The following is a 115,343-nucleotide window of genomic DNA, read 5'->3' on the forward strand; positions in this document are numbered from 1 at the left end:
AGAAGATGTACCGCTCCTCCGCCGAGCTCACGGCCCGCATCTGCGAGCGGTACCGCATACCCGTCGACCGCGAGCACATCGTCGGGCACAACGAGGTCCCGGGCGCCGACCACACGGACCCGGGCCGGCACTGGGACTGGAAGCGCTACATGAGCTATGTGCGGCAGGCGCGGGACGGCTCTTCCCGGGGTTCCGGGAACTCGGCGAACTCCGGGAACTCCGGGAAGAGCTGAGACGTGCGCACCTGCCGCATCAGGACCGGCGCTCAGCGGCGGGCGGGGAACTCCACCACCTGCTGATAGGTGGGCCGGTTCTGCCAGGCGATCCGCGGAACCGTGATGCCGCCCATGGCCCGGTGCACGATCGAGTCGGCGCACACCTGGTCACCCGGTTCGCACTCGTCGTCGCCGGGGTACGTCTCCTCGGCCGGGGTCGCGGCTGCCTCGGACAGCGTCGTCAGGAGCATCTTGCGGCACTTGGCGAGTGAACCTCCGCCGCAGTACGGCCTGTCGAGCGGTGAGGCGACGGTCTCGCCCTGCACGCTCCGCAGGTCCTTCTGGACGAAGGACCACCAACCGGTCTGGAACGACGACCCCTTGTGCGGCTGGCTCGCCCCCACCCCGCCTCCGGAGCCGCCGCTGCCGTTCTGGCCGCCGGAGGGCGACTCGTTGACCGACGCGAGCGAGGTGAGCGACGTGTACAGGTCGTCACCCAGTTCGGGCTTGAACTGGCCCTCCACCAGCAGCGGCCACCAGGCGTCCAGCACCCGCGCGGCTTCCGCGTGCTCGTACGTGCCGTCGTCCTCAGCGGCCTCGATGCGCTGCGAACCCGATTCCTTCCACGCGCGCAACTGCTTCACGGTCTCGGCGAGTTCGGGGTCGGTGACCTCGGACGAGCCGATGACGTCGAGGAGTTCGGGCAGCACCTTCTCCGCGCGCAGGTCGACGGCCGCCGCCTCCTCCATCGCCTGGACGAGCTTCGCACGCGTCACGGAGCCTTCCTTCACGAGCGCCGCGACGCGGGTGTCGAGCAGATCTCCCCTGTGCACGGGGCCGTTGGCCCAGCCGGCCGAGTAGCTCTCGGCCTGCTTGTTGTTCCAGTTGACGAAGTAGCCCTGGTCGACGGACTGCGGATGCTCGGCGGGAGGCGTGACGGCGGAGGTGTTGACCTCCGGGTCCCAGTCCTTCCACTCGTACGCCTTCTCCGCCCGTATCGGCTGGTCCGGGTCGGTGCCCTTCGAACGGACCGGATTGTCACCGGAGTTGAAGTAGGCGGTGTGGTCGGCGTCCGCGTAGAACCAGTTGAAGGTGTAGCCGACGTCCTGCGCGGCCCGCTGGAAGCTGCGTGCCGAGGTGATGGCCGACGGGTCGTTGAACTTCTGGAAGCCGATCACCGAGTCGGCGTCGTGGTGGTACGTCGAGCGCAGCGCGGTGAACGCGACCGGCTTGCCGTCCACCGTGCCCGTGTGGCTGACCAGCCCGTACGCCGAGCGCAGGGTCACCACGTCGTACGAACCGGCCTTCGTGCCGTCCGCGAGCGTGGGCTTCCATTCGTTGTGCTGGGAGAGCTTCTCGAAGGGTGTGCACTTCCCGCGCAGCATGTAGCTCTGCGACCCGGTGGTGGGTTCGGCGCCCGACTCCTCGCACAGTTCGACGGCGAAGGTGTCGGTGATGTCCTGGCCCGCGGAAGTGGCGCTCCACGAGTAGTCCAGGCCGCGGCCGAGCTCCACGTAGAAGCTGAGGCCCGGGAAGGAGGCGCCGCGCGAGCGCAGCCCTGGCCCGTCGAGCTCCTGCACCATCATGATCTGCGGCGAGTAGTAGCTGGTCTGGGGGCCGAACACGGCGACGGGATTTCCGGAGGCCGTGTGCTTGCCGGAGACCATCAGGGCGTTGGACATGCCCTTCTTCGCGGTGATGAGGTCGCCGGGCAGCACGCCGTTCGGCTTCGCCCCGCCGTCCTTGCCCGTCTTCTTCTTCGCGGCGGCTCCGGCGCCCTCCTCGTTCTGCGAGTGGTCGAACGCCGTGACCGAGCCGCTCTCGGGGGTGGCCACTCCGCGCGGGTTCCGCGGCGTCTGCGCGTACGGAAACTCCTTGCCGTGCACGGTCGTTGTCGCGCCGGTGTCGTTCTGCGCACGCCAGGCCGTGTACGCCTTCTCGCCGCCGGCGTCTCCGTACTGCTTCCGGAACGCCAGCTTGGCGAGGGCGTTGCCGACTTCGCCGCCGCCTCCGTTGCCGAAGATGGCACCGATGACGGACGCGATGGCGACGACGTCCGTGACGGTGAAGTCCTTGATCTTCGAGCCGTTCCCCGTGAGGACGTACTCGCCGGGGTGATTCAGCGCGCCGAGGGTGTCGTCGACGAAGGCGTTGAGCCCGCTGACGTAGTCCTTGATGTCCTGGTAGGCCAGTGCGCCCCGCTCGCCGGAGTCACGAATGCGCTCCACCTGACGCTGAAGGTCGTCCTCGGTGTACGGGGCCACGGCCCACAGGCTCTGTTCGAGCTCGCGGTTGCCCTCCGCCCCGCCGGCGAAGGACGACAACTGGCCCCGTCCTACGTGCCGCAGGACGTCGATCAGCCACAACCGGTCCTGACCCGCCGCGTATCCGGCGCCGAACTCCGTCCCGGAACGGGTCGTGCCCTTGATGTGCGGCGTGCCGGTGGCCTTGTCGCGCGTGATGGTCACGTCCGCGCGGGGCTTCTTGACGCTCTCCACCTGGTCCTCGGGCACGCCGAAGGAGGCGTCGTTGAAGTAGTCGGCGAGCTTTTCGTCGCTCAGGCCCGAGTATTCGTGCAACAGCTTGTCGTACGGGCCGAGTTGGTCCGCCGAGTGCTTGGGCCGGGTGCCGACGGCCTTGTGCAGCAGGATCTCCACCAGGCTGGCGTGGCCGTTCTGTCCGGCGGGGAGGATGTCGCGGCACTGGCTCCCGCACGGGTCCTGCGCCGCGAGCGCCGCGGCTTTCCCTGCGGCTCCGGCTTCCGCCCCTGCCGCGAACGCGGGTGAGCTGCCCAGGAGCGGGGCGAGGAGCGTGGCAGCGGCGACGGCGGCCAGTACGCCGCGCAGCCCCGCGGACCGGCTTCTTCTGGAACCTCCGGACGACGCACGGGAGTTGATCACCGGTATCTCCTGTGGGGGTGAGAAGCGGCAGCGTGCGACGAACGTTAACCCCCGGTACTACTCCTGGGTAGAGGCCGGTCGACGGTATTCCGGCCAAGACCGGAATCGTCTCGTTCTCGTCGCTGTGCGGACGCCGCACCGGGACCCTGCCGGTCCGGCGGCGGGTGCACTGCTCGGCCGACGTCGTAGCTCCCCGGCGGCCGGTGTCAGATCCGGAAGATCGACCCGACGTACTCCGCCAGCAGACGTTCCTTCAGCGGCACGGGCAGCGCGTCCAGCAGGACGAGGACGGGCGCCATCCGCCCGCCCGTCCCGGCCCCCTCGCCTCCCGGGCCACCGGTGCCGCCGGGGTCACCCGCGTCGCGGTGCCCGCCCGGCCCGTCGGCTCCGCCGAGCCCGGCGAAGGCCAGCACGGCGGCGACCTCTTCCGGCCCGATGGCCGACGGATCGAGGGTGTGCGCGAGCCGCGCCAGCTCCGGGTCGACGCGCACCGGAGTGAGCGCGCGTGCGGCGGTCAGCGACTCGCCGAGGGCGTCGAGCAGCGCGTCGACCTGGCCGACGGTCGCCGGGGTCAGGGTGAGGTGCAGATTGGGCGGCATACCGTCGTGGCTCAGCTGCGGCTGGAGATACCAGCCGCGTGTCCGCATCTCGTCGGCGAGGTGCAGCACGAGACTCAAGTCGCCCTCGGCGGCGGCCGGTTCAGAGCCCAGCCCGGCGGGTCCGCCGGGCCCGCCGCCTGCGGCGTCCTCGTCCGCGACCCCCTTGCCGTCTGCGTCTGCGTCTGCGTCTGCGTCTGCGTCTGCGTCTGCGTCCAGCGTGAACGCGACCAGCCCCGCCTCCGGCCGCCCGAGTATCCGTACCCCCTCGATCCTGCCGAGCCCGTCGAGCAGCCGGTCCGACGCCGCCGCGACCTGCCGTGCCAGGTCCGTGTAGCCGTCCTCGCCGACATGCCTCAGCACCGCCCATGCCTGCGCGAGCAGCCCAGCCGACTTCGTGCCCTGCACCGTCGGGTTGACGACGGGGTAGCCCGGCCACCCGGCGTGCGCGAAGTACTGGTACCTGCGCAGCTCGGCGTCCCGGTGGAGCAGCACCGACGCGCCCTTGTCGGCGTATCCGTACTTGTGCAGGTCGACGGAGAGCGAGGTGACGCCGGGCAACGTCATCCCGAACGGGGGGACTTCGCGCCCTACGCGGCGCAGATACGGCAGCAGCCAGCCTCCGATGCAGGCGTCGACGTGGCACAGCACGCCCCGTTCCCCGGCGGCCGCGGCGATCTCCTCGACCGGGTCGAGGACCCCGTGCGCGTACGAAGGAGCGGACGCGACGACGAGGACGGTCCGTTCGTCGACCGCGGCCGCCATCGCCGGTGCGTCGGCCCGGTACGTCTCCCTGTCGACGGGCACGACCACGGGCTCCACCCCGAGGTAGGCGGCCGCCTTGTGGAACGCGGCGTGCGCCGTGGACGGCAGGACCATGCGCGGCTCGCGCACCCCCCGCACGGCCCGTGCGTGGTCGCGGGCCGTCTTGACCGCGAGCAGGATGCTCTCTGTGCCTCCGCTGGTGAAGGTCCCCTGCGTGCCGGGCGCGCCGAGCAGGGCGGCGGCGCTGCGCACGATGTCGTTCTCCAGGCGCGCGACGCTCGGAAAGACGGTCATGTCAAGGCCGTTGACGGTCGCGTACACCGAATAGGCCGCGGCTGCCAGTTCGTCGAGCCCCTTCACGCCGGCGTCGTAGACGTACGCGAAGGTGCGGCCTCCGCGGGTCGGCGCGTCGGCTTCGCGCAGTGCGCGCAGTTCGGCGAGCACGTCACCGGCGGGACGGCCCTCGGGCAGGCGGGAATCGGATTCAGCAGTCAATGTCTTCTCTCGTCCTCCAGGGTCGCGGGAGCCGGGACGTCGGTGTATCTGCTCAGCAGCCACAGGCTCACGAGCGCGAGCGCGGCGGGCAGCACGCTCATGCCGAGGATGATTCCGGTCAGTGCCGAACCGGGCTGGTCCACGGCGTGCGCCGCGTCGGAGGAGCGGAAGCCGCTGACGGCCAGCACGGCGGCGAAGGCGCCCGCGCCGAGCGCGAAGGCCAGCGTCTCCACCGCCGTCCACAGGCCGGTGAAGGTGGCGGCGCGCTGCCGTCCCGTACGGACGGCGTCGGCGGCGAGGTTGTCCGCGAGCATGCGCAGCGGCAGCAACTGCATTCCCCCGTAGGCGATTCCGACCGCCGCGATCGTCGCGTACGCGGGCCACGCGCCGGCCCAGGGCGTGAGGACGAGCACGACCGTCGCGCCGAGGAACACCCAGGAGGCGCAGAACTGCGCGTACTTGACGCCACGCGCCCGCGCGAGCCGGTTCCACAGCGGCATGACGAGCGCCAGCGGGCCGATCATGCAGACGAACAGGGGTGTGACGGCGCTCGCCGAACCCAGGACGTAGGTGGCGAAGTACTGAACTCCCGCGAGCATCACGCCGATTGCGAGCGCCTGAACCGCCCACATCCCGGCCAGATACAGAAACGGCCTGTTGCTGCGGGCAGCGGTGAGCTGTGCCCGCAGCGAGGGTTCGGCGGTGGTGTGGGAGACCGCCGGTGCCCTCCGCGTGCCGTGCCACGCCGCGAGCATCCCGCAGGTCAGCACGGCCGCCACGGCCACGCCCATCAGCCGGTAACTCGCCGGGGTGTCGCCGCCCGCGTGCGCGATGGCGGGCGCCGCCGCACCCGACAGCAGGATCGCCACACCGAGGAAACCGACCCGCCAGGCGAGCAGTCTGCCGCGCTCGCCGCTGTCGTCCGTCATCTCCGCGGGCATCGCCACATACGGCACCTGGAAGACGGCGTAGGACGTCGCGGCCAGCAGGAAGAGCACCGCCACGTACGCGGCCGCGGCAGTGCCGCGCACCGGGGGCGCCGCGAAGAGCAGCGCGAACAGCGGCGGCAGCGTCAGCGCGCCCGCCAGCAGGAACGGGCGGCGCGGCCCTCCGCGAAGCCGGCTGCGGTCGCAGACGACGCCGACGACCGGATTGACCAGTACGTCCCAGGCCTTGGGGAGGAAGAGCGCGACGCCCGCAAGCGCCGCCGGGACGGCCATGACGTTGGTGAGGTAGTAGAGCAGCAGCAGTCCGGGAACGGTGGGGAACGTCCCCGTGCACAGCGACCCGAGCCCGTATCCGAGGCGCACCGACGCGGGCAGCGGTGCGCTCACGCCGCGGGCCGGTGCGTGCGCGTGATCCCGTGGTTCACCGCCCACCGCACTCTCCTTCACCGCAGCCGTGACGCGGGCGTGCCGCTCGTCGACCGGTGCGCGCGGCGCACCGGTCGGGTGCCTCAGTCAACGGCACGACCGGCCGGGCGTCCAGACGGTGATCGGGAAAAAGGCGCCACCCGGGCGGAGTCCGGGGAGGACCCGGCGGTCGTTCAGCTCAGCCCGGCGCCGCGGGCCCGCTCGACGGCCGGGCCGATCGCGCTCGCCAGCGCCTCCACGTCCGCCTCCGTGGAGGTGTGCCCCAGCGAGAAGCGCAGCGTGCCCCGCGCGAGATCCGGGTCGGCGCCCGCGGCGAGCAGCACGTGGCTCGGCTGGGCGATCCCGGCCGTGCACGCGGAGCCCGTCGAGCACTCGATGCCCTGCGCGTCGAGCAGGAGCAGCAGCGAATCGCCCTCGCAGCCGGGGAAGGAGAAGTGCGCGTTGCCGGGCAGCCGCCCCGCCGGGTCCGGGTCGCCGTTGAGCACCGCGTCGGCAACCTCCGTACGTACGCGCTCGATCAGCTTGTCCCGCAGGGCGCCGGTCTCCCGCTCGAAGGCCGTGCGCCGCTCGGCGGCCAGTTCGGCCGCGGTGGCGAAGGCGGCGACAGCGGGCACGTCCAGCGTCCCGGAACGCACGTCGCGCTCCTGGCCCCCGCCGTGCAGCAGCGGCACGGGCGTGTGCTCACGGCGCAGCAGCAGCGCACCCACTCCGTAGGGGCCGCCGATCTTGTGCCCCGTCAGCGTCAGCGCGGCGAGCCCGGACGCGGCGAAGTCCACCTCGGCCTGGCCCACGGCCTGCACGGCGTCCGCGTGCAGCGGAATGCCGAACTCCGCGGCGGCGGCGGCCAGTTCGACCACCGGCATGACCGTGCCGATCTCGTTGTTCGCCCACATCACGGTGGCCAGGGCGACGCTGCCGGGGTCGCGCGCGATCGCGTCGCGCAGCGCCGGCGCGTGCACCCGGCCGAACTCGTCGACGGGCAGCCACTCCACGTCCGCGCCCTCGTGCTCGGCGAGCCAGTGGAGCGTGTCCAGGACCGCGTGATGCTCGACGGGGCTCGCGAGGATGCGCGTACGGGCCGGGTCCGCGTCCCTGCGCGACCAGTACAGGCCCTTGACCGCGAGGTTGTCGGCCTCGGTTCCGCCCGCCGTGAAGACGACCTCGCTGGGCCGCGCCCCGAGCGAAGCGGCAAGCGCCTCTCTGCCCTCTTCGACGGTGCGCCGCGCGCGCCGGCCGGAACCGTGCAGCGACGAGGCGTTGCCGGTGACGGCGAGTTGGGCGGTCATCGTCCGGACCGCCTCGGGGAACATGGGCGTCGTGGCGGCGTGATCGAGGTAGGCGGAGCGGGCCATGATTCCTCGATTCTACGTGCGTACGGGGACAGCTGCGTGCGCCGGGAAGGCGTGGGCACCGCCGCGGGCGGCATCGGCCCGCACCCGCCCGACTGTTACTGTTCCGGCACCGCTACCGCGGGCGACGGTCCGGAGGACAGTCCGTCACAACGCCCGTGTGCGCGGCCGTATTCCACGTGGGCGCAGGGCCACGTAAGAACAGGGCAGGGGGGCGTGGCGATGCCACAGGTGCTGGGCAAGGGCGCGCGCATCACCGGAGGAGTCTTCTGCCTCCTCTTCGCGCTGCACACCTGGATCTGGGTGCTGCGGGACATCCTCGAACTCGACTTCGCCAACACCTGGAAGGTGTGGACGGGAGCCTTCGGACCGACTGCGGGCGGGCTGACGGAGATTCCCGCCACAACCGCCGACGACGTCGGTCTCGGCCTGCTCCAGATCGCCGCCGCGTTCGCCGCGTTCACCGGTGCCTGGGCGGCCGGTGGCCTCATGGCCGTCACCACGGCGCTGACCCTCGCGTGGCGGCTGCCCGTGATCTGGCATGCGGGCCTGCACTCGGAGTCGACGCCGTTCTACGCGCTGCGCGGCTTCTTCGACGACCCGTCGGTGGACGCCGCCTGGTCGAGCTGCTTCTGGGTGGCGCTGTTCTGCCTGCCGCTCGCGATCGTGCTGATGGCGGGCCTCCGGAGGTGGACGGGGCAGCCGGACGGCCCCGCCCAGCCGTACGGGCCTCCGGCACAGCCCTACGGGCAGTCGTACGGGCAGCAGTTCGGGCAGCCTTTCGGGCAGGGACCGCCCCAGCCTCCCCAAGCCGCGCATCCGCCGGAGCCGCTGCTGCCGAGTGAGTGCCCGCAGCGCCCGACCGGGGTGCACGCGGTGGTGGCGGCGGTCTTCTGCGCCCTCCTGGTGGTCTTCAGCGTCGGCTGGAGCATCCACGCGTTCTCCACGGCGGGCGCCGACCACTGGTTCCGCCTGTTCACCGGACGGGGCACCGTCGTCACGCTGCTCGACGCGTCCCCGGGCTGGGAGTGGCTCACGCTGATCGCCGTGGGCGGCGCCGCCTGCGTTCTGACCGGGGTCCGTACGGTCTCCGCGCGCGGCTTCTCCCTGGGCCTCGCCGTCCTGCTGCTGCCGCGCGCCGTCACGGTCCTGTGGGGCTACTTCGACGCGGGCGTCTTCTTCGAACTGGGCGCGGCACCGGTCGCGGGCTTCTTCAGCCGCATTCAGCTGCTGATCACGCTGGCCGGTGCGGTGACCTTGATCGTGCTGACGCTGCGCCCCGGCCTGCCCGCACAGCCCGGGACCGCACCGGTCGCGGCAGGCGCCCCGCCCTTCGGGCCGCAGCCCGTGCAGATTCCGGGGCAGGTTCCGCCGGTGCAGGCCCAGCCGTATGTCCCGCCGCAGCCGGGGACCGGGCACGCGGGTCCGGCGTACGCCTATCCCCCGGTACAGCCTGCCGCCCCGCCGCCTCCGGCCGGGCCGCCTCCCGGAGCGCCGACGGCCACACCCCCAGGGACACCGTCAGGGCCGCCTCCCGGGGCACCGCCGGGGACACCGCCGCCTCCGGCCGGGCCGCCTCCTGGAGCGCCGACGGCCGCACCGCCCGCGTCGCCGCCGTCGCAGGGCGGCGCGGACGGCGGTGTCGGCGGCGCGTTCGGGCCACCGCCCGCGTACTGAGTCCGGGGGCGCGGCAGGGTCCGGCGCGCACCGACTCCGCAGCGGGCGGCGCTCGTTCAGTCTCCGGCGACGGCCTCCAGCGCGGCGGTCACCTCGCCCTCGGCGGACGCCTTGTCGATGCCCAGGCCCGCGAGCGTCCCCTCCCCGTCCTCGAGCTCCAGGAGCGCGAGGAGGATGTGCTCGGTGCCGATGAAGTTGTGGCCCAGGCGCAGCGCCTCCCGGAAGGTGAGTTCCAGCGCCTTCTTCGCCTGGGCGTCGAACGGGATCATCTCCGGCACGCCGTCGACGGCCGCGGGAAGCGTCCCGGTCACCGCCTCCCGCACCGATTCGAGTGACACACCTCGCGCGGCGAGTGCCTTCGCGCCGATGCCCTCCGGCTCATTGAGGAGCCCGAGAGTCAGGTGGCCCGGGCCGATCTCGGTGTTGCCTGCCTGACGTGCCTCGTTCTGGGAGGACACCACGACGTTCCGTGCCCGCGGGGTGAAGCGGCCGAAGCCCTGTGAGGGGTCGAGGTCGGCGCTCTCGCCCGGCACTGGGGCCTTGGGAACGAAGCGCTTCTGGGCCGCCTGCCTGGTCACGCCCATGCTCTTGCCGATGTCCGTCCAGGAGGCGCCCGAGCGGCGGGCCTGGTCCACGAAGTGACCGATGAGGTGGTCAGCGAGGTCGCCGAGGTGGTCGGCGGCGAGCACGGCGTCCGAGAGCTGGTCGAGCGCGTCGGAGTGGACGTTCTTGATGGCGTCGATCAGGTCGTCGAGCCGTACCCGGCCGGCCATGGGAATGGGATCCGTCATGTGGCAACCTTAGGTTGACAACCTGAAGAGCGTCAACCACTGGTTGACAGACGAGTGCTCGGAGGGTGAGAGGACTGTCCGTTCCAGGGGGGACGCCATGCCCGTACTCGTCCCGTTACTGACGCTGTGCGCTGCGGCGTACGGCGCGGCCGCGGGCTCCCTGCTGCCGCGCGCCGCCTACCGGCTGGCCGTGCCGCCGCAGACTCCATGGCGCGGACGATGCCCGGCGGGCCACGAACTCACCGGCACCGCACGCGGATGGCTCGGCCGCGCGCGCTGCCCGGCGTGCCCGCCGCCCGGGACGGCAGCAGCCGCGGGCAGCGGCCCGGGGGCTGCCCGCGCGCCGCACGAGCCTGCCGCGCCCTTCGGCGGCTCGACCCGGCTGTTCGCCGCCGTCTGCGCGTCGGTCTGCGTGACCCTCGCGCTGTTCGTGGGACCGCGGCCCGAGTTGGGCGTCTGGCTGCTGGCCGCGCCCTTCGGCCTGCTGCTCGCCGCCGTCGACCTCCGCGCCCAACGCCTCCCCGACATACTCACGTTGCCGCTGGCCGCTGCGACCGCCGCCCTGCTCGGCCTCGCCGCCCTGGCACCGCGGGCCGGCGGCGAATGGACGGGAGCACTGCTGGGCGGAGCCGTCCTCGCCGCCGCCTACTTCGTCCTGTTCCTGCTCAACCCCAGCGGCATGGGCTTCGGCGACGTGAAGCTCGCCGTCGCTCTCGGCCTCGCCCTCGGCTGGTACGGCTGGAACGTGCTCTTCGCCGGGACGTTCCTCGGCTTCCTCCTCGCCGCCTGCTACGGCCTCGTGCAGGTGCTGGCCGGACGCGCGAAGTTGAAGACGGCGGTGCCCTTCGGCCCGTTCATGCTGCTGGGCACCCTGGCGGGAGTGCTGCTCGGCGGCGCCACGGCGTGAGGGGACGACGTGGGCGACGCCTGTCGGGGGCCCGCGCACGCCGGCCCCGCACTCGCACCCGCACCCGCCGGCGCCGGTGCCGGTGCCGGTGCCGCTTCAAGAAGGGCATGGCCCGTTCATGGTGCCGGGTACGCTTCGCGGAATACTGCTCGGCGGGCTCGCCGTGTGATGCCGGACGGCCGGCGTCCGAGCGCTCGCAGGCATCCGGGGGGAAACGCATGCTGATGGCTGTGTGGAAGCGGCACGGTCTCGTCTTCGCGGCCGGAGCAGTGTGTGTTCTGGTCAACAGGCAAGGTCTCGGGCCGCTTTGGTTCACCGGCGTCGCGCTGATCCTGACGGGACTGCTCATGGCCGTCGTCATGAACTTCCGGCAGCGCCCGCGCGAAAGCCGGGCGCCACTGATGCTCCCGGTGCCCTTCACCGGGCGCTGGACGGCGTTCAACAGTCCGGGTTCGAAGGTCCCCAGCCACACGCACAGCCATGCTCAGACGTACGCGATCGACGTGAAGTACGAGCCGCGCCCGGACGAGGGCGAGGACAGCGGCGACGGCGACAGCGACGGAAACGGCGACGGACACGAGGCTCCGACCACCCCGCCCGTCACGTGGCTCTGGCCCCTCGCGCGGCGCCCGCAGTCCTACCCCTCCTTCGGCCGCCCCCTTCTCGCCCCGGCTGCCGGGATGGTCGTGGCGACCGCCGGCAGGCAGCGGGACCACCTGACACGTACGTCACTGCCCGGCGTGCTCTTCCTCTACCTGGAGGGGTTCGTCCGCGGCCTGGGGTGGCCCCGCCATCTCCTCGGCAACCACGTCGTGCTGGACATCGGCGGAGGCGTCCACGCTGTCTTCGCGCACCTTCGCCGCGATTCCCTCCGGGTGAACCCGGGCGACCGGGTCACGGCCGGGCAGCAACTCGCCGATTGCGGCAACTCCGGCAACTCCTCCGATCCCCATCTGCACTTCCAGCTCATGGACGGCTCGGACGTGATGACCGCACACGGCCTGCCCTTCGAATGGCGCTACGTCGACGACGACGGAAACGAACACACCGGCGTGCCCGCGAACTTCAGCAGCTTCGTCCCGGTGTTTCCGGCGCCGCGCTCTTGAGGGAGCGGCCCAGGGAGCGACCCGTCTCGCGTGAGCGGCACAGGCGGTGTTCTTGCCCGTGCGGGGCGAAGCGCCGTCCGGCTTGCCCGGGCCTGCGGCAACAACCGGCTCCGGCCGCTCATGGCGGCCGGAGGCGGTCGCTTCCGGTTCTCCCGGGGCTCGACCCCGGGCTCAACTGCCGTTCTCGGCCTGGAACATCCAGCGGTGCTTCTCGAGATCGGCGGTGAGCTGTATGAAGATGTCCTCGGTCACGGGGTCCGGTTCGCTCACCGAATGCATGCGCTCGCGGGCACCGGCGATGGACGCCTCGAGCGCCTGGACCATCGTCCGTACCGCGTCGGTGTCCTTCTGCCAGCCTTCCTTCACCCGCTCTATCGCGCTCGTGGCCGCAACCGTCGAGGAACGGCCGTCCGGCGGCAGACCGAGCGCGGACGCCCTTTCCGCCACGGTGTCCGAGTACGAACGCGCGGTGGAGACCACGTCGTCGAGCTGCAGGTGGATGGACCGGAAGCGGGGCCCGATCACGTTCCAGTGGATCTGCTTCGCGACGAGGGAGAGATCCACCAGGTCCACGAGTTCGCCCTGCAGGGCTTCACCAACGGTCTTCAGGTCGTCGTCCGGGAGCGTGCTCTTCACTGCGTAGGTCACAACCGTCTCGCTTTCTCTCGGCCGGCCCTGTATTTCCGATGTGCCGGGTATCCGGATGAGCGCCCGTGATTCATGACCGGGCGCACCTGCCCCGGGGCGGCGGGGGCGGCGGGCAACCACCCTGCGAATCACGCCGGTCACCGAACGTCACAGCCACCGGCGGCCGGCCGGCCCCAGCCGTCACAGCGGTCCGCAAATGCCGTGCGTGCGCGCCCCGCCGTACGGAGACTGGGCGGATGACGAAAAGCATCGCGGATGAGGCAGGTGACTGGGCGGCCGCCCTGGACCACACGTACGAGAGCTCCTCGGGCACCGTCCGGTGGGGCCAGCTCGGCCCCGCGGACGGGCCTCCCGTCGTACTTCTGCACGGCACGCCGTGGTCGTCGTTCACGTGGCGTGCCGTCGCCCGTGCCCTGGCGCAGACGTACCGCGTCCACGTGTGGGACATGCCGGGCTACGGGACCTCCGCGAAGTACGAGGGCCAGGACGTGTCGCTCGCCGCGCAGGGCCTGATCTTCACCGAGCTGCTCGGCCACTGGGGCCTCGGGGCCGGCGGCGCACACCTTCCGGCGGTGCTGGCCCACGACTTCGGCGGCTGCGTCGCTCTGCGCGCGCATCTGCTGCACGGCGCCGAGTACGAGCGTCTCGCACTCGTCGACCCGGTGGCGCTGGCACCCTGGGGGTCACCGGCCTACCGGCTGCTGGGCGAACAGGCGGAGGTCTTCGGGCAGTTGCCGCCCGCGCTGCACGAGGCGCTGGTGCGTGAGTACATCCGCTCGGCGAGTGCGCACGGACTGCCTCAGCGTGTGCTGGACGGGCTGGTTGCACCGTGGGTGGGCGAGTCCGGCCAGGGCGCGTTCTACCGGCAGATCCGGCAGAACGACCAGCGCTTCACGGACGAGATCGAGGGACGCTACGGCGAGATCCGGCCGCGCGTGCTCGTCTGCTGGGGCACCGCCGACACCTGGATTCCCGTCGACCGCGCGCACCGGCTGGCGGACCTGATCCCCGGTGCCGGGCTCCGGTTCGTCGAGGGCGCCGGTCACCTGGTGCAGGAGGATGCACCGGCCGAACTGACCGCCGCGCTCGTGGACTTCCTGCACGTGACGGCCGGGTAGCGACGCGGAGGGAGCAGCGGACCGCGCCCACGGCACGAGCGGGATCGCCCGTCGCAGAAGGCAGAAGGTAACCGCAACTCCCCCGTCCGCTGCGCGAAATCGCTGCATCGTACAGAAAAACTCCGTGCGCAGGCTGTCGCTCCTAGCGTGCGGCAGATGCTGCAGGCCGGTCCCGAGCGCGCGCCGCTTCCCCCGCTGCGTACTGAACCCGCCGCCGCTTCCCGCGAGTTGCCGGAAGTTCCGGACCGCGCCGACGGCGGGGACCGTACGGGCGGGGCGGGCCGTACTGACCGGACGGGCTGCAGGGACGGGGCGGACCGCTCCGCCCGGGTGGCGAAGAAGCAGGCGGGAGAGCAGGACGGGCCGCACCGCGACCCGTATCTCGACAACGCCAAGTATCTGACCATCGTGCTCGTCGCCGTCGGGCACGCGTGGGCGCCGCTGACGGTCGGCAGCCGGCCGACCGCGGCTCTGTACTACCTGCTCTACACGTTCCACATGCCCGCGTTCGTCATCATCTCCGGCTACCTCTCCCGCGGTTTCGAGTACCGGCCACGGCAAGTCCGCCGGCTGCTGACGGGGATCGTCGTCCCCTATCTCGTCTTCCAGACGCTCTTCACGTTCTTCATGCGGTGGGCCGGGGACGAACCGGAGCGTGAATTCGCCTACCAGGAGCCGGGGTTCGCCCTCTGGTTCCTGGTCGCGCTGTGCCTGTGGCGGCTGACGACCCCTCTGTGGAGGGCTCTGCGGTGGCCGCTGCCGGTCTCGCTGGCCGTCGCGGTCGCCGCCGGTGTGACGCCGAGCGTCGGCGACGACCTGGAGATGATGCGCGTGGCGCAGTTCCTGCCGTTCTTCGTGCTGGGACTCCGGTTGCGGCCCCGGCACTTCGAGTTCGTGCGGCACCGCTTCGTGCGGATCCTCGCCGTGCCGGTCACCGCGGGCGCGCTGGCGGTGTCGTACGCGGCCGTTCCGTACATATCCGCGGCCCCGTTCCTGCACGACAAGGACGCGCAGAGCCTGGGACTCCCGTCATGGCTGGGCGCGGTGATGACGCTCACGGCGTTCGGCTGTGCGCTGGTGATGACGGTGTGTTTCCTGTCCTGGGTGCCGCGCAGGCGCATGTGGTTCACGTCCTTGGGCGCCGGGACGCTCTGCGCGTACGTTCTGCACGTGTATCCGCTCCAGTACGCCAAGGAACTGGGCTGGTTCGAGGACGAGGGTGCGCAGCATCCGCTCGACCGCTTCGCGATCACGGTCATCGCGGCGGGGCTCATGACCCTGCTGTGCACGGCGCCGGTGCGACGGGCGCTGCGGTTCGTTCTGGAGCCGAGGTTGAGGTGGTTCTTCACCCCGCAGGCGAACGCCCCCGCCCCGCACGCGCCGGCTGCCGGCGCGCCCCAGCTGCCCACGGCTCCCTCCTCGCGGCGGCTGGAGTTGCCGGCGGCACCGGCGTCGGAAACGTCGCCGCCCTGAGAGCTCTCGAGAGCCGGTGCCCCGCCCGTGCCGCCGCCCTCCCCCGCGGGGCGGCGGCACGGTCCTCACCGGCAGCGGGACCGAGGCCGGGCAGGACACCGGCGGGTGCCCTGCCCGGCCGGCTCCGGCCGGTGACGCGTCAGCAGTTGCGGACCGACCAGACGGGCGTCCAGTCGTAGGAGGTGCTGCCTTCGCCGGGAGCGACGGCGCATTCCGTGGATTCCCCCTGTGAGACGGAACGCCGGGCCCGACGGTCGAGTGCGGGCCCGATCCGTTCCTTCAGACTCGCCTCGTCCGCCGCGCTCGCGCCAGACGTCGAAGCTGGGGCTTAAACGTCGAGCGGCGCGCTCAACGGACGGTCGAGGAGGGCGAGTCCGGCAGGGGTGATGGTGTGCAGCACGTGCCTGCTGCGGCGCACGCTCACCAGCAGGCCCGCCAGTCACCGAACGCCGGTGTGTCGTCCCCGCTGATCAGCGCCTGGAAGCTGTTGGTGATCTCCCAGAGGTGGTCGGGGGTGGCGGCGACGCGGACACGCGCGATGTCGTCGGCTGTGAAGTGCATCCGCAGCATGGGGTCTCCGACAGGGCTCGGTCACCGGCCGGTAGTCGGTGCTCCATGACATTGTCCGAGCCCTTCGGCGGGGCGAGGCTGCATTCGGCCACCCGGCCGGTCGGGACACGACCGCCCCGGACCGGGCGGCCGCCGGCCTCGCACGAAGGACCGCGGCCCGTGACGGGGCGGCGGTCTCCCTGATCCCGGGCGATCCGGCGGTCAGCGGATCGGTCCCGGCTTCGCCGCCTGTCCCACCTTCGCCCGCGCGAGCTGCCGGGACTGCGCGACGAGGCGGTCCGCGCTGTCCCAGACCTCCGCGTCCTCCTCCAGAAAGCCCCCGGCGAGGTTGACGGTCGTGACGGAGACACGCAGCGGCCCCGGCGCCGGGCGGGCCCGGACGTGGACGGTGAGCTCGACCGTGGGCACCCAGCCGCTCAGTCCCAGCTCGAACGCGGTCGGGGGCAGAGCGTCCACGGCCATGAGCACCGACAGCGGGTCCGGGTCCCGTCCGTCGGCCAGCCCGAACCAGGCACGCATCTCGCCGCGGCCGCTCGGCGCTCCGACCGCCCAGCCGCACGTGGCGGGGTCGAGCCGCAGGTCGAGGCGCTTGCCCATCTCTGGCCCGGCGTCCGGGCCCGCCGGGTTGTCCTGGGCGCTGAAGCACTGCCCGCGGGGAGGTATCGCGGGCGGCTCGGCGCTGGTACGGATGTCGTCGGTGACCGTGTCCAGGTCCCCGTAGGAGGCGAGGACGCGGATGCGCTCCACCTCGCGGCCGTCGGCAGCGGTCTGGAAGAGGCCGGCCGTGCCGGTGGAGAGGGTGCGGCCGCTGCGCACGACCTCGCTGCGGATGACGGCGGGCCCGTGAGTGGTGGCCGACAGGTAGTGCGCAGTGATCGTGAACGGATCGGAGTGCGGCAGTGTCTCGCCGAGGGCCCGGCCGAGCGTCGCCAGCAGATACCCGCCGTTGAGGGCGTGGCCGATGGCCCAGCCCGGGGAGAGGTGCGTGTCGTGGACACCGGGCTCACGTTGCCTTACGGAGGTGTCGCGGTCGAACTCGCTCAGGGTGGCTTCGCAGATGGTGTCGGACATGTGAGCACCGTACACGGAGAAGTTACCCACGGGTAGTCGCGCCTGGGCGCCCTCGCACCGGGCCCGGCGAGGCTCGTCAGCCTCCCGGCTCCGCGTCCGCGACCGTGGAGCGCCGATGCCAGGCGCGCGGGGCGCGCCAACCGAAGCGCAGCGCCAACAGGCGCACGGCGAACGCCAGGGAGGCGGCCGCGAGCATCGTCGCCGCGTTGAGGGCACCGGCGTCCAGCAGGAGCGCCGTCACGGTCGCACCGATGATGGCGGGCACGGCGTACAGGTCCCGGTCCCATCGCAGCAGTGACGGCACCTCGTTCGCGAGCACGTCGCGCAGCACCCCGCCGCCGGCCGCCGTGGCCAGGCCGAGCACGGCGGACGCGAAGAGCCCCAGCCCGTATTCGTGGGCCTTGACGGTGCCGACGACGCAGAACAGGCCGAGCCCGGCCGCGTCGAAGACGTTGATGGCCTTGTTGATCCGCTCCACGTGCGGGTGCAGGAAGAAGACGAAGGCCGTGGCGATCAGCGGGGCGTGGAAGTACCCGGCGTCCGTGAAGGCGGCGGGCGGCACGGCGCCGATCACCACGTCACGGAAAAGCCCGCCGCCGAGCCCGGTGACTTCCGCCAGCACGGCCATGCCGAATACGTCGAAATTCTTGCGCACGGCGAGGAGGGCGCCGGATATCGCGAAAACGAAGATGCCGGCGATGTCGAGCCAGTGCTGCACGGCCGGGTCGAGCAGATGCTGATTCACGGACCCATTCTTCCCATGCCGGCACCCGCCCGGGACAACCGTGCGGAAGCGCGGAGCGGAGAGAGACCCGCCCGGGGCTCCATGGGCCGCGGCAGCCGCTGCAGGCGACTCCGACCTGGGCCGATGCCAGTGGACGGCGAACCGGGACAAAGCATGACACCGGGAAAGCGGAATGCAATTGCCGCACCACGCTGGGTTCATTCGGAGCCCGCTCGGTGTGAGGCGGCGCATAAGACGCAGGTCACATCCGAACCCGCTTAGTGGGCACCTTCGAATGCCGCCGCAACCCTCGCGCCATATCGATGGTTCCGTCCTTGATGTCCCATTAGGTGCCTGCATTTCAGTCCGTAGCCGCTTAGTAGGTCACATATTTGGCGGCGGCCTCAGGAGCCTTTACCAATGTCAGCGTCGCTTCGCGCCGGGAACCGAACTCGGCGCCCCCGCCGATCCGGCAGATACGCGACGCAGCCAACGAAAGGTATTCGCTCTTCCATGCGCATCCCCAACCGCCTGACCAGGACCCAGAAGTCCGCCGCTGTCGGCCTTGCGGCCGCCGCAGGAGTCGCGACCCTCACCGCCGGCGCCGCGTCCGCCCACTCGGCCACCACCACGGGCCAGGGTCCGGCCAAGCCGGTTGCGAGCCACTCCGTGAACGTGGCCGGCCATCCGTCTTCCCAGGCCGCCAAGGCCGCGACGGGCGATCACGACACCGACAACACGCGCAGCCACGCACCGGCCAAGCCCCTCGTGAAGGGTGAGGCCAACAAGCAGACCTCCGCCGCCAAGCCTGCCGCCGAGGCAGACAAGGCCGACAAGGCCCAGAAGGCCCAGAAGGCCCAGAAGGCTCAGAAGGCTCAGAAGGCTCAGAAGGCCGAGCAGACCCGCAAGGCCCAGAAGGTCCGTGCCGACAGGACGTCCGAGCGTTCCATGGCGGGACTGAGCAAGAACGAGAAGGTCGACGTCTGGATCAAGGAAGCCCGCTCCATCATGAAGAAGGAGGGCATCCCCGGCTCGCACCACGGCATCAAGAAGAACGTCATGCGTGAGTCCGGCGGCGACCCGAACGCCATGAACGACTGGGACATCAACGCCAAGAAGGGCACGCCTTCGAAGGGTCTGCTGCAGACCATCCAGCCGACCTTCGACGCGTACCACGTCGACGGCACCAAGAAGAAGATCACCGACCCGGTGGCGAACATCGTCGCGGCCTGCAACTACGCCGCCGACAAGTACGGGTCGATGGACAACGTGAACTCCGCGTACTGATCCGGCGCGGAACGGCAAAGGGCGGCTGCGTCTCACGCAGCCGCCCTTCTGCGTCCGGCGGAACCCGGCCCCCGGCTGCCTCGCCCTGCCTGCCCCTAGCCGGCGACCGGCGTGCTGTCCTCCGGCTGCTGGTCCGGGGCGTTCTCCGGGTGGTGGCACGCGGCCTCGTGGCCAGGGGCCAGGGAGACCAGCGGCGGCTCGGCCGTCTTGCAGACCTGCGTCGCCTTCCAGCACCTGGTGTGGAAACGGCATCCGCTCGGCGGCTTGATCGGCGAGGGCACGTCGCCCTGGAGCAGGATGCGGTCGCGGCCGCCCTGCACCTTGCGCCGCGGGTCGGGCACCGGCACGGCGGAGAGCAGCGCCCGCGTGTACGGGTGCATGGGCGACTCGTACAGCGACCTGCGGTCGGTCAGTTCCACGATCTTGCCGAGGTACATCACCGCGATCCGGTCCGATACGTGGCGGATCACCGAGAGGTCGTGCGCGATGATCACGTATGTGAGGCCGAGCTCGTCCTGGAGGTCGTCCAGCAGGTTGATGACCTGCGCCTGGATGGACACGTCCAGCGCCGAGACCGGCTCGTCCGCGACGACGAGCTTCGGGTTCAGGGCGAGGGCGCGGGCGATGCCGATGCGCTGCCGCTGCCCGCCGGAGAACTCGTGCGGGTACCGGTTGTAGTGCTCCGGGTTGAGACCCACCAGGTCCAGCAGCCGCTGCACCTCCTTCTTCACGCCGCCTTCGGGCGTGACGCCCTGGAGCTTGAAGGGAGCGCTGACGATCGCGCCGACGGTGTGCCGGGGGTTCAGCGACGAGTACGGGTCCTGGAAGATCATCTGGACGTCGCGCCGCAGCGGGCGCATGCCGCTCACACCGAGGTGTGTGATGTCCCGGCCCTCGAACTCGACGGCACCCGCGGTCGGCTCCAGCAGCCGCGTGATCAGCCGGCCCATCGTCGACTTGCCGCAGCCCGACTCCCCGACGACGCCCAGCGTCTCCCCCGCCCGCACGTCGAAGTCGATGCCGTCGACCGCTTTGACCGCGCCGACCTGCCGCTTGAGGAGGCCCTTGGTGATCGGGAAGTGCTTCTTCAGACCGCTCACCTTCAGCAGCGACTCACCCGGCTCGGGGTCGGCCTTGGTCTGCACGGCGTCCGTCGCGCGCTGGGACGGGATCGTCATCTGCTCGTCCTCACTCACAGCTTCGGGGCAATCTCTTCGTTCCAGATGCGGTCCCGGTCCGCGCGGTCCATGTGGCATGCGGACAGGTGGCCCTCGCCCACTTCCCGCAGCTCGGGCCGTTCGGTGCGTGTGACATTGCCCTTGGGCACATCCGCGTACGGGCAGCGCGGGTTGAAAGCGCACCCCTGCGGGATGTTGATCAGGCTGGGCGGTGAGCCCTTGACGGGGATGAGCCGTTCGCTCTGCGCCCGGTCGATGCGCGGCATCGAGCCGAGCAGCCCCCAGGTGTAGGGGTGCTGCGGCTGGTAGAAGACCTGCTCGGCGGTGCCGTACTCGACGCAGCGGCCCCCGTACATCACGAGGATGTCGTCGGCGAGCTCGGCGACGACCCCCAGGTCGTGCGTGATGATGATGACCGCGGAGCCGAACTCCTTCTGCAGGTCGCGGATCAGGTCGAGGATCTGCGCCTGCACGGTGACGTCCAGCGCGGTCGTCGGCTCGTCGGCGATCAGCAGGTCGGGGTTGTTCACCAGCGACATCGCGATCATCGCGCGCTGCCGCATGCCGCCGGAGAACTCGTGCGGGTAGCTGTTGACACGCTGGTCGGGCTGGGGGATGCCGACCCGGTCGAGGAGTTCGACGGCACGCTTGCGGGCCGTCTTCTTGTCCACGTCGTGGTGGACGCGGTACGCCTCGACGATCTGGCTGCCGATGGTGAAGTACGGGTGGAGCGCGGAGAGCGGATCCTGGAAGATCATCGCCATCTCGCGGCCGCGCAGCCTGCGCACCGAGTCCGCGTCGGCGGACAGCAGCTCCTGTCCGTCGAGCCAGATCTCGCCCGACAGCTGCGCCTTCTGACGCCCGTACTGCCCGACCGTGTGCAGGCCCATGATGCCAAGCGAGGTGACGGACTTGCCCGACCCGGACTCGCCGACGATGCCGAGCGTCTTGCCCTTCTCCAGCTGGAAGGAGAGCCCGTCGACGGACTTGACCAGACCGTCCTGGGTGGGGAAATGCACGTGCAGATCGCGCACTTCGAGGAAGGAACGGGCAGGGGCACGGTCGGCGACTGGCTCACCGACCGCCGAGGTGCCCGTCGTGTGCGATTCCGTCATGCGAGCCTCACTCGGGGGTCGATCACGCCGTACAGCAGGTCCACGATGAGGTTCGCCACGACCACCGCGGAGGCGGTGATGAGCGTGACGCCGAGGATCAGCGGCAGGTCCTTCTCCCCGATCGCCTTCAGCACGGCCTGGCCGAGGCCGGGCAGGCTGAAGGTCGTCTCGGTGAGGATCGCACCGCCCATCAGGGCTCCGAGGTCGACGCCGAGAAGGGTGATGACCGGGGTCATCGTGGAGCGCATTGCGTGCTTGCGGATGACGACCGGCTCCCGTACGCCCTTGGCGCGGGCGGTGCGGATGTAGTCCTCGCCCATCACCTCGAGCATGGTGGCGCGGGTGAGCCGGGCGTACATGGCGCCGAAGAGGAACGCCAGGGTGAGCCAGGGGAGGATCATCCCGCTGAACCACGCGGGGAAGCTCTCCTCGGCCGGCGTGTACTCGTTGCTGACCAGCCCCAGCCCGTAGGAGAAGATCGCCAGCGACAGCAGGCCGGTGAAGTAGATCGGCAGCGAGACACCGCTGAGAGCCATGCCCATGGCCACGCGGTCCCAGAGCGTGCCGCGGCGCAGCGCCGAGACGACGCCCGCGACCAGCCCGATGACCAGCCAGATGATCGCGGCACCGACGGCGAGGCCCAGGGTGACGGGCAGCCTGTCGGCGAGGATCGGCCAGATGGCCTGCTCGGTCTTGAACGAGTAACCGAAGCAGGGCGCCTCGCAGTGGTACGTGTCGCCGGCGCTGGTGTAGTCGCGCCCGACGAGGATGCCCCTGAAGAACTCGAAGAGCTGGACGAGGATCGGGTCGTCCAGACCGAGCTTCTGCCTGATGCCCTCCAGCGCCTGCGCGTCGGACTGCTTGCCGGCGAACATCGTGGCGGGGTCCACCCCGGTCCACTTCGGGATCAGGAAGAAGATGCCGAACACCGCCAGCACGACGACGACGAGCATCACGACGACGGCGAAGAGCCGCCTGATGAGATATGTGAGCACTGCTACCGGCCCGCGGGGCCCAGTGAACCCTCCGAGGTCGTCGGAGAGTTCACCGGGCCACCACTGCGGCCCTCACCTGCCCTTCGTGACTGGCGGCGGGTGCGCCGGCGGGTTCGGACGGATCACTTGACGCCGAGCGAGGCGTAGTCGTACCGGCCGTTGTACGAGTCGGCCGTGTAGGTGTTCGTCAGCCTGCTGGAGCGCCAGATGATGTTCTTCTCGAACGTGAAGGGCAGGTAGTAAGCACCCTTCATGACCTCGGCGTTGATGTCCGCGTACTTCTGCGCGGCCTTGTCGGGGTCGAGTTCGGCGATCGCGTCGGTGAACATCTTGTCGATCTTCGGTTCATCGATCATGGCGAAGTTGTTGTTGCCGTTGGGCAGGATGTACTTGCTGCCCCACAGCGGCAGGCCGAAGCCCTGGCCGGAGGGGAAGTCCGCACCCCAGCCCATGATGATGATCCCGTAGCTCTTCTTCTTGACCACGTCAGGGTTGCCGATGATGCCGGCGGTCTGCGCGCCGTCGTACTCATCGACCTCGGCGTCGATGCCGATCTTCTTCAGCGACGCCTGCATGGCCTCCGCGGATGCGACCTCGACCTGCTTGTTGTTGCGAACCGCGATGGTGGTCTTGAAGCCGTTCGGCTTCCCGCACTTCTTCAGCTCGGCCTTGGCCTTGGCCACGTCGGCCGCGCCGTCGTTCTTGGCGATGCCGTACGGGTCGTACTTCAGGTCGGACCCCGGCACGGACGACGGCAGCATGTTGGTGCCGATGTCGCCGCCGGCCAGCGGGCCGCCGCGGGCGTTCTGGATCGACTTGTGATCCGAGCCGTAGATCATCGCCTTGCGGCAGTGGATGTTGTCGAACGGCTTCACCGTCTGCGGGAAGACCGCGTAACGGATGAACCCGGTGGCCGGGTTGTCGATGTTGCCCTTGTGCTCCTTCAGCGCCGTCTGACGTCCCGCGGCCTCGAGGCCGGTGGCGTTGATGTCCAGGTCGTAGTCGCCGTTGATGAGGCGCTTGTCCATCTCGTCGGCGTTGGTCAGCAGGGTGACCGTGATCTTGTCCGGGAGGGCCTTGCGGATGTTGTCCGAGGACTTCTTCCACTCGGGGTTGCGGACGAGCGTCAGCTTCTTGTTCGGCGTGTACGACTCGAACTTGTAGGGGCCGTTGGAGAAGGGCTTCAGGCCGTACTTGGACTTGGTGTCCTTGTCCTGTCGCACCGGCGAGGACGACGGCATGGCCAGCATCTGCTCGAAGTCACCGTTGCGCTTGGGCAACTTGAAGACGATCTCCGTGTCGCTCGGTGTCTCGATGGCTTCCAGGCCGAGCTTGTCCTTGGACTTGTCCTTGTAAGGGCCCTTGTACTTGCCGTCCGGGTCGAGTGTGTCCTTGATGTAGACGGGACCGCCGGAGAGCACGTCCTGAGCCCACTGCCGCTCGATGCCGTACTTGATGTCCTTGGAGGTGACGGGCTTGCCGTCCTCCCAGGTAGCGTCGTCACGCAGTTCGTAGCGGTAGGTCTTGCCGTCTTCGGAGATCTTGGCGGTGGACTTCGCCAGGTCCGGGACCAGTTCCAGGCTGTCCTTGCCGGGAACCGGCTTGTAGGTGATGAGCTGGCGCGTGTAGTAGCGCATGAAGTCCCAGGCGAAGCCGTAGTAGCCCCGCGTCGGGTCCCAGGAGTCGGCGTCCTGGGTGCCGATGAACTTCAGCGTCCCGCCCTTCTTGTCGGACGCGTTGGCCATCTTGCCCCTGGCCGCGTTGAATCCGGGCGCCTTGCCGTCGCCCTCGCTGTCACTGCCGCCGCCACCGCACGCTGCGGTGGACAGGAGGGCCGCGACCGCGACGGCCGACGCGGCGATCCTGCGCCTCGATGAGCGTTGGGTTGTCACGATCTGCATCCTCCGGTGTAGGTCACGGCCCGCACGGCTGCGCCGGGCCGGGTTACAAGACCAGGGCGCGCCTGGTGATGTGGGGGGAGTCATCGGGAACCCTTGGGGTCGAGCGCGTCGCGCACGCCGTCGCCGAAGAGGTTGAAGGAGAGGACGGTGATGAAGATGGCGACGCCGGGGACCACCATGTACATCGGGTCCGCCTCGTAGTAGCGCGTCGCCGTCGAGAGCATCTGGCCCCAGGAAGCGGTCGGCGGCTTGACTCCGACGCCGAGGAAGCTGAGGGCGGCCTCGGTAAGGATGTTGGTGGGAATCATGAGCGTCGTGTAGACGGTGATCGGCGCGATCAGGTTGGGCAGCAGCTCCTTGAAGAGGATGTAGCGCCGCCCCGCGCCGAGGCTCCGCGCCGCCTCCACGTACTCCCGCTCGCGCAGCGAGAGCGTCTGGCCGCGCACGATGCGGCCGATGTAGGGCCATCCGAAGAAGCCGATCACCAGGATCATCACGGTGAGACGCACGCCCGTACCCGTCAGCCCGAACATCTGGTTCGGGACCACGGAGATCAGCGAGATGATGAACAGCAGTTGGGGGAAGGCCAGCAGCATGTCCATCACGCGGCTGATGGCGGCGTCGAGCCAGCCGCCGAAGTAGCCGGCGAGAGCACCGAGCACGGTGCCGACGACCACGGCCACCACGGCCGAGAGGAAGCCGACGAGCAGCGAGACGCGGGCGCCGTAGACGATGCGGCTGAACACGTCGCGCCCGTTGCCCGGTTCGACACCGAGCAGGTGCTCGCCGCTGATGCCTCCGAGCGCGCCCTTCGGAGTCTGGAAGAGGGGGTCGATCATCTCTTCGTGGTGCTGGTCCGGCGGATGTCCCAGCAGGCTCACGATGAACGGCGCGAACGCCGCGATCACGATGAGCACCAGCACGACGGCGCCGCCGGTGAGTGCCACCTTGTCCCGCTTGAGGCGGTTCCACGCGATCCGTCCGAGAGAGCGTCCTTCGATGGACTTGCCTTCTGCGCCGCCACCGAGTGCCGGATCGACGGGCGCGATCTCCGCGGACGTGTCGTGCAGTGGTGCCGTCATCGTGGGGAAACCCTCTCTCGGCCGGGGGTGACCAGCCACGCCCGCCGCTGTAGCGGCCAGTTCGCAATCAACTCGTTCGCGAGGCCGATGCCTCAACGCTCGGGAGTCTCTTCGGCCGTGCGATCACCCGCCAGTCCCCCTGGGGAAAGGATGCTCAACTGTGATGTGACGCGCCAGATTCCGTTATACGAACGGAACCTGGCGACTATCGGAATCCGGTCAATGCGCGTGGACAACCGCCCACCTGCGGTTCCATGTACCAGGTGCCCTTGGCGGAAGTCCGGTTGCGTACCGACCGGGCGGACGGGACGTCAGGTGCGGGGAAAGCCGTAACCGTGCCCCGGAGCGGCGTCGGCCGTCGGCACATCACGGTCGAAGAAGGGCCGCGAATTGCGGCGCAGCCACATCGCCACCGGGTCGTAGTCGTCCGACATCGCGACACTGGAGACCGGCAGCCCCTCCGGTACGGCCGCCACCGACTGACGCATCATCTGATGCGCCGACTCCACGGCCTGCCGGTCAGTTCCGTACAGGTCGAGACCGATCGCGAGATAGCCGGCGCCCAGCGCCGGCTGGACCCAGGCGCGGCGCAGGGAACGCACGGCGGGCGTGCGGTGTGCGTTCTGGCTGAGCAGTGCGTAGAACTGCGCGACGTCCAGGCTGGGTTCACTGATGCGCAGCGGGCCCGCGGGCAGCTGGTCCAGGCCGAGGGCGATGCGCCGCAGATCGAGCCACGGGACGCCGACACCGCCGCCGGGGGCGTGCGGGTTGAGCCAGATCCCCCAGCGCTCCGGGAAGAGCGCGGAGGCGATCTCGCGGCCGCTGAGGATTTCGTGCGAGCGGTCCCAGCCGGAGGCGGCCAGCTCCTGGGCGGAGGTCACGCACGGGGCGTAGCCGTACCCGCCGACCTCCATGTTTCCGTACTGGGCGTCGGGCGTGCCCGGACGCCCCTTCCACAGCAGCATCCACACTTCGCCGTCGGTGAGCGCATCGAGCAGCGCCTCATAGGTGTCGTACCTGCCCGGCGACACCTGCCCCAGCAGCTGCTCGACGCCTGCACCCGCGCTCACCTGGCTGCCCTTCCCTTGGAACCGCGCCCCCCGGCCTCTGCGCTACGGCCGGCGAGTGGGCGGACTTTCTCGATGATCTCTACCGGGCCCGCGATCGCGGCCCTCCCCGTTCTCCCCGTCATCAAACCAGCTTACGAGCAGGGACCGACATGGGGCGTCGTACTCAAGCGCTACGTCCTGGGACGGAGCAGGCCCGGCACACCGGGACCTCAGCCGCGTGTGTAGAAGGGCCGCACACAGTGCCGCATCCAGTCGACGACCGGGTCCTGGGCCGCGTCCATCAGCACGAGCTGTACGGGCCACTTGATCTGGACGCGGCCCAGGGCACGCGCGAGCGCGTCGTGCGCGGCCTGGCGGACGTCCGGATCGAGGTGGTCCAGCTCGATGCCGACGAAGAGCGACGGCGCATCTCCCTCGGAGCTGGCGAGTGCGCGGCGGGCCGTGCGCATCCACGGCAGGGCCGAGAACTCACCGGCCGCGGCGACGAGGAAGTCCTCTGGTTCCTCCTGCCAGTCCGGCTCGAAGAGCCGCACCCGCGCTCCCCGCGCCACGCCCCAAGAGGCCTGCTCATTGGGGGTGTTGGCGCACAGCTCGACGACGGCCTCGGGCGGCAGCGGCATGCCGACGGTGCCCTCCGGGTTCACGGCGATGCCCACCTGCGGCGGCAGCCCGCGCGCGAATTCGCGGGCGGGCGCGACGGTGAAGGACATGTGGCTGCCGACGACCTGGAGGAACTGCTGCTCGGAGCTGAAGACCGGGACGTAGACACCGCCGTTCAGCTCGACGGTCGGCAGGTCCAGCTCGGCACTGGCGGGGCCGCCGCCCTCGGGCAGCGGCACCCATACGCTGCTGCGTTTGAGCACCTCAAGCAGCCGGGCGCCGGCGCCCGGCACTTCGAGGGAGGCGGCGAGGGCCTCCTCCAGCTCGTTGCCGGGCCAGCCTCCGCCATGGCCCGGTCCGTACTGCTGAGGAATGGTCATGGCGGCCACCCTAGTTGTGTTCTCCCGGGACGTCGGCGACGGGTGAGGTGGTTGTGGGGCCTGAAAGAGGTGAGGCTCCTCTGGTTCCGGTCCGTTCCCCGGCCGGCTCCCGCGCCGCACGGCGGGTACGTCCGGAGAACCGGGCTTTCCCGAGGGAGCGCTGCGCGGGCTCCGGGAGGAAGCGGGCATCGACGGCGGCCGGTTGCACCTGGAGCGGTGGGGCGCCTGCGGCGGCCCTCGACCCGATCCGAGGGGGAAGGGTGGTGAGGTCGCCCGCCTCGTGCCCGGGCGGCGTGCTGCTATTCGCGGAGCGCGTCCGTCTGACGGTGGGCGGGCATGCGGAGGGCAAGGATGGCGATGTCGTCGTGGCCGTCGCCGAGGTGCTGGTCGGCGAGGGTCCGGCACAGCTCGTCCAGCGGCAGGCGGGCGCTGCGGCCGGCGATCGCGGCGAGGGAGGCGAGGCCCACGTCGATGGGCTGGCCGGGCCGTTCGACCAGGCCATCGGTGAAGAAGATGACCGTGGCCCCCTCGGGCAGGGGGCGGACGCTGTCGAAGCGGGGCCGGCTGGGATCGACGCCGAGTGGCAGGCCGGGCTCGGTGTGCAGGTACTCGGCCGCGCCGACGGGGGTGAGCAGCAGCGGCGGGAGATGGCCCGCGCTGCTCCACAGCAGCCGCCAGCCGCCACCGCTCGGCTCGATGCGGGCCACGCATGCGGTGGTCACAGGGTTCTCGTTGATCGCGTGCAGCGTCCGGTCGAGTGTGGCCAGCACCGAGCCGGGCGCAGCGGGCCGGTCGTAGAGCAAGGCGCGCAGCATGTTGCGGATCTGGGCCATCGCGGCGGCGGCTTGCAGGCTGTGCCCGGCGACGTCGCCGATCACGGCGCCGACGGCTCCGCCGGGCAGCGGCAACGCGTCGTACCAGTCGCCGCCCAGCTGCTCGGCGGCGGGCCGGTAGACGACGGCCGCCTGGAGGGGGGCCAGGTCCGGCAGGGTCGGCAGCAGCATCCGCTGGAAGGCGAGCCATCGGGAAGTCACGTCCCGCAGCGAGACGACACGCAGCGGAGCGCCGTTCGAGTTGGTCGCGCTGACGCGCATCTCGACGACTCTGACGCCGCCCCCGGGCTGCGTCAGTTCCACGTCCGTCGACTGGCCGGCCACGATCGGGAAGCCGAACGGGGCATCCAGCAGATCCTGGGCGGGGCGGCCGAAAAGCTCTGTCGCGGCTGGATTGCACAGCCGCACGATCCCCTGCTCGTCCACGGCGATGACCCCGTCGGCGGACGCGGAGATGACCAGGTCGATGAGGTCGCCTTCGGGTCCGCCGGTCCCGGCTCCTGGGTCGTCTCTCGTCATGGGGGTGCGCCGCTCAGATGTCATCGCCGATGACGCCCGGCCACGGTGGCACGTCCAAGCCGACGGCTTCCATTTCGTCGAGGGTGGCGACCGGGGCGCCGATGTGCATGCCGTCCGCGTCGATGGTGACCTGGCGCACGGCCTCGTCGTGGGCGGAGCCGCGGTTCTGCACGACGGCTACGGTGCGCTTGATCATCCCGGCCTTCTGGAAGTACCGCAGTGCGATGGTGACGTCGGTGAGGCTGGCCAGTTCGCGCGCGATCGACGGTGCCTGCGCAGGTGTGAAGCGGCTGCTGGGGGCGGAGGTGAACAGCGTGGTGATGCGGTGCTCGCGGACGACCGCGCCCAGTGCGATCACCAGGTCGAGGAGCGCCCTCGGCGTGGCGATGCGCTCCAGCGCGGACAGGGTGTCGATGACCAGGCGCTCGGGCTCGAAATCCAGCACGGCGCGCCTGATCCGGATGAAGTAGTCCTCCAAGGAGGCCACTTCCGGGTAGTCGCACACCACCTCCAGCAGACCGCCTTCTTGCATGGCCTCCAGGTCGATTCCCCAGCCGGCGGCGTTGCGCCTCATCTGCTCGCTGGTCTCGTCGAAGGTGAACCCCAGGCAGCGCTCTCCCGCTGCGACACCGGCCTCCAGGAACTTCAGACTGGTCAGTGTCTTGCCGGACCCGGAGGGCCCGGACAGCAGGACGACAGCGTCGCGGTAGAACCCGCCACCGCACATCCGGTCCAGCCCGGAGTTACCCGAGGGCACGCGGGTACTGGAGGCGGGCGTGGACGGCATACCGAGGAAAGCGAGGGGGATGACGACGAACCCTTCGCGCGGGTCGATGGTGAACAGCCATTCCCCCGTGCGGTGCGGGGCACCGCGGAGCTTGACGATCTCGACGGTCCGGCGCCGGCGTTCCTGGAGCAGCACGTTGCGCAGGACGATCACGTTGTCGACGACGAACTCCTCGACCCTGTACCGGGATACGCCGTCGTACTCGCTGTTCCGCTCGGCCGTGATGATCGAGGTGACCCCGAGCGAGCTCAGAGCGGAAGCGAGTCTGTAGCTCTCCCGGCGGACGATCCCGGCGTCGGCAAACCGGGCGAACACGGATCCCAGCGAATCCAGCACTACCCGGGAGGCGCCGATCCGGTGGACCGCGTGCTCGATGCGGGACGTCAGCGCGCCGAAGTCGTAGGCTCCGACGACGGCGGCTTCCTCGTCCTCGCTCTCGGCGGCGTCGACGAACACCCACTTCCCCTCGGCTTCCCACTGCTCGATCGGGAAGCCCAGCGAGAAGAAGTTGCGGCGGATCGCATCCGGCGTCTCCTCGAAAGTGACGAACACCCCCGGCTGGTCGTATTTTGCGACCCCGCGGGCGAGGAACTCCCCGGCGAAGACCGTCTTGCCACTGCCGGTCGTGCCGGTCAACAGGGTCGGCCTGCCGGCCGGCAACCCCCCGATCGCCACCTGGTCGAACCCGTTGATCCCGGTGGGAACGCGCTCGATCGTGTCGCCGTCAGTCACCGCCGGCCTCCTTCTCCATCCGGACCTCCTGCGGCTCGTCCGGCAGCCCCAGCGCGTACGCGACCCTCGGCGGATCGGACAGGTCTCCGATCACCCGCAACTGCGGATGCGGCAGCAGCCTGACCACAGTCGGCGTCGCCAGGACGCGCTGCTCCTCCGCCAGTCCGGGCCGCGCCACCACATCCACCACTTCCAACTCGAAGCCGTCAGGCAGCCGTGCCCCGGCCAAGGCGCGCAGATTCGACTCGGCAGCGCTGGACCGCTCCGACTGGCCGGACACATACAGGCGGAAGGCGTAGCTTCTCGTCACCCGTCCGCCCTTCCCGGCCGCCCGGAATGCCGAAGTACCCCTGCCCGGTCACCACGACCCGCGCCGCGGGTCCTGCCTCCCCGCTCTCCCGTGACATCCATCCAGGCACCTGCCTTTACCAGTCCGGGGAGCACCCGGGAGCTTCACCAGAAAGACACGACGCACGGCCCGTACCCGAGGCATACGTGCAGGCGCCTGCCGAGCCCGGTCAGCATCCGCCCTCCTCCCGCCATGACGCCGGCGGAGACGGGAACCGCCCGTCGGCGGCTGCCCTGTCCCGACAACATCGCACGGCACGCCACCGGGCGCGAGCAGGGAGCGGCCATGCCGGTAATGCGCGCCGGGTCGGCGCCTCCGGCCCCGCGCGGCCACTCCTCCGGCGCCTGCGCCGGACTCGTGCCTCCGGCGCGGGAGCGCGGCTATTCGAAGGCGATGCCCGCGAGAGCGCCCGCTGCCCGGCGGTCCAGGAGGACCACCGACTCGCAACCTCGCGGCAGCCGCCCCGCCTCCGCGTTCGCGATCAGCCGCCGGACCGCCCGGCGGTGGCGCAGGAAGGCGTAGCCGGAGACGGTGCGCCCGCGCTCGGCCTGGCCGCGCAGCGCCGTCGCGGGCGGTACGTCCAGCAGGACGAGGTGGAGGGCGCGGCCGCGCCGCAGGGCGTCCCGGCCGAGCCAGTTGCGCACCCACACCTGGCTGCCGCAGTCGTGCACGACGACGCTCGCACCGGAGGAGAGCGCCCGCCGCAGCCCCGCGTAGTGCGCGATGCGGGCGAGGGGCCGGTACGTCGCATAGGGCAGCCAGCGCGGCAGCGCGGCCGCCCAACGCTCGCGCACGTCCTGGGAGTCGACGCGGCGGACGGCGTCCTGGAGGCCGAGGACGCGCTGGATCAGCGTCGACTTGCCGCTGCCGGGAAGGCCGGAGACCACGACGCGGTCTCCCGCGGGATACCGCAGCGTGCACCGGGCGGCCGTACCGCGGAGGTCGACGGAGGCGGCCGGAGGGAGTGAGGCCGCAGGGACTGCGGCGGCAGCAGTCCTGACGGCCGCAGGATCGTCTTCCGGCACCGCCGCTGGGACGGGTGCCGCCGCCTGAGCCGGAACCGCCGCCGGGGCCGGAGCGTCGGCGGCGTCTCTGGACTGGCCGGGGAGCGAGTACCCCCAGCCGGTCACGGTCGCGTACGCACTGCGCAGGCTGCCCACCTGATCGCCCCTCCCCGGAGAAGACCGCCGTCCCGGCGGCTCGTCTCAGAGAGTGTCAAGGAACGGTAATGCGCAGCAAGGCGGCCTCCCCGCCCGGTGGGGCACGCACCGTCGACGGTGCTGCGCCGCCGTGCCATGATGAGCGGGCCAGCCAACTGCATACCGGCCGTTTGAATCCACGCGGGAGAGTTCCCGGCCGTGCACGGAGCGCGGTCCCGCCGGGGCGCCGAAGGAGCAAGTCCTCCCTTGAATCTCTCAGGCACCGATACCGCGCAGGACGAGGCAGATCTGAAAAGCGGGCCGCCCACGGGCGGCTCCACCCACGGTGCAAGCCGCCGCCCGTACACGAGGGCTCGTGGCGAACCTCTCAGGTTCCGATGACAGATGGGGAGGACATCCGCGTCACCGAGTCACGGGAGCCTGACATGAGCGACACCGACAGCGGGACCACCGGCAGCGGTCCCCGCACCACCGCCCTCGACGCGGTACACCGCGCGCTCGGCGCGACGATGACCGACTTCGCCGGCTGGGACATGCCCCTGCGCTACGGCAGCGAGCGGGACGAGCACGTCGCCGTGCGCTCACGTGCGGGCCTCTTCGACCTCTCGCACATGGGCGAGATCACCGTCACCGGGCAGCAGGCGGGCGAACTGCTGGACTACGCCCTGGTGGGCAACCTCTCCCGGCTCGCCGTCGGACGCGCCCGCTACACCATGCTGTGCGACGCCTCGGGCGGCATCCTCGACGACCTGATCGTCTACCGCACCGGCGAGGAGACGTACATGGTCGTCGCCAACGCCTCGAACGCGCAGACCGTGCTGGACGCGCTGCGTGAACGCAGCGCCGGCTTCGGCGCCGAGGTGCGCGACGACCGGGACACCTACGCGCTGATCGCCGTGCAGGGCCCGGAGGCCGCCGCCATTCTCAAGGGCCTCACGGACGCCGACCTGGAGGGGCTGAGGTACTACGCGGGGCTGCCCGGCACCGTCGCCGGCCGGGACGCGCTGATCGCCCGTACGGGATACACCGGCGAGGACGGCTTCGAACTGTTCGTCTCCCCCGCCGACGCAGTCGCCGTCTGGGAGGCGCTCACCGAGGCGGGCGCGCCCGCAGGTCTCGTGCCCTGCGGGCTGAGCTGCCGTGACACGCTGCGCCTCGAGGCGGGGATGCCGCTGTACGGGCACGAACTGACCACCCGGACAACGCCGTTCGACGCGGGCATGGGCAGGATCGTGAAGTTCGAGAAGACCACCAACGACGGTGCCTTCGTCGGGCGCGAGCCGCTGGAGGCCGCCGCGGCCCGGGCGGAGACGGCGCCGCCGCGCAAGCTCGTCGGTCTCATCGCGGAAGGCCGCCGCGTGCCGCGTGCCGGGTACGAGGTCGTCTCCGCCGCGGACGGTTCGGTGATCGGCGAGGTGACCTCGGGGGCACCGTCGCCCACTCTCGGCAGGCCCATCGCCATCGCGTACGTCGACCCGGCATACGCGGAGCCCGGCACCGAGGGTGTCGCGGTGGACATCCGCGGCAGCCACGAGCCGTACGAGGTCGTCGCTCTCCCCTTCTACAAGCGGCAACGCTGACAAGGACGTCGGCGGCAGGACCCGGACCCGCTTCGGTCGCCGGACCGCGCGTGCCCCGCGCCGTTCGACGTGTCCTGCGTCCCACTGACCAAGACTGATTCCCTCCGTCCCCCTCTCATCCAGGAGAATCGCACCATGAGCAACCCGCAGCAGCTGCGCTACAGCAAGGAGCACGAGTGGCTGTCGGACGCCGACGACGGCGTCTCGACCGTCGGCATCACGGCGCACGCCGCCGACGCGCTCGGCGATGTCGTCTTCGTCCAGCTTCCCGAGGCCGGGGACACGGTCACCGCGGGCGAGCCCTGCGGCGAACTGGAGTCGACCAAGTCGGTCAGCGACCTCTACGCGCCGGTCTCCGGTGAGATCACCGAGATCAACCAGGATGTCGTCGACGACCCGGCGCTGGTCAACTCCGCCCCGTTCGAGGGCGGCTGGCTGTTCAAGGTGCGTGTCACGGGCGAGCCGGCCGGCCTGCTGACGGCCGACGAGTACGCCTCGTTCGCCGCCGGAAGCTGACGCCGGGCCGGCGAGGGCCGGCCTTCACACCCGGAGCCGCGACGAGCGGCCCCCTACGACCGAGCAGCACCGACTGAACGCCGTATGTCCGCCAATGTGCCCGACCGGCCTGCCACCAGGGATGGTTCCATGTCGCTTCTGAACAGTTCTCTCCACGAGGTGGACCCGGACGTCGCCGCCGCCGTCGACGCCGAACTCCACCGTCAGCAGTCCACCCTCGAGATGATCGCGTCGGAGAACTTCGCGCCCGTCGCCTCGCTGGAGGCCCAGGGCTCCGTCCTCACCAACAAGTACGCGGAGGGCTATCCGGGGCGTCGCTACTACGGCGGCTGCGAACACGTCGACGTCATCGAGAACATCGCACGCGAGCGCATCAAGACCCTCTTCGGGGCCGAGGCCGCGAACGTACAGCCGCACTCGGGCGCTTCCGCGAACGCCGCGGCGATGTTCGCGCTGCTGAAGCCGGGCGACACGATCATGGGCCTGGACCTGGCGCACGGCGGTCACCTCACGCACGGCATGAAGATCAACTTCTCCGGCAAGCTGTACAACGTCGTCGCCTACCGCGTCGACGAGAAGACCAGCCAGGTCGACATGGAGGAGGTCGCGCGGCTCGCGCGCGAGCACCGTCCGCAGATGATCATCGCGGGCTGGTCCGCGTACCCGCGGCAGCTGGACTTCGCCGCCTTCCGCCGGATCGCGGACGAGGTCGGCGCGCTGCTCATGGTCGACATGGCGCACTTCGCGGGCCTGGTGGCGGCCGGGCTGCACCCCTCCCCGGTGCCGTACGCCGACGTGGTGACCACGACCACGCACAAGACGCTCGGCGGCCCGCGCGGCGGCGTGATCCTCTCCAAGAAGGAGCACGCCAAGAAGATCAACTCGGCGGTCTTCCCCGGCCAGCAGGGCGGCCCGCTCGAGCACGTCATCGCGGCCAAGGCCGTGTCCTTCAAGATCGCGGCCTCCGACGAGTTCAAGGAGCGCCAGCAGCGCACCCTGACCGGCGCACGGCTGCTCGCCGAGCGGCTGCTGAAGCAGGACGCGGTGGACGCGGGTGTCTCCGTGCTCTCCGGCGGCACGGACGTCCACCTCGTCCTCGTCGACCTGCGCAACAGCGACCTGGACGGCCAGCAGGCCGAGGACCGGCTGCACGAGGTCGGCATCACCGTCAACCGCAACGCCGTGCCGAACGATCCCCGTCCGCCCATGGTGACCTCCGGCCTGCGCATCGGGACGCCCGCGCTGGCGACCCGCGGCTTCCAGGAGGAGGATTTCCGGGAGGTCGCCGACATCATCGCCGAGGCGCTGCTCCCCGGCTTCGACGAGGACAAGGCCAAGTCCCTCAACGCGCGCGTCACAGCGCTCACCGAGAAGCACCCCCTCTACCCCGGCCTGGGCAAGTAACAGGCCCCGGTGCCGCGGCGCGGCTTCCGCGGCGCGGCACCGGACATCCGGCCCCAGCAAGGCCACATCAAGGCCACAGCGCGGCCCCGCACGGAAAGGAGGCGCCCGCCATGGCGGTCTCCGTCTTCGACCTCTTCTCTATCGGCATCGGTCCGTCCAGCTCCCACACGGTGGGCCCGATGCGCGCGGCCCGCATGTTCGCCGGGCGGCTGAAGAACGAGGGCGTGCTGGCCCACACGGCGTCCGTGCGTGCGGAGCTGTACGGGTCGCTCGGCGCCACCGGGCACGGACACGGCACCGCGAAGGCCGTGCTGCTCGGGCTCCAGGGCGAGTCGCCGCGCACCGTCGACGTCGAGGGCGCCGACGACGAGGTGGAGCGGATCCGCAGCTCGAAGCGGCTGCGGCTGCTGGCGACGGAGATAGGGGACGCCCACGAGGTCGCCTTCGACGAGCAGAGCCAGCTGATCCTGCACCGTCGCCGCTCGCTTCCGTACCACGCGAACGGCATGACGCTCTTCGCATACGACGCGTCCGGCGCCACGCTTCTGGAGAAGACGTACTACTCGGTGGGCGGCGGCTTCGTCGTCGACGAGGACGCTGCGGGTGCGGGGCGCATCAAGCTCGACGACACCGTCCTGAAGCACTCCTTCCGCACCGGCGACGAGCTGCTGCGGCTCACCCGTGAAAGAGGGCTGTCCGTCTCGGAGTTGATGCTCCAGAACGAGAAGGCCTGGCGCACGGAGGAGGAGATCCGCGCCGGTCTGCTGGAGATCTGGGAGGTCATGCGGGCGTGCGTCGCCCGTGGCCTGAGCCGCGAGGGCATCCTGCCGGGCGGCCTGAAGGTGCGCCGCAGAGCGGCGACGGCCGCTCGCCAGCTCCGCGCGGAGGGCAACCGGGAGACGCACGCCACGGAGTGGCTGACGCTGTACGCGATGGCGGTGAACGAGGAGAACGCGGCCGGCGGACGCGTCGTGACGGCTCCCACCAACGGCGCGGCGGGCATCATCCCTGCCGTCCTGCACTACTACACCGAGTTCGTGCCGGGCGCCGACGAGGACGGCATCGTCCGCTTCCTCCTGGCCGCCGGCGCCATCGGGCTGCTCTTCAAGGAGAACGCCTCGATCTCCGGCGCCGAGGTCGGCTGCCAGGGCGAGGTGGGCTCTGCCTGCTCCATGGCCGCGGGCGGCCTGGCCGAGGTGCTGGGCGGCGGTCCTGAGAAGGTGGAGAACGCCGCCGAGATCGGCATAGAGCACAACCTCGGGCTGACCTGCGACCCGATCGGCGGCCTCGTCCAGATCCCCTGTATCGAACGCAACGGCATGGCGGCCGTGAAGGCGGTCACCGCCGCCCGCATGGCGCTGCGCGGCGACGGCCGGCACCACGTCTCGCTCGACAAGGCGATCAAGACGATGAAGGACACCGGCGCCGACATGAAGGTCAAGTACAAGGAGACGGCCCGCGGCGGCCTCGCGGTGAACGTCATCGAGTGCTGAGCACTGTGTCTTTGACAAGGTGACTCGCGTCTTTCAGCGCTGTCACGGGCTTGCCCTTCTGCGTCCGGTGACGGCGCTGAATGCCCGTGAGGTCTCCCTGTTGACGGACCCGCGTGGCGTCTGCCCGCTCAGCCAACGCTTCTGCAAGCTTCAACTGCCCTTACCTCCCCATTGCTGCGAGTCCCGCACAAGGATGAGGGGGCAACATCAAGGTGACGCCCGCGGGATCCGCGCCTCTACACACCAGGTTCGCCTGTAGCAGACCCGAAGCCCGTTCCCGGCAGACCGGCCACGGTGGAGCCGGCCCACCGCGGCCGGCCCGGCTTGGCTCAGGCCAGGTGGTGGACCTCCTGCAGGCCGTAGACCGGGGTGGGGACGCCTTCGTAGCGCGCCTTCAACTGCAGTGCGAGATACAGCGAATAGTGCCGGGACTGGTGCAGGTTCCCACCGTGGAACCACAGACCCGGTTGCTGGGTGGGCTTCCACATGTTGCGCTGCTCGCCTTCCCAAGGGCCGGGGTCCTTGGTGGTGTTCGAGCCCAGTCCCCAGCACTTGCCGACCCGGTCCGCCATCTCCTGGCCGCACAGGTCGGCGACCCAGCCGTTCATGGAGCCGTACCCGGTCGCGTAGACGACGAGGTCGGCGTCCAGTTCGGTGCCGTCGTCGAGCACGACACCAGTCCGGGTAAGGTGATCGACTTGTCCGTGAGCGAGCTTGATCTCGCCGTCGGCCACGAGCTCGGCCGCGCCCACGTCGATGTAGTAACCGGAACCGCGGCGCAGGTACTTCATGAACAGGCCCGACCCGTCATCGCCCCAGTCGTGCTCGAAGCCGGCCCGGGCAAGGCGTTCGTAGAAGTCGGCGTCCCGTTCGCGGATCTTGTCGTAGATCGGGATCTGGAACTCGTGCATGATCCGGTAGGGCAGCGACGCGAACACCATGTCGGCCTTGTCCGTGGTCATCCCTGCGCGTACGGCGCGTTCGGAATAGAGATCCCCCAGCCCCAGGTCCATCAGGGAATCCGACTTCACGATGTGCGTCGAGGAACGCTGAACCATCGTCACATCGGCGTCCTGCTCCCAAAGCGCCGCGCAGATGTCGTGTGCGGAGTTGTTCGAGCCGATCACGACCGCCTTCTTGCCGGCATACCGGTCCGGGCCCGGGTGTTCCGACGAGTGATGCTGGTCCCCCGCGAACTCGTCCATGCCGGGGAACGAGGGCAGGTTGGGCTTGCCCGACATGCCGGTGGCGAAGACGAGATGACGCGGCGTGAGCACAACCTCCTCGCCATCCCGGTTCACTGCGACCTTCCAAGTCTCGGTCGTCTCGTCGAACGCGGCTGACGTGACTTCCGACCGCGTCCAATAGGGAACGTCCATGACGCGGGTGTACATCTCGAGCCAGTCCGCGATCTTGTCTTTCGGTGCGAACACCGGCCAGTTGTCGGGGAAGGGCAAGTAGGGAAGGTGGTCATACCAGACGGGGTCGTGCAGGCACAGGCTCTTGTAGCGCTTCCGCCAGGAGTCGCCCGGCCGGTCGTTTCGTTCGACGACCAAGGCCGGCACACCCAGCTGACGCAGCCGGGCACCGAGCGCGATCCCGCCCTGGCCGCCGCCGACGACAACCGCGAACGGCTGCTGGTCATAACCCAGTTCTTCCTGCTCCAGTTCCCGTTCCTCGGCCCAGGAACGGCGGTTGGAGATCGCTCCGTGTCGCGTACCCCTGGGCCGCAGATCACCACGCGGTTCCGGGAAGTCCTTGAGCTCACGAAGGCTGGTCAGCAGAGTCCACGCGCCCTCGTCCTTGAGCCGCAGGTGGCCGCTCCCCCGCCCCACCGCCGTCTCGAACTCGATCCACGCCTCGATGACGCCATCGGCCTCCGACGGCGTCTCGGTGGTACGGAAGCCGGACGGGTCGGTGTCGTCGAGGCATGCGGCGAGCATGTCCGCGACTGCGGCGCGACCCTCCACAGTCTTGATGTTCCAGGTGAAAGCCACCAGATCCCGCCAGTAGCTGTCGACGGCGAACAGCGAGGCAGCGGCACCCGCATCGCGAGTCACGAGTGCGGACTCGAACCGGGCCAGCCAGTCGTCCACCCGCGTCTGAGGGGAACGGTCCTGCTGCACCGCGTCCATCGTCTGTGTCATCACGACTCCCTCCGATCGGCGCTCATGCTGTTGTGCCGATCACACGCCGACCGCGGTTTCAGCGACAAGAGTTGCATCGAATTGCACGCCCGTTGGGCCGTGGTGATTGCCTCGGGCGGCTCCTATCCTGGAGCGGCTGACGCGACGGCGCGGTAGCCCGGAGGTGGTGCGCGTGAGCGGTGCCGTCCCACAGGGCCGGAACCTCCCGACCCATGCCCGGGATCTGGTCCGGATGCATGAAGCGGTCATGGCCGGTACGCGCCCGCCGGTGCGTCCGCGCGATGTCGTTTCTCACTCCTGGTCGCGGATGCTGCGGCTCGGCCTGACCGCGGACCGCGTGAACAAGCGCGACTTCCTCTCGAAGGACGAGGTCGCGCGACGGCGTCACGACTCGCCGTTGCGCGACGTCGTCGACGGCATCGCCAAGATGTTCAATGCCTCCTCGGACGCGGCGACCATGATGCTCGTGGTGACCGATGGCGACGGCGCCGTCCTCTGGCGGGCGGGCACTTCCGCCGTTCGCCGCCGGGCTGACGAACTGGAGTTCACCGAAGGCGCGGACTGGACCGAGGCCAAGGTCGGCACGAACGCGATCGGAACCGCGCTGGCCGAAGCGGCGCCCGTCGAACTCCTCGCCGGCGAGCATTTCGAACAGGGCCAACATCCTTGGTATTGCAGTGCCTCACCGATCCACGACCCGCGCACCGGTGAGGTGCTCGGAGTCATCGACGTCAGCGGTCCCGCGCTGGCTCTGCACCCGGCCGTCGGGGTACTGGTCGAGACGGCGACGCGGCTGGCCCAGGCAGAACTGTGGCTGTCGCACCAGAAGCGGCTGGACGCGCTGAGGCAGCTGGCCGAACCGCTGCTGGCCGGGAGCGCGGAACCGTCCATGGTGGTGGACGACAACGGCTGGGTCGCGCACCGCACGGGCGTCGCCGTGGGCGACCGCATCGCCGCACCACGGGCCGGCCAGGCCATCGCCGTGCCCGGCCTCGGCACGTGGCTGCCGGAGAAGCTGACCCGCGGCTGGCTCGTCCGCCCGCTGGGCCGCGACCGCACAGTGATGCTCGGTCTCGACCTTTCCGGGCCACCGGTGCTGCGGACGAGTTCCGGCGACACCAGCTGGTGCCGGAGCATTACCCGACGCCACGCTGAGATCTTGTTCCTGCTGCACGCAGCCGGCCCGGACGGCCTGACAGCGGCAGCGCTGAGCCGAGCCCTGTTCGGTGACCCTGACCACCTCGTCACCGTGCGGGCGGAGGTCAGCCGGCTCCGACGCCTGCTCGGTGCTGTCGTGGCCACACGGCCCTACCGGCTCGCCGAGGGCGTACAGCTCTCCGTCCATCCGTCCCAGGACAGTGGCGGATCACGTGCCCGCTCGCGTGACTGCTGAGGATCCCACGCAGCATCCGCTACCCGCTGGACGGGGAGCTCATAGGCCGAACGATGAGGTCGCCGACCTGCTGAGGACGGTCCACCTGGACGTAGTGTCCGGCGTGGTCAAGCAGATGCAGCTCGCTGTGCGGGAACAGGGCGTCGAACTCCCGCGCGACTCGAGGATTGAGGTAGCGGTCGCCGGCTCCGAAAATGATCCGGACGCGTGGGGTGAAGCGGCGCAATTCCGGGATGCGTCGCCGCCGGGCAAGCACCGTGCCCAGCAGATCTTCGTTGAGCCGCCAGAACGCGTCCCGGGCTGGGAGGAATTGCTCGTAGAGAAGCGCGACACAGGGGTCACGCACCTCGGCGTCGTGGATGAATCCGCCGACCTGCCAGGCATACAGGCGCCGGTCCAGTGCGGGCCATCGGCGCACGACGGCACGGGCGACGTTGCGGACCACCGGGGTGGAGTACAGGGCGATGGCCGGCGGTCGGCGCAGACTCGGCGTCCAGTGGTAGTAGGTGTTCAGCAGCACCAGCATCGCGACCCGCTCGGGATTGGCCAAGGCCCAGTCGATCGCCGGCGGTCCGGAGGCGTCGTGGGCGACGAGCACCAATCGGTCGGTGTCGGCGTACTCGCTGACGGCGTCAACGACAGCGGCCAGGTCACCCACCTGGTTCGCCGCGGTGTACGGGTACCCCGCCGGCTTGTCCGAGCGGCCCCAGCCGAGGAAATCGAAACGCACCACGGGCCGACGCGCGGCCACGTGGGGAACGAGATGGTCGTAAAGGCGGGTGCTGTCGGGGAAGCCGTGCATCAGCACAATGGGCGGCCCGGTCCCCGGAAACACATCGGCGTGGATCTTGTACTGGTCACGCTCCACGGCCAGCGTGTGACTGTCCGGCTGCATGGCAGTGCTCCTCGCACGCGTGTCAGGGATTCCCGGTTGATCCGTCGAACGCGCTCCAACGGCCAGGTCCGCGACGGAGCTTGTGTCTGCGAACTCACCGGCGACGTCCTCGGCGGACGTCCCAGGGGCATGCGGCTGATCGTCCGGGGGCGGCCTTCGCGGTCGACGTCATCGAGTGCCGACCGGTCCGTCCGCTCCGCCGGTGCGGCTCGGCACGGCGATGACCGGGCACTGCGCATGGTGCACGACCCCCTGGCTGACGGAGCCCAGGAGCATCCCCGCGAATCCCCCGTGACCGCGTGTGCCGACGACGAGGCCGAGGGCGTGCGCCGACTCCCGCGTGAGGACGTCCACCGGGTGTCCGCGGAGGACCTCGTGGTAGACGCCGACATCCGGGTCGGCGGCGGTGCGCCCGGCCACCGTCTCGGAGAGCAGCGCACGGCACTCCTGGACGGCGGCGTCGTCGTCATCGCCTCCCCGCCGGGACGGATGCCGCACGTACAGCGCTCGCAGGTCGGCACCGCGCAGGGAGGCCTCCCTGAAGGCGAAGTCGACGGCCGCGCCCGAGTCACTGCTGCCGTCCACGCCCACGACGAAGTACGGCGGACGCGTGGTGACGTGCTCCGCCTCCCGTACGACGACCACCGGGCACGGTGCGTGGGCGACGACGGGCAGGACGACGGAGGACGAGCTGAAGAGGGCCTTCCGTTCGTTCAGCCCCCAGGAGCCGAGGACGACGAAGGCGGCCTCCTCGGCCTGCTGACGCATCACCCAGGACGCCTCGCCCTCAGCGAGCACCGTGGAGACACCGACCCCGGGCCGCCGTTCCGCAGCGAAGGCGGCGGCCTGCTCCAGCGCACCCTCCCCCCGCGCACGCAGCAGCGCGTCCCGCTCCTGCCGCAGGTCGCCGGATTCCGCGGAGCGCAGCGTCGCGGCAGGTGAACCCCAGGCGTGCACCAGCCGCAGCGGGAGGCTCCGCCGGTCCGCCTCGTCGACGGCCCACGCGAGTGCGAGCCTTCTGCCCGGATCGGCCTCCACTCCGAGGACGGCCGGCGGCACATGCGGAGGTTCGTGCGTGCTCGTCACCGTTGCCTCCGGGGGGTCGCGGGAGATTCGTCGGCCGCGCGTACCCGCAGTGTGCGCCGTGCGCCGCGGGCCCGCTCGCCGGAACCGGCCGGGCGCCGGAACCGGCCGGGCGCCGGAACCGGCCGGGCGCGGGACCGGACGGGCGCGTGGTGGCCAAGGTCTCTTTGAGCGGACCAGCACCTTCGAACGGGGACGACCAGCAGCCGGTCCGCGTGTGCCCGCGGCGGGTGTGCCGACCCGGCTGTGCGGCCTCCCGGGCCGGTCCGGCAAGTCCGTTGCGGCCGCACATGCCCGGATCAGTCGCACAACTACGTAGCTGACCTGGGCTTTCATCAATCTGGATAGGTATGCAATGCAAGTTGTACATCCTGATTGTGGTGCCCATGTCCTGAAGCCCGGTCCACTGCTGTCCCTCCCCCCACGCGCGAGCCCCCCAGAGAGGCAGGATCGGCGAATGACGGACAACAACGGCGGATTCCTCCGCGTGCTCGGCAGAGGAGACGTTCTGGCACTGGCCTTCGGGGCCATGATCGGTTTCGGGTGGGTCGTTCTCACCTCCGATTTCATCAGCGAAGCGGGGCCGGTGGGCGCGGCGATCGCCTTCGCCGTCGGCGGCGTGGTCGTCACGCTCGTCGGGCTCACGTACGCGGAGCTGGTCTCGGCGATGCCGCACGCGGGCGGCGAGCACCACTACGCGTTGCGCTCACTCGGGGGCCGGGGCGCCTTCCTGGCCTCCTGGGCCATGGTCCTCGGCTATGTGTCGGTCGCCGCGTTCGAAGCTGTCGCGCTGCCCCACAGCCTGGTCAACCTCTTCCCCGACATGCTCGTGGGCCACATGTGGACGATCGCCGACTACGACGTCTACGCGAGCTGGGTCGCCGTCGGCGTGATCGCTGCGATCGCCATCACGGCCGTGAACTACGTCGGCATACGTCCCGCGGCGGTCTTCCAGACCGTCGCGGTGCTGTTCCTGCTCTGTGCGGGCGCCGCGCTGCTCGTCGGAGCCTTCAAGGGCGGTTCCACCGACAACATGGAGCCGATGGTCAGCGGGGGCATGGACGGGATCTTCACGGTGCTGGTCGCCGTGCCCTTCCTCTTCGTCGGCTTCGACGTGATTCCGCAGTCGGCCGGTGAGATCAAGCTCCCGTACCGCCAGGTAGGCAAGCTCCTGGTGATCTCCGTGCTCTGCGCGACCGCGTGGTACATCATGATCATGCTGACCGTGGGTTCCGGGCTCAGCGCCTCCGCCCTCGCCGAGTCCAACGTCGCCGCCGCCGAAGCCATGGCCGCCCTGTGGAACAGCGAGGCCATGGGCGACGTCCTGGTCATCGGTGGCATCGCGGGCATCCTGACGAGCTGGAACGCCTTCCTCATCGGCGGCAGCCGACTGCTGTACGCCATGGCCGAGTCCCGCATGATCCCCGCCTGGTTCGGCAAGGTGCACCCGAAGTACCGGACCCCGGGCAACGCTGTGCTCTTCGTCGGGGCCCTCGCGGTGGTGGCCCCGTTCTTCGGACGGCCGATGCTGGTCTGGCTGGTCGACGCGGGCGGCATCAACATCGTCGTCGCCTACGTCGTCGTGGTGCTGTCGTTCCTGGTGCTGCGCCGCCGGGAGCCAGGCATGGAGCGGCCGTTCCGCACCCCGGCCGGGCCGGCCGTCGGTGTCGCCGCGCTGGTGCTGAGCCTGGGACTCGCCGTGCTCTACCTGCCCGGTATGCCCGCGGCCCTCGTCTGGCCGTCGGAGTGGTTGATCGTCGGCGTGTGGTGGCTGGCCGGGGCGTTCTTCATGTGGCGGCTGCCCAAGGTGACGGCGGGCGAGGACGCCGAACAGCGCCTCGTCGCCGCCGTCGCCTCCCGCTGACCGCGGGGCAGGCGGGCTCCCGCCGCTGCCGGCTCGGATGCGGCTTCGGCGTCCTTCGGGCCACCCGGGAGCGGCGCGGGGCCGGACGGCCGCGGGAGCGGACGGGCGCGGAGCCGGACGGCGCCGCGGGATCGGACGGCCGCCCCCGGGTGGCCCGGACGGCTCACCCAGGACGGGACTGACAGGCAGTGCAGGGACGGGCCGGTCGACGCTCCTCGCGTCCGGTCGCCGCCGAGCGGCCGCGTTCGTAGCATCGTCATGGTGAGTCCCGAGGGCGCACGCGTCGGCGCACCCCCCTTCAGCGGCCTGTCGGCCGACGAGGCGGCACGCCGCCTGAGCGAGCACGGGCCCAACAGGGTCACGGTGGAGCGCCGAACTCCCGTGTGGCGTCGCCTCGTCCGGCAGTTGCGCGATCCGCTGATCCTGGTGCTGCTGGTCGCCGCCGCCCTCACCATCGCCACCGGCGACCACACCGATGCGGCGGTGATTCTCCTCGTCGTCACCGCCAACTCCGTCGTCGGCGTCGTACAGGAGGTGCGGGCGGACCGCGCGGTGACGGCCCTGTCCGCGATGAGCGCTCCGACGGCACGCGTCGTGCGCGACGGGGAGGAGCGGGCCCTGCCCGCCGCGCAGGTGGTGCCCGGCGATCTGGTCCTGCTCTCCGAGGGCGACATCGTGCCCGCCGACGGAACCGTGCTGGAGGCCGTGCTGCTGCTGGTGGACGAGTCCTCGCTGACCGGGGAGTCCGTGCCGGTGGACAAGGTCCCCGGCGGCGAACGGCCCGCCGGCGGGCGTTCCGCGAGCGAGCCGCCCGGCAGCGAGCAGTCCGGCAGCGAGCAGTCCGGCGGCGTCTCCGCGGGAACCGTCGTCGTACGGGGCCGTGGTCGCATGGAGGTCACCGCCACCGGTCCGGACAGCGCGCTGGGGCGCATCGCGGCGCTCATGAGCACCGCCCGCGAACTCACCCCCCTGCAACGCCGGCTGGTGGGCTTCGGCCGGACGCTGGCCGTCGCGACGGTTGCTCTGTGCGCGGTGGTGCTCGTGCTCGGAGTGGTGCGCGGCCAGCCCCTCGAGTTGATGATCGTCACGGCGATCAGCCTCGCCGTGGCCGCCGTGCCGGAGTCGTTGCCGGCCGTCGTCACTCTCGCCCTGGCCCTCGGAGCCCGCCGCATGGCGGACCGGCAGGCCATCGTCCGCAGGCTGCCGGCGGTGGAGACGCTGGGGTCCGTCACCGTGCTCGCCACGGACAAGACCGGCACGCTGACCGAGGGGCGCATGGTCGCCGAGCGGCTGTGGACACCGGACGGCGGCTGGGCCACGGTTTTCGGCACCGGTTACGAGCCCGTCGGGCGAGTCGCACGGGACGGCGCCACCTCGACCCCCGAGAACGCCCCCGATCTGGCGAAACTGCTGGGCGGCGCCATGCTGTGCAACGACGCGGCGCTCACACGGGACGCGGACGACAAGACGGACGGCGGCACAGGCGACGACACAGGCGACAGGACCGGCACGGCGGGCGACCACACCGGAGACCGGGCGGGCGGAGCCGAGTGGCAGGCGGCGGGCGACCCGACCGAGGCGGCTCTCCTCGCGGCAGGGGCCAGACTCGGCCTGGACCGCGCGGAGCTGGAGCGCGGGCTGCCGCGCGTGGACGAGATCCCGTTCGACAGCGGACGGAAGAGGATGACGACGGTGCACCGCCGTCCCGGCGGCGGGCTGCACGTCGTCTGCAAGGGCGCGCCGGAGGCGGTGCTGCTTCCCGGCGTCCTCGGCGAGGGCCGGCTCCTGCGTGCGGCAGCCGACCGGTCGGAGGAGCTGGCCCGGGAGGGGTACCGGGTCCTCGCCGTCGCCTCGTCGGACGTCCCCGGACCGCACGAGCCCGAAGGCGGCTGGGAGTCGGGCCTGAGCCTCGACGGCGTCATCGGCATCGTGGACCCGCCCCGCAGCGCGTCGAAGCCGGCCATCGACGCGTGCAGGGGCGCGGGCATCACGCCCGTGCTGGTCACGGGAGACCATCCGCTGACCGCGCGTGCCGTCGCGCAGCGCCTGGGCATCCCCGCCGCGCAGGACGACGTCACCACCGGCGAGGGCATCCGCAACGCCACGCCCGCCGACCTGACCGGCGTGCGCGTCTACGCCCGTACCGACCCCGCGCAGAAGCTCGACATCATCGAGGCGTGGCGCGGGGCCGGGCAGGTCGTGGCGATGACGGGGGACGGTGTCAACGACGGTCCGGCACTGCGCCGGGCCGACATCGGCGTCGCCATGGGACGACGCGGCACGGAGGTCGCACGCCAGGCGGCCGACCTCGTACTCGCCGACGACAACCCGGCCACCGTGGTGGCCGCCGTCGAGGAGGGTCGCCGCGTCTACGCCAACGTGCGCCGCTTCCTGCTCTACGGCCTCGCCGGCGGCACGGCGGAGGTTCTGGTGATGCTCGTCGGTCCGTTCCTCGGGATGCCGCTGCCGCTGCTGCCCGCTCAGATTCTGTGGATCAACCTGCTCACGCACGGGCTGCCCGGCGTCTCGCTCGGCGCGGAGCCGGTGTCGCCGGACGCCATGCGGCATCCGCCCCGCCCTCCGGAGGAGAGTGTGCTGGGCGCAGGTCTGTGGCCGCGGCTGCTGTTCATGGGCGCGTTCCTCGCGGCGGTGACCCTGGCCGCCGGGGTCTGGGCGCGGGCCGGCGGCCACCCCTGGCAGTCCGTGATGTTCCTCGTGCTCGGCGCGATGCAGCTGGGCGTGGCTTTCGGCTCCCGGGCCAGGCCCGGCACCCTGGCGAACCCGTTCCTGCTGCTGTCGGTCGGTGCGGCGCTCCTCCTTCAGCTCGCCGGGGTCTACCTCCCGCCGCTGCGGACGCTGCTGGGCACCGACCCGCTGCCGCCGGCGCCCCTGGCCGTCTGCTGCGCGCTGTCCGTCCTCGGCTATCTCGTCATGCGGCTGCAGGCCAGGGTGCGCCCGGAGCGGCCGCCCCACGGCGCCCGGCCGTAGGGGCTCCTCCCCCTCGGCCCTGTTCCACCTGATCCGGACCGACCGGATTGCCCCGGACCGGCCCCCCGGCCGACCCGCCCTGCCCCTCAGCCCGCCCGACCTGCCCCTCTTCTGCGCAATCGGCACGGAGAAGCCGGTTTCGCGGGATGTGCGGCTTACGGAAGCCGCTCCGGCGCCCCGAAACCGCAGGCCGGGCCGGGTCCGCATCTCATCTGCCCCGGGTATGGCCGCCATCCGCCGATCCATGGGTACGGTGGTCCCCCCGAGGTCGCGCCGTCCCCGCCGCAGCCCCTCGTGCCAGCCACCGAAGGCGCTGCTCACCCGGCCGGCCTCGAGCCCCTTGACGTCCCCGAGAGGCAAAGAACGTTGACGAGCGAGACCGGCACGATGCTGCGCGAGTTCCTGCGATCACCCGCCGACATCGGTGCGGTGGCCCCCAGCTCCCCCAGACTCGCCGCGGCAGTCACCGCACCCATACCCGAACTGGGCGAGCCGGTCGTGGTCGAACTGGGCCCCGGCACCGGAGTGGTCACCAGCATCATCGAGGAGCAGCTGGGCGGTCGCGGGCGCCAGCTGGCCATCGAGGCGAATCCGCGACTGGCCGATCAGCTGCGATTTCGCTGCCGCGGGGTGGAGGTGCTCCACGCCGACGCCTCCACACTGCCGCAGCTGCTCGCGGAGCGGGGCCTGGCGAAGGCGGACGTGGTCGTCAGCGGCCTTCCGTGGGCCTCGTTCTCCGACGAAGTGCAGCGCGAGATCCTCTCCGCCGTGAGCCATGTCCTCGCGCCGGACGGGGCGTTCACCACGTTCGGATATGTCCATGCGCTTCGGCTCGCCTCGGCGCTGCGCTTCCGGGAGTTGCTGCACACCACCTTCGAAGAGGTGGTGCCGGGCCGCACGGTGTGGCGCAATCTGCCGCCCGCGCTCGTCTACCACGCGAGGCGCCCCAGGACGACGGTGTTCCACCGGCAGGTCATGGTGCCGGCCCACCGCAGTCCGGACGGTGTCTCCGACGCGACGTCGGTGGGCTGACCCGGCGCAGGGCGCACGGCGCACGGCGGGGGCACCGGGAGACTCCGGACATCGCCGGCTGGTGTGGGAACCGAGAGGGCGTGACGGAAGATGCGTGAACGGTCTTCCGTCACGCCCTCGTTTCTCAACTACCCGCGTAGCCTCCGAAGTTGGACTAGGCCAGGGTCACGGGCGCGGAAGCGGAACGGGCGCCCTCAGGACGGGAAACGGGCACACCCTGGCGGCCCTCCGCATCCCCGCCGCTGGTCAGCGGACTCGAATCGATCCTCAACTCGGGCAGAAGCGGGCAGGATTGACGATCATCCGGACTGTTTCTCACCCATCTCGGGCATGTAGAACTCTCCGCATGATCGGCGTCACGCTGCGTCCGGGTGCCTCGGAACCCCCGGGTGCCGTCGGACACCCCTCGCAGGGTCGCGCCAGGACCACGACGAGGAGAGCCCCGTGTTCAAGTCCCGGTACGCACCCGGACACAGAGGAAGGACGGTAAGGATCGTCGCCGCGGCAGCCGTCACGGCGGGCCTGCTGACGGCATGCAGTCCGGAGGAGAAGAAGCCTCCGGAGAAGAAGTCCTTAAAAGTCCTGATGGTCGACAATCCGCAGATGCTGGAGCTGAAGAAGCTCACGGCCGAGCACTTCACGAAGAGGACCGGCATCGAGGTCGACTTCACCGCACTGCCGGAGAACGAGGTCCGCAAGGAGGTCCACTCCGACTTCGCCCTCCAGTCCGGCCGCTACGACCTCGCGACCATCAGCAACTTCGAGACGCGGGACTTCGCACGCCGCGGCTGGCTCAGACCCCTGGACTCCTTCATCAGCAAGGACCGCTCCTTCGCCCAGAGCGACATCATGCTTCCGATCCAGCTCTCCCTGAGCGGAGCCGACGGCAAGGTCTACGCGGAGCCCTTCTACGGGGAGTCCTCGTTCCTGATGTACCGCAAGGACGTCTTCCGCGAACTCGGCCTGGAGATGCCGGAGAAGCCCACCTGGAGCCAGGTCGCCGCGCTGGCGGAACGTGCCGACGGCGCCGGGAAGGACATGAGCGGGATCTGCCTGCGCGGCCAGCCCGGATGGGGCGAGATGGCGGCTCCCCTGACCACCGTGGTCAACACCTTCGGCGGCACGTGGTTCGACGAGGACTGGAACGCCAGGCTCACCGACCCCGGCTTCGCGGACGCGGCACAGTTCTACGTCGGCCTCGTACGCGACCACGGCCAGGAGAACCCCGAGAAGTCCGGTTACGCCGGCTGCCTGCGCAACATGAAGAACGGCAAGTCGGCGATGTGGTACGACGCGACCGCGGGAGCGGGCCCCCTGGAGGCCGACGGCTCACCCGTGAAGGGAAAGATCGGCTACGCGCCCGCGCCGATAGAGAAGACCAAGTCCTCGGGATGGCTCTACACATGGGCGTGGGGCATGCAGAAGTCGACCCGTCAGCCCCGTGCGGCATGGGAGTTCATGTCGTGGGCGTCGAGCAAGCAGTACGAGAGCCTCGTCGGCCGCGAGATCGGATGGGAGAACGTGCCCGCGGGGAAGCGCGAGTCGACGTTCGACCGCCCGCAGTACAAGAAGGCCGCCGGCGCGTTCGGCGACGCGACCGAGAAGGCGATCCGGGAGGCCGACCCGCGAAAGCCGGGCGTGCAGAAGCGCCCCACCCTCGGCATCCAGTTCGTCGGCGTCCCGGAGTTCACCGGCCTCGGTGACCACGTGTCCCGGCAGTTGAGCGCAGCGATCGAGGGGAAGCAGTCCGTGGCCGCCGCTCTGCGCACGTCCCAGCGCGAGGCCCTGAAGCTGGGCGCGCGGTACCGGAATCGCTGACCCGCGCACGCGCCCTCACGGGCGGGCGACGGCGGCGCGCTCCGGGCCCGCGCCGCTGCCGCCCGCCGGCACCGCCGAGGGGCCCGGACCGCCGCCCCGCGGGCCGTCTTCCAGGTTGGGCTCGGCGCGGCCCGGCTCACCAGTCGTGGACGGTCCCGTCGGCGAGCCGGTTCACGGGCAGATACGCGGGCTCGTACGGGAAGCGGGCCGCCGCGTCCATGTCGAGCTCGACCCCGAGGCCCGGGGTCCCGGACGGATGCAGCAGCCCCTCCTCGAAGGTGTAGGAGGTACGGAAGACCTCCAGGGTGTCGGCGGAGTGCCGCATGTACTCCTGGATGCCGAAGTTGTGCACGGCAAGGCCGAGATGGAGCGCCGCCGCCATCCCCACCGGTGAGATGTCGGTCGGCCCGTGCATCCCCGAGCGGACGCCGTAGACGGCGGCGAGGTCCAGAAGCTTCTTCATCGCGGTGACACCGCCGGTGTGGGTGACCGCCGAGCGCACGTAGTCGATCAGCCGCTCGCTCAGCAGAGTCGTGTAGTCGTGCACCGAGTTGAAGACCTCGCCGATCGCGAGCGGCGTGGTGGTGTGCTGCCGGATCAGACGCAGGGCGGCCTGGTCCTCGCCTGGAGTGGCGTCCTCCAGCCAGAACAGGTCATAGGGCTCCAGGGACTTGCCGAGCTTCGCCGCCTGGATGGGCGTCATCCTGTGGTGCCCGTCGTGCAGCAGGGGCAGCTCGGGCCCGAACTCCTCGCGCACGGCCTCGAAGACGCGCGGCACATGGCGCAGATAGGCCCGGGTGTCCCAGGTCTCCTCCACCGGCAGGGCCGGGCCGCCGGCGGTGCGGCGGGCCGGCTCGTAGTCGTAGCGGTCGCCGGAACCGGCACCGGAGGCGGCGACGCCGTAGACGGAGCCGAGGCCGGGAATGCCGCTCTGCACGCGGATCGCCCGGTAGCCGTCGTCGAGGTGCGCCCGTACGGAGTCGAGGAGTTCGGGGATGTCCCGCCCCGACGCGTGCCCGTAGGCGAGCGCGCCGCGGCGGCTCGCGCCGCCCAGCAGCTGGTACAGCGGCATGCTCGCCGCCTTCGCCTTGATGTCCCAAAGGGCGGTGTCGACGGCGGCGATGGCAGCCATCGTGACCGGGCCGCGCCGCCAGTAGGCACCGCGGTAGAGGTACTGCCAGGTGTCCTCGATGTTGTGCGCGTCGCGGCCGGTCAACAGCGGCACGACGTGGTCTCGCAGGTACGAGGCCACGGCCAGCTCACGGCCGTTGAGCGTGGCGTCGCCCAGACCGGTGATGCCGTCGGCCGTCACCAGACGCAGGGTGACGAAGTTTCGCCCCGGGCTGGTGACGACTGTGTCGGCCGACTCGATCCTCATCCGGCGTGTTCCTCTCCTCGTCCCGTGCCAGGGCCCGTGCCCGTGCCCGTCGTGCTCACGGTGTCATCTCGGCGACGGCCACTCCGTACGGGGGCAGTTCGACCGTGCCCGTCGCGGCCCCGTCGAGGTCCTTCAGCGCCGCGCCGCCCGTGAGCACCGGCTCCGCCGTGAGCGGCTCGTCGTGCTGGCTGATGAACCACACGAAGCTGCGCCCGTCCTCGTGCTCCATCCGTCCGGTCATGACCCGGGGGTCGGCCACCGAGACCTCGGGGGCCACGCCGGCTTCGGCCGCGAGCGCGGCGTACAGGCGCCACGTCGGCTCCGGATTGACGCGCGGCGTCACGGCCGCCATGTGCTCGACGGGATATGTGCACAGGACGAGTGCGCCCGTACCCGTGCGGCGGCGCAGCAGTGCGGGACGTCCGTGGGCGTCGGTCGCGAGGACCTCGGCCCCGTCCGGTTCGACGGGCAGGTACGAACGCGAGTCGGCCGTGCCGGCCACGGGGAAGACGAGTTCCTCGCCTGCCGCGATGCCGCCGAAGTCGCTCCGGAAGACCATGCGCAGCTCGTCGTCCTCGATGGGGTCGGCGAGTCCGTAGCGCAGCTTCTTCCGCACACCGAAGGTCTCGTCGAGCTTCGGCCACCACGAGCCGCGCTGGTTCATGTGCTCGCCGAGGAAGTACGAGGCGTAAACGGTCGCACCTCCCTCCGCGAGCGCCCGCAGCCGGGACCAGCCGGGTGCCGTGAGCTGCTTCACCGAGGGCAGCAGGTACAGCGCGCAGTCGCCGGGGAGGCCGTCGGCCTCCCTGGCGACGCCCACGTCCAGGTCGGCCTCGCGCGCGGCGACGTACGCCTGGCGGGTGTTGGTGAGGACGCTGGTGCGGTCGTCCGGCTGCGTGAAGGGATACAACTTCTCCAGGAAGGACGAGACGACGAGTGCCACCCGGGTGTCGGGACGGCTCAGCCGTGCTGCGTCGGTGCGCCGCAGTACCTCGGTGAAGCGTTTGACCTCGCGCAGCTGCTCCTTCGGACGGCCCTCGCAGTCGGTGATGCCGAAGTGCATCTCGAACGGGTGGTGGCTGTAGGGCTCCTGGTCCTCCAGCGCGTCGTAGTCCGTGTTGTTCCAGGGGATCCAGCCCGTGGCACCGGCGAGCAGCGTGCTGTGGAGGACCTGCCGGTAGTAGTGGGCCGCGTTCTCCTCGGAGACGAAGTCGGACGTCAGCCCGAACTCCTCCATGATCACGGGCTTTCCGCCGATGTCGAGCAGCTCGCAGACGAAGGCGGCACCCAGATGCTGGCGCACGGCGTCGGTCTCCATGCGGTAGACGTGCGGGCCGTGGAAGTCGACGAGCTCCGCGAGGTCGCGGATGCGGAATCCGTTGTCCGCTCCGGAGGTCTCAACGCCCCATGCACCGTCGCCGATGGAGACGGGCTGGGTGGCGCCCGCCGAACGGACCGCGCCGATGAGGGTCTTGGCCCAGGCGGCGACCTCGTCGGAGTCGAGCGTGCCGATGCCGCGCGAGGGCCAGTCCGCGTAGATGGGGATCTCGTTGCTCAACAGCCAGCCCGCGACGGCGGAGTGGTCCTTCCAGCGTGCGGTCGTCTCGCGTACGTACCACTCCTGCTGCGCGACGAAGGAGGCGTCGCCGAAGACGTCGCGGCCGCCCCGCCAGGCCGGGTCCCAGTTCTGCCCCGACATGTGCCCGACGAGGAACGTGGGGATGGTGTGCATCCCGAGCGCGGCGTGCCGCTCCAGGAAGTCGTCATAGCGCTCCAGCATCACCGGATCGAGGGTGTTCTCCGCGGGCATGAAGTCGGGCCAGTACAGGAAGCTGCGGGTGAGGGTGATGCCGTGGTCGCGCATGGTGCTCAGTTCCTCGTCGACCACCGCGGGGTCGTAGTTCCGCCACATCAGCGGCCCGCCGGTGCGGGACCAGTAGTTGACGCCGACCCACAGCAGCGGGTCGCCCTCGGGGGTGGCGAGTTTCGCGGAGTTGCGCTGCATGCCCTGCCCTTCCTCGTACTGTCGCGGCCCTGCGCGGCCGCCTCCCAGGACCTCCATCGGTATATCGTTCAACTCTTCCCCGTGCGTTCCGTGGCGGGACCGAGCAAGAACGAGAAGGTCGACGTCTGGATCAAGGAAGCCCGCTCCATCATGAAGAAGGAGGGCATCCCCGGCTCGCACCACGGCATCAAGAAGAAGATCACCGGCCCGGTGGCGAACATCGTCGCGGCCTGCAACTACGCGGCCGACAAGTACAGGTCGATGGACAACGTGAACTCCGCGTACTGATCCGGCGCGGAACGGCAAAGGGCGGCTGCGTCTCACGCAGCCGCCCTTCTGCGTCCGGCGGCGCCGTTGCGGGTGGGTGGTGGGTGCGCCTGGGGTGGGTGCGGGGTGCCGGGGGCGTGCCGCTCCGGGAGGCATGATTTACCTCCCTGAACCGTCACGGAGTGCTGTGCTGCCTCCCATATGCCGGTCCGCAAATCACTTCCCCACGCTTCGCTGGGGAGACCCCAATGGCCCGTCCATGCCCCCCTGCGCGTCCCGCCCCCTCCCGCCGGTCCAGCGGCTCTCCCCCGGGGGCCACCCAGACCCCCCAGTTCTCCCGGGGGGCTGTGGGCCCGTAACCGTTGTCATCGACGAGCGCGGCCGATCGCGCCGCACAACGTGGACGGACACCGGGTCCGCCCGCACCCCGCCCGGAGCCGCGATGAACCGGTCGACGCGGCAAGGGAGTTGAGCCACCGGACGAGCATGCGCGAGTGACCCGGAAGGCCACCGGCGGAGCAACCACAAGCCAACCGGACTCCCGGAAGGGAGAAGGGGACGAGAGCGGCAGACGCCGGACGGGCCGGAGGGGGCGGGACGTGCAGGCGGGGGGCACGGGGCTTAAACGTGATTTGCGGACCGCCATATGGGAGGCAGTACAGAAACCCATCCGGTTCAGGGAGGTAAATCATGCCGCCCCGAGACACCCGCCGGAACGGCCCGCCCCCGGCACCCACCACGAACCCCACGCGCACCCCGCACCCCCGCCAACCCCGCACCCGCACCCGCACCCGCACCCGCAAAACGAACCCAACGCGGACAACGACAAGGCCCCGACGCCCGCCTGCCCGCGCCCCGCCCCGGCCCGGCGCCCTGCCTCTAGCCGGCGGCCGGCGTGCTGTCCTCCGGCTGCTGGTCCGGGGCGTTCTCCGGGTGGTGGCACGCGGCCTCGTGCCCGGGGGCCAGGGAGACCAGCGGCGGCTCGGCCGTCTTGCAGACCTGCGTCGCCTTCCAGCACCTGGTGTGGAAACGGCATCCGCTCGGCTGCTTGATCGGCGAGGGCACGTCACCCTGGAGCAGGATGCGGTCCCGGCCGCCCTGCGCCTTACGCCGCGGGCCGGGCACCAGCACCGCCGGGAGCCGGAGCCGGCGCACCCGCCGCGGGCCGGGCACCAGCACCGCCGGGAGCCGGAGCCGGCGCACCCGCCGCGGGCCGGGCACCAGCACCGCCGGCAGCCGGAGCCGGCGCACCAGGTCGAACCGCGCGTCACCGATTCGGCTCTCGGTGAGGATCACCCCGTCTGCGGTACGCCAGCACCTCCGCCTCGGGCTCCCGCCCACGATGTGCAGCAGGAGCCGACATCGAGCAGCTCGGACGGGCCGCGGGCGGGCGAGTTGCTGGGCCTGCTGGAGGAGAGCGAGGCGGGCCAGGTGACCGCCCCGAGGCCGCCGCGGCTCGTCGTCCGCGGGTCGACGGGGCCGGCTCCCGAGGCGTGATGGTCCGTTCTCCACGGCGCGGGCGGCCCGTCAGATCGCAGGAGCGGTGCCCGCCGGGCCCTCACTTCTTGGTCGAGATCCTCGCGACGGCGCGGTCCGCACCGATGGCCCTGAACTCGATGACGAGCCGGTTCATCTCGATCTTGGTTTTGCTCTTGCCGAGCTTGCCGTTGCAGACGCCGTTCGAGCAGCTCGTGGAGGAGTTCTGCACTCCCCGGGCCGAGGTGGTGACACGTCCGCCGCTGAAGCGCGCCGTCCAGGTGATCACGCCGTCCTCGATGTCCTGGACCGTGAACTCGTCGACTCCGGAGGATGACGGGGGATGGATTTCGTCCCCCCTGGACAGCTCGACCTCGCAGTCACCGTCGGCGCAGGCACCGGTGTCCGTGCCGTCGGCGGCCTTCGGGAGCGCCGAGGAGGTGGGCTTCGCGCCGGCGGACGACCCCTTTCTCTTCTCCCGCGAAGCGGACGAAAGCTTCGGTGAGCTCGACGCGCCCTTGCCGTCCGACGGCGTGCTGGGCACCGCGTCGGCGCTGCCGTCGTCTTCGTCCGCACCCGAGCAACCAGCAAGCCCTGTGAGCAGGGCGAATGTCATCAGCGACGCGCAGAGCGCCGTCTTCCCGTGATGTCCACGACACAGCACACCGATCATGTTGCCCCCGTGATCACCGGCGGGCGGCGGTCCTGCCGCCCGGTTCCATTTCCGGCGACGTTAGCACCGACGGTGCATGCTTCCGACGCACCGTCAGGAGGTGACCCGCATCTCGAACCAGGTCGTCTTGCCGCGGGGCAGCAGGTCGACTCCCCAGCGGTCGGACAGGGTGTCGATGAGGAAGAGCCCCCGACCGCTGGTGTCCAGCCCCTGCACGGGCAGCAGGCACGGCAGACCGCGGGACGGGTCGCGCACCTCGACGCGGATCCAGCCGCGGCGGCGCATCATCCGCAGCCCGAAGACGAGGGCTCCGGTGTGGCGCACGGCGTTGCCGACGAGCTCGGAGACGAGCAGGACCGCGTCGTCGGTGAGGGGGCCGGGCAGCGCCCAGTGCGACTCCAGGACGGTACGGGCGAGCTCCCGGGCGCATCTCGCCGACTCGGGACGGTTCGGCAGGCGCACTTCACCGATCGTCGGGTCACCGACGAGATCAAGAGCGCCGCCGGAGAGACCGTCGCTCGTCGGTTCACCCGGGATTTCTGGCATCTCGCTCACGCTCGCCACTTCTCCCTGTCCCGCCATGGCAACCATCATGGCGGGAGCAGGGCAGTTGTGGGGCCGTTCAACCAGATCCCAGTTTCCGGAACAACTCCCTCCGTACGCTGGGCTGTTGCCCACCCACGGTGGGCGAGTCGAGCAGCAGCCGCCCTGACCTGGCACGACGTCAGGTCACGCCCGGCCACGGCGGGTCACGGGAGGACAGCACCCGGTGCACGGCCGATCCGGACCCGTTCCCCCACAAGGGTGGGCGCACAGGGAACGCGGCGTGCGCCACCCCCAGCCACCCCACCCCGGTACGACGCGTTCCGCGGAATGCCGTGCCGCGTGGCGCCGTACCGGGAAGCGGCTCCGCCAACGCCCGGCGGCTCAGCCGAACTTGGCCTTGCCCGGGCCCTCCTCGACGAAGCTGCGCATGCCCGTTGCCCGGTCCTCCGTGGCGAACAGCCCCGCGAACCAGTTGCGTTCGACGGCAAGCCCGGAGTCGATGTCCGTCTCCAGGCCGACGTCGACGGACTCCTTCGCGGCGCGCAGCGCGATCGCGGGGCCCTTGGCAAGCCGCGCCGCCCACTCCCGCGCCTGTTCGTAGACCTCCTCGTCCGGCACCACGCGGTCCACGAGGCCCATCTCCAGCGCCTCGGGCGCCTTGACCTGCCGGCCGGTGAAGATGAGGTCCTTGGCCTTCGACGGGCCGACGAGCCGCGCCAGCCGCTGCGTCCCGCCCGCTCCGGGGATCAGCCCGAGGAGGATCTCCGGCTGGCCGAGCTTGGCACGCTCCCCGGCGATCCGGATGTCGGCGCAGAGCGCCAACTCGCAGCCCCCACCGAGCGCGTAGCCGGTGACGGCCGCGACGACGGGCTTGGGAATGCGGGCGACGGCCGTGAAGGAGTCCTGCAGCGCCTTGGAGCGCTTCACCATGGCCGTGTGGTCCATGGCCTGCATCTCCTTGATGTCCGCGCCGGCGGCGAAGACCTTCTCGCCGCCGTAGATCACGACGGCGCGCACGTCGTCGCGCACGGCCGCCTCCTCTGCGAGTTCACGCAGCCGGTCCTGGGTGGCGACGTCCAGCGCGTTCATCGGGGGACGGTCGAGGCGCAGCGTTCCCACGCCCTCGGCGACTTCGAGATTCACAGTCATGGGGGAAGGTTAACGGCCGTTACGCGCGAGGCCGATGGCGCGGCCGTGCTCCGGCCGCACCATCGCGGGAAAGGGACCTACTTCTGGGGGGCCTTCCACTCGTCCCAGTCCATGTTCCAGCCGTTGAGGCCGTTGTCCGGCTGGATCGTCTTGTCCTTGGAGTTCTTGATCTCCACCACGTCACCGATGATCGACTCCCGGAAGAACCAGGAGCCGGGCGTGGACTTGTCGTCGCCGCCCTTCTTGTCGAAGAGCCCGACGCAGCCGTGGCTCGCGTTCACCGAGCCGAACTGCCCCTGTGCGAGCCAGTAGTTGCCGTGGATGAAGGTCCCGGACGTGGACAGCCGCATGGCGTGCGGCACGTCCTTGATGTCGTACCCGCCGGCTTCCTCCTTGCGCCCGAAGCCCACGGTGCGGCCGTCCATCCGCGTTTCCTTGTGACGCTCGCTGATCACCATGCGGCCGTTGTACGTGGGGTTCTCGGCGCTTCCCGAGCTGATGTCGATCGTCTTGAGCTTCTTGCCGTCCCGGGTCACCGTCATCTTCTTCGACTTGGCGTCGACGACGCTCACCTGGCTGCGCCCGACGGTGAAGTTCACCGACTTGTCCTGCTCGCCGTAGACGCCGTCGTAGCCCTCGACTCCGTCGAGGTCCAGGTCGAGCTCGACCTTCGTGCCGGCCTTCCAGTAGTCCTCGGGGCGGAAGTCGAGGCGGTTGTTCCCGAACCAGTGCCCCTCGACCTCGACCTGGGGGTCGGCGGTGACGGAGATCGCCTTCTCGACGGCCTCGCGGTCCTGGATGGCGTGGTTGAAGTTGAGGGACACGGGCATTCCGACGCCCACCGTGTCGCCGTCCTCGGGAGTGAAGCGGCCTATGAAGGTGCTCTTGGGGGTGAGCGTGGTGAACTCGGCCCGCTCGGTGGCCTTCCGCCCCTCGGAGTCCTTGGCGTGCGCCTCGACGGTGTACTTCGTCTTCGTCGTCAGGTGCTTCGCCGGAGCCCAGCTCTTGCCGCCCTTGGCGATCTTCCCCTCGACGGCCCTGCCGTCCTCGTCCTTGACGTCCACCTCGACGAGTTCGCCCTTGGCCGCGGTCACCTTCAGGGCGTCCTGCGTACCGACGCCGTCGGCGCCGTCCTTCGGTGATATCTCCACGACGGCCCGGGACTTGGCCGGCTTCTCACCGCCCTTGTCGCCGGCCACGCTGCCGGCACCGCCGCAGGTCGTCAGGGTCAGCACCAGCACCACGACGATCACGACGAGCCCCACGGCGGACCCGCCTATGAGCTGCGTCCTGGTGTCCCCCCGTATCGCCTCCGGGCTGAGCTTCGCCTTGGCGTCCCTGGCGACGGTCTTCAGATCCACAGCGGGCCACTCCCCTCGCACGGCTGCTTACACCATCGTGGCGGCTGCGAGCGGAAACCACGACAGTGCACGCGCTAGATAATCACACCGAGATGGAGAAGGAATCCCCGAAACCGTCACCGTTCCGTCGCGATTTCCTCCGGGCGAACCGGGGCGCCGGCGGGCGCCGCACCCTCCGCGCCAGGACGCTCAATCGAGCGCCGAGCCGGCCTTCCACTCGGACCAGGACATGTTCCAGCCGCCGAGGCCGTTGTCCGCCGCGACCCTGCGCTCCCCGGAGTTCGTCACGGAGATCACGTCTCCGGTCAGGGAGCTGCGGAAGAACTCCCCGGCCGGGCTGAACGGGTCGCCGCCCTTCCTGTCCGGCAAGCCGATGCATCCGTGGCTGACGTTCTCCCTCCCGAACGTCCGCTTCGACGCCCAGTAGTTGCCGTGCAGGAAGGTGCCGCTCTCCGTCAGGCGGATGGCGTGCGGCACGTCCTCGATGTCGTATTCGCCGCCGAAGCCGACGGTCCGCGCGTTCATCCGGGTCACCTCGAACTTCTCGCTGATGACCATGTCCCCCGAGTACGTGGGGTTCTTCGCCGACCCCGTCGTGACGGGCACGCGGCTGACGATCTCGCCGTTCTGCCGGACTGTCATCGTGTGACTGCGGGCGTCCACCACGCTGCGCCGGTCCCGGCCGACCGTGAAGTGAACTCGCTTGCTCTGCACCCCGTACACGTCCGGAGCGGCGCGCACACCCCGCAGCCGCAGATCCAGAGTGACGCGCGTGCCCGGCTTCCAGTACTCCTCGGGCCGGAAGTCCAGGCGGGTACGGCCGAACCAGTGCGGCGCCACCTCGACCCGCGGGCTCGCGGTGACGCGGATGCCGCGCTCAACGGCCTCGCGGTCGGCGATCCGGCGGTTGAACCTGATCGAGAGGATCATCCCGGTGCCCACCGTCTGCCGGTGCTCGGGGGTGAAGAAGCCGATGAAGCGCCGCGGCTGGGCCTTCGTGGTGAAGGAGGTGTGCCGGGCCGCCCGCCGCCCTTCCTCGTCCAGCGCGGTGACATCGACCCTGTACTTGCTGCCGAGCCTGAGTTGACGTGCGGACTCCGCGGGCAACCATGTTCGCCCGTCGGGCGAGACGGCGCCCGGAACCGCGTGGCCCTCGCCCCTGCTCCTGCGGGTGACCCGCACCTTCTCCAGCCGACCCTCCGTCGCCGTCACTCGCAGTTGGCTGCCGGCCGGCACGTCCCTGGCGCCGTCCCGGGGCATCACCTCGATCAACTGCGCCGGGGTCTGCGGATCGACCATCACGCCGCAGCCCGCCAGCGGAGCGCCCATCACGCACAGCGCGGCCAGCGAGCACTTCAGCGCACTGCTCCTCATCAGCAGGCCCTTCCAGTACGAGTGTTCCGTCCGCCCCGCCCGATCCATGTCCGCACTCCCCGTGAAGCTCATCCGTACGGAGACCAACGACCCGCTGCCGGAGGGGATACGAGTCGGTCACGCACGGTGTTCGAGTTGTCCCGTAGAGGAAGCATTGCGGGCGGACCACCGGCGTGCGAGCACCGACTCGGCGGGAAAAAAGCAGATGAAGGATGCAACCACCCGACCGTAGTCTCAGGCCGGTGACGACCGGGGCGGGGACGAGCAACGGGACCACCGGCAGCACGGCCGGGGGCGGCGCGGGAACGAAGGCCGGCAGCAGCACCGGCAAGACATCCGGGGGAACGGCCGGGGGAACGAGCGGGGTAACGAGCGCGGAGCCCGCGGCCGAACACGGCCGCTCGGCGGTGCGTTCGCTGCTCCGGCTGTGGCCGTACGTGCGGCCGGTCCGGGTGCGGATGTTCGCCGCGGCCCTGGTCGCCGTGCTCGCCTCGTGCACCGGTCTGGTGATCCCGCTCGTACTGAAGTGGATCGTCGACGGCCCGGTGGCCGAGCGGGACACCGCCGGCGTGTGGGCGGGCGGTGCGCTGCTGCTGGGGGTCGGGGTCCTCGAGGCGGGGCTGTTCGCGCTGCGGCGGTGGCTGAGCGCCCGTCCGCTGGCGGGGGTGGAGGCGGCCATGCGGGCGGACATCTACGGGCACCTTCAGCGCCTGCCGGTCTCCTTCCACGACCGCTGGCCCAGCGGGCAGTTGCTCTCGCGGGCGACCACCGACCTGGAACTGCTGCGCAGATTCCTCTCGTTCGGCGTGACCTTTCTGCTGGTCAACGCCGTTACCGTGATGGTCGGTTGCATCATCCTGCTGTCGCAGCAGTGGACGCTGGGGCTGGTGGTTCTCGGCCCGTTCGTGCCGCTGGTGTGGATGTGCGCGGTGTTCGAGCACCGTTACTCGCACGCCGCGCGCCGGGCGCAGGACCAGATCGGGGACCTGACGACGCTCGTCGAGGAATCGGTCCTCGGCATCCGCGTCATCAAGGGGTTCGGACGGCACCGCAGCCAGGCCCGCGCGTTCCGCGCGCTATCGGGACGGCTCCTCGGCACGGAGCTGGAGAAGGCACGGCTGCTGGCCCGCATCTGGGCGGTGATCATGCTGTTGCCGGAGCTCGCCATCGGGGCGGCACTGGTGCTGGGCACGCTCCAGGTGGCCCAGGGCCATCTCTCGGCGGGCACGCTCGTGGCGTTCCTCTCCACGGCGCTGGCACTGCGGTGGCCGGTGGAGTCGACCGGGTTCCTGTTGGCGCTGAGCAACGAGTCGGCGACGGCGACCGACCGGTTCTTCGAGGTGCTCGACGAGCCGCTGCCCCCGGACGTGCTCAGGAACAGCGCTCCGGAGCGCGGAACACCGCATGGCCCGCGCGCGGGCGGGCTGCGTTTCAGCGGCGTCGTCTTCCGCTATCCCGACGCGCCCGAAGGCACCCGGCCGGTCCTGGACGGAGTCGATCTGCATGTGTGTCCGGGCGAGACGATGGCTCTCGTCGGCGCGACGGGAAGCGGCAAGACGACCCTGACGGCGCTCGTGCCGCGTCTTCACGAGGTGACGGCCGGCCGCATCACCCTGGACGGAGACGACATCGGCACGCTCAGCCGCGCCGAGCTTCGCTCCCGGGTCGCCGTGGCGTTCGAGGAGACGACGCTCTTCTCCGCGACCGTCGCGGAGAACGTGCTGATGGGCGCGGACGATCCGGCCCACGCCGGAACCCCTGCGCTGCCACCGCCCCGGCCGGGATCAGGCACCGACGCCGCACCGGACGCCGCCCGGAACAACGCCACCCCGGACGGCGCGGCCGACAACCGCGTGCTGCCGCCCGGCCACCTGAACCCGGACGCCCCGCCACAGCCGGAACACGCCCCGCCGGAACACCGAGCCGAGGAACCGGCCGAGGAACGCGCCGAGGAACCGGCCGAGGAACGCGCCGAGGAACGCGCCGAGGAGCGGGCCCGGCTCGACCGCGCACTGCGTGTGGCGCAGGCCGACGGCTTCGTCGCCGCCCTGCCGCACGGTTCCGGAACCCAGGTCGGCGAGCAGGGCCTGAGTCTGTCCGGCGGGCAGCGGCAGCGCCTAGCCCTGGCGCGTGCCGTCGTCGGCCGTCCCTCCTTCCTCGTACTGGACGATCCGCTCTCCGCGCTCGATGTGCACACGGAGGCCGCCGTCGAGGCCGCCCTGCGGGAGGTGCTGGCCTCGACCACCGCGCTCGTCGTCGCGCACCGGCCCTCGACGGTGCTGCTCGCCGACCGGGTTGCGCTGCTTTCGGGCGGCCGCATCTCGGCCGTCGGCACGCATCACGAGCTGCTCCGCAGCAGCGAGGAGTACCGCCGCCTGATGTCGGGCGAGAACGACGAGCGTGCGAAGGAGCGGAGTTGACCAGCACAGCCGAAACGGCAGGCGGGCCGCGGCCCGGCCCCGCGAAGACCTCTCACGCGTCCGGGCCCGGGCAGCCGCCCGTGGCCGACCCGTTCGACCGCGACGTGCTGCCCGCGCCCCCGCACGCCGCGCGCACACTGCTCGCCTCCCTGCTGCGCCCGCACAAGCCGCGCGTCGCCGCCGCGGCCCTTCTTCTGCTCCTCCAGCAGGCAGCGGTGCAGGCTGGTCCCCTCCTCGTCGCCTTCGCGATCGACCACGCCGTCCCGGCGCTGAGAGGTGAAGGCGGGCAGAACGGCGGGCAGTTGCTACTCGCCGCCGTCGGCCTCGCCTATCTGTTCTGTGCGCTCGCCTCCGGAGGGCTCCAGTACGCCTTCATCGTCGCCGCAGCCCGCGTCAACCAGCGTGTGCTGCTGGAACTGCGCGGACGGATCTACCGGCACGCGCAGGCCCTCGACGTCGACTTCCACGACCGCTACACCTCGGGCCGCCTGATCTCCCGCTCCACGACCGATGTCGGCTCGCTGCGCGAACTGCTCGACGAGGGCCTCCAGGAGCTGCTGGCCGTCATCGTCTCCGTCGTCTACATCGTGGTGACGCTGCTGTGGCTCGACCCCGGTCTCGGCGTCGCGGCGCTTGCCAGCTTCGTCCCACTGGCGCTGCTGGTGCGCAACTTCCAGCAGCGCTCCGCGCGCGTCTACCGGGGCCGCTCCACGGCGATGGCGGCCGTCATCGTGAAGTTCACCGAGACCGTCGGCGGAATCCGTGCCGTGCAGGCCTTCCGCCGGGAGCGTGCGAACGACGAGGAGTTCGCACGGCTCAACGGCCGTCATCTGAAGATGAACGGTGACTCGCTGCTGGAGATGGCGCGTTACGTCGTCACCTCACGGCTCACCGCGAACATCGCCGTCGCGGCGATCGTGCTGTGGGGCGCCTACCGCGTGGCGGCACAGGATCTCGCGCTCGGTGTGCTCGCCGCCGCCGCGCTCTATCTGCGCAGACTGTACGAGCCGATCGACCACCTCGGGATGTTCCTCAACTCCTACCAGTCGGCGGCGGCTTCGCTGGAGAAGATCGCCGGGCTCCTCGCCCAGCGCCCGTCCGTGCCGGAACCGGCCTCGCCGCGGGCCCTCCCGCCGCGCGGCGAGGGGAGCGACGGCCGCGAAGTCGTCTTCGACTCGGTCTCCTTCGGCTACCGCACGGGCGACGAGGTGCTGCCGCGCTTCGGACTGACCCTCCGTGCGGGGCGGACGGTGGCGCTGGTGGGCGCCACCGGGGCGGGCAAGTCCACGCTCGTGAAGCTGCTGGCCCGCTTCTACGACCCCACGGGCGGCCGCGTGCTGCTCGACGGCGTGGACCTGCGTGATGTGGAGGGCTCCGAACTGCGGCGCAGCGTCGTCATGGTCACGCAGGAGGCGTTTCTCTTCTCGGGCACCGTCGCGGAGAACATCGCCATCGGCCGTCCGGACGCGACGCGTGCGGAGATCGAGAACGCCGCGAAGGCCCTGGGCGCGCACGACTTCATCACCGGCCTCCCCGAGGGGTACGACACGGACGTACGCAAGCGGGGCGGCCGGATCTCGGCCGGGCAGCGGCAACTCGTGGCCTTCGCCCGCGCCCTGCTCGCGGACCCGGCCGTGCTGATCCTGGACGAGGCGACGTCGTCTCTGGACATTCCGGGCGAACAGGCCGTGCAGCAGGCGATGATGACGGTGCTTCGGGGCCGTACTGCGGTGGTCATCGCCCACCGGCTCTCGACGGTCGAGATCGCGGACAGGGTGCTCGTGATGGAGGACGGAAGGCTGGTGGAGGACGGCACTCCGGCCCAACTGATCGCCGGCGAGGGCAGATTCGCGGGTCTTCACAGCGCCTGGCGCGAGAGTCTCGTCCAGACCCGCGCACCCCGTCATGACCAGCGGTGACTCCCAACCACACCTGAACCAGCGTCCGTTATCCGGAAAGCGGACGGTCAAGGGCGAACAAAGTCTGGTCAAGGTGTGAACACTGTCTGCCGGAAGCGGTGACATGCGCATGTACTCGACAGTAGTGTGACCGGCAGTCGTGATTTCGCACAGTGCACGACTGTTCGCATTCCAGTTCCAACGTTCTGCCCGGGCAGCCGCGATGGCGGGCCGCCCGGCCCCCACGGCAGAAGGAGCCACCGAGTGAGATCCCTCAGCAAGAAGCAGCGGATATCCGCCCTTGCGGCCACCGCCGCGCTCGTCGTCGCCGGCGTCACCGCCGGCACTGCGACGGCCGGCCCCGCTGACGACCAGTCCTCGATGAAGACGGGCGCCCTGGCCGCCGACATGACCGCGGCCCAGAAGACGCAGCTCATCAAGAAGGCCGACTCCACCGAGGCCAAGGCCGCGGACGCCAAGGCCCTCGGCCTCGGCTCCAAGGAGAAGCTCGAGGTCAGGGACGTCGTCAAGAACCGGGACGGCGCCACCCACGTCCGTTACGAGCGGACGCTCGACGGCATGCCCGTCCTCGGCGGCGACATGGTCGTGCACAAGTCCAAGTCGGGCAAGCAGACCGGCGTCACCAAGTCCACCAAGGCCGACATCTCCGCCGTCTCCACGAAGGGGATCAGCACCGCCGAGAAGCCCGCCACGCCGAAGGCCGAGGGCAGCAAGGCGCCGCGCAAGGTCGTCTACGCGATGAGCGGCAAGCCCGTAGTCGCCTGGGAGACCGTCGAGGGCGGGACCCAGAAGTCCGGCGCACCGAGCCAGCTGCACGTCATCACCGACGCCAAGACCGGCAAGAAGCTCATGGAGTACCAGGGCATCCACGAGGCCGACGGCACCGGCGCCAGCATGTACAGCGGCGAGGTCGAGCTCAGCACGGACGGCGCGGACGGCAAGTTCACGCTGACCGACGCCTCCAGGGGCGGCAGCAAGACCGTGAACCTGGAGAACGGCGAGAGCGGTGACGGCAAGGACTTCACCGACGAGGACAACAAGTGGGGCACCGGCAAGCCCGAGGACGCCCAGACCGCTGCCGTCGACGCCCACTACGGCGCCATGCAGACCTGGGACTTCTTCAAGGACACCTTCGGCCGTGAGGGCATCGCCGGCGACGGCAAGGGTGCGCCCAGCCGCGTCCACTACGGCGACAACTACGTCAACGCCTTCTGGGACGACAGCTGCTTCTGCATGACCTACGGCGACGGTGAGGGCAACAAGGCCCCGCTCACCTCGCTCGACGTCGCGGCCCACGAGATGTCGCATGGTGTCACCTCGACGACCGCGAAACTGGTCTACGCGGGCGAGTCCGGCGGCCTGAACGAAGCCACCTCGGACATCTTCGCGGCGGCCACGGAGTTCCACGCCCCGGAGAACAAGGAAGACGTCGCCGACTTCCACGTCGGCGAGGAGATCGACATCAACGGCGACGGCACTCCGCTGCGTTACATGGACAAGCCGAGCAAGGACGGCAACTCCCTCGACGAGTGGAGCGACAAGGCCGGCGACGTGGACGTGCACTACTCGTCCGGCATCGCCAACCACTGGTTCTTCCTGATGTCCATGGGCAGCGGGAAGTCCGAGAAGAACGGCGTCGAGTACGACTCGCCGACTTCCGACGGCTCCACCATCGAGGGCATCGGCATCACCAAGGCCCAGGAGATCTGGTTCAAGGCGCTGACCGAGAACATGACCGCCAACACGGACTACAAGGCGGCCCGTGAGGCGACGGTCAAGGCCTCCAACGACCTCTTCGGCGCCGACTCCGCCGAGACCAAGGCGGTCGAGGCAGCCTGGACGGCCGTCGCGGTCAAGTGACCCGGGCGGACCGGCCCGCCGCCGGGCCCCGGCCGTAGAGCCGTAGGCCCAGGGGCCACCGGCACACCCGCGGGGCGGGTGCCGTGCGCAGAACGCGCACGGCACCCGCCCCGTCGTCGTGCTCAGGCCTCGCCGTCCTCCGGTGCGGCAGCGAGGCCCATTTCGGCCCCCGAGGCCAGCAGCCGGTGCGCGGGCAGCACCCGCACCGTGTACCCGAAGGGGCCCGCACGGCCGGGCGTGACGGTCCCCTCGTACGTCCACCGCCCCTCCAGGTCGGGGCCGCCGCTCGCGGAGGTGACGGGCTTGAGCGGCACGCTCACCGCGTCGCCGCCCGCGATGCGGTCGGTGCCGTCGAGTTGTCCGGAAACGGCCTGCACCTCGACGTCCTCGGGGGACAGCGTCCCGAGGGCGACCCTCGCGCGCAGGGTCAGGCACGAGCCGAGAGCCAGGCCGCCGTCCGGTTCGTGCTGCCGTCCCGCGGCGTCCTGCCGGACAGTCCCGTCCTGCTCGTCGTGCCCGTCCTGCTCGTCGTGCCCGTCGTGCCCGTCGTGCCCGTCGTGCCCGTCGTGCCCGTCTTGTCGGGCCGCGCCCTCCGGCCCGTCGTGCCGCTCGTGCTCGACCGGGCCGACGGCGACGGACGGCCACTGCTCCCGCACACGTGCCTTCCAGGCGGCCAGTTCGCGTGCCGCCTCCGGACCCGTCTCGCGCTGGGCGCAGGCGGCGGGCGCGTACAGCCGCTGGACGTACTCGCGCACCATCCGCTCCGCCTGCACCTTCGGGCCGAGCCGCGCGAGCGTCCTGCGGACCATCTCCACCCAGCGGGCCGGGACGGCGCCACCCGCGGCCCCGGCCGCGGAGCGGGAACCGGGACCGGGTCCGGAAGCCGGACCGGAACCGGACCCGGACCCGGACCCGGAACCGACGCTGCCGCCGCGCTCGTAGAAGCAGGGCGCGACTTGGTCCTCGATCAGCGAGTAGAGCGCCGCGGCCTCGATGCCGTCCCGGCGGTCCTCGTCCGCGGCGGCTTCGCCGTCCGCGCTGGGCACGGCCCAGCCGAAGTCCGCGTCGAACCACTCCTCCCACCAGCCGTCCCGCACCGAGAGGTTGAGGCAGCCGTTCAGCGCGGCCTTCATTCCACTGGTGCCGCACGCTTCGAGCGGCTTCAGCGGATTGTTGAGCCACACGTCGCATCCGGGGTAGAGCGACTGGGCCATCTCCATTCCGTAGTCGGGAAGGAAGACGATGCGGTGACGCACACGAGGATCGTCCGCGAAGCGCACCAGCTCCTGGATCAGCTCCTTGCCCCCGTCGTCCGCCGGATGCGCCTTGCCCGCCACCACGATCTGCACCGGACGTTCGGGGTGCAACAGCAGCCTGGTGAACCGCTCGCGGTCGCGCAGCATGAGGGTGAGCCGCTTGTACGACGGCACGCGCCGCGCGAAGCCGATCGTCAGCACATCCGGGTCGAACACCCCGTCCGTCCAGCCGAGTTCGGCGTCGGCGGCGCCGCGCTCACGCCACGAGGCGCGCAGGCGCGTCCGCACGTCGTGCACGAGCCGCTCGCGCAGGCGGCGGCGCAGCGCCCACAGTTCGGCGTCGGGCAGCGCCGCGGCATCGTCGGGCACCTCGGGCGATCGCCAAGTGGGTGCGTGCACGCCGTTGGTGACGGAGGTGATGGGCACCTCGGCCGGGTCGAAGCCCGGCCACAGTCCGGCGAACATGTCACGGCTGACCTCTCCGTGCAGGGTGCTCACGCCGTTGGCCCGCTGGGCCAGCCGCAGGCCCATCACCGCCATGTTGAACAGACCCGGGTCGCCGCCGGGGTAACTCTCCGCGCCGAGGCGCAGCACGTCGTCCGCGGGGATGCCGTCGAGTTCGCCGTCGTCGCCGAAGTGGGCAGCCACCAGGGCGTTGTCGAAGCGGTCGATCCCGGCGGGGACGGGTGTGTGGGTGGTGAAGAGGTTGCCCGCACGTACCGATTCCAGGGCGGCGTCGAACTCCAGCCCCTGCTCCCCCAGTTCGCGGATGCGTTCCAGTCCGAGGAAGCCGGCGTGGCCCTCGTTGGTGTGGAAGACCTCGGGTGCGGGATGGCCGGTGCGCCGGCAGTACGCGCGCACCGCACGCACGCCGCCGATGCCGAGCAGCATCTCCTGGAGGAGGCGGTGCTCGCCCCCGCCGCCGTAGAGCCGGTCGGTGACCTCGCGTTCGGCCGGCGCGTTCGCACCGACCATGGAGTCGAGGAGCAGCAGCGGTACGCGTCCCACCCGCGCCTGCCACACCTGGGAGCGCAGCGACCGGCCGCCGGGCAGCCGCAGCTCGACACGTACGGGCAGGCCGTTCTCCTCGCGCAGCAGCCGCAGCGGCAGTTCCGCCGGGTCGAGCGCCGGATAGTGCTCCAGCTGCCGGCCCTCGCGGGAGAGGCTCTGCCGGAAGTAGCCCTGGCGGTACAGGAGTCCCACACCGATCAGCGGCACTCCCAGGTCGCCCGCGGCCTTGAGGTGGTCGCCGGCCAGGATGCCGAGCCCGCCCGAGTACTGCGGCAGGGCGCCGGTGATTCCGAACTCCGGTGAGAAGTACGCGACGGCGCGCGGGAGATCGCCGGTCGCGGCCTCCTGCTGGTACCAGCGCGGCTCGTTCAGGGCGTCGTGCAGATCGCCGGCGGCGACGGCGAGCCTCCGCAGGAAGGCTCCGTCGCAGGAGAGCCGGGCGAGCTTCGAGGGCGTCAGGGCGCAGAGCATGCGCAGCGGGTCGCCGCCCGCGAGCCGCCAGGCTTCCGGGTCCAGTTCGCTGAAGAAACGGCGGGTCGGGGGGTGCCAGGACCAGCGCAGGTTGTGCGCGAGTTCGCTGAGGGGACGGAGTGGTTCGGGGAGTACGGGATGAACGGAGAAACGACGAATGGCCTTCACTCCTCGACCGTAACGGGGCATACGCACCCATTGCGGCAATGATCCGCTCGGCGCGGGATATCCACCCTGACGCGGTGAGCGGAGCGGCGCGAGGGAGGCTGCCCGCACCGTGAGGACCTCGGCCCGAGGGCGGTCCGGTGACGTGCCGTCAACGCGCTCCCGCGGAGGGCGGTCCGGCTCGGCCCCCGTCACATCCGTCACATCGTGCGGGTAATTCCGCTCGTCACGGGCCCGGGCCGGAATGCGCAGCTCCACCCCCTCGACCGGGCTCCGTCTCTCCTCCTAAGCTTCGTGACCTCAGTACACGGGGCACGACTTCTGCACGTCCCACCTGGGCTCTCCACACGGGACGCGGACAGTCGCGGGCAGACCACGGAGGTGAGCGGAGAGCAACGGTGCGGGCCGCGCGCAGCGGCCCAGGGCACGCTCGCTCCCCGTCGGGGTGAAGTGTGACGGCGCAGCACAGCGGTGGGTTCCTGACCAGCTCCCTCTTCCGCCTGCGCCGCTGGATCCGTGTTCCTGCCGGGTCGCGCATTCCAGTACCCGTCCACGCAATCGGTCGCGATCCATCACACGGAAGGTTTTGCATCGTGACGGCGTATCAAAGCGCCCACCAGGGGGACTACGGATTCGGGACACCGGCCCCGCCGCCGGGATGCCCGGCACACGCCGCGGACGGCGCGGTGCCGCTCAGCGGCCCCCGGTTCCACACCGACCCCGCCGGCCACTACCGCGAGATGCGGGCCGAGCACGGCCCCGTGGTGCCGGTGCTGCTGCCCGGCGACGTCCCGGCCTGGCTGGTGATCGGCTACCAGGAGATGTACCAGGTCACCACGGACTCCAAGCTCTTCCCCCGTGACTCCGGGCTGTGGAACCAGTGGGAGAAGCTGCCTCAGGACTGGCCGCTCCGGCCCATGATCGGCGAACGGCAGCCGTCCATCTACTACACGGTCGGCGCCGAGCACCAGCGCCACCTGGAGATGGTGCAGACGGCGATGCAGAACATAAGCCCGCTCGAACTGCGCACACACTGCGAGGAGTTGGCGGACCACCTGCTGGACCGGTTCTGCGCGCGCGGCGAGGCGGACATCATCGCCGAGTACGCCAAGCCGCTGCCCGTCCTCGTCCTGGCCAGGCTGCTGGGGTTCCCCGACTCCGACGGCCCGGGCCTCATCAAGGCGATGAGCGACCTGGCGGACGGCGGAGCCGACGCCCTCGAGGGCTTCCGGCACTTCGGCGCCAAGATCCACGAACTGGTGGCGACCAAGCAGGCGGCCCCGGGCGCCGACCTGACGTCGTGGATGCTCGCCGGCCCCGAGCCCTTCACGGACGAGGAGTACGCGCTGGACCTGATGGCCATCACGGCCGCGGGACATCTGCCGACCGCCGACTGGATCGGCAACTCCGTGCGCCTGATGCTCACCGACGACCGCTTCGCCGCCTCCCTCACCGGGAACCGGCGCAGCATCCCCGAGGCGATGAACGAGGTGCTGTGGGAGGACACGCCCACACAGATCCTCGCCGGGCGCTGGGCCGCCTGGGACACCTGGCTCGGCGGCCGGCGCATACGCACCGGCGACATGCTTCTGCTCGGGCTCGCCGGCGCCAACGCGGACCCGAAGGTGCACGTCACCGTCGAGGGGGCCGACACGGGGCTGCGCGGCGGCAACGGCGCCCATTTCGCCTTCAGCCACGGGGAGTTCCAGTGCCCCTTCCAGGCGCAGGAGATCGCGGAGACGATCGCCCGCATCGGGATCGAGGTGCTCCTCGACCGGCTGCCCGAGATCGACCTCGCCGTGCCCGTCGGCGCCCTCGCGCGGCGGCCCTCGGCCTTCCTGCGCGGGATGACCGCGCTGCCAGTCCGCTTCTCCCCCACTCCTCCCCTCGAAGGCACGCGATGAATGCTCCCGCCTCTCCCTCCCCGTCGGCGGGGCAGCACAAGTGCCCCGTCGTCATCGACCCGATGGTGCGCGACCTGGACGGGGAGACCCGCCGCCTGCGCGACGCCGGCGCCCTCGCCCGCATCGAACTGCTCGGGGTGCCGGCCTGGACCGTCACCACTCACACCGAGGCCAGGAGGCTTCTGACGGATCAGCGGCTGGTGAAGGACATCAACCGGTGGAAGCTGTGGCGCACGGGGGAGGTGACCCACGAGTGGCCGCTGATCGGCATGATCGACGCGGGACGCTCGATGTTCACCGTGGACGGCGCCGAGCACCGCCGGTTGCGCACGAAGACCGCGCAGGCGATCACTCCGCGCCGCCTGGAGAATCTGCGCCCGGTGATCGAGGGAATCACCCACCGGCTGCTGGACGACCTCGAGGTGCAGGGCAAGGAGGGCCCGGTCGATCTGAAGTCCGTCTACGCCCTGCCGCTGCCGATGTCGGTCATCAGCGAACTCATGGGTGTCGACCCGGCACTCCATCCGCGGCTGCACATCCTGTACAAGGCGTTCTTCTCGATGCTGACGCCGCAGGACGAGCGGCTCGCGGTGATCGACGAACTCGACGGCATCTTCACCGACATGGTCAGGGCCCGTACCGCCGAACCGCGGGACGACCTGACCAGCGCGCTGATCCTCGCGGACCAGGGCGGCGAACCGCTCACCGAGGAAGAGGTCGTCGGCAATCTGAAGGCGATGGTGGCCGCCGGGCACGAGACGACCATCGGTCTGATACTCAACGCCGTTCGGGCGCTGCTCACCCACCCCGACCAGCTGCGCATGGTGCTCGACGGCGAAGTGGGCTGGGACGCCGTCGTCGAGGAGACCCTGCGCTGGGACACACCGACCACGCACCTGCTGATGCGCTTCGCGACGGAGGACATCGAGGTCGGCGACGGTGTCGTCCGCGAGGGCGAGGGCGTCGTGATCTCCTACCGCGCGATCGGGAGGGATCCGGAGCAACACGGGCCCGACGCCGACCGGTTCGACATCGCGAGGCCCTCGCCGAGCCGTCACATGACGTTCGGCCACGGGCCGCACATCTGCCCGGGTGCGGCGTTGTCGCGGCTCGAGGCGGGCATCGCCCTGCCGGCGCTCTTCGAGCGCTTCCCCGGCATCCGGTTGGCCGTTCCGGTGGAGGAGATCGTCAACCAGCCGGTGCTCACGCAGAACGACCTCCAGTCCTTCCCCGTCCACCTGCACGGGGTTTGAAGCGGGCCGCACCGCCCCGGCGGACCACAACGCACCCGCCGGGGCCAACTCCCCAAGCCCGGATGCCTGTTGGGGGCGGCCGCGGGTCCGTGCGCGGGCCCGCTCACGTCCCGTGCTCCCGGACGGGGACCGGCCCGAGGCCCACGCGGCGGCCCTTACCGGGCACGGCCCGCGTGCGGAGGGCCGGGCGGGTGAACGCGCGCTGCCGCCCTGCACGGGGCACCGGGGCACCAGGTGAAGCAGATAGAACAGGCAGAAGATCACAAACCGTCCGCCTGTTCCATCCCGCACCAAGGTGAAGCAATGATCGGTCGCATTCCCGTCCTCGATGTCCGCCCCCTCGTCGACTGCGGGCGCCACCCCGCCAAGGCCGTACCGGGCGAGACGTTCCAGGTCTCGGCCACCATCTTCCGCGAAGGGCACGAGGCCCTCGGCGCCAACGTCGTACTCCGCGACGCGAGCGGCCGCCAGGGGCCCTGGACCCCGATGCGCGAACTCGCCCCCGGAACGGACCGCTGGGCGGCCGACATCACCCCCGACAGCGAGGGGAGATGGACCTATGCGATCGAGGCCTGGAGCGACCCCGTCACCACGTGGCGGCACCAGGCGAAGCTGAAGATCCCCGCCGGCACCGACACCGAAGCCGTGCTGGAGGAAGGCGCGGTGCTGCACGAGCGTGCCGCCGCCGACGTGCCCAGAAGCGAAGGCCGGGACTGCGTACTGGCCGTGGCCGACGCGCTGCGCAGCCGCAGCCGCGGCGTTGCCGCGCGCCTGTCGGCCGCGCTGACGCCGCAGGTGACGGGTGTGCTGGAGCGGTATCCGCTGCGCGAACTGATCACCTCGACACGTCCGCTGCCTCTCCAAGTCGAGCGGGAACGCGCCCAGTTCGGCTCGTGGTACGAGTTCTTCCCGCGCTCCGAGGGCGCGCGGCTCCCCCGGGAGGAGGGCGAACCGCCAGTCTCCGGCACGTTCCGCACCGCGGCGCAACGGCTCGACGCAGTGGCGGCCATGGGGTTCGACGTCGTCTACCTTCCGCCGGTGCACCCCATCGGCGACGCCTTCCGCAAGGGCCCCAACAACGCGCTGTCCGCGGGGCCGCACGACGTGGGCTCGCCGTGGGCCGTGGGTTCGGCGGCCGGCGGCCACGACGCGCTCCACCCCGACCTGGGGACGGCGGAGGACTTCGGGTACTTCGTGGAGCGCGCCCGGTCCCTGGGCCTGGAGGTCGCGCTGGACTTCGCCCTGCAGTGCTCACCGGACCACCCGTGGATCAAGGAGCATCCCGAGTGGTTCCGGCACCGCCCGGACGGCACGATCGCACACGCCGAGAACCCGCCGAAGAAGTACCAGGACATCGTTCCTCTCGCCTTCGACACGGACCCGGACGCCTATGCCTCGCTCGTACGCGAGACCCTGCGCGTGCTCCGACTGTGGATGGGGCGCGGCGTGCGCATCTTCCGCGTGGACAATCCGCACACCAAGCCCGTGGGCTTCTGGGAGAAGGTCATCGGGGACATCAACCGCTCCGACCCCGATGTCGTCTTCCTGGCCGAGGCGTTCACGCGGCCCGCGATGATGCACGCCCTCGCCAAGGTGGGCTTCCAGCAGTCCTACACGTACTTCACCTGGCGCAACACGAAGCAGGAGCTGACGGAGTACCTGACGGAACTGTCCGGCGAAGCCGCCGCGTACATGCGTCCGAACTTCTTCGTGAACACTCCCGACATCCTGCACGCCTGCCTTCAGCAGGGCGGACGCCCCGTCTTCGAGACGAGGGCCGTGCTCGCGGCGACGCTCTCCCCCTCTTGGGGCATGTACGCGGGCTACGAACTGTGCGAGTCGGAGGCGGTACGGCCCGGCAGCGAGGAGTACCTGGACTCGGAGAAGTACCAGCTGCGCCCGCGCGACTGGGCCGCGGCCGAGGAGTCCGGGCAGACGATCGCGCCGCTGATCACACAGCTCAACCGGCTGCGGCACGCCCGTCCCGCGCTGCGCGGACTGCGCTCCCTGAGATTCCACCACTGCGACAACGACCAGGTCATCGCCTTCTCCAAGCACTGGTCGGCGAAAGGAGAAGAGGGAGAGCAAGGAAAGGAGGCAGAGCAGGCAAATCGAGGACAGCGGGACACCGACGCCGTCATCGTCGTGGTCAGTCTCGACCCGGCTCGTACGCAGGAGGCGACAGTGACGTTGGAGGAAGGGGACCTGCGCCGCTTCGGGCTGACGGCGGCGCAGGCCGACGGGAGGGAGAAGTTCCCGGTGCGCGACGAGCTCACCGGGAGGACGTACGAGTGGAGCAGGAACAACTACGTGCGACTGGCGGCGGGAGACGGCTCCCCCGCAGCGGCGCACGTCCTGACGCTGCGGCCCGACCCAGGTGGTGTCTGACGGATCCCGTCCGCTCCGCCCCGAGGGGCGGACGAGCTCTTCGTAAGACACCCCCACCGACCCGAAGGGCACTCACCCATGACCGTGAACCAACCCGTACACGACAAGTTCGAGGACACGCCCGCCAGGGACCGCGACCCGGAGTGGTTCAAGCGGGCCGTCTTCTACGAGGTGCTGGTCCGCTCCTTCCACGACAGCAACGGCGACGGCATCGGAGACCTCAAGGGGCTCACCTCGAAGCTCGACTATCTGCAGTGGCTCGGCGTCGACTGCCTGTGGCTTCCGCCGTTCTTCAAGTCGCCGCTGCGCGACGGGGGTTACGACGTCTCCGACTACACGTCCGTGCTGCCGGAGTTCGGGGACCTCGCGGACTTCGTGGAGTTCACCGACTCGGCGCACCAGCGCGGCATGCGCGTCATCATCGACATGGTCATGAACCACACCAGTGACCAGCACCCGTGGTTCCAGGAGTCCCGGCACGACCCGGACGGCCCCTACGGCGACTACTACGTCTGGGACGACGAGGACACGCGTTACGCGGACGCGCGGGTCATCTTCGTCGACACCGAGGCCTCCAACTGGACGTTCGACCCGGTCCGGAAGCAGTACTTCTTCCACCGCTTCTTCTCCCACCAGCCGGACCTGAACTACGAGAACCCGGCCGTGCAGGAGGAGATGATCTCCGCACTGCGCTTCTGGCTGGACCTGGGAGTCGACGGCTTCCGGCTGGACGCCGTGCCCTACCTGTACGCGGAGGAGGGCACCAACTGCGAGAACCTGCCCCGCTCGCACGGCTTCCTCAAGCGGGTGCGCGCCGAGATCGACGCGCACTACCCCGACACCGTGCTGCTCGCCGAGGCCAACCAGTGGCCGGAGGACGTCGTCGACTACTTCGGCGACTACGACAGGGGCGGCGACGAGTGCCACATGGCCTTCCACTTCCCCGTCATGCCGCGCATCTTCATGGCGGTGCGCCGCGAATCGCGCTACCCCGTCTCGGAGATCCTCACCAAGACGCCCGAGATCCCCTCCGGATGCCAGTGGGGAATCTTCCTGCGCAACCACGACGAGCTGACGCTGGAGATGGTCACCGACGAGGAGCGCGACTACATGTACGCGGAGTACGCCAAGGACCCGCGCATGCGCGCCAACATCGGCATCCGCCGCCGCCTCGCCACCCTTCTGGACAACGACCGCGACCAGATCGAGCTGTTCACCGCTCTGCTCCTGTCGCTCCCGGGTTCGCCGATCCTCTACTACGGCGACGAGATCGGTATGGGCGACAACATCTGGCTCGGCGACAGGGACGCCGTACGCACCCCCATGCAGTGGACGCCGGACCGCAACGCCGGCTTCTCCTCCTGCGACCCGGGGCGCCTCTACCTCCCCGCGATCATGGACCCGGTCCACGGCTACCAGGTCACCAACGTCGAGGCGGCGATGAGTTCGCCGAGCTCCCTTCTGCACTGGACGCGGCGGATGGTGGAGATCCGCAAGCAGAACCCGGCCTTCGGGCTGGGCACGTACACCGAGCTGTCCTCGTCCAACCCGGCCGTGCTGGCGTTCCTGCGCGAGGTGCGGCTGCCGGACGGCGGCGACGACCTGGTGATGTGCGTGAACAACTTCTCCCGCTTCCCGCAGCCGACCGAACTGGACCTGCAGTTCTTCAACGGGCGCGTACCGGAGGAGCTCATCGGCGGCGTGCGCTTCCCGCCGATCGGTGAACTTCCCTATCTGCTGACGCTGGGCGGCCACGGCTTCTACTGGTTCCGCCTGCGCAGGCAGAACTGACGGCAATCCACGACAGCGGAGCCGGAGGGCCCGGGGCCGGCGCCCCGGGCCCTCCGCGGGTTCCGGTGGCGGGCGGCGGCCTTGGCCGGTGGGTGAAGATCTCCGACACGGCTTGCACAACCAGACACAGAACATGACATTAAGCAACAATCTGCGTGCTTTCCGTGTACCCGGGGAAAGGACGCCAGACGTCATGTCGGAAAGTTCCTTGTCCCGCACAGCCCTTCGGACGGACACCGTCCCCTCCTCCGGCGAACTGCTCGGCTCCCTGGCCCGGCCGCTCGCCGAATGGCTCCCCCGGCAGCGCTGGTTCGCCGGCAAGGGCCGCGCCATCGGCGGCTTCGGTCTCCTCACGGCGACGTGGCTGCTGCCCTGCGACCGCGCGGGAGAGGCCCCCGCCCTGCTCCATCTGCTGCTGCGGGCACGTCACCACGGCGGCGACGCTCAGCCCGCCGACTGCTACCAACTGCTGCTCGGGGTGCGGAACGCCGCCTCCCCCCTCCCGCCGGAACTCGCCGCCGCCCTCATCGGCCGCCCCGACGGCGGACCCCTGCAAGGCCATGTCGTCTACGAGGCGCTGCACGACCCTCTGCTCGCCGGACATCTGCTGGAACGGCTCGGCGATCCCGGACGAGTGGGGCCGCTGCGTTTCCGGCGCGAGCCGGAGTCGGCCGTCCCGAGGGGGCTCGCCCCTCGGCCGCTGGCGGCTGACCAGTCCAACTCCTCGGTTGTCTACGGCAATCGGTACATCCTCAAGCTCTTCCGCCGCGTCGAACCCGGGATCAATCCCGATCTGGAACTGCCGCTCGCACTCGCAAGGCACGGCTCGCGGCGGGTCCCGGCCCCCACGGCCTGGTTCGAGGCGGAGGCCGTCCCGGAGAGCACGGAGGAGGCGGCGGCGCGGAGCGCGGCCAACCGGCCCGGGGAGATGACCGGCCGCGCCGCTCCCCCGCTGACGCTCGGTGTGCTTCAGCCGTTTCTGGCCGGCTGCCGCGACGGCTGGCAGCTGGCGCTCAACGCCCTCGCCGAGCGGCGCGACTTCACCACCGAGGCGCACGGCCTGGGGCGCGCCACCGCCGAAGTGCACACCGGCCTCGCCGAGGCGCTGCCCACCTGCGTCCTCGGACGTGACGCCCTGGAGAACACGGCCGCCACCATGACGCGACGGCTGGAAGCCGCGGGGCGCGCGGTGCCCGAACTGCGCCCCTACCGGCCGGGGCTGCGCGACGCGTTCCGCGCGCTCGCGGAACTGGGCCGCCGCGGCCACAGCTGCCCGGCCCAGCGCGTGCACGGCGATCTGCACCTGGGCCAGGTGCTGTCGGGGCCGGAAGACCGCTGGTCCCTCATCGACTTCGAGGGCGAGCCGGCCCGGCCGCTCGCGGAGCGGCGCGTGCCGCAGCCGGCCGTGCGCGACATCGCGGGGATGCTGCGCTCCTTCGACTACGCGGCGTGCCAGCGGCAGCCCGCGCAGCCGGGACCCGTACCGGGCCCGGTCGGACCCGGGGACGACGGCTTCGCCCAGCGGTGGGCCGCCGCCAACCGGGAAGCGTTCTGCACCGGTTACGCCGAGGCCGCCGGGAGGGACCCGCGGGACGAGGCCACGCTGCTGCGCGCGTACGAGACCGACAAGACGGTCTACGAAGTGCTCTACGAAGCCCGGCACCGGCCCACGTGGCTGCACGTTCCGATGTCCGCGGTCCGCCGTCTCGCGGCTGCGCCCGTCCACCGGTAGCGGAGGCCCGTCCTTCCCCTTCCGGCATGCCGGCCCCGACCACGCAATCAGGAGGTTCCGACCGTGACCGCCTCTCAGCTGCCGCCCGACCCCACGGGGAGGGTACGGCCGCCCGTGCCTGCCACCTTCCTGCCCGGCCGGGCCGACGGCCCCGCCGGGGACGCCCGCGCGGACCTGTCGCCGGCCGCCCTGACGGGCCTGCCGGCCAACCCGCCCCGCGGGCTCGTACCGCCGGAGCGGGCCCGTCGCGGCAAGGGGCGGAGGAGAGCGGCGCAAATGCCGCAGACCGCGGCGCTCGAAGCTGCGGGACTGTGGACGGCAGAACTCCGGACCGCCGGAAGCCGGCCCGCTGGAGGCCCGACCGCTACCTCGAGACCCCCGGCCCACACGGCACCCCCCGCACGGCGGCACGAACCCCGCCCCGGCTCCGGCCCGGCCACGCACCGCGCCGCCGCGGCGCCGGCGCTGCCGGGCGAGGACCGGGCGCGGCTGCTGGCGGGCACCCACCGCAACCCGCACGCCCACCTGGGGGCCCACGCCGTCCCCGGCGGTGCCGTCCGCTTCCGCGTGCTCCGCCCGTACGCGCGCTCCGTGACCGTCGTCGTCCAGGACGGCGACGGCGAGCGGCGGGCCGAACTGCTCGACGAGGGCGACGGGTTCTTCGCCGGCGAGCTGACCCTCCCCGGCGACACCGGCGGTCCCGGAGATTCCGCCGGCACCGGCGGCGACAGTGCCCCCGCCGACTCCGGCGAGAGCGTCGGTCCGGACGGCTTCGCCCACCCGGACACCCGCCGCCGGACTCCCGAGTACGAGCTGGTGGTGCGGTACGGAGAGCGGCCCGGCGAGGAAGAGGTCCGCGTCCGCGACCCGTACGGATTCCCGCCCGCCGTGAGCGAGTTGGACCTCCGCCTGTTCTCGGAGGGCAGGCACGGGACGCTGTGGAGGCTGCTCGGCGCCCGCACGATGACGCACCGGGGCGTCACCGGGACACGGTTCACCGTGTGGGCGCCGAACGCGCGCGGCGTGCGCGTCGCCGGGGACTTCAACCGCTGGGACGCCGCGGCCTCCCCGATGCGTTCGCTCGGTCCGTCGGGCGTGTGGGAGCTGTTCCTTCCCCACGTCGGCGACGGCGCCCTGTACAAGTTCGAAGTCGTACGGGACGACGGCTCCCGCGTGCTGCACGCCGACCCGGTGGCCCGCGCCACCGAGGTTCCGCCCGCCACGGCCTCGGTCGTCCACACCTCGACGTTCAGATGGAGCGACGGCGACTGGCTCGACCGGCGCGCCGCCGGCCGTGCGCACGCGGCGCCGCTGTCCGTCTACGAGGTCCATCTGCCCTCCTGGCACCCGGGCCTGACGTACCGCGAACTCGCCGTACTGCTCCCCGCGTACGTGAAGGACCTGGGCTTCACCCACGTAGAGCTGATGCCGTGCGCGGAGCATCCGTTCGGCGGCTCGTGGGGCTACCAGGTCACCGGTTTCTACGCGCCGACCTCGCGCCTGGGGAGCCCGGACGACTTCAAGTACCTGGTGGATTCCCTGCACCGGGCGGGGATCGGGGTGCTCATGGACTGGGTGCCCGCGCACTTCCCCAAGGACGAGTGGGGGCTCGCGCGCTTCGACGGCTCCTCGCTGTACGAGCACCCGGACCCCTCGCGGGCCGAGCACCCCGACTGGGGGACGCTGGAATTCGACTTCGGGCGGCGCGAGGTGCGCGACTTCCTCGTCGGCAGCGCGGTCCACTGGTGCGAGGAGTTCCACATCGACGGCCTCCGCGTGGACGCCGTCGCCTCCATGCTCTACCTCGACTACTCGCGCGGTCCCGGCGAGTGGACGCCCAACTCCCGTGGCGGACGGGAGAATCCGGACGCGGTCGCCCTGCTCCAGGAGATGAACGCCACGCTCCACCGCCGCTGCCCCGGCGTCATCACGGCGGCCGAGGAGTCGACGACGTGGGACGGGGTGACGCGGCCGACGGACCAGCCGGGCGAGGGCGGCTTCGGCGGCCTCGGCTTCGACTTCAAGTGGAACATGGGCTGGATGCACGACTCGCTCGGGTACATGCGGCTGGAGCCCCGTGAACGCACGTACCGCGGCGCTCAGTTGGCACGTGCCATGAGCTACGCCTACTCCGAGAGCTTCATCCTGCCCGTCTCGCACGACGAAGTGGTGCACGGCAAGGGTTCGCTGGTGAGGAAGATGCCCGGCGACGCCCGGCAGCAGCGCGCGGACCACCGGGCGTTCCTCGCCTTCATGTGGGCGCACCCGGGCAAGCAACTGCTGTTCATGGGCCAGGAGTTCGCGCAGGAGTCGGAGTGGTCCGAGGAGCGCGGGCCCGACTGGCGGCTCCTCGACTTCCCCTCCCCCGGGAACGACGGGCACCGCGGGGTCCGGGACCTGGTGCGCGACCTCAACTCCCGCTACACGAGCACACCGGCACTGTGGCAGCTCGACACCGACCCGTCGGGCTTCTCCTGGGTCGCGGACGGAACAAGCGGTGCGGCCGGACTGGGCGGGGAGAGCGTCTTCGCGTTCCTCCGGTTCGACGCCGCGAGGAATCCGCTGCTGGCGGTGAGCAACTTCTCGTCCACGCCGGTGGATTCGTACCGGCTGGGTGTGCCGCACGCCGACGGCGGCGCCTGGCGCGAGGTGCTCAACACCGACGACGCGCGCTACGGCGGCAGCGGCACGGACAACGCCGGGACGCTGAAATCCGAGGCGCACCCGGCCCACGGGCACCCGGCGTCGATCACGCCGGTGCTGCCCGCACTGGCGACGCTCTGGTTCCGTCCCGTCTGACCAGGCCCGAAGACACCGACGGCGCCGCCGTCATGGCGAGGCCCGCCCGGTACGGCGTGTACCGGGCGGGCCTCGTGTGTGCCGGGCGAGCGGCAGCCGGCCTGTGTCAGCTGTCGCTCTTCGTGGTGGAGACGGGCTCCTTGGAGTCGCCGGAGCGGGCCCCGGGCACGTCCGCGTCCCCGTCGCCGCCGGCCGCTTCTCCCCGGCCCTCCGGTGTGCCGGTGTCCAGCAGCGTCGACTCGTCGAACGGCAGCTCGCCCGAGAGGACCTGCTTCACCCGGGCCTTGTCGATCTCCTTGGTCCAGGTGCCGACGAGGAGCGTGGCCACCGAGTTGCCCGCGAAGTTCGTCAGGGCGCGAGCCTCGCTCATGAAGCGGTCGATGCCGACGATCAGCCCGACCCCGTCGAGCAGTTCGGGCCGGTGGGACTGGAGGCCGCCCGCGAGCGTGGCCAGTCCGGCACCGGTGACTCCTGCGGCGCCCTTGGAGGCGACGAACATGAAGATGAGCAGCGAGATCTGCTGGCCGAGCGAGAGCGGGTCGCCCAGGGCCTCCGCGACGAAGATCGAGGCCATCGTCAGGTAGATCATCGTGCCGTCGAGGTTGAAGGAGTAGCCGGTCGGCACGGTGATGCCGACGACGGGCCTGCTGACGCCCATGTGCTCCATCTTCGCGATGAGCCTCGGCAGAGCCGACTCGGACGACGACGTGGAGACGATCAGCAGGAACTCTCGGGCCAGGTACTTGAAGAGCACGAGGATGTTGATCCCCGTGACGGCCTTCAGCAGCAGCCCCAGCACCCCGAAGATGAAGACGACGCAGGTGGCGTAGAAGCCGAACATGATGACCGCCAGGGACTTCAGGGCGCCGAGCCCCGTCTCCCCGACCACGGCGGCCATGGCGCCGAAGGCACCCACCGGGGCCGCCCACATCACCATCGCCAGCACGCGGAAGACCAGCCGCTGCAGGTGTCCGATGCCGCGGATGATCGGCTCGCCCGACTGCCCCATCGCCTGAAGGGCGAAGCCGACGAAGAGGGCGATCAGCAGCGTCTGCAGGACTTCGCCCTCGGTGAAGGCCGAGACCATCGTGGTGGGGATGATGCCGAGCAGGAAGTCGGCCGTCCCCTCGCTCGCGCCCTTCGCCTCGGCGGCGCCCGCGCTGCGCGCCTCCTCGGACAGTTGCAGACCGCTGCCCGGGTCGAGGAGGTTCCCGACGACCAGACCGATCCCGAGGGCGACGACGGACATCGCCAGGAAGTAGCCGAGCGCGAGACCGCCCACGGCGCCGACCTTCGCGGCGTTACGGACCGACCCGACGCCCAGAACGATGGTCACGAAGATGACGGGCGAGATCATCATGGTGATGAGGGAGACGAAGCCCTCGCCCAGCGGCTTCAGCTCCTTGGCGGTGTCGGGCGCGATGAGGCCGAAGGCCACTCCGAGCACCACGGCACCGATCACGGCCAGGTACAGGTAATGCGTGCGGTCCCGCCTCGTCCTCTTCGGCGGCGCCGTCGGCGTGGGCGGCGGTGTCTGCTGGGACACGTCGGGCTCCTCGTTGTGCGTTGTCGCGGCTCTGGCCCGGTCCCGGAGGTGCCGGGCTGCGGCCCCGGTCCGGTTCCGGGTCCCGGTGACTATGCACCGCGGCGTGACGCCCGTCACGGTTGAGTGCATTACGTGCACGGAAATTCCACGGGGCAGACTGGCCGCATGCGCACGCCCCGTACTCCCCGGCCTCCCCGCAGCCTGGCCGGCCAGCTCTTCGCGATGCAGGTCGTGCTGGTCGCGGTCGTGGTGGCGGGGTGCGCGGTCTTCGCCTATGTCACGGACCGCATGCAGGCGGAGGAGTCGGCACGCCACCGCTCGTCGGCGACGGCCGCCGCGATCGCCCACTCCCCGTCCGTGCGGGAGGCGATCGCCAGCCCCCGCCCGAGCGAGGCGCTGCAACCGTACGCGGAAAAGGTGCGCCGTGACACGGGGGTCACCTTCGTCACCATCATGAACACCAAGGGCATCCGCTGGACCCATCCGAACCCCGAGCGGATCGGGGGCCGCTTCGTCGGTCACATCGGCCAGGCGCTCAAGGGCCGCAGCTTCAGCGAGACCTACACCGGGACGCTCGGCCCGTCGGTGCGCGTCGTGACGCCGATCCGGGACGTCGGACGCGTGGTGGGGCTGGTCAGCGCGGGCATAGCCGTGGACACGATCACCGAGGAGCTGCGCCGCCAGGTCGTGCTCCTGCTGGGAGTCGCGGGCGGCGCCCTCGCGCTCGGCGGCGTCGGCACGTACGTGATCAACGCGCGGCTGAGGCGCCACACGCACGGCATGAACGCGGCCGAGCTGAGCCGCATGCACGACTACCACCAGGCGACGCTGCACGCGGTTCGCGAGGGGCTGCTGATGCTGGACGGACAGAAGCGGGTCGCCCTGGTCAACGACGGTGCACGCGAACTGCTGGGACTGCGGGACGCCCGGAACGGCACGGGTGCCGGGCTCGGCAACGGCCACGGCGAGGGCGAGGCCGGGCCCGAGGTGCTGGGCCGCAGCGTGGCGGAGCTCGGACTGCCCAAGGCGCTGACGGGCGCGCTGCTCGCCTCCGAACCCCGGGTGGACGAGGTGCATCTCACCGACGACCGCGTGGTCCTCGTCAACACATCACCGGTGGACGGCGGCGAGCAGCGCGGCACCGTGGTGACCCTGCGGGATCACACCGAACTTCAGTCGCTCGCCGGTGAGTTGGACTCGGTACGGGGTTTCGCGGAGGCGCTGCGGTCGCAGGCGCACGAGTCGGCGAACCGGCTGCACACCGTCATCTCGCTGATCGAACTGGGGCGTACGGACGAGGCCGTCGAGTTCGCCACCGAGGAGCTGGAGCTGGCGCAGGCCCTCACGGACGAGGTCGTCGCGGCCGTCGCGGAGCCGGTGCTGGCGGCGCTGCTGCTGGGCAAGGCGGCGCAGGCGAACGAGCGCGGGGTCGAGCTGTCGCTGAGTCCTGACAGCCACATCGACGACGGTCTGCTGCCGGCCAGCCTCCCGCACCGCGACGTGATCACCGTGCTGGGCAATCTGATCGACAACGCGGTCGACGCGGCAGCCGGTTCGGGTGCGGGGCAGGGCACCTCTCGCGTCGGGGTCAGCGTGCGCGGCGAGTGGGACGGGAGCGGCGCCACGGCGCTGCTGCTCAAGGTCAGCGACAGCGGACCGGGCATCGCGCCGGACGAGATCGAGTCGGTCTTCGAGCGCGGCTGGTCCACGAAGGACGCGAGGACGGCCCGGACCGCGGGGAGTCACGGGACCTCCGGACCGGAGGACGGACGGGAGAACAAGACCGGCGCGGGTGTCCGGCCCGTACGCGGCCTCGGTCTGGCACTGGTGCGGCAGGCGGTGCGACGTCACGGCGGCACGGTGGCCGTGGGGACGACCCCGCAGGGCGGCGCGGAGTTCGCGGTGCGGCTGCCTCTTCCGCGGGAGGAGGGGTGAGCGGCCCGGAGGGGGCGGCCCCGCCCGTCCAGGTCCTGGTCGTCGAGGACGACCCCGTGACCGCGGACGCGCATGCCCTCTACGTCTCGCGCGTCCCGGGCTTCGCCGTGGCCGGCGTCGCGCATTCGCGGGCCGAGGCGCTGCGTGTACTGGAGCGGACTCCCGTCGACCTGATCCTGCTCGACCTGTATCTCCCCGACGGTCACGGCCTGGCGCTGCTGCGGTCACTGCGCGCCGCGGGCCGTACGACGGACGTCTTCGCGGTGACGTCGGCTCGCGATCTGACCGTCATCAGGGAGGGCGTGTCCCTGGGCGTCGTCCAGCACGTGCTGAAGCCCTTCACCTTCCCCACGCTGCGCGAACGGCTGTGCCGCTACGCGGAGTTCCGCAGCACGACGGCGGCCGCGGACGGCGAGGCGGGCAGCCAGGCCGAGGTGGACAGGGCGCTGTCGGGGCTGCGCGCGACGCCCGGATCCACGGCGCTGCCCAAGGGGTTGAGCGAGGCGACGCTGGAAGCGGTGACGCGGGAGCTGCGCGAAGCGGGCGACGCCGGGCTGACGGCGAGCGCCGCGGCGGAGGCCCTGGGTGTCAACAGGATCACGGCGCGGCGCTATCTGGAGCATCTGGTCGAGGACGGCCGCGCCGGCCGCAGGCCGCAGTACGGGCAGGTCGGACGCCCGGAGCTGTGCTACCGCTGGCGCGGCTGAGGCGCCGACGGGCGGGCGGGGGAGCGAAGGCACCGCCGGGGTCGGAGATCGACTGGAACCTTTCCTTACCTTTCTATTGTCTGGACCAATGCCCGCGCGCTAGCGTGCCGACGCACCACGCCTCCGCGACGGCACTCGGCCGTCCCGGGCGATTCACGCATCCCAGATCCCCCACCCATGACGGGAGTTCGACGTGCGCCCCCACCTCACGCGCAAACGTCTCGCGCTCGCGCTCGCCGCGGCCCTCACCGGCTCGGCCGCCCTCGCGGTCAACGCGTACGCCACCTCGGAGACCAGCGGCGGCGCCGCACGGGCCGAGGTCTCCGCCGCAGCCCCCAGCGGCCTCAACGGCCCTTATCTGTACCTCGGCTGGGGCAACCCGCCCGACGCCGCCGAGTTCATCGAGGAGACCGGTCTGAGCCAGCTCACCATGGCCTTCATCCTCTCGGACGGCGGCTGTTCGCCCGCCTGGGACGGGAGCAGGCCGCTGGAGGGCGGAGCCGACGCACAGACCATCAAGGCCGTGCAGGACGCGGGCGGCGACATCACCCCGTCCATCGGCGGCTGGAGCGGCAACAAGCTGGGCGAGGCGTGCTCCAGCGCCCAGGACCTGGCCGGCGCGTACCAGAAGGTCATCGACGCCTACGGGCTCAAGTCGATCGACGTGGACATCGAATCGACCGAGTTCGAGAACGCCGAGGTGCGCCGGCGCGTCATCGACGCACTGAAGATCGTCAAGGAGGCCAACGCGGGCATCAAGGTCTATCTGACGTTCGGCACGACACCCCAGGGGCCCAACGCCAACGGCAAGGACCTCATCCAGAAGGGAGCCGACGCCGGGCTCGACGTGGACGGCTGGACGGTCATGCCCTTCGACTTCGGCGACGGCACGAGCGACATGGCCGCGGCGACCAAGTCCGCCGTGGACGGCCTGGCGCGGACGGTGGGTGAGGCGTACGGCATCTCCACCGACGAGGCGTACCGCAAGGTCGGCTTCTCCTCGATGAACGGCAAGACCGACGTGGAGGGCGAATCGGTCTCCCCGTCGGACTTCAAGTCGATGGTCGACTACGCCAAGGAACACCACCTGGCGCGGGTCAGCTTCTGGTCCGTCAACCGTGACCGTCCCTGCGACGGCGGAGGCACCGACTCCTGCAGCGGAGTGGACCAGCAGCCGTGGGAGTTCTCCAAGATCCTCGCCGGATACGAGGGTTGAGCACGCGCCCGCGACACCCCTGACCGGCGCACGGCGACCAACGCACGGCGGACGTTCATAACAACGTTGTCACGGTGATGAACTGCGCCTCTGCACGGCCATTGACCTGGACACGGCGGACCGGGAGATTGTACGGACAAAGCCGTCCCATGCGGCCCGCGGCCCCCGTCGGCGGCCCGGCCGTGGCCCGAGGAGGTCATGCTCCGTGATGCCCGAGCGCCGCACCAGCCCGCTGGTCCTCAGTATCGCCGCCGTCCTCGCCGCAGGAACGCTCACAGCCTGCGGCGGGGGCACCGGCAGCGACCCGAACACGATCAAGATCGCCTTCCCGAAGGACACCGACAAGAAGGTCACGGTGCGGGACGACTACGTGAAGGACATGGCCGAGGAGTTCGAGAAGAAGCACAAGGGCAAGAAGGTCGAGATCATCCCGATCCAGGCGTCGCAGCAGGACTACTACTCCAAGATCCAGCAGATGATGCGCTCGCCCAAGACCGCGCCCGACCTCGTCTACGAGGACACCTTCCTCATCAACTCCGACATCAAGAGCGGCTATCTGCGCCCCGTCGACAACTACCTCGGCAAGTGGAAGGCCTGGGACCAGTTCGAGCCGTCGGCGAAGACCGCGGCCAAGGCGGAGGACGGCAAGACCTACGGCGTGCCCGACGGCACGGACACCCGCGCCATCTGGTTCAACAAGAAGATCTTCAAGAAGGCCGGCCTGCCCGAGGACTGGAAGCCGAAGACCTGGGACGACGTCCTGGAGGCGGCCCGTACCGTCAAGAAGGAAGTACCCGGCAAGATCCCGCTCAACGTCTTCACCGGCAAGGCCGCCGGCGAGGCGGCGGCGATGCAGGGCTTCGAGATGCTGCTCTACGGCACGGGCCAGGACCCGCTGTACGACAAGAAGTCCAAGAAGTGGGTCAAGGGCAGCAAGGGATTCCGGGACAGCCTGAAGTTCGTCGAGACCGTCTACGGCGACGGCCTCGGGCCGGACGTCGACGCGGCCCTCAACCCCAACATCCAGACCAAGGTCGGCACCGACCTCTTCCCGAACGAGAAGCTGGCCATCGGCATCGACGGCTCCTTCCTCAGCAACAACTGGATCAAGACCGGCGGCAGCCCGTGGCCCGAATGGGACGAGACGATGGGCATGGCGCCGATGCCGACGCAGAACGGCGAGGCGCCCGGTGAGGTGAGCCTGTCCGGCGGCTGGACCTGGTCCATACCCGCCAAGTCGAAGAATCCAGACCTGGCCTGGAAGATGATCGAGACCTTCCAGACCAAGGAGAACGCGCTGGAGTGGTGCATCCGCGGCTCGCAGATCGCCGTGCGCAAGGACGTCGCGGCGGAGGAGAAGTACCTCAACTCCCTGCCGGGCATCAAGTTCTTCACGGACCGCGTCGAGCACAGCGACTACCGCCCGGCCCTCCCGGTCTACCCCCAAGTCTCCACGGCCATCACCGAGGCGATGGAGTCCGTGACGACCGGCGACTCCTCCGTCGAGGAAGCCGCGAAGTCCTATGACGAGCAACTGGATTCCATCACCAACGGAGACGTCACGACCAAGTGACCACCACCGACCTCACCCCGCCCGTCGGCACAGGACGCCCGGGCGGGGGCGGCGGCCACACCCGCAAGGCGAGCGGCGACCGCGCGCCCGCCTGGCGGTGGCTTCCCATCGCCCCCGCCACGCTCCTGCTGCTGCTCTTCCTGGCCGGACCGATCGCGTACTGCGTGTACATCGCCTTCACGAACATGCAGTTGACCGGCCAGGCGTCCGCATCCTTCGTGGGCCTGGACAACTTCGAACGGGCCTTCAAGGACGACGACTTCCGCAACGCCGTCGTACTGACGCTGGTCTTCACGCTCGTCTCCAGCATCCTCGGGCAGAACACCCTCGGACTGGCCCTGGCGGCGCTCATGGCGCGCTCCTCGAAGACCGTCCGGTCGGTGACCGGAGCCGTCGTCATCAGCGCCTGGGTACTGCCGGAGATCGTGGCCGGCTTCCTGCTCTACACCTTCTTCAACAAGGAGGGCACGCTCAACGCCGTACTCGACTGGCTCGGCCTGCCGTCCCAGAACTGGCTGTACACACTGCCCATCATCGCGGTCTCCTTCGCCAACGTCTGGCGCGGAACGGCGTTTTCGATGCTGGTCTACTCGGCCGCCCTCTCGGAGATCCCCAAGGAGGTCACCGAGTCCGCCGAGGTCGACGGCGCCGGTGCGTGGCAGCGCCTGTGGCACATCACGCTACCGATGATCCGGCGCTCCATCGGCACCAACCTGATGCTCAACACCCTGCAGACCCTGTCGGTGTTCGGGCTGATCTGGGCGATGACCCGCGGCGGGCCCGGCAACCGCAGCCAGACCCTGCCGATCTTCATGTACGACCAGGCGTTCAACAAGTCGCTCATCGGCTACGGCACCGCGGTGGCGCTGCTCCTGCTGGTTGTCGGCGCGCTGTTCTCGGTCGTCTATCTGCGCCTGATGCGCGAGGAGGTCTGAGGCAAGAGATGACCGCCCTCAACGACTCCACCCCCGCCGCCGCGGCCCCGGACGCCCGTTCAGCCGGACGGGGCCGCGGACCGCTCCCCCGTCACACCCTCAGCCGCGGCACCCGGCAACGGATCGCGGCGGACCTCGGGCTGCTCGTCATCATGGCGTCGTTCGTACTCCCGCTGCTGTGGCTGCTGTTCGCCTCGGTGGACGAGAAGCCCGGGATGACGGTGACTCCGCCCAGCTCCCTGACGCTGGACAACTTCTCCCGCGTCCTGACGGACGAGATCACCTTCACCCCGATGCTCAACAGCCTGCTGCTGTGCGGCAGTGCCACGCTGATGACCGTCGTCTGCGCCGCGCTTGCGGCCTACCCGCTCTCCCGGTACAGGGCACGCTTCTCACGTCCCTACCTGCTCACCATCCTCTTCACCACATGTCTGCCGATCACGGCGGTCATGGTGCCGGTCTACGGCCTGTTCGTGCAGACCAACCTCATCGACACCATGCACGGCACGTCCTTCTTCCTCGCCACCTCGCAACTGCCCTTCGCCATCTGGCTGATGAAGAACTTCATGGACGGCGTACCGGTGGCGCTGGAAGAGGCGGCCTGGACGGACGGCGCGAGCTGGCTCCAGGCGCTGGTGCGGGTGATCCTGCCGCTGATGGGGCCCGGCTTCGCCGTGGTGACGGTCTACAGCTTCATCATGATGTGGGGGAACTTCTTCGTCCCCTTCATGCTCATCATCAGCCCGGACCAACTCCCCGCGTCGGTGAGCATCTTCACCTTCTTCGGCAACTTCGGTTCCATCGCCTACGGCGAGCTCGCCGCGTTCTCGATCCTTTACTCCACGCCCGTACTGCTGCTGTACATCCTCATCTCGAAGCGGCTGGGCGGCGGCTTCACGCTGGGCGGAGCGGTGAAGGGCTGAGACGGACCGGTTGCTCGCGGGGTCGGCAGGCCTGCCGACCCCGCGAGCAACCGGCGCCCGGCGCACCGCCCCTCATGGGCTCACGGCCTGCGCGCCGCCCGCGCGAACAGGTCCTCCGGGTCGTACGCGGCGCGGATCCGCTCCAGCCGTTCCTCGTGCGAGCCGAAGACCTCGCCGTGCAGCTCTCTCGCATCCTCGCCGAGACCGGCGAAGTTGACGTACGTACCGCCGCTGGAGAACCGCTTCATGTCGTCCCACGCGGAACGCGCCCACCCGATCGCGGCGTCGTCGAGGGCCGGGTCCTCCCAGCCCGCGTCGACGCTGACGTTGTACCGGGCCGACCGGTGCGCGAACGCGCTGTCGTCGCGGCCGACGCGCGCCACGGCGCCACCCATGGTGCGAACGACGACGAGGCTCTGCGGAGTCGGCCGCCGGGAGTCCCAGTCCAGCAAGGTCCGGATGGCCTCGTCGTTCAGCTCCTCCATGAAATGCGACTTCATGAAGTAACGCTGCCCGTCGGGGAACAGCCCGTCGTTCGCGCTCTGCAGCCCGACGTAGGGCACGGTTCCGCTCAGGTCGGCCAGGGGCGGACCCAGGTCGCGCAGCGGAGCCAACGCGGCGTCCGCACCCGCGCCCGCGGGCCCCCCGTACACGCCACCGACGATGACGCACTTCGCCCCGTGCAGCTCCTCCGGGATCGCCGGATCTGCGGGCACGCTCCACAGCAGGATCTCCGGCGTGACCGTCTCCGGTGCGGTCTGCGTCGCGTCCCGCCAGGCCCGCAGAACGGCCTCGGCGTGCTCATAGGGGTACAGAACCAGCGCCGCGGCCACCTCCGGGCCGAGCCGATGGAGACCGAACTCGAAGGACGTGACGACTCCCATGCCCCGTCCCCCGCCGCGCATCGCCCAGAACAGGTCGGGGTCCTCCTCGCGGCTCACCGTGCGCACCGCGCCATCCGCGGTGACGACCTCGAGCGAGCGCACGCTGTCGCAGCTCAGCCCGAAGGTGCGCATCACGAACCCGAGCCCGCCACCGAGAGTGAGCCCGGCGATCCCCGTCACCGAGATCTCCCCTCCGGGCGTGGCCAGCCCGTGCAGCTGTGTCTCGGAATCCAGTTCGCCCCAGGTCACGCCTGCCTGGGCGCGCGCCGTACGTGCGGCGGGGTCGACGTGCACGCCCCGCATCCGCGAAAGGTCGATCACCAGCCCGTCGTCGCACACCGCACTGCCCGCCACCTGGTGTCCGCCGCCGCGGATGCTCACGACGGGACGGTGCTCGCGCGCGGCCCGCACCGTCCCGACGACGTCCGCGGTGCCGGAACAGCGGGCGATGACCGCGGGGCGGCGGTCGATCAGGCCGTTCCACACGGCGCGGCCCTCGTCGTATCCGGGATGCCCGCGGTCGATCACCTCGCCCCGGAGTGAGTCGCGGAGCTGATCGGCGATCGCCTGCTCCGCGGCGGCTGTCGATGCGTTCGTCTGCTCGTGCGGCATCGGCGTCACCTCCTGGTGCGCGCTGCCTTCTGCCGCTGTCCCTTCCAGGGTAGGCCGCAGCCGCGGGGCCCGGAGGCGGGCCGGGGGCGACCCCCGCGGAGGCTCCGGGATCACCGGCCGGAACCGCCGGCCGTCAGTAGACCGATTCGGCCTCGTCCATGCGGTCCTGCGGGACCCGCTTCAGTTCGGTGACCGCGTTCGCCAGCGGTGTCATGACGATCTCGGTGCCGCGCAGCGCCGTCATCTGGCCGAAGTCCCCGCGGTGCGCCGCCTCCACGGCGTGCCAGCCGAAACGGGTGGCGAGCACGCGGTCGTACGCGGTGGGCGTTCCGCCCCGCTGCACATGCCCGAGGATGACCGGCTTCGCCTCCTTGCCCAGCCGGTACTCCAGCTCGCTCGCGAGCCGGTTGCCGATGCCGACGAAGCGCTCGTGCCCGTACCGGTCGATGACGCCCCGCTCGTACGGCATCGAGCCCTCGGCCGGGTGGGCGCCCTCCGCCACGCAGATCAGGGCGAACTTCTTCTCGCGGGAGAAGCGCTCCTCGACCATCTTCGCCAGGTCGTCGACCTCGAAGGGCCGCTCCGGGATGCAGATGCCGTGCGCGCCGGCGGCCATGCCCGCCTCCAGGGCGATCCACCCGGCGTGCCGACCCATGACCTCGACGACCATGACCCGCTGATGGGACTCGGCGGTGGTCTTGAGGCGGTCCATGGCCTCCGTGGCGACGCCGACGGCGGTGTCGAAGCCGAAGGTGCGGTCAGTCGCGGAGATGTCGTTGTCGATGGTCTTGGGCACGCCCACGACCGGAAGGCCCGCGTCCGCCAGCATCCGGGCCGCGGTCAGCGTTCCCTCGCCGCCGATGGGGATCAGCGCGTCGAGGCCGAGCCGGTCGATGAGCTCCTCGGAGTTGTCGCACGCCTCGCGCAGGCGGTCGCGCTCCAGGCGGGCGGAGCCCAGGATCGTCCCGCCGCGGGCGAGGATTCCGGCGACGTCGTTGGTGCCGAGCGAGCGGTAGCGTCCGTCGAGCAGCCCCGTGAATCCGTCCTCGAAACCGATCACTTCGTCGTGCCGGTCGTGAACTGCCCTGTGGACGACGGAACGGATCACGGCGTTCAGGCCGGGGCAGTCGCCGCCTGCCGTGAGGACTCCGATGCGCATGGGGGTTCTGTCTCCTGGTCGTCGGTCGGCCCGCGCCGGGCGGGCGCTTCTTGCTGCTCGGTCCTTGCGGTGAGCCGTCTGAGCGGTAACGAGTGTTTCATGTGTTGAAAGCACGCCGCACCGGCGTCCGCCCACCGGACCGCTTCTCCGGCTCTCCTGCCCGCTCCGGGAACCGGCTCACCTCGCGCCGCGGGTACGGTCGGGGGCGAGGGGGCGTGGGCACTTGCGGAAGTGCGGCAGATCCCCGCACGGGCCGACTATTGCACGGTCTGCCGCCATGAGCGCCCGACCGGCGACGAGAGGAAGAACACCTGTGACCCGCAGCGTGTACGTGACCGGAATCGGCCGCGGCGACGGCCGCCAGGTCGTCGAGCTGGGAGTCATGGAGCTCCTGACCCGCCGCGTCGACCGCGTCGGGGTCTTCCGCCCGCTGGTGCACGACGGCCCGGACCGCCTCTACGAGCTGCTCCGCAGCCGCTACCGCCTCACCCAGCCCACCGACAGCGCCGTCGGCATGACCTATACGGAGGCGGCCGCGTTCCAGGCGGGCCGAGGGGAGGACGAACTCGTCTCCCGCCTCGTGGAGCGCTTCCACGAAGCAGCCGCCGGCTACGACGCGATGCTCGTCCTCGGCACCGACTTCGCCGACACCCAGCTGCCGGCCGAGCTCACCCTCAACGCCCGCCTGGCCAACGAGTTCGGCGCCTCGGTGCTGCCCGTCGTCTCCGGCAAGGGCCAGAGCGCCGGCTCAGTCGCGTCGGAGGTGCGCAACGCCCACCACGCGTTCAGTTCGCTCGGCTGCGAGGTCGTCGCGATGATCGCCAACCGGGTGCGCGGTGCCGAACGGGACGAGACCGCGCGCCGGCTCGCCGGCCGGCTTCCCGAACCGGTGTACGTGCTGCCGGAGGAACCGGCGCTGTCCGCTCCGACGGTGGCGCAGGTACGGGACAAGCTGGGCGCCGAGCTGCTGCTGGGCGAACCGGCGGCGCTCGCCCGCGACGTGCGGGACTTCGTCTTCGGAGGAGCGCACCTCCCCGTCTTCCTGCCGGCCCTGACCGAGGGCTGCATGGTCATCACCCCCGGGGACCGTGCCGACCTCGTCGTGGGCGCACTCGCCTCGCACGCCGCCGGCTCCCCCGCCATCGCCGGCGTCGTCCTCACGCTCGGCGAGCGCCCCGGCGCGGAGACCATGGCGCTGGCGGCACGTCTCGCGCCCGGTACGCCCGTCCTGGGCGTCACCGGCGGGTCGTTCCCGACGGCGGCGGAGCTGCTGGTGCTGGAGGGCAGACTGACGGCCGCCACGCCGCGCAAGGCGGAGGTGGCGCTCGGCCTGTTCGAACACCACGTGGACACCGGGGAGTTGACCGGCCGGCTCGCGGTCGCGCGGGGCGAACGCGTCACGCCGATGATGTTCGAGCACCAGCTTGTCGAGCGGGCCCGCGCCGACCGCCGCCACATCGTGCTGCCGGAGGGAACCGAGGAGCGGGTGCTGCGCGCCGCGGAGGTGCTGCTGCGCCGCAACATCTGCGACCTGACGCTGCTGGGCGAGCGCTCGGCGGTGCGCAGGCGGGCGGCGGAGCTCGGCATCGACCTCACGCTCCTGGGCGAGGACGAGTTCCCCTCCGACGCGCAGGCGTCCGCGCGGATCGTGAACCCGCAGACGTCGCCGCTGCGGGAGCGCTTCGCGGAGACGTACGCGAAGCTGCGCTCCCACAAGGGCGTCACCTTCGAACTCGCCCACGACGTCGTCGCGGACGTGTCCTACTTCGGGACGCTCATGGTGCACGAGGGGCTCGCGGACGGCATGGTCTCGGGGACCGCGCACTCCACCGCCGCGACCGTCCGTCCCGCCTTCGAGGTGATCAGGACGAGCCCCGACGCCTCGATCGTCTCGTCCGTCTTCTTCATGTGCCTGGCCGACCGCGTCCTCGTCTACGGCGACTGCGCGGTCAATCCGGACCCGGGTGCGGAGCAACTCGCGGACATCGCCGTCCAGTCGGCGACGACGGCCGCCCGCTTCGGCGTCGAGCCGCGTATCGCGATGCTGTCCTACTCGACGGGCACCTCGGGCTCCGGCGCCGACGTGGACAAGGTCCGCCGGGCCACGGAACTCCTGCGCGAACGCAGGCCCGAACTGCTGGTGGAGGGCCCCATCCAGTACGACGCGGCGGTGGAGCCCTCGGTCGCGGCCACGAAGCTTCCCGGCTCACAGGTCGCGGGCCGCGCGACCGTGCTGGTCTTCCCGGACCTCAACACCGGCAACAACACCTACAAGGCGGTGCAGCGCTCGGCCGGAGCAGTCGCGGTCGGTCCGGTGCTCCAGGGACTGCGCAAGCCGGTCAACGATCTTTCGCGCGGGGCGCTGGTCTCCGACATCGTCAACACGGTCGCGATCACCGCCGTCCAGGCCCAGCGCAACGGCAGCAAGGGCGACTGACGGGCACTCGCCGCAGGCCGCCCGGGACGTCCCGCGGCGATATCGTCGTGCGCGGGCCGCCGCCCGCGCACGTATGCCGCACGCCGCCCCGCCACCGCCGCAGAACCACGCAGAAAGCCGAGCACCCCGTGACCGCCACCCGCGTCCTCGTACTCAACTCCGGTTCCTCCTCGGTGAAGTACCAGCTTCTGGAGATGGCCGACGGCACACGCCTGGCCGCGGGGATCGCGGAGCGCATCGGCGAGAAGCAGTCGCGTCTGCTCCACAGTCCGCTGGCTTCAGGAGGTGAACGCCGGGAGCGTGCCGAGGAGTTCGCGGACCACGAGGCGGCGCTGCGTGCGGTCTCGGAGGAGCTGGAGGCGGACGGGTTCGGTCCGCACTCCCCGCAGCTGGCCGCGATCGGGCACCGCGTGGTGCACGGCGGGCGGACCTTCACGCGGCCCACGCTCGTCGACGACGCCGTGCTCGCGGAGATCGAGCGTCTGATCCCGGTGGCTCCGCTGCACAACCCGGCCAATCTGACGGGCATCACGACCGCCCGTGCCCTCAACCCGGGCCTGCCTCAGGTCGCCGTCTTCGACACCAGCTTCCACACGACGATCCCGGAGCACGCCGCCCGGTACGCCATCGACACCACCACGGCCGACGAGCACCGCGTGCGCCGCTACGGCTTTCACGGCACCTCGCACGCGTACGTCTCGCGCGAGACCGCCGCCCTGCTCGGCAAGGACCCCGCCGAGGTCAACGTCATCGTGCTGCACCTGGGCAACGGGGCCTCCGCGTCCGCCGTCAGGGGCGGCCGCTGCGTGGAGACCTCGATGGGGCTGACCCCGCTTGAGGGCCTGGTGATGGGTACCCGTTCCGGCGACGTGGACCCCGCCGTGGTCTCCCACCTGGTGAGGGTCGCGGGCATGTCCGTCGACGAGGTCGACGAGCTGCTGAACAAGCGGAGCGGGCTGGTCGGTCTGTGCGGCGACAACGACATGCGTGAGATCACCCGCCGCGTCGAGGAAGGGGATGAGGCAGCCCGGCTCGCCTTCGACATCTACATCCACCGCCTCAGGAAGTACATCGGCGCCTACACCGCCGTGCTGGGGCACGTCGACGCCGTGGCCTTCACCGCCGGAGTGGGCGAGAATTCCGCTCCGGTACGGCGGGCCGCGCTGGCCGGCCTGGAGGGCCTGGGGCTGCGTGTGGACGAGGAGAGGAACCAGGCGGAGCGGGAGGGCCCGGCCGCTCGGCGGGCCAGGTTCATCTCACCCGAGGGCGCCCGCGTCGCCGTGGCCGTCGTACCGACCGATGAGGAGCTGGAGATCGCAGAGCAGACCTACGCGCTGGTCAGCGAGGCGGGTTCACCGGCTCGTCACTGAACTCGTGATCCACTTCACCCCCGATACGTTCCGCATTTGAACAAACCGTTAGGATCGTCCTCATGCGCCGTTCCAAAATCGTCTGCACCCTGGGCCCAGCCGTCGACTCCTACGAGCAGCTGAAAACGCTGATCGAGGCCGGCATGAACGTGGCCCGATTCAACATGAGCCACGGCACCCAGCCGGAGCACCAGGAGCGGTACGACCGCGTCCGCAAGGCCGCGGAGGAGACCGGCCGGGCGGTTGGCGTACTTGCCGACCTCCAGGGCCCCAAGATCCGCCTGGAGACCTTCGCGGAGGGTCCCGTCGAGCTGGTGCGCGGCGAGGAATTCACCATCACCACCGAGGACGTCGAGGGTGACAGGACGATCTGCGGCACCACGTACAAGGGGCTGCCGGGAGACGTCACCAAGGGCGACCCGGTCCTCATCAACGACGGCAACGTGGCCCTCCAGGTCATCGAGGTCGACGGTCCGCATGTGCGCACCATCGTGATCGAGGGCGGCGTGATCTCCGATCACAAGGGCATCAACCTGCCGGGTGCGGCGGTGAACGTCCCCGCGCTGTCCGAGAAGGACATCGAGGACCTGCGCTTCGCCCTGCGCATGGGCTGCGACATGGTGGCGCTGTCGTTCGTCAGGGACGCGTCCGACGTGCGCGACGTGCACCGGATCATGGACGAGGTCGGCCGGCGCGTCCCGCTGATCGCCAAGGTCGAGAAGCCGCAGGCCGTCGCGAACATGGAAGACGTCGTCATGGCGTTCGACGGCGTAATGGTGGCCCGCGGCGACCTGGCCGTCGAGTATCCGCTGGAGCGGGTGCCGATGGTGCAGAAGCGGCTGATCGAGATGTGCCGCCGCAACGCCAAGCCGGTGATCGTCGCGACCCAGATGATGGAGTCGATGATCACCAACTCCCGTCCCACGCGCGCCGAGGCGTCCGACGTCGCCAACGCGATCCTGGACGGGGCGGACGCGGTGATGCTGTCCGCGGAGTCCTCCGTCGGCCAGTACCCGGTGGAGACCGTCAAGACGATGTCGAAGATCGTGGAGGCGGCCGAGGAGGAACTGCTCAGCCGGGGCCTGCAGCCGCTCGTGCCGGGCAAGAAGCCCCGCACGCAGGGCGGTTCGGTGGCACGCGCGGCGGCCGAGATGGCGGACTTCCTGGACGGCAAGGCGCTCGTGGCGTTCACCAAGTCCGGCGACACCGCCCGCCGGCTCTCCCGATACCGGGCCTGCCAGCCGATCCTCGCCTTCACCACCGAGCCCGAGACCCGCAACCAGCTCACCCTGAGCTGGGGCGTGGAGACGTACGTGGTGCCGCACGTGGAGCACACCGACGAGATGGTCGAACTGGTCGACGCGGAACTGCTGAAGCTCCAGCGCTACGACGAAGGCGACACGATGCTCATCACGGCGGGCTCCCCGCCCGGTGTCCCGGGCACCACGAACATGGTCCGGGTGCACCACCTGGGCGGCTCGGGGGGCTGACCGGGCACGCCCGACCCCGACTGCTGCGGGCCCGTGGCCGGTTCTCCCGGCCACGGGCCCGCTTCCGTCTCTCCCGAGGCCGTCTCCCCCGCACACGGCTCCCGCGCGGCTCACGCCCGCGGAACGCAACGAGCAGGGCCCGCGGCCTCGTTGAGGTCGCGGGCCCTGCTGTGCGGCGGCTCCCGGTGAACGGCTGCGGGCGGCTCAGTCGATGCTCTGGTGCAGACCGGGGACCGTCAGGTTGCCTCCGAACTGACCGGCCTGCCTCACCTCGACGTTGGTGAAGTACGCCTCGGGGATGTTCAGCGGCGGCGGGTGCTCCGGGTCGAAGACGATCGGGATCAGCCCGAACAGGTTGCCCTTGAGCTCCTCGGTGTACATCGTCACCTTGCCGCCACGGATCGTGGAGGTGGAGCCCTTGGCAGCCTGGACGTGGTAGTTGGTGCCGTCCGGGCCCTTCACGATCTGGTGCAGGTCGCCGATGTCGAGGCTGCTCGCGGTGAACTTCAGGGCCTGCTTGGTCCTGCCGTCCTGCGTGCGGATGTTGACGACGCCCTCGTAGTCCAGGCCGTGCAGACCGAGCGAACTGGCCTTCAGCTGCCACGGCTCGTTGGGCAGGCTGTTCGGAGTCTGCTCGTCCTTCCCGGCGGACTTCTTCTCCTCGACACAGGGGAAGTCCTTGCCGTCCTTGCGGGCGTTCTCCTTCCCGGCCTCGTCCTCGCCGGCCGAAGGCAGCTTGTCCGCGGCGCCCTTGCCGACCTCTTCGACACCCTTGCCGAGCTCGTCGGTGGTGTCCTTGAGGCCGTCGCCCACCTTGTCGACGGCGTCGCCGACCGGCTCGTCCGCCTTGGTGGAGGTCTCGGAGGAGGAAGAGGCCTTCTCCTCTTCCTCCTTCTCCTCCTCCGCTGCCTTCTCCTCGGGGGAGAGGATGTCGCCGAGCGCGTCGCCGACACCGCCCAGGAGGCCGCCGCCGTCCTCGTCCTCGTCCTCGCCGGGGTCGGACGGTGACGGGCTGGGCTCGGGGTCCTCCGACCCGCCGCTGCCGCCACTGCCGCCGCTGTCGCCGGACGGGCTGGGCTCAGGCTCGGAGGTTCCGGAGCCGGGCTTGGAGGAGTCGGAACCGCCATCGGCGTCGTCCCGCTGCTTCTCCTTCTCGGCCTTCTCCCTGGCCTCCTTCTCGGCCTTCTCCCTGGCCTTCTCCTCCGCGTCCTCGTCCTTGTCGGGCTGGGACACGCAGGCGCCGCCCTTGAAGGGGTTCTTGGGCAACGGCTTGGCGCTGGCGAGCTGAGGCGTCAGCCCCATGCCCATCAGGACCGCGGACGGCATGGCGGCGATGGCTATCGCTTTACCCGCGGGGACATGCAGGCGGTTCAGCAGCGGTTTCCTCGGAGCCGCGTGACGCGGTCCGATTCTCCCGCGGCCGGCGTCGGGCGCTTCTTGCGCCGACGGCACCGCCTCCTCCTGAACCTCGTCACCCGGCACGGTGCCTCCCGTTCCCGTGGTTCACATCGGCTCCGGTCGACGAAGCCGTTCCAAAGACTGAAAGGTCGTCCTGGGCCGTGCCCTTCGGACGGCCGATGTCCGAGTCCCTGTCCGCGTCGGTGGGCGACGAGGAGTAAGTGGGGCTCGAAGGTGCCGTGCGGGCGGCCGAGTTGGCGTCCCCGGGCTCATCACCGTCAGCCTCTCGCTTCGCCAGGGGCTTTCCCGGCCCCCAGGAGACACCGAGCGCCCCACCGATCAGACCCAGCAGGAATCCGATCATGTAGCCGCCGAAGTTCGAGACGACCAGGGAGACCAGGCACAGCAGAATCGCCGCGATACCGGCGAACACCCGAGAATGCGGCTGGAACCACATCGTCAACCCGAGCACGATGAGCAGGGCGCCGATGATCAGCGAGCCGGCGCCCGCTGTCGTCGACATCCGGATCGTCAAGGAGCCCAACGTGAGGTTGTGATACGGGATGTACATGATGGGGATGCCGGCGAGCAGCGTCAGCAGTCCGCCCCAGAACGGGCGCTGTCCACGCCAGTCCCGGAACGAACTGCGCTTCTGGCCGAATCCGGTCGTCAGCCTTTGTCGCGTCTCGGCGCTCATGTCGTACAGCTCCTCGGGACTGGCACAAAGCTTGCGTTGGTGGAGCAGACCGGATGGGTGCGGGGCGGCAAGGAGCAGCCGCGCCACACCCATCCGGTCAGCGAGTGCGCATCAGTAGCACTCGTTCTTGCCTTTCTTCACGGCCATCTTGAGGCCGCTGAGCTTGAAAGTACCGGCGGTGGTCGCCCAGGCACGCTGCTTGACATCCGTGAATGTCGCGCTGTCTGCCTGCTGGGCGAACGATCCCGGCGCGTACTTGTCGCCCTTGTTCGGGCCGGGGCCCTTCGAGGTGCTGTCCGCCGCGACGCCGATGTCGATGTTGTTGAACTGGGCGTTGGCCGCGATGTCATCGGCATCGATGTACAGCTTCTTGGCCTCGACCGGTGTCGCCGGATCGGCGCCGGCGCCCAGCTTCATCGTCACGTCGCCGAACGCCGGAACCGGCACGACGACGGACTGGCAAAGATTCCTGATCTTCGCCTCGTTGAAGCCGACGACTGCGACGGGCTTCTTGCCGACCTTCGTCGAGTCGACGGCGCCGTACTGGACGAAGCCCTTGCCGTCCAGGCGGTCGGCGCTGACCTTGAACTGCTGGCCGGAGACGCTGAACGACGCCGCCAGCGCACCCTGCGAAAGTGCCACACCGATCGCTGCGGTGGCAGCGACGCTCGGCACCATGACGACGGCGAACCGCTTCCATCTGGTCCCGCCACGAGCCAGGGACTCCATGACTTTCCTCCTTCTCGGACGTACATCTCCGGCCTGGACGGACCGTTCCTCAACGGCCCGCTCCCTGACCTGGGATGGGAGAAGTGCTACGTCCTCGGGAAGGAGAGCGCCGTCATCGACAGACGTACGGGTACGTCACGTCCGAGCTGTCGGCGATCACCCCCGAGCGACAACCACTGGCCACGCTCTCGCGCAACCTGCTTTGTTCGGACAGGCCCTGCCGGTTTCGGCAGAGACCCCCCTGTCCGTAGAACCGGCGGTGTTACTGGGTGGAGCTCAAGCTTGCGTGCCGGTCCTGCTCGGTGGGGATCCAAAGCCTGCAAGGCACCGAATGGTTGCCGGGCTGCGGGCAATGGACCGAGCTTGGCCGATCGTGGTCTATCCGAAGGCTGCGCACAAGGGGGTGCGTTACCAGTGAGTAACGGCCAGATAACCGGTCGGCGGCCGATCAGCATAGGGCAGACACACAGGGTCGTCACCCCTGGGGGAAGGAACCGGGAACCAACCGGACATCCAAGAAGAAAGCACGCAGGGGCATTTACTGCGAGTAACAGCGACTGTGATTGCCAAGTTTTGGCAAAACACAGCCGCTGATGTCGCTAAATCCATCTGTCGTGACCGAAGGTGCGGCTCCGCACGCTCCGGTCAGAACAGCACGCGTGCGAGGGCACTACGCGCCGTGACTACCCGTGGATCCTCCGCGCCAATCACGTCGAAGAGCTCGAGCAGCCGCAGACGCGCAGTCTCCCGATCCTCCCCCGCGGACTTTTTCACGGCCTCCACAAGCCGGCCGAACGCGTCCTCCACGTGACCGCCCGCCATGTCCAGGTCTGCCGCCCGGAGTTGGGCCTCAACGTCGGACGGGCGGTCGGCGGCGTCCTTGCGCACCTGCTGCGCGTCCAGACCCTGCACACGGCCGAGCAGTTCGGCCATCGCGAGGCCGACCCGGGCCTCGGTGTTGCCGGGGTCGGTCGACAGGACGTTCTTGTACGCCTGAACCGCACCGTTCAAGTCACCCGTGTCCAGGGCCTGCTGGGCCGCCGCAAGCGCCGGGTCCTCCGGCTCCGAGGGCTGCTGCTGCGCCTCCTCGGCACCCTCGTCGGCCACGGCGCCCTGCAGGCCCGTGATACCGAAGCGCTCCTCGGAGACCTGGATCAGCTGGTCGAGCGTCTGCCTGATCTGTGCCTCGGGAGCGGCACCCTGGAAGAGGGGCAGCGCCTGACCGGCCACGACGGCGAACACCGCGGGGATTCCCTGGACGCCGAACTGCTGCATCAGCATCTGGTTCTTGTCGGCGTCGATCTTCGCGAGCAGCACGCGCCCCGCGTACTCCCGCGTCAGGCGCTCGAGCACGGGCGACAACTGCTTGCACGGCTCGCACCACTCGGCCCAGAAGTCGATCACGACGGGCACTTCGGCGGAAGGCTGGAGCACCTTCGCCTCGAAGTCCGCCTCGTCGACGTCGATCACCAGACTCACCGGGGCGCCGGCGTCGCCCTGCGCCGCCGAGCGCGCCCTGGCCTGCTCTGCTTTCTGCTTGGCCTCACCGGCCGCCTTCACCGCGGAGAGGTCGACCACTCCGCTCATGGACATGTTGCGTGGCTGCATGAGTCCAGTCTCCCCCCTTTCCCGCCGTGCTGTGTGCCTCGCCGGGTCCCCGTCCGGCTGTGGTCGTGGTCGTCGCACCGGAAAGCGCCCCCATTTTCCGATACGGTTCGTAGCGTAACTGCTACGGGGTCCCCTCGCGCAAGCCCCCCGCATCCTGTTCCGGTTGCATTCGGGTCCGGTTCCCGTCCGGGTCCTGGCTCCCGTTCGGATCCTGGCTCCCGTTCGCGTGCTCGTGTCATTCCGGTTGCCCGGGCGGCGAATGCCCGGATCCCGCCGTCCGCCGCGGCAGACCGCCCGGTATGGTCTGACGGCATGCCCCCCTCCGAGCCCTCGCGCCGCCGCGCCGGCAGGCCGCGCAGCGCCGAGGCCGACGCCGCGATCATGGAAGCGACACGTGAGGCACTGGTCGAGGTGGGCTGGAGCAAGCTCACCGTGGGGCACGTCGCCGCACGGGCGGGTGTAGCCAAGACCACCCTCTACCGGCGCTGGGCGAACAAGGGCGAACTCGTCGTCCACGCGGTCGCGGCCCTCTTCGACGAACTCGAACTGCCCGACTGCGGCAGCCTGCGGGCCGACATCGAGTGCGTGGTGCTCGCCTTCGCCGACCTCCTGCAGCGGCCCGGCACGAACGCCTCGCTGATGGCGGTCGTCGCGGAATCCACCCACGACGCCGTCCTGCGTGACCACATCCGCGAGGCGATCGTCGAACGGCAGAAGCGGCTCGTGCTCCAGGGCCGCGAACGGGCCCAGGCACGAGGCGAGTTGCCGGCCGACTCCGCCGACCCCGCCGAGGACGCGCAGCTGGTCGACATGATCTTCGACGTCATCGCGGGAGCGGTGGTGCACCGCACGCTGGTCAGCGCGGAGCCGGTCGACGCGGAGTGGGCCGGCCGCTTCACCTCACTGTTCCTCCACGGCCTTGCGGCCGCCTCCTCCCCCTGACGTGCGGAAGGCCGCCCGCTGCCGCAAACCTCCTGCGGGCAGCCGGAAGGCGGCGGCGTCCCTCCGTCCGAAGTGAGCGTCCGGGCGGCCGCGCCGGAGATCGCGCAGTACAGAGCGGCACCACCACAGCCGACCGTCACCGCCCGGCCACCGGTCAGAAGACGGGAGGCTCCGTGTAGACGCCCCACTCGTCCCGCAGCGCGTCACAGATCTCGCCCAGCGTGGCCTCGGCGCGCACCGCGTCCAGCATGGGTTCGATCATGTTCGCGTCGCCGCGGGCGGCCTCCATCATCGTGGCCAGGGCGGCGGACACGGCAGCCTCGTCCCGCTCCTTGCGGCGCCGGCCCAGCTCCCGGACCTGCTCGTGCTCGACCTCGTGGCTGACCCTCAGGATCTCCAGGTCGCCGGTGACCGAGGAGGTGTGGCAGTTGACGCCGACGACCTTCTTGTCCTGCTTCTCCAGCGCCCGCTGATAGGTGAAGGCGGCCTCCGCGATCTCGCCGGTGAACCAGCCGTCCTCGATCCCGCGCAGGATGCCCGAAGTGATCGGCCCGATGGGGTGGTTCCCTTCCGGGACGGCACGGCGGCCGCGCTCCTTGATCTGTTCGAAGATCTTCTCCGCGTCGGCCTCGATGCGGTCGGTCAGCGCTTCGATGTACCACGAACCACCAAGCGGGTCAGCGACGTTGGTGACGCCGGTCTCCTCCATCAGCACCTGCTGGGTGCGCAGCGCGATCTCCGCGGCCTGCTCGCTGGGCAGGGCGAGCGTCTCGTCCAGGGCGTTGGTGTGGAGGGAGTTGGTGCCGCCGAGCACCGCCGCGAGCGCCTCGACCGCGGTACGCACGACGTTGTTGTACGGCTGCTGCGCGGTCAGCGAGACGCCCGCCGTCTGGGTGTGGAAGCGCAGCCACTGCGCCTTCTCGCTGGTGGCCCCGTACTCGTCGCGCATCCAGCGGGCCCAGATCCTGCGCGCGGCGCGGAACTTGGCGATCTCCTCGAAGAAGTCGACGTGCGCGTCGAAGAAGAAGGACAGGCCCGGTGCGAAGCTGTCGACGTCGAGGCCGCGGCTCAGGCCCAGTTCGACGTACCCGAAGCCGTCGGCGAGCGTGTACGCGAGCTCCTGCGCGGCCGTGGAGCCGGCCTCCCGGATGTGGTAGCCGGAGACCGACAGCGGCTTGTAGGCGGGGATGCCTCGGCTGCAGTGCTCCATCAGGTCGCCGATGAGCCGCAGGTGGGGCTCGGGCTGGAAGAGCCACTCCTTCTGGGCGATGTACTCCTTGAAGATGTCCGTCTGCAGGGTGCCGTTGAGCACGGCCGGGTCCACGCCCTGACGTTCGGCCGCGACCAGATACATGCAGAAGACGGGCACCGCGGGGCCGGAGATCGTCATCGAGGTGGTGACGTCGCCGAGGGGGATCCCGGAGAAGAGCACCTCCATGTCGGCGGCGGAGTCGATGGCAACGCCGCAGTGTCCGACCTCGCCGAGCGAGCGCGGGTCGTCGGAGTCCCGGCCCATCAGGGTCGGCATGTCGAACGCCACGGACAGCCCGCCACCGCCGGAGTCCAGGATCATCTTGTAGCGCTCGTTGGTCTGCTGCGCGTTGCCGAAGCCGGCGAACTGCCGGATCGTCCAGGTCCGGCCCCGGTAGCCGGTGGGGTACAGGCCACGCGTGAACGGATACTCGCCGGGCCAGCCGATCCGCTCGAAGCCCTCCACCGTGTCCCCGGCGCGGGGCCCGTAGACCGGCGCCACCGGGTCGCCGCTCAGCGTGGTGAAGTCGGCATCCCGCTTGCCGGCGGCGTCGTACCGGGCCTGCCAACGGCGACGGCCCTCTTCAATCGCGTGTGCGTCCATACCGTCGAATTTACTTGGACGTCCAAGTAATTGTCGACCGATCGTTCGGTGATGGGTGCGAACGAAGAGACCCGCGGGGGTCCGCGGGGTGGCTGTTACGCCTCGGCGGCGGCGGTGCGCCCGTCCTCCACCAGCGGCGAGACCTCGCGCACCACCTTCCGCTCGACGAAGAAGGCGGCGGTGGGAATCGTCCCGGAGAGCAGGATCCACAGGAGCTTGCCGAACGGCCAGCGGGCCTTCTGGCCCAGGTCGAAGGCGACGACCAGGTAGATCATGTAGAGGAGGCCGTGCGTCTGGGAGACCACGAAGGTCAGGTCCTCGCCCATGCCGAAGCCGTACTTGAACGTCATGCAGGCGCACAGCACCAGAAGCATCACAGCGGTGACGTAGGCCATCACCCGGTACCGGGTCAGTACGGACTTCTTCATGAGCACGAGCGTAACGGGCCCTTCCACGGGCCCCTCCTCCGCCCCCGGCACGCACCGGCGCGAGCGGGACCGGCGGAGCGGCCGTGCGGCCGGCGCCCTGCCGACCTGCGCCGGGGCATGTCGGGCCGGTCTTCTCGCAGGCCCGGGAAGACCGGCCCGACAGGCCCTGCTCCCCGAGCCGGACAGGCGCTACTCCTCCGAGAAGTCCTGAGCCGCCACACGCAGCGGGCGGAGCATCGCGAAGATCTCCCCGCACTCCTCCGCGTCGTAGGCACCCATGCCGAACTCCACCGCCATCAGCTCCCGCGTGGCCGCCTCGCAGACCGTGCGGCCCTTGTCGGTGATGGAGGCGAGCGTGCCGCGCCCGTCGTCGGGGTTGGGGCGCTTGTCGACGAGGCCGGACTTCTGGAGCCTGTCGATGGTGTTGGTGACCGACGTCGGGTGCACCATCAGACGCTCACCGATCTTGGACATCGGCAGTTCGCCGGCCCGCGAGAAGGTGAGCAGCACCAGCGCCTCGTACCGGGCGAAGGTGAGTCCGTACGGCTTGACCACCGCGTCGACCTGGGCCAGCAGGATCTGGTGCGCTCTCATGATGGAGGTGATCGCGGCCATGGACGGCACGGACCCCCACCGCTCCTTCCAGAGCTCGTCGGCGCGGGCAATGGGATCGAACGTCAGACTGAGAGGCTTCGACACGCGGTAAACCCTAGTAGCCGCTCACATGCCGGCCATAGGTGTCTCAGCAGCCGGTCTCCCGGGACCGTCCTCACCGGCGTTCGCGCTCGGCCCCGCCGCATCCCGCACGTCCCCGGGCCGCGGCTCCCCCGCCTTCCGCGCCGCGCGCACCGCGACCACTGCGAGCAGCACACACGCCGTCCCGACGACGCCGGCGGCCACGATCGCCAGATGCGGCGGCATGAACTCCGCGGCAACGCCGCCGGCGGCCATTCCCATGCCCTGCACCGTCATCAGCCCCGCCGTCATCACCGTCATGGCGCGTGCCCGCAGCTCCTCGGGGACGGCGTCGAAGAACCAGCGGTCGAGGCCGAGGGTGGAGGCCACGCCCGTCCCGGCGACGAGGAGCACGACCAGCGCCAGCGGCAGCCCCGGCCGCCACGCGAAGAGCAGGAACGGCAGCAGCATGGTGCCCGCGAGCGGCAGCACGAGCCGCTCCCGGGAGGCGGGCTTCAGCAACGCCCCCACGGCCAGTTCGGCGGCGACGCCGCCCACCGGCATGGCCGCCAGCAGCAGGCCGACACCGACGGACCCGGCACCGGTCTCCGCGGCGTAAGGGGCCGCCAGTCCCTCCGGTACGACGACGAAGGCGGGCGGCAGCCAGCACAGCGCGAGCAGCGCACGTACGCGCCTGTCGGCGAAGAGGGCGCGAGTGCCGCCGCGGGTGCGTTCCACGGCCGCCGGAGGGCGACGGGCGCTGCCGAAGCGCAGCAGCGCGGCCGACGCGAGAAACCCGGCGACGGTGAGCAGCAGCGCTCCACGGGGCGGCAGCACGATCAGAAGCAGGCCGGTGGCCGCGAACCCGGCGATCTGCGCGGCCTGCGCGGAGATCCTGATGAGCGAGCGCCCCAGTACGAACGCGTCGCCCGCGAGGATCTCGGCGAGCCCGGCCGCGCGTACGCCCCCGAAGAGCGGCTGCACGAACGCGGTCACCGCCCGCAGGACGAGCAGCAGTGCCGGCGACGCGTCCGGCACCGTCATCGCCGCGACGGCCACCGCGCAGACCAGGTCGCAGCCGACCAGTACCGGGCGCCCCGGGTACCGCTCGGCGACAGGCGCGAGCAGGGCGCCGCCCAGTGCCTGCGGCATGAACCCGAGCCCGAAGGTGAGGGCGGCCATCAGGGGCGAGGCGGTCTGCTCGTACACGAGCACCGGCAGCGCAACGTGCGAGACCACGCCTCCCAGCAGGGAGAGCACGTGCGCTGCGAAGACGAACCGGAATTCCCGCACCCGGAAAACCGCGCGGTAGCCCTGCTGAGAGGTCATGCCGCAACTCTGTCGCCGCCGGGCCGGGCTCTCTAGTCTTTCGGCACGGGACGAATCCCCGGCGGCCGGAGGCGCGGCGAGGCCGGGGAACGCCGAAGCGAGCAACAGCGAAGCCGGGAGCAGCGAAGCCGGAGTTCAGCGCCCCGCGCGGACACCGGCCCAGGGGACGAGCCCGGGCGCAGGCCCAGCCACAAGACCAGCTGCGAAACCAGCCACAAGACCGGCCATACGGCCAGGGACAAGAACCGGAGACGGGACCGGAAGCGGGGCGGCCATGGCACTGCACCTTCAGTTCGGCACGGACGATCTGCTGCGCTGCCGCTTCGCCCTGTCGCCGCTGTGCGAGACCCACGAGGCCGTACGCACGCTGCGCCGCACGGACCGGCACAGCTACCACCTGCCCTGGCTGCGCAGGATCCACGAGGCGCTCGCGGAGCTCGACCTGACCCCGCTGTGGCTGCTGATGCCCCAGCAGACCGGATACACGCCGGACTTCCTCGGTCCGCCGCCGACCGCGACCGGCGGAACGGGTACCGCGGTCTCCTTCGGCGACGAGCTGGCGCGCGTACGGACCGTCGACCCCGGCCTGGCCCGGCAGGAGATCGCCCGCTCCCTGGCGTGCACGCCGGGAGCCGCCGAGTCCGCGCGCGGCCGGGCGATGCTCGCCGACCCGGCGCGGGCCGTGCGGGAGCTGGCCGACCTCACGGAGCGGGCCTGGGAGGCGCTGGTCGCCCCTGACTGGCCGCGGATGCGGGACCTGCTGGAGGCCGACATCGCCCACCGCGCACGGCAGTTGGCCGAGGAAGGCCTGGAGGGGCTCTTCGCCGACCTGCGTCCCGGGCTGACGTGGCGCGACGGCACTCTGTCGGTGCGCACCAAGTCCCGCGCGCCGATGGTGCAGGAGCTGAGGGGCCGCGGTGTGCTGCTGATGCCCAGCGCGTTCATCTGGCCGGACGTCGTGAGCGGCTTCGCTCAGCCCTGGCAGCCCACCGTGATCTATCCCGCACGCGGCGTCGGCGGCCTGTGGCAGCGGCCCACACCCGACGCGGCCAAGGCGCTGGCGCGTCTGATGGGCGCCAACCGGGCGGCCATACTGGGCGAGTTGCAGGAGCCCGCCTCGACGACGGCGCTCGCCGCCCGCCTCGGACTCGCCCCGTCATCGGTCTCCGCGCACCTCTCGGCGCTGCGCGACGCCGGACTTCTCACCTCGCGCCGCGTGCATCATCAAGTGCTCTACGAGCGCACGCCGTTGGGCATCGCGCTGCTCGCCGGAAGCGGCGGCTCTCAGCCCTGACCGGGCTCCCCGCCGCCGCTGAGCTGCTGCTCCACAGACGCGACCTTCGAGGTGAGCCCGTCCGTCACGCCCTGCCGGATGTCGGCCTTGAGGACGAGCGAGACGCGCGGCGCCCGCGCCTCGACGGCCGCGACCGCCCTGCGCACGACGTCCATGCACTCCTCCCAATCGCCTTCCAGCGAGGTGAACATGGCGTCGGTGCGGTTCGGCAGGCCCGATTCGCGCACGACGCGCACCGCGTCCGCCACGTAGGACCCGACGTCCTCGCCCACCCCGAGCGGCGTCACGGAGAAGGCGACGATCACGGCTTCTCCGCGTTCACGCGCCGCGAGTCCTGCTCCTTGCGGGCGCGGGCGGCGATCACGCCGGCCTCCTCCTCGCGCCGCAGTGCCTTGTCGGCGAAGAAACCACCGGCGGGCAGCACGGACAGGACGAACATCAAGGCGGCCCGGCCGAGCGGCCAGCGCACGCGGTTCCAGGCGTCGGCCCAGAAGAGCACGTACAGGACGAAGAGCCCACCGTGCACGGCGCCCACCACGGGCACGGCGTTGAACTCGGTGGTCCGCTTCAACACGGAGCAGACGAGCAGCAGCAGGAAGGAGAGCGCCTCCGGAGTGGAGACCAGACGGAGGCGGCGCAGGGCGGAGACCGACTTCGGCGGCAGGCCGGTCGGGGATTCCAGGATCGACACGGGAGACCTCGCTTGTTTGTGAAGTGATGCACAAGCGCTGCCCATTGCGGCAGCCTTGCCCGGCCTCGCCCAGCCCAGGGTAGGTTTCGTGTGTGGCTCAGTTCCGACTTCACAGTCCGCATGTGCTCGCCGTCTCGATGAGCGGCGACGCCGTGAAAGCGAAGAACGGTTCCATGGTCGCCTACGACGGCGAGATGGCGTTCAAGAAGATGTCAGGCGGCGGCGAGGGCCTGCGGGGAATGGTGACCCGGCGACTGACCGGCGAGCAGATGACGGTCATGGAGGTGAAGGGGCACGGCACGTGCTACTTCGCCGACCGCGCCAGCGAGATCAACCTCGTCCAGCTCAACGGCGAGACGCTGCACGTCGAGGCGAGCAACCTGCTCTGCACCGACGCGGGCCTGCGCACGGGCACCAGCTTCACCGGGCTGCGCGGCGCCTCCCAGGGGAACGGGCTGTTCACGACCACCGTCGAGGGCACCGGGCAGGCCGCCCTGATGTCGGACGGGCCGGCCGTGGTCCTGAGGGTCGCGCAGGGCATGCCGCTCCAGGTCGACCCGGGCGCCTACATCGCGCACCAGGGCAACCTCCAGCAGCACTTCCAGTCCGGGGTCAACTTCCGCACGTTCATGGGCGAAGGCTCGGGCGAGTCCTTCCAGATCCGGTTCGAGGGGGACGGGCTGGTCTACGTGCAGCCCAGCGAGCGCAACACGATCGGGGGCGAGGTGTGATGCCGTTCCGCGAGATCAGCAGCAAGATGGTCGAGGCCCAAGTGCAACCGGGTCAGCGGCTGTTCAGCCAGCGCGGCGCAATGATCGCGTACAAGGGGGACGTCCGCTTCACACCCAGCATGCAGGGCGGCCAGGGCGGCGTGATGTCCATGATCGGGCGCCGCGTGGCGAACGAGGCGACACCGCTGATGACGGTCGAGGGAAACGGAACCGTGATGTTCGGCCACGGCGGTCACCACGTCGAGGTGATCCAACTGGACGGTGACACCCTCTGCGTCGAGGCCGACCGTCTCCTCGCCTTCGACGGCACGCTGGAGCAGGGCACGCTCTTCCTCGGCTCCGACGGCGGCGTGATGGGCATGGTGCGCGGCCAGGTCACCGGCCAGGGTCTGTTCACCACGACGCTCAGGGGCAAGGGCTCCGTCGCGGTGATGGCGCACGGCGGCGTCATCCAGCTGCCCATCACCCCCGACCGTCCCGTGCACGTGGACCCCCAGGCGTACGTGGCGCACCACGGCGACGTGCGGAACAAGCTCTCCACGGCCCTCGGCTGGCGCGACATGGTGGGTCGCGGCTCGGGCGAAGCCTTCCAGCTCGAACTGTCAGGAAACGGCGCCGTGTTCGTTCAGGCCAGTGAGGAGAAGCTGTGACCGCCCCGCAGATCCTGGACGTCACGACCCTGCCGTCCGACGACAACGTGAACTCCTACACCTTCTGCGTGGAACTCAACGGCCAGTGGTTCCTGCAGAAGGGCAAGATGATCGCCTACTACGGGCAGATCGACTTCAGCGGCGTGGGCCACGGCCATCTCGACGCCCTCGTCGCGACCAGCTTCCACTCCCCCCTGCACGCGGCCGACTGGGTCGTCGCCGAGGGCCACGGCAAGATGCTGCTCGCCGACCGCGCCTTCGACGTCAACTCCTACGACCTGGAGGACGGCAACCTCACGGTGCGCTCCGGGAACCTCCTGGCCTTCGAGCCGACGCTGTCGCTCAAGCAGTCGATCATCCCGGGGTTCCTCACGCTCATCGGGACGGGCAAGTTCGTCGCCGCCTCCAACGGTGCGGTGCACTTCGTCGAGCCGCCCGTCCGCGTCGACCCGCAGGCCCTGGTCGGCTGGGCGGACTGCCCCTCGCCGTGCCATCACTACGACCACGGCTACCTCAAGGGCGTACTGGGCGGTATCAGGGCCATGACGGGCATCGGCGGCGCCTCCGGCGAGGAGCACCAGTTCGAGTTCGTGGGTTCGGGCACCGTCCTGATCCAGTCGAGCGAGGCGCTCATGGCGGAGCAGGCGACGGGTGCGGTGCCGAACGAGGCCGGAGTCCCGGGCAGAGGCCCGCAGGGCGGACAGCACGGGGGCCAGCACGGCGGGCAGACCCCGCAGCTCCCGGGCCAGCTCGGAAGCCTGCAGCGAAGGTTCGGGCTGTGAGTACGGGACCCGCGCACATCTGTACGGGCGCTGGGTAAAGTCTCATGCATGGACCCCGAGAACGGCACCAACGGCACCCGTTGGCTCACCGCTGACGAGCAGAGAGCGTGGCGCATCCATCTGGACGTGAACCGCCTGCTCATGTACCAGCTGGAGCGCGACCTCCAGCCGTTCGGCCTGACCATGAACGACTACGAGATCCTCGTCAACCTCTCCGAGTCAGCGGAACACCGGATGCGGATGAGTGACCTCGCGGCCTCCACTCTCCAGTCCAAGAGCCGCCTTTCCCACCAGATCACGCGCATGGAGAAGGCGGGTCTCGTCCGCCGCGAGAACTGCGAGTCCGACAAGCGCGGACTCTTCGCCGTGCTGACCGAGGACGGCTGGGAGACGATGCGCCGCGTCGCGCCCCATCACGTCGACTCCGTGCGGCGCCACTTCATCGACCGCATGTCGCCCGAGGACCTGGAGCACCTGCACGAGACGCTCCTGCCCGTGGCCGAGAAACTCCGCGCCGAACGCGGCAGGTTCTAGAAGACTGCTGAAGATCTTGGGGTTCTGGCCTCGTCGTTTGAGCGGTGGGGCCAGACTCGTTGGTGTGGTTCAAGGGGAGTGGGTCGGGGAGACGGTCGGTCCGGATGTGTGGGAGACCTGCCGGGAGTTGATCCCGGCTGGGAGTGTGTTCGCTTTCCTGGCCGAGCACCGTGGACGGTTGTTCCCGGCAGGAATGTTCGCGGACATGTACCCCTCGGCAAACGGGCGGCCGAGCATGCCGCCGCAGATCCTGGCCGCGGCCGTCACGCTGCAGGCTCTTCATGGCCTGTCGGACTTCGAGACGGTTCAGGAACTGCGCTGTGACCTGCGGTGGAAGGCTGCCTGCGGACTCGGCCTGCACGACACGGCCTTCGACCCGTCGTTGCTGTCCTACTTTCGCCGCAGGCTGGCCCGCTCGGCCCGGCCGAACCGGGTATTCGAGACCGTCCGCGAGGTCATCAAGACCACCGGCGTGCTCAAGGGCAAGCACCGTCGGGCACTGGACTCCACGGTGCTGGATGATGCGGTGGCCACCCAGGACACCGTTACCCAGATCGTCGCCGCGATCCGGACGGTGATCCGTGAGGTCCCCGGCGCCCCGGCAGTCGCCGACCAGCAGTGTCGGGCTCACGACTACAGCGATCCCGGCAAGCCCCGTATCGCCTGGAACGACCAGGCGGCACGAGCTGAGCTGGTGGACGCCCTGGTCGGTGACGCACTGCGGCTGCTGGGTCATCTGCCCGAGCAGGAACTCGGTGAAAAGGCCGCGAATGCGGTCGGCATCCTGGCCTTGGTCGCCGGCCAGGACGTCGAACCCGCCGATGACAGCGACGGGCGTGACGGGCGCTGGCGCATCACCCAGGGCACCGCTTACGACCGGATGATCTCCACCGTCGACCCGGAGTCCCGCCACGCGCACAAGACCCGCCACCAGCAGCAGGACGGCTTCAAGGCCCATCTGGCCATCGAGCCCGAGACCGGCTTATTCACCGCAGTCGCCCTCCGGCCCGCGACCGGCAGCGAACACCACGAAGCTGCTGTCGGCCTCGACCTGCTCGCCCAGGAAAACGATCCGGTGGACGCCTTCGGCGACACTGCCTACTCCACCGGTTCCGCCTGTCAAAGTCTCCAACAATCGGGGCACCGGCTGTTCTTCAAGCCCGCGCCACTGCGGCCTGCTGTCCCGGGCGGTTTCACCCTCGACGACTTCGCCATCGACACCCTCGCGGGCACGGTGACCTGCCCCCAGGGACACACCGTCCCCCTCACCGATCCCAGCGGACGGCACCGTCAGCGCAAGGCCACCTTCGCCAAGGAGTGCACCGGATGTCCTCTGCGTCAGCGATGCACCAAAGCCAAGACCGGACGCATCCTGACCATCCGGCCGCACCACGATCTACTCGTTCAAGCCCGCCACCAGGCCGCCGCTGACACGGACTGGCAAGCCGACTACCGACGCTGGAGACCACCCGTCGAACGCGCCGTCGCCTGGCTCGTCCACCACGGCAACCGCAAACTCCGCTACCGCGGCACCATCAAGAACGACACCTGGATCCACACCCGAGCCGCCGCCCTCAATCTCCGCCGACTCATCAACCTCGGACTCCATCACAACGGCACCACCTGGCAGATCCAGGCCACCACCTGACGGTGGCAACCCGGATCAACCAAGATCTTCAGCAGTCTTCTAGGGACTGTCCCTGTCCGGCCCTAGGGTCCGACGCCCTTTTCACCGGGCGCCGCGGCCGGGAGCCGCAGGACAAAGCGGGAGCCCTCCGTGACCGTCAGGGTCCCGCCGTGCCGTGTCGCCACATCGCGGGCGATGGCGAGACCGAGCCCCGCGCCGCCCTCGTCGCGGCTGCGGGCGTCGTCGAGACGTACGAAACGCTCGAAGATGCGCTCCCGCTCGGCCTCGGGCACGCCCGGTCCGTCGTCGCCGACCTCCAGCTCCACCCACCGGCCTCCGGCATCCCCGGTCTCCCGCACGGACACGTCCACCAGTGACGCCGCGTGCCGCTGCGCGTTCTGCAGCAGATTGATCACCACTCGCGCCAACTGAGCCCGCGAGCCCGTCACTTCGGTGCCGGTCATCTCCCCCAGGCGTACGGGGTGCGGCCCCCGGTGCTGCGCCACCTCCTCCCGTACGAGCGCGCCCAGCGCCACCCGGGCCTTCCCCGGGCGCTCGCCGGCGTCGAGGCGGGCGAGGAGCAGGAGGTCCGTCGCGAGCTGCTGGAGCCGCACGGTGTCCTGGACCGCACCGTCCAGGTCCAGCAGGTCCGGGTGCGCTGCGCCCACCTCGAGTTGTGTGCGCAGTGAGGCGATGGGGCTGCGCAGCTCGTGCGAGACGTCCGCGACGAACCGCCGCTGCCGCTCGACGGACGCCTCCAGGGCAGCGAGGGTGTCGTTCGTCGTGCGGGCCAGCCGCGCGACCTCGTCCCGTGCGTGCGGCTCGGGCACCCGGCGCGAGAGGTCGGCGCTCGCCATGATCCCGGCCATCTCGCTGCGGATGCTCTCCACCGGCCGCAGCGCCCGCCGCGTCACGAGCCAGGTGACACCGCCCACGACCAGCAGCAGCAGCGGCAGTCCGATGAGCATCGCCTGCGTGACGGAGGAGACCGCTTCCTGCTGGTCCTTGAGCGAGGCGCCCGCGTAGACGGTGACGGGGGTTCCGTCGCGGGTGCTGCCCTGCACTCCGGCCACGGTGAAGTCCGCCTCGGCCGAACCGTCGTCGTCCGTGGGGAGCGAGAGCGTCTTCACCTCGCTGTCGCTGTCGGCCCCGCCGTCGCCGTCGCCGTCGCCGTCGCCGTCGTCGTCGCCGTCGTCGTCGCGCTCCTCGCGGTCCCCCTCGGGCTCGGGGCGGTTGAAGTCCGCGACGGGGCCCATGCCGCGCAGGGTCTCCGCCGCGCCGAGCACCTCTCCGCGCGGGCCGACGACCTGCACGGGCTCGTCCGCGTCGTCGTCGAGCCCGTCGACGTCCTCGCCGATGGCGGACGCGTCCACGTGGGAGACCTGCGCGGCCACCTCCCGGGCCGTCGC

General features: G+C 70.5%; 88 protein-coding genes, 1 pseudogene and 1 riboswitch (2 of these 90 running past the window's edge). Of the genes and pseudogenes, 43 read left to right on the forward strand and 46 right to left on the reverse strand.

Annotated features, from left to right (window positions below; translation table 11 throughout):
* On the forward strand, window positions 1-233 hold the 3' portion of the coding sequence (locus tag EV375_RS11055) for a peptidoglycan recognition protein family protein (RefSeq protein ID WP_130299287.1). The gene continues 457 nt to the left of window position 1, outside the view; only the last 233 of its 690 coding nucleotides appear in the window; its start codon lies beyond the left edge, outside the window; its stop codon occupies window positions 231-233.
* A 32-nt stretch (window positions 234-265) separates the two neighbouring features.
* Here EV375_RS11055 and EV375_RS11060 read toward each other — a convergent pair whose 3' ends face one another.
* From EV375_RS11060 to EV375_RS11075, 4 genes are all read right to left on the reverse strand, one after another.
* Entirely contained in the window at window positions 266-3,115 is a 2,850-nt protein-coding gene (locus EV375_RS11060) for a penicillin acylase family protein (protein WP_486588409.1), read from the reverse strand.
* A 206-nt stretch (window positions 3,116-3,321) separates the two neighbouring features.
* Entirely contained in the window at window positions 3,322-4,971 is a 1,650-nt protein-coding gene (locus EV375_RS11065; protein ID WP_130299288.1) for an aminotransferase class V-fold PLP-dependent enzyme, read from the reverse strand.
* Window positions 4,968-6,350 carry an MFS transporter gene (locus EV375_RS11070; RefSeq protein WP_486588410.1) on the reverse strand — a complete coding sequence of 461 codons (1,383 nt, stop codon included), beginning with the start codon at window positions 6,348-6,350 and terminating at the stop codon, window positions 4,968-4,970. Before EV375_RS11070 ends, EV375_RS11065 begins: the two co-directional genes overlap by 4 nt.
* A gap of 167 nt (window positions 6,351-6,517) precedes the next feature.
* A complete protein-coding gene (locus EV375_RS11075) occupies window positions 6,518-7,696 on the reverse strand; it encodes a cysteine desulfurase family protein (RefSeq protein ID WP_130299289.1) in 1,179 nt (392 codons plus the stop codon).
* Window positions 7,697-7,909: 213 nt separating this feature from the next.
* Between EV375_RS11075 and EV375_RS29360 the strand changes: the two genes are divergently transcribed.
* Window positions 7,910-9,370 carry a DUF3824 domain-containing protein gene (locus EV375_RS29360; protein WP_207228055.1) on the forward strand — a complete coding sequence of 487 codons (1,461 nt, stop codon included), beginning with the start codon at window positions 7,910-7,912 and terminating at the stop codon, window positions 9,368-9,370.
* A gap of 56 nt (window positions 9,371-9,426) precedes the next feature.
* Here the strand turns inward: EV375_RS29360 and EV375_RS11085 are convergent, their stop codons facing one another.
* Window positions 9,427-10,161: a Clp protease N-terminal domain-containing protein gene (locus EV375_RS11085; RefSeq protein ID WP_130299290.1), complete on the reverse strand. Its 735-nt coding sequence runs from the start codon at window positions 10,159-10,161 to the stop codon at window positions 9,427-9,429.
* 97 nt (window positions 10,162-10,258) lie between these two features.
* Between EV375_RS11085 and EV375_RS11090 the strand changes: the two genes are divergently transcribed.
* Together EV375_RS11090 and EV375_RS11095 are read left to right on the forward strand one after the other, a co-directional pair.
* Window positions 10,259-11,068, forward strand: a complete 810-nt coding sequence (locus EV375_RS11090; protein WP_130299291.1) for a prepilin peptidase — start codon at window positions 10,259-10,261, stop codon at window positions 11,066-11,068.
* Window positions 11,069-11,292: 224 nt separating this feature from the next.
* On the forward strand, window positions 11,293-12,174 hold the full coding sequence (locus tag EV375_RS11095; RefSeq protein WP_486588411.1) for a M23 family metallopeptidase: 882 nt from the start codon (window positions 11,293-11,295) through the stop codon (window positions 12,172-12,174).
* Window positions 12,175-12,345: 171 nt separating this feature from the next.
* On the opposite strand, the gene EV375_RS11100 is transcribed toward EV375_RS11095, so the two are convergent.
* Entirely contained in the window at window positions 12,346-12,822 is a 477-nt protein-coding gene (locus tag EV375_RS11100; protein WP_130299293.1) for a Dps family protein, read from the reverse strand.
* A gap of 236 nt (window positions 12,823-13,058) precedes the next feature.
* Between EV375_RS11100 and EV375_RS11105 the strand changes: the two genes are divergently transcribed.
* Window positions 13,059-13,940, forward strand: coding sequence for an alpha/beta fold hydrolase (locus EV375_RS11105; protein ID WP_130299294.1), 882 nt, complete (start codon window positions 13,059-13,061; stop codon window positions 13,938-13,940).
* Between the two features lie 156 nt (window positions 13,941-14,096).
* A complete protein-coding gene (locus tag EV375_RS11110; protein WP_130299295.1) occupies window positions 14,097-15,413 on the forward strand; it encodes an acyltransferase family protein in 1,317 nt (438 codons plus the stop codon).
* 420 nt (window positions 15,414-15,833) lie between these two features.
* Here the strand turns inward: EV375_RS11110 and EV375_RS11115 are convergent, their stop codons facing one another.
* The 3 genes from EV375_RS11115 to EV375_RS11125 form a co-directional block, all read right to left on the reverse strand.
* A complete protein-coding gene (locus tag EV375_RS11115; protein WP_486588412.1) occupies window positions 15,834-15,983 on the reverse strand; it encodes a hypothetical protein in 150 nt (49 codons plus the stop codon).
* Between the two features lie 201 nt (window positions 15,984-16,184).
* Window positions 16,185-17,054, reverse strand: coding sequence for a thioesterase family protein (locus EV375_RS11120; RefSeq protein ID WP_130299296.1), 870 nt, complete (start codon window positions 17,052-17,054; stop codon window positions 16,185-16,187).
* Between the two features lie 76 nt (window positions 17,055-17,130).
* The gene (locus EV375_RS11125; protein ID WP_130299297.1) at window positions 17,131-17,799 is read right to left on the reverse strand and encodes a trimeric intracellular cation channel family protein; all 669 of its coding nucleotides are present in this window, start codon (window positions 17,797-17,799) and stop codon (window positions 17,131-17,133) included.
* A gap of 492 nt (window positions 17,800-18,291) precedes the next feature.
* On the opposite strand from EV375_RS11125, the gene EV375_RS11130 reads away from it, so the two are divergent.
* The gene (locus tag EV375_RS11130) at window positions 18,292-19,065 is read left to right on the forward strand and encodes a transglycosylase SLT domain-containing protein (RefSeq protein WP_130299298.1); all 774 of its coding nucleotides are present in this window, start codon (window positions 18,292-18,294) and stop codon (window positions 19,063-19,065) included.
* 95 nt (window positions 19,066-19,160) lie between these two features.
* Here EV375_RS11130 and EV375_RS11135 read toward each other — a convergent pair whose 3' ends face one another.
* The 11 genes from EV375_RS11135 to EV375_RS11190 form a co-directional block, all read right to left on the reverse strand.
* On the reverse strand, window positions 19,161-20,243 hold the full coding sequence (locus EV375_RS11135; protein ID WP_130299299.1) for a dipeptide ABC transporter ATP-binding protein: 1,083 nt from the start codon (window positions 20,241-20,243) through the stop codon (window positions 19,161-19,163).
* A gap of 14 nt (window positions 20,244-20,257) precedes the next feature.
* Window positions 20,258-21,358 carry an ABC transporter ATP-binding protein gene (locus tag EV375_RS11140; protein ID WP_130299300.1) on the reverse strand — a complete coding sequence of 367 codons (1,101 nt, stop codon included), beginning with the start codon at window positions 21,356-21,358 and terminating at the stop codon, window positions 20,258-20,260.
* Window positions 21,355-22,353 (reverse strand): ABC transporter permease, encoded by a 999-nt coding sequence (locus EV375_RS11145; protein WP_130299301.1) that lies wholly within the window; start codon window positions 22,351-22,353, stop codon window positions 21,355-21,357. Before EV375_RS11145 ends, EV375_RS11140 begins: the two co-directional genes overlap by 4 nt.
* Window positions 22,354-22,475: 122 nt before the next feature.
* Window positions 22,476-24,245 carry an ABC transporter substrate-binding protein gene (locus tag EV375_RS11150; RefSeq protein ID WP_130299302.1) on the reverse strand — a complete coding sequence of 590 codons (1,770 nt, stop codon included), beginning with the start codon at window positions 24,243-24,245 and terminating at the stop codon, window positions 22,476-22,478.
* 89 nt (window positions 24,246-24,334) lie between these two features.
* Entirely contained in the window at window positions 24,335-25,336 is a 1,002-nt protein-coding gene (locus EV375_RS11155) for an ABC transporter permease (RefSeq protein WP_130299303.1), read from the reverse strand.
* Between the two features lie 311 nt (window positions 25,337-25,647).
* On the reverse strand, window positions 25,648-26,406 hold the full coding sequence (locus EV375_RS11160) for an enhanced serine sensitivity protein SseB C-terminal domain-containing protein (protein WP_130299304.1): 759 nt from the start codon (window positions 26,404-26,406) through the stop codon (window positions 25,648-25,650).
* A gap of 209 nt (window positions 26,407-26,615) precedes the next feature.
* Window positions 26,616-27,386 carry an enhanced serine sensitivity protein SseB gene (locus EV375_RS11165; RefSeq protein WP_130299305.1) on the reverse strand — a complete coding sequence of 257 codons (771 nt, stop codon included), beginning with the start codon at window positions 27,384-27,386 and terminating at the stop codon, window positions 26,616-26,618.
* 299 nt (window positions 27,387-27,685) lie between these two features.
* Window positions 27,686-28,738, reverse strand: a complete 1,053-nt coding sequence (locus EV375_RS11175; protein WP_165434707.1) for a SpoIIE family protein phosphatase — start codon at window positions 28,736-28,738, stop codon at window positions 27,686-27,688.
* 13 nt (window positions 28,739-28,751) lie between these two features.
* A complete protein-coding gene (gene kaiC, locus EV375_RS11180; protein WP_207228058.1) occupies window positions 28,752-30,257 on the reverse strand; it encodes a circadian clock protein KaiC in 1,506 nt (501 codons plus the stop codon).
* Window positions 30,250-30,567 carry a circadian clock KaiB family protein gene (locus tag EV375_RS11185; protein WP_130299307.1) on the reverse strand — a complete coding sequence of 106 codons (318 nt, stop codon included), beginning with the start codon at window positions 30,565-30,567 and terminating at the stop codon, window positions 30,250-30,252. The genes kaiC and EV375_RS11185 overlap by 8 nt, the downstream gene beginning before the upstream one ends.
* 419 nt (window positions 30,568-30,986) lie before the next feature.
* A complete protein-coding gene (locus EV375_RS11190) occupies window positions 30,987-31,631 on the reverse strand; it encodes an AAA family ATPase (RefSeq protein ID WP_130301766.1) in 645 nt (214 codons plus the stop codon).
* 306 nt (window positions 31,632-31,937) lie between these two features.
* A riboswitch (glycine riboswitch) is annotated at window positions 31,938-32,047 on the forward strand.
* Window positions 32,048-32,191: 144 nt separating this feature from the next.
* On the opposite strand from EV375_RS11190, the gene gcvT reads away from it, so the two are divergent.
* The 4 genes from gcvT (at window position 32,192) to EV375_RS11210 (ending at window position 36,759) form a co-directional block, all read left to right on the forward strand.
* Window positions 32,192-33,346 carry a glycine cleavage system aminomethyltransferase GcvT gene (gcvT, locus tag EV375_RS11195; RefSeq protein WP_130299308.1) on the forward strand — a complete coding sequence of 385 codons (1,155 nt, stop codon included), beginning with the start codon at window positions 32,192-32,194 and terminating at the stop codon, window positions 33,344-33,346.
* Between the two features lie 135 nt (window positions 33,347-33,481).
* Complete coding sequence (gene gcvH, locus EV375_RS11200) at window positions 33,482-33,862, forward strand: glycine cleavage system protein GcvH (RefSeq protein WP_130299309.1); 381 nt, start codon at window positions 33,482-33,484, stop codon at window positions 33,860-33,862.
* Between the two features lie 129 nt (window positions 33,863-33,991).
* A complete protein-coding gene (locus EV375_RS11205; RefSeq protein ID WP_130299310.1) occupies window positions 33,992-35,266 on the forward strand; it encodes a serine hydroxymethyltransferase in 1,275 nt (424 codons plus the stop codon).
* 110 nt (window positions 35,267-35,376) lie between these two features.
* Entirely contained in the window at window positions 35,377-36,759 is a 1,383-nt protein-coding gene (locus EV375_RS11210) for an L-serine ammonia-lyase (protein ID WP_130299311.1), read from the forward strand.
* A gap of 329 nt (window positions 36,760-37,088) precedes the next feature.
* Here the strand turns inward: EV375_RS11210 and EV375_RS11215 are convergent, their stop codons facing one another.
* On the reverse strand, window positions 37,089-38,906 hold the full coding sequence (locus tag EV375_RS11215) for a flavin-containing monooxygenase (protein ID WP_130299312.1): 1,818 nt from the start codon (window positions 38,904-38,906) through the stop codon (window positions 37,089-37,091).
* Between the two features lie 247 nt (window positions 38,907-39,153).
* Here EV375_RS11215 and EV375_RS11220 point away from each other — a divergent pair, with 247 nt between their 5' ends.
* Window positions 39,154-40,299 carry a GAF domain-containing protein gene (locus tag EV375_RS11220; RefSeq protein WP_486588413.1) on the forward strand — a complete coding sequence of 382 codons (1,146 nt, stop codon included), beginning with the start codon at window positions 39,154-39,156 and terminating at the stop codon, window positions 40,297-40,299.
* Between the two features lie 19 nt (window positions 40,300-40,318).
* Here the strand turns inward: EV375_RS11220 and EV375_RS11225 are convergent, their stop codons facing one another.
* Both EV375_RS11225 and EV375_RS11230 read right to left on the reverse strand, forming a co-directional pair.
* The gene (locus EV375_RS11225; protein WP_130299314.1) at window positions 40,319-41,194 is read right to left on the reverse strand and encodes an alpha/beta fold hydrolase; all 876 of its coding nucleotides are present in this window, start codon (window positions 41,192-41,194) and stop codon (window positions 40,319-40,321) included.
* A 168-nt stretch (window positions 41,195-41,362) separates the two neighbouring features.
* Complete coding sequence (locus EV375_RS11230) at window positions 41,363-42,280, reverse strand: universal stress protein (protein WP_486588414.1); 918 nt, start codon at window positions 42,278-42,280, stop codon at window positions 41,363-41,365.
* A 454-nt stretch (window positions 42,281-42,734) separates the two neighbouring features.
* On the opposite strand from EV375_RS11230, the gene EV375_RS11235 reads away from it, so the two are divergent.
* The 4 genes from EV375_RS11235 to EV375_RS11250 all read left to right on the forward strand — a co-directional run bounded on the left by EV375_RS11235 (window position 42,735) and on the right by EV375_RS11250 (window position 49,979).
* On the forward strand, window positions 42,735-44,141 hold the full coding sequence (locus tag EV375_RS11235; RefSeq protein WP_130299316.1) for an APC family permease: 1,407 nt from the start codon (window positions 42,735-42,737) through the stop codon (window positions 44,139-44,141).
* A 258-nt stretch (window positions 44,142-44,399) separates the two neighbouring features.
* Entirely contained in the window at window positions 44,400-47,129 is a 2,730-nt protein-coding gene (locus EV375_RS11240) for a cation-translocating P-type ATPase (protein WP_130299317.1), read from the forward strand.
* Window positions 47,130-47,495: 366 nt separating this feature from the next.
* Entirely contained in the window at window positions 47,496-48,161 is a 666-nt protein-coding gene (locus EV375_RS11245; RefSeq protein ID WP_486588415.1) for a class I SAM-dependent methyltransferase, read from the forward strand.
* A 444-nt stretch (window positions 48,162-48,605) separates the two neighbouring features.
* On the forward strand, window positions 48,606-49,979 hold the full coding sequence (locus EV375_RS11250; protein ID WP_165434708.1) for an ABC transporter substrate-binding protein: 1,374 nt from the start codon (window positions 48,606-48,608) through the stop codon (window positions 49,977-49,979).
* Window positions 49,980-50,115: 136 nt separating this feature from the next.
* On the opposite strand, the gene manD is transcribed toward EV375_RS11250, so the two are convergent.
* Both manD and EV375_RS11260 read right to left on the reverse strand, forming a co-directional pair.
* Window positions 50,116-51,357 carry a D-mannonate dehydratase ManD gene (gene manD, locus EV375_RS11255; RefSeq protein ID WP_130299318.1) on the reverse strand — a complete coding sequence of 414 codons (1,242 nt, stop codon included), beginning with the start codon at window positions 51,355-51,357 and terminating at the stop codon, window positions 50,116-50,118.
* A gap of 55 nt (window positions 51,358-51,412) precedes the next feature.
* Window positions 51,413-53,362: a cellulase family glycosylhydrolase gene (locus tag EV375_RS11260; protein ID WP_130301769.1), complete on the reverse strand. Its 1,950-nt coding sequence runs from the start codon at window positions 53,360-53,362 to the stop codon at window positions 51,413-51,415.
* A 90-nt stretch (window positions 53,363-53,452) separates the two neighbouring features.
* On the opposite strand from EV375_RS11260, the gene EV375_RS11265 reads away from it, so the two are divergent.
* Window positions 53,453-53,650, forward strand: a complete 198-nt coding sequence (locus tag EV375_RS11265) for a hypothetical protein (protein ID WP_486588416.1) — start codon at window positions 53,453-53,455, stop codon at window positions 53,648-53,650.
* Window positions 53,651-54,508: 858 nt separating this feature from the next.
* On the opposite strand, the pseudogene EV375_RS29675 reads toward EV375_RS11265, so the two are convergent.
* A pseudogene (locus EV375_RS29675) lies at window positions 54,509-54,769 on the reverse strand (oligopeptide/dipeptide ABC transporter ATP-binding protein); the annotation flags it as partial.
* Window positions 54,770-54,973: 204 nt separating this feature from the next.
* On the opposite strand from EV375_RS29675, the gene EV375_RS29680 reads away from it, so the two are divergent.
* The gene (locus EV375_RS29680) at window positions 54,974-55,126 is read left to right on the forward strand and encodes a hypothetical protein (RefSeq protein ID WP_486588417.1); all 153 of its coding nucleotides are present in this window, start codon (window positions 54,974-54,976) and stop codon (window positions 55,124-55,126) included.
* A gap of 61 nt (window positions 55,127-55,187) precedes the next feature.
* Here EV375_RS29680 and EV375_RS11275 read toward each other — a convergent pair whose 3' ends face one another.
* From EV375_RS11275 to EV375_RS11295, 5 genes are all read right to left on the reverse strand, one after another.
* Window positions 55,188-55,721: a hypothetical protein gene (locus tag EV375_RS11275; protein WP_130299320.1), complete on the reverse strand. Its 534-nt coding sequence runs from the start codon at window positions 55,719-55,721 to the stop codon at window positions 55,188-55,190.
* A gap of 150 nt (window positions 55,722-55,871) precedes the next feature.
* A complete protein-coding gene (locus EV375_RS11280) occupies window positions 55,872-56,372 on the reverse strand; it encodes an ATP-binding protein (protein ID WP_130299321.1) in 501 nt (166 codons plus the stop codon).
* Between the two features lie 333 nt (window positions 56,373-56,705).
* The gene (locus EV375_RS11285) at window positions 56,706-57,473 is read right to left on the reverse strand and encodes an enoyl-CoA hydratase-related protein (RefSeq protein ID WP_130299322.1); all 768 of its coding nucleotides are present in this window, start codon (window positions 57,471-57,473) and stop codon (window positions 56,706-56,708) included.
* A gap of 77 nt (window positions 57,474-57,550) precedes the next feature.
* Complete coding sequence (locus tag EV375_RS11290; RefSeq protein ID WP_130299323.1) at window positions 57,551-58,834, reverse strand: Ig-like domain-containing protein; 1,284 nt, start codon at window positions 58,832-58,834, stop codon at window positions 57,551-57,553.
* Between the two features lie 189 nt (window positions 58,835-59,023).
* Complete coding sequence (locus EV375_RS11295; protein ID WP_486588418.1) at window positions 59,024-60,256, reverse strand: L,D-transpeptidase; 1,233 nt, start codon at window positions 60,254-60,256, stop codon at window positions 59,024-59,026.
* Window positions 60,257-60,450: 194 nt separating this feature from the next.
* Between EV375_RS11295 and EV375_RS11300 the strand changes: the two genes are divergently transcribed.
* From EV375_RS11300 to EV375_RS11310, 3 genes are all read left to right on the forward strand, one after another.
* Complete coding sequence (locus EV375_RS11300) at window positions 60,451-62,628, forward strand: ABC transporter ATP-binding protein (protein ID WP_486588419.1); 2,178 nt, start codon at window positions 60,451-60,453, stop codon at window positions 62,626-62,628.
* A complete protein-coding gene (locus EV375_RS11305; protein WP_130299324.1) occupies window positions 62,625-64,547 on the forward strand; it encodes an ABC transporter ATP-binding protein in 1,923 nt (640 codons plus the stop codon). The genes EV375_RS11300 and EV375_RS11305 overlap by 4 nt, the downstream gene beginning before the upstream one ends.
* 243 nt (window positions 64,548-64,790) lie before the next feature.
* Window positions 64,791-66,407, forward strand: coding sequence for a M4 family metallopeptidase (locus EV375_RS11310; protein WP_130299325.1), 1,617 nt, complete (start codon window positions 64,791-64,793; stop codon window positions 66,405-66,407).
* A gap of 122 nt (window positions 66,408-66,529) precedes the next feature.
* Here the strand turns inward: EV375_RS11310 and glgP are convergent, their stop codons facing one another.
* A complete protein-coding gene (gene glgP / locus EV375_RS11315) occupies window positions 66,530-69,313 on the reverse strand; it encodes an alpha-glucan family phosphorylase (protein WP_130299326.1) in 2,784 nt (927 codons plus the stop codon).
* 590 nt (window positions 69,314-69,903) lie between these two features.
* Between glgP and EV375_RS11320 the strand changes: the two genes are divergently transcribed.
* The 6 genes from EV375_RS11320 to glgB all read left to right on the forward strand — a co-directional run bounded on the left by EV375_RS11320 (window position 69,904) and on the right by glgB (window position 81,177).
* The gene (locus EV375_RS11320) at window positions 69,904-71,214 is read left to right on the forward strand and encodes a cytochrome P450 family protein (RefSeq protein ID WP_130299327.1); all 1,311 of its coding nucleotides are present in this window, start codon (window positions 69,904-69,906) and stop codon (window positions 71,212-71,214) included.
* A complete protein-coding gene (locus tag EV375_RS11325; protein ID WP_130299328.1) occupies window positions 71,211-72,467 on the forward strand; it encodes a cytochrome P450 in 1,257 nt (418 codons plus the stop codon). The genes EV375_RS11320 and EV375_RS11325 overlap by 4 nt, the downstream gene beginning before the upstream one ends.
* Before the next feature lie 303 nt (window positions 72,468-72,770).
* Entirely contained in the window at window positions 72,771-74,855 is a 2,085-nt protein-coding gene (locus EV375_RS11330) for an alpha-1,4-glucan--maltose-1-phosphate maltosyltransferase (RefSeq protein WP_130299329.1), read from the forward strand.
* A 78-nt stretch (window positions 74,856-74,933) separates the two neighbouring features.
* Window positions 74,934-76,646, forward strand: coding sequence for a maltose alpha-D-glucosyltransferase (treS, locus tag EV375_RS11335; RefSeq protein ID WP_130299330.1), 1,713 nt, complete (start codon window positions 74,934-74,936; stop codon window positions 76,644-76,646).
* 193 nt (window positions 76,647-76,839) lie between these two features.
* Window positions 76,840-78,378 (forward strand): maltokinase N-terminal cap-like domain-containing protein, encoded by a 1,539-nt coding sequence (locus EV375_RS11340; RefSeq protein ID WP_130299331.1) that lies wholly within the window; start codon window positions 76,840-76,842, stop codon window positions 78,376-78,378.
* A 63-nt stretch (window positions 78,379-78,441) separates the two neighbouring features.
* Complete coding sequence (glgB, locus tag EV375_RS11345) at window positions 78,442-81,177, forward strand: 1,4-alpha-glucan branching protein GlgB (protein ID WP_486588420.1); 2,736 nt, start codon at window positions 78,442-78,444, stop codon at window positions 81,175-81,177.
* A gap of 106 nt (window positions 81,178-81,283) precedes the next feature.
* Here glgB and EV375_RS11350 read toward each other — a convergent pair whose 3' ends face one another.
* Window positions 81,284-82,723, reverse strand: a complete 1,440-nt coding sequence (locus EV375_RS11350) for a cation:dicarboxylase symporter family transporter (protein WP_486588421.1) — start codon at window positions 82,721-82,723, stop codon at window positions 81,284-81,286.
* Between the two features lie 165 nt (window positions 82,724-82,888).
* Between EV375_RS11350 and EV375_RS11355 the strand changes: the two genes are divergently transcribed.
* From EV375_RS11355 to EV375_RS11380, 6 genes are all read left to right on the forward strand, one after another.
* Window positions 82,889-84,658, forward strand: a complete 1,770-nt coding sequence (locus tag EV375_RS11355; RefSeq protein WP_130299333.1) for a sensor histidine kinase — start codon at window positions 82,889-82,891, stop codon at window positions 84,656-84,658.
* Complete coding sequence (locus EV375_RS11360; RefSeq protein ID WP_130299334.1) at window positions 84,655-85,365, forward strand: response regulator; 711 nt, start codon at window positions 84,655-84,657, stop codon at window positions 85,363-85,365. The genes EV375_RS11355 and EV375_RS11360 overlap by 4 nt, the downstream gene beginning before the upstream one ends.
* A gap of 193 nt (window positions 85,366-85,558) precedes the next feature.
* On the forward strand, window positions 85,559-86,581 hold the full coding sequence (locus EV375_RS11365; protein WP_130299335.1) for a chitinase: 1,023 nt from the start codon (window positions 85,559-85,561) through the stop codon (window positions 86,579-86,581).
* 208 nt (window positions 86,582-86,789) lie between these two features.
* Window positions 86,790-88,154 (forward strand): extracellular solute-binding protein, encoded by a 1,365-nt coding sequence (locus EV375_RS11370; RefSeq protein ID WP_130299336.1) that lies wholly within the window; start codon window positions 86,790-86,792, stop codon window positions 88,152-88,154.
* A complete protein-coding gene (locus EV375_RS11375; RefSeq protein ID WP_130299337.1) occupies window positions 88,151-89,089 on the forward strand; it encodes a carbohydrate ABC transporter permease in 939 nt (312 codons plus the stop codon). Before EV375_RS11370 ends, EV375_RS11375 begins: the two co-directional genes overlap by 4 nt.
* Window positions 89,090-89,097: 8 nt before the next feature.
* A complete protein-coding gene (locus tag EV375_RS11380; RefSeq protein WP_130299338.1) occupies window positions 89,098-90,012 on the forward strand; it encodes a carbohydrate ABC transporter permease in 915 nt (304 codons plus the stop codon).
* 80 nt (window positions 90,013-90,092) lie between these two features.
* On the opposite strand, the gene EV375_RS11385 is transcribed toward EV375_RS11380, so the two are convergent.
* Both EV375_RS11385 and EV375_RS11390 read right to left on the reverse strand, forming a co-directional pair.
* The gene (locus EV375_RS11385; RefSeq protein ID WP_130299339.1) at window positions 90,093-91,508 is read right to left on the reverse strand and encodes an FAD-binding oxidoreductase; all 1,416 of its coding nucleotides are present in this window, start codon (window positions 91,506-91,508) and stop codon (window positions 90,093-90,095) included.
* A 133-nt stretch (window positions 91,509-91,641) separates the two neighbouring features.
* Window positions 91,642-92,667 (reverse strand): ATP-dependent 6-phosphofructokinase, encoded by a 1,026-nt coding sequence (locus EV375_RS11390; RefSeq protein WP_130299340.1) that lies wholly within the window; start codon window positions 92,665-92,667, stop codon window positions 91,642-91,644.
* A 313-nt stretch (window positions 92,668-92,980) separates the two neighbouring features.
* Between EV375_RS11390 and pta the strand changes: the two genes are divergently transcribed.
* From pta to pyk, 3 genes are all read left to right on the forward strand, one after another.
* Window positions 92,981-95,104 carry a phosphate acetyltransferase gene (gene pta, locus EV375_RS11395; protein ID WP_130299341.1) on the forward strand — a complete coding sequence of 708 codons (2,124 nt, stop codon included), beginning with the start codon at window positions 92,981-92,983 and terminating at the stop codon, window positions 95,102-95,104.
* Between the two features lie 128 nt (window positions 95,105-95,232).
* Window positions 95,233-96,474: an acetate kinase gene (locus tag EV375_RS11400; protein WP_130299342.1), complete on the forward strand. Its 1,242-nt coding sequence runs from the start codon at window positions 95,233-95,235 to the stop codon at window positions 96,472-96,474.
* 62 nt (window positions 96,475-96,536) lie between these two features.
* Window positions 96,537-97,964, forward strand: a complete 1,428-nt coding sequence (gene pyk, locus EV375_RS11405) for a pyruvate kinase (protein ID WP_130299343.1) — start codon at window positions 96,537-96,539, stop codon at window positions 97,962-97,964.
* A gap of 204 nt (window positions 97,965-98,168) precedes the next feature.
* On the opposite strand, the gene EV375_RS11410 is transcribed toward pyk, so the two are convergent.
* The 4 genes from EV375_RS11410 to EV375_RS11430 all read right to left on the reverse strand — a co-directional run bounded on the left by EV375_RS11410 (window position 98,169) and on the right by EV375_RS11430 (window position 102,396).
* Complete coding sequence (locus EV375_RS11410; protein ID WP_486588422.1) at window positions 98,169-99,290, reverse strand: hypothetical protein; 1,122 nt, start codon at window positions 99,288-99,290, stop codon at window positions 98,169-98,171.
* A gap of 145 nt (window positions 99,291-99,435) precedes the next feature.
* On the reverse strand, window positions 99,436-100,059 hold the full coding sequence (locus tag EV375_RS11415; RefSeq protein WP_130299344.1) for a DUF6114 domain-containing protein: 624 nt from the start codon (window positions 100,057-100,059) through the stop codon (window positions 99,436-99,438).
* A 111-nt stretch (window positions 100,060-100,170) separates the two neighbouring features.
* Window positions 100,171-100,788 carry a DUF6230 family protein gene (locus tag EV375_RS11420; protein WP_130299345.1) on the reverse strand — a complete coding sequence of 206 codons (618 nt, stop codon included), beginning with the start codon at window positions 100,786-100,788 and terminating at the stop codon, window positions 100,171-100,173.
* Window positions 100,789-101,433: 645 nt separating this feature from the next.
* Window positions 101,434-102,396, reverse strand: a complete 963-nt coding sequence (locus EV375_RS11430) for a tetratricopeptide repeat protein (RefSeq protein ID WP_130299346.1) — start codon at window positions 102,394-102,396, stop codon at window positions 101,434-101,436.
* 312 nt (window positions 102,397-102,708) lie between these two features.
* Here EV375_RS11430 and EV375_RS11435 point away from each other — a divergent pair, with 312 nt between their 5' ends.
* Window positions 102,709-103,338, forward strand: coding sequence for a TetR/AcrR family transcriptional regulator (locus tag EV375_RS11435; protein ID WP_130299347.1), 630 nt, complete (start codon window positions 102,709-102,711; stop codon window positions 103,336-103,338).
* Window positions 103,339-103,492: 154 nt separating this feature from the next.
* On the opposite strand, the gene icmA is transcribed toward EV375_RS11435, so the two are convergent.
* The 4 genes from icmA to EV375_RS11455 form a co-directional block, all read right to left on the reverse strand.
* On the reverse strand, window positions 103,493-105,193 hold the full coding sequence (icmA, locus tag EV375_RS11440) for a coenzyme B12-dependent isobutyryl-CoA mutase large subunit (RefSeq protein WP_130299348.1): 1,701 nt from the start codon (window positions 105,191-105,193) through the stop codon (window positions 103,493-103,495).
* Window positions 105,194-105,288: 95 nt separating this feature from the next.
* Window positions 105,289-105,621 (reverse strand): DUF3817 domain-containing protein, encoded by a 333-nt coding sequence (locus tag EV375_RS11445; protein ID WP_130299349.1) that lies wholly within the window; start codon window positions 105,619-105,621, stop codon window positions 105,289-105,291.
* Between the two features lie 189 nt (window positions 105,622-105,810).
* A complete protein-coding gene (locus tag EV375_RS11450; protein WP_130299350.1) occupies window positions 105,811-106,320 on the reverse strand; it encodes a MarR family transcriptional regulator in 510 nt (169 codons plus the stop codon).
* Window positions 106,321-106,341: 21 nt separating this feature from the next.
* Window positions 106,342-107,625 carry an MFS transporter gene (locus EV375_RS11455; protein WP_130299351.1) on the reverse strand — a complete coding sequence of 428 codons (1,284 nt, stop codon included), beginning with the start codon at window positions 107,623-107,625 and terminating at the stop codon, window positions 106,342-106,344.
* A 274-nt stretch (window positions 107,626-107,899) separates the two neighbouring features.
* Here EV375_RS11455 and EV375_RS11460 point away from each other — a divergent pair, with 274 nt between their 5' ends.
* Window positions 107,900-108,919: a winged helix-turn-helix domain-containing protein gene (locus EV375_RS11460; protein WP_130299352.1), complete on the forward strand. Its 1,020-nt coding sequence runs from the start codon at window positions 107,900-107,902 to the stop codon at window positions 108,917-108,919.
* On the opposite strand, the gene EV375_RS11465 is transcribed toward EV375_RS11460, so the two are convergent.
* Complete coding sequence (locus EV375_RS11465) at window positions 108,910-109,224, reverse strand: MTH1187 family thiamine-binding protein (RefSeq protein WP_130299353.1); 315 nt, start codon at window positions 109,222-109,224, stop codon at window positions 108,910-108,912. The two genes, EV375_RS11460 and EV375_RS11465, sit on opposite strands and share 10 nt — an antisense overlap.
* Window positions 109,221-109,610 (reverse strand): DUF3817 domain-containing protein, encoded by a 390-nt coding sequence (locus EV375_RS11470; RefSeq protein WP_486588423.1) that lies wholly within the window; start codon window positions 109,608-109,610, stop codon window positions 109,221-109,223. Before EV375_RS11470 ends, EV375_RS11465 begins: the two co-directional genes overlap by 4 nt.
* A 92-nt stretch (window positions 109,611-109,702) precedes the next feature.
* Between EV375_RS11470 and EV375_RS11475 the strand changes: the two genes are divergently transcribed.
* From EV375_RS11475 to EV375_RS11495, 5 genes are all read left to right on the forward strand, one after another.
* The gene (locus EV375_RS11475) at window positions 109,703-110,341 is read left to right on the forward strand and encodes an AIM24 family protein (RefSeq protein ID WP_130299354.1); all 639 of its coding nucleotides are present in this window, start codon (window positions 109,703-109,705) and stop codon (window positions 110,339-110,341) included.
* On the forward strand, window positions 110,341-110,991 hold the full coding sequence (locus EV375_RS11480) for an AIM24 family protein (RefSeq protein ID WP_130299355.1): 651 nt from the start codon (window positions 110,341-110,343) through the stop codon (window positions 110,989-110,991). Before EV375_RS11475 ends, EV375_RS11480 begins: the two co-directional genes overlap by 1 nt.
* A complete protein-coding gene (locus EV375_RS11485) occupies window positions 110,988-111,773 on the forward strand; it encodes an AIM24 family protein (protein ID WP_130299356.1) in 786 nt (261 codons plus the stop codon). The genes EV375_RS11480 and EV375_RS11485 overlap by 4 nt, the downstream gene beginning before the upstream one ends.
* Before the next feature lie 48 nt (window positions 111,774-111,821).
* The gene (locus EV375_RS11490) at window positions 111,822-112,307 is read left to right on the forward strand and encodes a MarR family transcriptional regulator (protein ID WP_130299357.1); all 486 of its coding nucleotides are present in this window, start codon (window positions 111,822-111,824) and stop codon (window positions 112,305-112,307) included.
* Between the two features lie 106 nt (window positions 112,308-112,413).
* Window positions 112,414-113,955 (forward strand): IS1182 family transposase, encoded by a 1,542-nt coding sequence (locus EV375_RS11495; RefSeq protein WP_130301611.1) that lies wholly within the window; start codon window positions 112,414-112,416, stop codon window positions 113,953-113,955.
* A 62-nt stretch (window positions 113,956-114,017) separates the two neighbouring features.
* On the opposite strand, the gene EV375_RS11500 is transcribed toward EV375_RS11495, so the two are convergent.
* Window positions 114,018-115,343, reverse strand: the 3' portion of a protein-coding gene (locus EV375_RS11500) for a sensor histidine kinase (RefSeq protein WP_130299358.1). 138 nt of this gene lie beyond the right edge of the window; 1,326 of the gene's 1,464 nt are visible here — the last part of the coding sequence; the start codon falls outside the window, past its right edge — the gene reads right to left on this strand; it ends in the stop codon at window positions 114,018-114,020.

This window comes from Streptomyces sp. CNZ301, assembly GCF_004217425.1.

Excerpts from the sequence above, each read along its gene's own strand:
- EV375_RS11075 (WP_130299289.1), bottom strand. The coding sequence starts at position 7,696 with ATGGCCCGCTCCGCCTACCTCGATCACGCCGCCACGACGCCCATGTTC.
- EV375_RS11085 (WP_130299290.1), bottom strand. The coding sequence starts at position 10,161 with ATGACGGATCCCATTCCCATGGCCGGCCGGGTACGGCTCGACGACCTG.
- EV375_RS11090 (WP_130299291.1), top strand. The coding sequence starts at position 10,259 with ATGCCCGTACTCGTCCCGTTACTGACGCTGTGCGCTGCGGCGTACGGC.
- EV375_RS11095 (WP_486588411.1), top strand. The coding sequence starts at position 11,293 with ATGGCTGTGTGGAAGCGGCACGGTCTCGTCTTCGCGGCCGGAGCAGTG.
- EV375_RS11105 (WP_130299294.1), top strand. The coding sequence starts at position 13,059 with ATGACGAAAAGCATCGCGGATGAGGCAGGTGACTGGGCGGCCGCCCTG.
- EV375_RS11110 (WP_130299295.1), top strand. The coding sequence starts at position 14,097 with ATGCTGCAGGCCGGTCCCGAGCGCGCGCCGCTTCCCCCGCTGCGTACT.
- EV375_RS11115 (WP_486588412.1), bottom strand. The coding sequence starts at position 15,983 with ATGCTGCGGATGCACTTCACAGCCGACGACATCGCGCGTGTCCGCGTC.
- EV375_RS11120 (WP_130299296.1), bottom strand. The coding sequence starts at position 17,054 with ATGTCCGACACCATCTGCGAAGCCACCCTGAGCGAGTTCGACCGCGAC.
- EV375_RS11130 (WP_130299298.1), top strand. The coding sequence starts at position 18,292 with ATGCGCATCCCCAACCGCCTGACCAGGACCCAGAAGTCCGCCGCTGTC.
- EV375_RS11135 (WP_130299299.1), bottom strand. The coding sequence starts at position 20,243 with ATGACGATCCCGTCCCAGCGCGCGACGGACGCCGTGCAGACCAAGGCC.
- EV375_RS11140 (WP_130299300.1), bottom strand. The coding sequence starts at position 21,358 with ATGACGGAATCGCACACGACGGGCACCTCGGCGGTCGGTGAGCCAGTC.
- EV375_RS11155 (WP_130299303.1), bottom strand. The coding sequence starts at position 25,336 with ATGACGGCACCACTGCACGACACGTCCGCGGAGATCGCGCCCGTCGAT.
- EV375_RS11165 (WP_130299305.1), bottom strand. The coding sequence starts at position 27,386 with ATGACCATTCCTCAGCAGTACGGACCGGGCCATGGCGGAGGCTGGCCC.
- EV375_RS11175 (WP_165434707.1), bottom strand. The coding sequence starts at position 28,738 with ATGACGAGAGACGACCCAGGAGCCGGGACCGGCGGACCCGAAGGCGAC.
- gcvT (WP_130299308.1), top strand. The coding sequence starts at position 32,192 with ATGAGCGACACCGACAGCGGGACCACCGGCAGCGGTCCCCGCACCACC.
- gcvH (WP_130299309.1), top strand. The coding sequence starts at position 33,482 with ATGAGCAACCCGCAGCAGCTGCGCTACAGCAAGGAGCACGAGTGGCTG.
- EV375_RS11205 (WP_130299310.1), top strand. The coding sequence starts at position 33,992 with ATGTCGCTTCTGAACAGTTCTCTCCACGAGGTGGACCCGGACGTCGCC.
- EV375_RS11210 (WP_130299311.1), top strand. The coding sequence starts at position 35,377 with ATGGCGGTCTCCGTCTTCGACCTCTTCTCTATCGGCATCGGTCCGTCC.
- EV375_RS11215 (WP_130299312.1), bottom strand. The coding sequence starts at position 38,906 with ATGACACAGACGATGGACGCGGTGCAGCAGGACCGTTCCCCTCAGACG.
- EV375_RS11220 (WP_486588413.1), top strand. The coding sequence starts at position 39,154 with ATGGCCGGTACGCGCCCGCCGGTGCGTCCGCGCGATGTCGTTTCTCAC.
- EV375_RS11225 (WP_130299314.1), bottom strand. The coding sequence starts at position 41,194 with ATGCAGCCGGACAGTCACACGCTGGCCGTGGAGCGTGACCAGTACAAG.
- EV375_RS11235 (WP_130299316.1), top strand. The coding sequence starts at position 42,735 with ATGACGGACAACAACGGCGGATTCCTCCGCGTGCTCGGCAGAGGAGAC.
- EV375_RS11240 (WP_130299317.1), top strand. The coding sequence starts at position 44,400 with ATGGTGAGTCCCGAGGGCGCACGCGTCGGCGCACCCCCCTTCAGCGGC.
- manD (WP_130299318.1), bottom strand. The coding sequence starts at position 51,357 with ATGAGGATCGAGTCGGCCGACACAGTCGTCACCAGCCCGGGGCGAAAC.
- EV375_RS11260 (WP_130301769.1), bottom strand. The coding sequence starts at position 53,362 with ATGCAGCGCAACTCCGCGAAACTCGCCACCCCCGAGGGCGACCCGCTG.
- EV375_RS11275 (WP_130299320.1), bottom strand. The coding sequence starts at position 55,721 with ATGACATTCGCCCTGCTCACAGGGCTTGCTGGTTGCTCGGGTGCGGAC.
- EV375_RS11280 (WP_130299321.1), bottom strand. The coding sequence starts at position 56,372 with ATGATGGTTGCCATGGCGGGACAGGGAGAAGTGGCGAGCGTGAGCGAG.
- EV375_RS11285 (WP_130299322.1), bottom strand. The coding sequence starts at position 57,473 with ATGACTGTGAATCTCGAAGTCGCCGAGGGCGTGGGAACGCTGCGCCTC.
- EV375_RS11295 (WP_486588418.1), bottom strand. The coding sequence starts at position 60,256 with ATGGATCGGGCGGGGCGGACGGAACACTCGTACTGGAAGGGCCTGCTG.
- EV375_RS11325 (WP_130299328.1), top strand. The coding sequence starts at position 71,211 with ATGAATGCTCCCGCCTCTCCCTCCCCGTCGGCGGGGCAGCACAAGTGC.
- EV375_RS11330 (WP_130299329.1), top strand. The coding sequence starts at position 72,771 with ATGATCGGTCGCATTCCCGTCCTCGATGTCCGCCCCCTCGTCGACTGC.
- treS (WP_130299330.1), top strand. The coding sequence starts at position 74,934 with ATGACCGTGAACCAACCCGTACACGACAAGTTCGAGGACACGCCCGCC.
- EV375_RS11340 (WP_130299331.1), top strand. The coding sequence starts at position 76,840 with ATGTCGGAAAGTTCCTTGTCCCGCACAGCCCTTCGGACGGACACCGTC.
- EV375_RS11355 (WP_130299333.1), top strand. The coding sequence starts at position 82,889 with ATGCGCACGCCCCGTACTCCCCGGCCTCCCCGCAGCCTGGCCGGCCAG.
- EV375_RS11370 (WP_130299336.1), top strand. The coding sequence starts at position 86,790 with ATGCCCGAGCGCCGCACCAGCCCGCTGGTCCTCAGTATCGCCGCCGTC.
- EV375_RS11380 (WP_130299338.1), top strand. The coding sequence starts at position 89,098 with ATGACCGCCCTCAACGACTCCACCCCCGCCGCCGCGGCCCCGGACGCC.
- EV375_RS11385 (WP_130299339.1), bottom strand. The coding sequence starts at position 91,508 with ATGCCGCACGAGCAGACGAACGCATCGACAGCCGCCGCGGAGCAGGCG.
- EV375_RS11390 (WP_130299340.1), bottom strand. The coding sequence starts at position 92,667 with ATGCGCATCGGAGTCCTCACGGCAGGCGGCGACTGCCCCGGCCTGAAC.
- pyk (WP_130299343.1), top strand. The coding sequence starts at position 96,537 with ATGCGCCGTTCCAAAATCGTCTGCACCCTGGGCCCAGCCGTCGACTCC.
- EV375_RS11410 (WP_486588422.1), bottom strand. The coding sequence starts at position 99,290 with ATGCCGTCCGCGGTCCTGATGGGCATGGGGCTGACGCCTCAGCTCGCC.
- EV375_RS11415 (WP_130299344.1), bottom strand. The coding sequence starts at position 100,059 with ATGAGCGCCGAGACGCGACAAAGGCTGACGACCGGATTCGGCCAGAAG.
- EV375_RS11420 (WP_130299345.1), bottom strand. The coding sequence starts at position 100,788 with ATGGAGTCCCTGGCTCGTGGCGGGACCAGATGGAAGCGGTTCGCCGTC.
- EV375_RS11430 (WP_130299346.1), bottom strand. The coding sequence starts at position 102,396 with ATGCAGCCACGCAACATGTCCATGAGCGGAGTGGTCGACCTCTCCGCG.
- EV375_RS11435 (WP_130299347.1), top strand. The coding sequence starts at position 102,709 with ATGCCCCCCTCCGAGCCCTCGCGCCGCCGCGCCGGCAGGCCGCGCAGC.
- icmA (WP_130299348.1), bottom strand. The coding sequence starts at position 105,193 with ATGGACGCACACGCGATTGAAGAGGGCCGTCGCCGTTGGCAGGCCCGG.
- EV375_RS11445 (WP_130299349.1), bottom strand. The coding sequence starts at position 105,621 with ATGAAGAAGTCCGTACTGACCCGGTACCGGGTGATGGCCTACGTCACC.
- EV375_RS11455 (WP_130299351.1), bottom strand. The coding sequence starts at position 107,625 with ATGACCTCTCAGCAGGGCTACCGCGCGGTTTTCCGGGTGCGGGAATTC.
- EV375_RS11460 (WP_130299352.1), top strand. The coding sequence starts at position 107,900 with ATGGCACTGCACCTTCAGTTCGGCACGGACGATCTGCTGCGCTGCCGC.
- EV375_RS11480 (WP_130299355.1), top strand. The coding sequence starts at position 110,341 with ATGCCGTTCCGCGAGATCAGCAGCAAGATGGTCGAGGCCCAAGTGCAA.
- EV375_RS11490 (WP_130299357.1), top strand. The coding sequence starts at position 111,822 with ATGGACCCCGAGAACGGCACCAACGGCACCCGTTGGCTCACCGCTGAC.